Consider the following 115343-nt stretch of genomic DNA (forward strand, 5'->3'; position numbering starts at 1 on the left):
CTGACGTAAGTAACGATAAAGGGGGTGAAAAGCCTCCTCGCCGGAAGACCAAGGGTTCCTGTCCAACGTTAATCGGGGCAGGGTGAGTCGACCCCTAAGGCGAGGCCGAAAGGCGTAGTCGATGGGAAGCAGGTTAATATTCCTGCACGACTTGTAATTGCGATGGGGGGACGGAGAAGGCTAGGTGGGCCAGGCGACGGTTGTCCTGGTGAAAGTGCGTAGGTGGTGTTTGTAGGCAAATCCGCAGACACAACGCTGAGACACGAGACGAACGCACCACGGTGCGGAAGTCATTGATGCCCTGCTTCCAGGAAAAGCCTCTAAGCTTCAGATTACAAGTCATCGTACCCCAAACCGACACAGGTGGTCGGGTAGAGAATACCAAGGCGCTTGAGAGAACTCGGGTGAAGGAACTAGGCAAAATAGAACCGTAACTTCGGGAGAAGGTTCGCTCTTGATGGTGAAGTCCCTTGCGGATGGAGCTGTCGGGAGTCGCAGTGACCAGATGGCTGGGACTGTTTATCAAAAACACAGCACTCTGCAAACACGAAAGTGGACGTATAGGGTGTGACACCTGCCCGGTGCCGGAAGGTTAATTGATGGGGTTAGCGCAAGCGAAGCTCTTGATCGAAGCCCCGGTAAACGGCGGCCGTAACTATAACGGTCCTAAGGTAGCGAAATTCCTTGTCGGGTAAGTTCCGACCTGCACGAATGGTGTAACCATGGCCATGCTGTCTCCACCCGAGACTCAGTGAAATCGAATTCGCCGTGAAGATGCGGTGTACCCGCGGCTAGACGGAAAGACCCCGTGAACCTTTACTACAGCTTGGCACTGAACATTGAACCTACATGTGTAGGATAGGTGGGAGGCTTTGAAGGCGTGACGCCAGTTGCGCTGGAGCCGTCCTTGAAATACCACCCTTGTATGTTTGATGTTCTAACGCAGGGCCCTGAATCGGGCTCGCGGACAGTGCCTGGTGGGTAGTTTGACTGGGGCGGTCTCCTCCCAAAGAGTAACGGAGGAGCACGAAGGTTGGCTAATCCTGGTCGGACATCAGGAGGTTAGTGCAATGGCATAAGCCAGCTTAACTGCGAGACGGACAGGTCGAGCAGGTACGAAAGTAGGTCATAGTGATCCGGTGGTTCTGAATGGAAGGGCCATCGCTCAACGGATAAAAGGTACTCCGGGGATAACAGGCTGATACCGCCCAAGAGTTCATATCGACGGCGGTGTTTGGCACCTCGATGTCGGCTCATCACATCCTGGGGCTGAAGTCGGTCCCAAGGGTATGGCTGTTCGCCATTTAAAGTGGTACGCGAGCTGGGTTCAGAACGTCGTGAGACAGTTCGGTCCCTATCTGCCGTGGGCGTTGGATGATTGAAGGGAGTTGCTCCTAGTACGAGAGGACCGGAGTGAACGAACCTCTGGTGTTCGGGTTGTCACGCCAGTGGCACTGCCCGGTAGCTAAGTTCGGAATCGATAACCGCTGAAAGCATCTAAGCGGGAAGCGAGCCCTGAGATGAGTCATCCCTGACCCCTTGAGGGTCCTAAAGGGCCGTTGGAGACCACAACGTTGATAGGCGGGGTGTGTAAGTGCAGCGATGCATTGAGCTAACCCGTACTAATTACCCGTGAGGCTTAACCATACAACACCCAAGAAGTGTTCTAAGGCTTGTAGCAAATAGAACGAACTACTCAAATTCAGTGATAGTGACAAGCCAAGCGCAACATCACTACTCACGTCAGCTTTCTAGATTAAGAATTTGCCTGGCGGCCATAGCGCCGTGGAACCACCTGATCCCATGCCGAACTCAGAAGTGAAACGCGGTAGCGCCGATGGTAGTGTGGCATTCGCCATGCGAGAGTAGGACACTGCCAGGCACCCAATTTAAGAACCCCGCTCATCGAGCGGGGTTTTTTATTGCCTGCAATTCAGCAAATAGCCTGATAATTGCCCCGTTTTATTCCTCTCCCTTTGAATGCCTAGTCTTCCCCGTCGGTTTTACTCATAAAAAACGGTCACAACAGCGTAAAATGGTGCTTTATTTCGTCGGAGATAGCCCATGTTTTGTCCAAAATGTGGCGGTCAAACTCTGCAGAGCGTCAGTCAGAAAGAGTTTCGCTGTGGCTGCGGTTTTCATTTTTTCCAGAATGTGGCAACGGCGGTGATGGTGGCGCTTTGCTGGCAGGATGAGGTGCTGGTTGCGGTGCGTGCCCGCAATCCGGGCAAGGGGTTACTGGATCTGCCAGGCGGATTTGTCGATCCCGGCGAGTCGCTGGAGGCGGCTCTGGTGCGCGAGTTGCAGGAGGAGCTGGGACTCGATGTCAGCGCCCAACCTTTTACCTATCTTGGTTCATTCCCCAATATCTATCCCTGCGATGGCATCACCTATCACACCTGTGACACCTTCTTTGCCATCGTGCTGAGTGAAAAACCGGTCATCCAGCCAGCTGATGATGTGGCTGCCTGTCAGTGGCTGAAGATCCGCGATGTCCCCTTGCCCCACTTTGCTTTCGAATCGACGCGCACCGCTATGGCTCTGCTGCAGCAATCCTCTTTGCAAGCCTGATCCCTGCTGATGACGATGGGGATTGGCAGCGACCATCCCTGTCTCATCCTTGTCCGCTTTTGTCTCGCAGACGCCATTCGTCAGACGATGAGTGGTATAGTCAGCAGTGGATCCGGATTCAAGGAGCATATCGTGAAGAAGATAGTTCTCATCTTGCTCGGCATTGCCGTGGCGGTCTTGCTGGCCATAGTGACGTTGATAAGCCTCATCGACCCCAATCAATTCAAGCCCCAACTGGCTGAACAGGTGCGCAAGAGCACGGGCCGGGAGCTGGTGATGACGGGGGAGATTGACTGGCGTTTCTGGCCGAGCCTCGGCCTCTCGCTTGAGAAGGTGGCTCTGCGCAATCCGGCCGGTTTTGCCGAGCCGGATCTGGTTCGTTTCGAACAGGGCGAGGCCTCGGTGGCCCTATTGCCGCTGCTCTCCCATCGTCTGGAGATTGGAAAGGTGACCCTGAGTGGCGCCCATCTCTTTATCCAGACCAAGGCGGATGGCAGCTCCAATCTGAGCGGACTGATCAAAGATGCCACTGCTGATGCAAGCGAACCGGTCGTCCCTGCAACCCCTGCGCCAACCGCTGATAGCAAGCCCTGGCAGATCAGCTTGCAGGGTGTCGCGCTCTCCCAGGCCAGTGCGCTGGTACAGGATGATCGCAACGGCACCTCGCTGCGAATGGATCGCCTCGATCTCGATATGGGGCAGCTGGCCACCGGTCAGTGGGTACCCGTGACGCTGGCCGCCAAGGGGAGTGCTGACAAGCTCGCTTTCGACGTTAAAGGGCAGACCCAGATCAAGCTGGCGCAGGAGGTGATGGCGAGTGAACTGAAAGATCTGAGCCTCAGTGGCAGCCTGAGTGACCCGTCCCTGCGACTCGACAGTTTCTCCATCAAGGGGGACCGACTGGCCCTGGGTGAGTGGAGCAACCTCACGTTGGCGCTGAAAGGGGCCAAGGTAGAGGGGCAGCAAGCTTCACTGGCTGGTTCGCTGGAAGGAACGCTCAAGGGACGGCTCGATAAAGAGATGAAGCTTGCCGAACTCTCCGATATGGTGCTGACCGCAGCGCTGGAAGGTGATGCGCTGCCACGCCCGCAGATGAAGCTGAAACTGGCCGGTTTTGCCCGTGCCGAGCTCGACAAGCAGTTGATTACCCTGAGCAAGCTGGTGATGAGTGCCGATGAGGCGCTGCTGAGTGGTGATGGAACCGTGCAGCTTGGCGCTGTTCCGGCAATCACCTTCGATCTCAAGGGGGAGAAGCTGGATCTCGACAAATGGCTCGCCAAATCGGTACCGACCACACCAGCGCAGGCGAAAGAGGACAAACCGGCGGCCGGTGCTTCCAACACTGCTGCAAATGGCAATAAAGCGTTAACCGGCAAGAGCGAAGCCCTCTCCGCGGTTGAACCGGATCTGGGCGCGCTCAAAGGGGTGGATCTGGATGGTCGGTTGCAACTTGGCAGCCTGCGCCTGAAAGGGCTGGGTCTCGGTGCTGTCGATCTGCAGGTGGTTTTGACCAAGGGACTGCTGACGCTCAAACAGTTCAGCGCGACCGTGGCGGGCGGTCAGGTAAGCGCGAAAGGGGTTCTCGACGCACGCCAGCAACCCGCCACCTACAAGGTGCACAAGCAGGTGGCCGGAGTGAACATTCGTCCCTTGCTGCAGACTCTGGCCCAGAGCGATCTGCTGGAGGGTAAGGGCGATCTCGATGTGCAGGTGCAGGGGCGTGGTCTCTCTCCTCTGGCACTGCGCAACGGAATGCAGGGCAAGGTGACCTTGAAGCTGAGCGACGGCGCCCTGCATGGCATCAACCTGCCGGAGATGATCCGCGAGGCGCGAGCGACTCTGACCGGCAAGGGAGCGGATCAGGTGAAGGAGGTGCGCAAGACCGACTTCAGCGCCCTTACCGCCAGCTTCCAGATTGCCGACGGCATCGCCCGCAGCAACGACATCCAGCTATTTGCCCCGGCCTTGCGGGTCAAGGGGGAGGGGCAGACTGCGCTGGTGCCGGAGAGCCTCGACTTCCTGTTCCTTAGCTCCATCGTCGAGAGCAGCAAGGGGCAGGGGGGCAAGGATGTGGACGAGCTGAAGGAGATCACCATTCCGGTGCGGATCGGCGGTCACTGGCAGGCCCCCAGCTATCAGCTCGATGTGAAGGCACTGCTCAGCAACAACAAATTGCTGGAGGAGAAGGCGCGCAAGGAGGCCGAACGCGGCCTCAAGAAGCTGCTGGGTGACAAGGCCGACAATGAAGCCGTCAAAGGGGTAGCCGACCAGCTGCTCAAGGGGCTGTTCAAATAGGTGACGGTTCATATGGGCTGGCGGGAGCCGCGCCAATGCCGTTAGCGGTTGACCGGATGTCAGCGCCATTGAAAAATGGCGCTGACATTTTTTATGGCGCAGTGACCTGCTGCGCCTTGATCCGGAGTCATCTCGAGTTGAACCCATGCGCCTGATCCTGCTGCTCAGCTCCCTGATCTGCTGCGGCATGGCATATCCCGTGCTGGCCGGGCCGCTGGCGGATCGTCTGGCTGGCGAGCTGGCCAAGCAGGTTCCCGAACATACGCTGCCCCTTGACGAGGTGCAGCGGCTCGATCGTCGCCTGATCGCTCCCGACGCCCTTCATCCCGCCTGGCAGCGCTACCCGCTGCGCCAGTTGCAGGCTATCTATCGCTACCAGCAGGAGTGCGGGACTGAGAATGACTTGCCCGCCGAGTGGCTGCCGCTGCTGCGGGCGCTTTGCAAAGATGGGCCAATGCCCTCGGCCAGCTGGTTTGCCGCTCACCCCGTCTATCCGCTGGGCGGCTCCAGCGCAGCTCGCTGGCAGGCTGCTCATCCGGCGGCCGGACTCGACGCTCTGCTCCATGTGCGGGAGCGGCGTGATCAGCTGGGGCTGCTTGGCGAGCTCGGCGATGACAACCTCGACGCCCTGCTGCGGGGCGAGCGTTGGTTGCTGCAATCGGGTCAGATCTGGCTGCTTGCCGATGGGCAGTGGCGCCGTTATGGCGCAGGACAGTGGCAGCCGCTGGCCGAGCGGCTTGGTGTGACGCTGGATAGCCGGGTCAATGGCTCCTGCCAGGAGCGGGTTGGGGGGATCTGCCTCAACGAGCGCCCCACGCTGCACTGGCAGTGGCTGGCGCTGGCCAGCACGTTTGGCTTTATCCTGTTGCTGGGGTGGGCCAGCTGGCAGCGCTGGCGCCTGCTGCGGGAGCGGCGTGTCGCATTGCAGATGCTGACCCACGAGCTGCGCACTCCCATCATGGCGCTGTCCGGCATCAGCGAGGAGCTGCGCCACGATTTCGACCGGCTGCCCGCTTCCGCCCAGCAGAGCGTGGGGCAACTGCTGGGCAGTGTCGCCCGCCTGCATCAGCTGGCGCAGGCCAGTCGCCACTATCTGGCGGCAGAGACTCTCGAAGATGAGCGGGTGGCGGTCAGTTTCACCGAGTGGCTCACCCTGGCCTGCGAGCGGCATGACGCCACCTTCTGTCTTGAGCGGGAGATGACTCTGGCGCTCCCCTTCTACTGGCTCGATCTCGCCCTCGACAACCTGCTGCGCAACGCCAGCCAGCATGGCCACGCGCCGGTTCGGATCTGTGCCAGCTGGCAGGCGGGGCGTTTGATCCTCGCGGTCAGCGATGGCGGCGAGCTGCCGGGTTACCGGCTCGCCACCTTGCTGCGCCGCGGTGCCCGTGCCGATGGTTTGGGGTTGGGGCTTGCCATCGTGCGCCATCTGTTGCGCCGCCTTGGCGGGCGCCTCACCCTATCCGGCCCGCCCACCACCTTCACCCTGACGCTGCCCTGCCAACTCTGGAGCGACCCCGAATCATGAAGACCATCCTGCTTGTCGAAGACGAGGCGCTGCTGGCGGAGAACCTGCAACGCTATCTGACCCGCGAGGGGTATCGCTGCCTCTGGTGCGACACTCTGGCTGCTGCGGAGCAGCAGTGGCTGGCGGCGGATCTGGTGCTGCTGGATCGCTCCATGCCGGAGGGGGATGCCCTCGACTGGTTGCCCCTGTGGCTGGCACGCAAGGCACTGCCAGTGATCGTGCTCACCGCAAGGGTGGAGGTGAGCGATCGGGTAGCCGGGCTCGATGCGGGGGCGCGCGACTACCTGACCAAACCCTTCTCCCACGACGAGCTGCTGGCACGGATCCGGGCCCAGTTGCGTCAGCTGGGGGATGGCACTCAGGCAGTGAGCGGCTTGCAGCTTCATCCCGCCCGGATGCAGGCGAGCTGGCAGGATGCGGAGGTGAGCTTTACCCCCACCGAGTTTGCCCTGCTCACCCTGCTGGTGCGGATGGCGGGGCGGGTGCTGAGCCGGGAGGAGATCCTCAACCGGGTGTGGGGCTATCAGGCGTTTCCCTCCACCCGCACCGTCGATACCCATATTCTGCAACTGCGCCAGAAGCTGCCCGGACTGGCCATCGAGACGGTGCGCGGCATCGGCTACCGGCTGGAGGTGCCAGCGTGAAGCGTGCAACGCTGGCTGGACTGCTGTTGGCTCTAAGCGTCGGCTTTCTGAACCCGGGCCTTCTAAACGTAAGCAGCGTGATGGCAACCGAGCGCCTCTTGGAAGCTGAACGCGCCGACCCGCTGCAACCGGCTACCTTGGCACTGTTGCAGGGGGATAACCGGCACGCCTGGCAATCTTTGCAGCAGGCTTGGCCTGCCCTCAACAGCGATGCCGAGCGCCGCAGCTGGCAGGGGATGCTGGCCGTGCTGAGTGCCAAGCACTGCGGCAAGGATTTCCCGCTGAACTTGCCTGATGGAGTGAGCGAGCTGCGTCTTGAGTTGATCCAGCGCGATGCGCCGCTGCTGCGGGACTATCGGGTGCAGCTGACCGGGGAGGGGCCCATCACCACCGCGGAACTTATCGATCCCGCTGGTCGTGACCGACTGACAGGCGCCCAGTGGGAGGCGGAAGAGAACTCCGGAGTCAGGGTTGTCGGGGTCGATCTGCCGACGCCTTTACCAGCCGGGCTCTATCAGCTGCGGCTGACGGTGGCGGGCAAGGATTGGCAGGTAGCGTTGCCGCTGCCTGCGGTGCAGGATCTGGACTGGCTCTCCCGCTCGCCACAGGCGGTAGCCAATCCCCCCGCCAATCCCGCTTCGTGCACTCCGCTCTGGCTTGAGCAGACTGTGCTGGCCCGCCCGCAATACTCCCTGCTCTGGTGGCACCGGATTGCGACTGATGAGCCGGTGAACTGGCCAACCGCTACGCCCGACAGCTGGCGTACCCTCTCGCTGGTGCAGACCAGCCAGCGCGGCCAGTTGGTGTTGCAGCTGAGCCACAGTCAGGCGGGGCCAGTTGAGTAATGGTCGCCGTGATGGTCAGGTCACCGCAATCCTGACATTGGCCTGACAATCGCAGGCGGCCAATCTGCTGAAATGGCGATTCCCGTGTGTTATCAGGAATCACAGACCATGACTTTTCTTCCCGTGCTAACGAGCCGGATCCGCCCGCTGCTACTGTTGGCGCCGCTGTTCTCCTTGCCTGCCGAGGCGCTGACCCTTGCCAACGATCAGTGGCGCATCGAGCTGGATCCCGCCACCCTGGCGGCCGAGGCTGTGCTGCCCTCGGGCCAGCACCTTGCCATATCTTCCCCCGGCCCGCGTCAGCCTGTCACCGCCTTGCAGCAGGAGGGGGAGCGTGCCAGCTGGCTGACCCGTGCCGATGGCGAGGTGCGTGCCTTGGCTCGCCTTGAGGGTCACCGTCTGATCCTTACCCTCAGCCGTGCGAGTGCTGGCGAGCTGGTGTGGCCGCGGGTACCGGCAGGGGCGCAGGCGCTGATGCTGCCGATCCACGAGGGATTCCGCATTCCGGCTACGCACACTGCGTGGCGCAAGGCGCTGGCGCAGGAGTATCAGGGGATCAACACTACGGATAATCTGACCCTGCCGGTGGTTGGGCTGGATCACGGCGATCAGCAGTTGGCGATCCTCTTTGCCAACCCCTTCAACAACCGGCTCGCCTTTGCTCCGAAGAAAGATGGCATTGCCCTCACCGCGACCCATAGCGTCAATCGCCTCAATCGGGCTGACCCCTATGAGGTGGCAGTGTCGTTGCAACCGGGCAACGACTGGCTAGCGGCGGCCAAGGCCTATCGCAGCTGGTTGCAGGAGCGGGGTGAACTGGTCTCGCTCGAGAGCAAGCTGGCGGCAGTAAAGGATGGCAAGCGGCTGATCGGCGCCTCTCACCTCTATCTCTGGGGTGAGCGACTGCTGGTGCCACAGGATGTGAAGAGCTGGCCCGCGCTGCGCCGCCTGATCCCCGCCGACTGGCTCAAGGGGGAGAGCAAGCGTGCGCTGCAAGCGCCCGATCTTGAGCGCAACCGCTATCTGCAAAATCTGGTGCTGGCCGGCGTGGAGCAGGCGCTGGCGCAGCGCCATCCGGGTCAGCAACCGGCCGATTTCGCCGCCCGGCGCACGCTGGCGGCTACGCAACTGGGGGCTGCGCTCAACGAGCCACAGAGCTGGGGTGATGGCAGCTCGACCAAGATGATGGCTGCTCTCAAGCTGGCTGGACTACCCAAACTCTGGCTGGGTCTGCCCCAGTGGACCGCCGGTTTTGCCGCGCCAGAGGGGATAGCGCTTGCCAAAGTGGCGGGCTATCTCATCGCCCCTTACGACTCCTACGATACCGCGCTGCCGGAGGGGAATCGCCAGCAGAGCTGGCTCACCGCCCAGATGGGGCAGGATAGCTACCTGCGCTGCGGCATCATGCAGGAGAACGGGCGGCGCAAGAGCGGCTTTCAAAACAGCGGCGTTTACACCAATCAGGCCTGCGTGCGCGCGGTGATGGAACAGCGAGTTCCCAAATTGCAGCAGGCGAGCCACTACAATAGCTGGTTCCTCGATGTGGCGGCGACCGGCATGGTGTTTGACGACTTCGATCCTGCCAAGCCGACCAGCCAGGCGCAGGATGCGCAAAATCGGATGGCCGGGATGGCGTGGATTGCCAGGAGTCAGGGTGTGCTGGTGGGTTCCGAGGAGGGCGGCGCGGTTGCCAACCGCACCGCGGCCTTTGCCCACGGCCCCCAGACCAGCGGTTTTGGTTGGCAGGATCCCGATATGCGCCGCAACAAGCGCTCTCCCTACTATCTGGGGGCCTGGTATCCCGACTATCAGCCCACGTTCTTCTTTCGCCAGAGCCACCTCAAGCCCGAGTATCAGGGGCTCTACTTCGATCCGGCGCTGCGGTTGCCGCTGTTCCAGAGCGTCTTTCACGACAGCATAGTGACCACCCACCACTGGACGATGGATAGCCTCAAATTCAGGGAGAGCCGTCAGGTGACCGAACTGTTGCAGCAGCTCTACAACGTGCCGCCCCTGCTCAACCTCAGTCTGGATAGCGCCAGTGCGCGCATTCCCTACCTCAAGGGGCTCGATGCCTTCTTCCGTCCGCTGCATGAAAGGCTCTACAACCAGCCGCTCACCGGTTTTCGCTGGCTCGATAAAAGAGGTGTGGTGCAGCAGAGCGAGTTTGCCGATGGCACCAGATTGGTGGCCAACTTCGGCCCGGCCACCGAGCTGGCGGGGATAAAACTGGCCGCTCAAAGCGTGTTGGCGCTGTTGCCCGATGGCAGTCAGCAGCAGTTTGTCTCGCAACCGGATGGCGCCCGCTAATCTGGCGTTCTGGCTTTTATTTCATCAGAGAATGATGTGGCAGAACTTTTCATGTATAGATGAACGTTCTGCAAAATAAACGAGAGGCAGTTCTGATGATTGAGAGTGAAGTGATTAGAGAGGTAAACCATCCGGCGTGGCCGCTGGTCTGGCAGATCTATGGCGAGAGTTTTCCCCGCTACGAGCAGCGCCAGTCACAGCATCAGCCGCAGAAGATGCGGGATCCTCGCTATCACTGCCAAATCTTTTATCAGGACGGCCTGCTGCTCGGTTTCATCTTCTGGTGGGCGTGTGGCGAGCAGATCTATATCGAACATCTGGCCATCAATCCGGCGCTGCGCGGCCGCAACTACGGCAGCCGCCTGCTGGCCGAATTTTGCGAGCGGGCAGGCAAAACCGTCATTCTCGAGATCGATCCGCCAGAAGATGAGATTGCCATTCGTCGTCTGCGCTTCTATCAGGGGCTGGGCTTTTGTCTCAACGACTATGCTCATGTCCACCCACCCTATCATCCTGACTACAAGGGTCATGAACTACGGGTGTTGAGCTATCCGGGGCTTCTTAAGGAAGAGGCCTATCAGCGTTTCAACAGCATGCTGGTGGAGACGGTGATGGATCTCGGCTGAGCAACCGTAAGGAGATAAGAGAAGGGCCCGCCTGAAGCAATTCAGGCGGGCCCTTTTTCATTGCAGCTGGCGGGAATTACTCCCCCAGCAGGGTTTGCCAGACGGCGAGCACATGGCTGCGCTCACTCTGCAGCTGATCGTCGCTCACCTTGCGGGAGATCTCCGAGAGGTTGAGGCGATGGCCGAGGTTGCGGATCTCCAGATAGGCCTGCTTCAGCCCCTCCGCCTGCTCCAGCGTCAGCACACCCGCCATCACGCACTCGTCGAAGATGCGCACGTTATCGGACCAGCGGGTGAGGGCATCGGGCTCGCCGCAGGCGTGGGCCAGCACCAGATACTGGGCGATAAACTCGATATCCACCATGCCGCCGGGGGACTGCTTGAGGTCGAATTCGCCAGCCCCCGCCTTGAGCAGGTGATCCCGCATCTTGTGGCGCATCTCGCGCACCTCGTGGGCCAGAGTCGGCAGCTCCCGCTCCCTGGCCAGCACATCGCGGCGGATACGGGCAAACTCGGCAACGATGGCGTCATCGCCATAGATGGGGCGGGCCCGCACCAGCGCCTGATGTTCCCAGGTCCACGCCTCGTTTTGCTGGTATTGCTCGTAGGCCGACAGCGACGAGACCAGCAGGCCGGAGTCGCCGGAGGGGCGCAGCCGCATATCGATCTCGTAGAGGATCCCGGACGGGGTGCGGGTGCTGAACAGGTGCAGGATCCGCTGGGCGAGGCGCAGGTAGAACTGGCGGCTGTCGATGGGCTTGCGGCCATCTGTGTAGCTGTTGGGGTCGCCGCCGTGCAGGAATACCAGATCGAGATCCGAGCCGTAGCCGAGCTCGATGCCGCCCAGCTTGCCATAGGCCACCACCGCAAAGCCGCGCTGGCCGCTGGTTGCCACCTCTGGCGGCACCCCGTAGCGCTCGCTCATCTGGGCCCAGGCTTGATTGACCACCTCCTCGGTGATCGCCTCCGCCAGCCAGGTTAGGTGGTCGCTCACCTTCATCAGCGGCAGGGCGCCAGCGATATCGGCCGCCACGATGCGCAGCAGTTGCACCTGCTTGAACTGGCGCAGCGCTTCCATCTGCTGCTCCACGTCCTCTTCGGGGATGCGCAGCAGGAACTGGCGCAGCTGGGGCTTGTACTGGTCGAGCGGGGTGGGGTGGTAGAGGTGCTGGGGATCGAGCAGCTCATCCAGCAGGATAGGGTAGCGGGCCAGCTGTTCGCTCACCAGATGGCTGGCGTCGCACAGCCGCACCAGCTGGCGCAGGGCGCCCGGATTTTCCGCCAGCAGCTGCAGATAGGCGCTGCGGGTGAAGATGCGGGTCAGCAGCTCGCATACCCGCTCGAACAGGCGGGCGGGGTGCTCACTGGCGACCACCAGCCGCAGCAGCTCCGGCATCAGCCAGTCCAGCGCGATGCGCCCCTGCGGCCCCACCTGACGGCGCTTGTACTCCTCCTTGAAACGCAGCAGCGCGGCACAGAGCGGGGCTGGCTCGACGACCCCTTGAGCAGTCAGCAATTTTTCCAGCTCGGCGGCGTCGAGCTCGGTGCGCCAGAGATCGAGCCAGAGCTGCTCCAGATGGGCGGGTGCCTCTTTCTCTTCCCCCACCACGGCGGCGAACTCCTGATGGACGGCGGCCATCTCCTCATCCAGATAAGCCATAAAGGTGCCCCAGTCGGCAAAGCCGAGGGCGGCGATCAGCCGCTGGCGATCCCGCTCCTCGGTGGGCAGGGTCTGGGTCTGCTGATCGCCGATCTCCTGCAATATGTTCTCGACCCGGCGCAGGAAGCGATAGGCCTCCAGCAAGCGATCGCAATGGGCAGATTCGAGGGCGCCACATTGGGCGATGGCGGCCAGCGCTTCGGGCAGGTGGCGCACCCGCAGCGCCGGTTCACGACCGCCGCGAATAAGCTGCAGCGCCTGGGCGATAAACTCCACTTCACGGATGCCGCCAGCCCCCAGCTTGATATTGCCCTCCAGCCCCTTGCGGCGCACCTCGGCGGCGATCATCGCCTTCATCTGGCGCAGACCGTCGATAACGCCGAAGTCGATATAGCGGCGAAACACAAAGGGGCGCAGCATCTCGGCCAGCTCCACCGCGTGCTCGCACTGGGGCCCCAGTACCCGCGCCTTGACCATGGCGTAGCGCTCCCAGTTGCGGCCGTGGTGCTGGTAGTAATCCTCCATGGCGGCAAAGGAGATGGCGAGCGGCCCCGCATCGCCAAAGGGGCGTAAGCGCATATCGACCCGGAACACCTGACCATCCTGGGTGGGTTGGTGGAGGGCGTTGATGATGCGCTGGCCGAGCTTGATGAAAAATTGCTGGTTGGCAAGCTCACGCCGCCCGCCGACCGTGTAGCCGTTCTCGGGGAAGGTGAAGATAAGGTCGATATCCGAGGAGAAGTTGAGCTCGCCGCCCCCGAGCTTGCCCATGCCGAGGATCAGTAGCGGTTGCGGGTTGCCGTTGCCGTCCATTGGGGTACCCAGCTCGCTGCACTGTTTGGCGTAGAGCCAGTCGCGAGCGGAGCAGATCAGGGCATCCGCCAGTTTGGTGAGGTGGATAAAGCTCTCTTCCACCGCCGCATGGCCCAGCAGCTCGCGCCAAGCGATCACCAGCATGCGGCTGCGGCGGAACTGGCGCAGGATACGCTTGAGCGCCTCTTCATCGCTTACCTCGGCGAGCAGGGCGGTCAGATCGCTCTGGTAGGCGGGCCAGCGTTCGGAGCGCTCCAGATCTCCGGAGGCGAGCTGCTCGGTCAGCAACGCCGGCTGTTTGAAGAGGGCGTCGGCGACAAAATCGGAGAGGCCCAGCAGGGTCAGCAGGGTCTGGCGAACGGGCTCGGGCAGCGAGCCATAGTCGGGGGCCAGCTCGACCAGTCGCTGCCATTGGCGCTCGGCCTGTTCTTGCAGCAGGGGGGAGAGGGCGGAGAAAGAGGTAGAGTGCTGGGCCACGGTTGCCGTCCTTGTGGTTCACTACAGCGGGTTAACGACACGAGGTTAACAACGCTGCCGGTTCAAAATGGTGGCTGCCAATCTAGCACTGTCAGGCCCCCGCGTCACAGCGCAGGGGCGAGAAGCATGATCCGGTGGGAATTATTGGCCGCCAGTCAATCAGGTGCGCTGGTAGATGGCAGGGTTGTAGATCTCCATCAGGCTGCCCGGGTTGGCCGGTGGTGCAAAGCCGAAACCGGCGTAGAGGCCGTGGGCATCGGAGGTGGCGAGGGAGAGGCGGCGCAGCCCCTGCAACTCGGGATGGTCGACAATAGCGGCCACCAGCGCCTTGCTGTAACCGCGGCCGCGGTACTCCGGCAGCACAAACACGTCCGCCAGATAGCCGAAGGTGGCCTTGTCGGTGATAACCCGGGCGAAGGCAACCTGCTGACCGTCGACATAGCCGCCAACGCAGAGGGAGTGGTTGATGGCCCGCACCACAGTGCTGTGGGGAATACCGCGGCACCAGTAGGCCTCTTCGGAGAGAAAACGGTGGATCAGCGGCACATCGAGCCGCCCCTTGTCGTCACTGAGCTCGAGTGGTGGGTGCGTTGCATTCTGCTGCATATTGGCTCCTTGCCGTGCGCTGGAAATGAGAAAGGCCCCCTCAAGGGGCCTTCCAGTCTAACCGGATTGGGGCATGAAAACAGTCAGACGAGTTTGAAGGACTGGATCTGGCTGTCGAGCTCCTTGCTGTGCTGCTCGACCAGCTCGGAGGCCTCTTGCAGCTCGCGAAGCACCACGACGGAGCCTTCGGCGATCTGCTTGACCTGCTCCAGATTGCCGCGCATCTCTTCGGCGACCGAGCTTTGTTGCTCGGAGGCGGCGGCGATGTGGCGGTTCATGTCGGCGACACCCTGTACCCGCTGCACTATGGTGGCGAGTTGGGTACCGGCCTGGGTCACCTGTTCCACCCCCTTGTCGGCCTGCTGTACGCTTTGGGCCATCAGCTCGCCAGCCTGATGGGCATTGCCCTGCAGCTGTTCGATCATCTTCTGGATCTCGACGGTGGCGGCTTGAGCCCGGTTGGCCAGCTCGCGCACTTCGGAGGCCACCACGGCAAAGCCACGACCCGCTTCACCGGCGCGAGCCGCTTCGATGGCCGCGTTCAGTGCCAGCAGGTTGGTCTGTTCCGAGATGCCGCGAATGGTGTCGACCACAGAGCCAATGCGCTCGACCCCCTGCTCTACTTCGTTGACCACGGTGGCGGAGCGCTGGATGTTGCCGGAGAGGGTGTCTATGGTGCTGACGGTGTCGGCGACGCAGCGGCTCCCCTCTTCCGCCAGCTGGCTGGTTTCGGCGGTGGCGTGAGAGGCCTGATCCGCATGGGCGGCTACTTCGCGAATGGCGCCGACCATCTGGCTCATGGCGCTGGCCAGCTGTTCGATCTGGGTGAACTCTTCGTTGATCGCTTCGTTGGCCTCTTCCATGCAAAGGGTCACCTGGGAGGCGATGTCGTTGAGCTCCTTGCAGGCGGCGCGCTGGTTGCCAAACACCTCTTTGAGATTCTCCTGCGAGTGGGAGACCGCCTTGGCGATGTCACCGAATTCGTCACGAGACTTGAGCAGTACCTTGTGGCTGAGGTCCCGCTTGGCGAAGCGTTCCAGCAGGCTCACCAGATAGTGCACCTGCTTGACCATCAGGCGGGAGCCGGTGAGCAGCAGGATCACGAACAGCAGCCCCATGATGGCGGTCTCCATCAGACCGGTCCAGAGCAGGCGATTGGAGATCGCATCCGCCTTGGCGGGATCGAGCCCTTCGCTGAGCAGGGTCGCTTCCAGATTGTTGGCGTCAAACCAGAGTTTTGTCAGTAGCAGGAGGGTACTGAACACCATCAGCAGCACCACTTTGGGTACCAACCGGATGTTGCTCATTCTTTTCTCCAGCAGGTTCAGCTGCATTGTCATTCTCCTTTTAAAAGCCGTTTTTTCCTTTGCCCTCAGGACTATCGGCATTATCTTCTCTTTTATTAATTTGCACTGTGCTTAAAGTTGGAAAATGTATGCGACATCACTTAACTCATCTGCGGGCGATGGATCTGCTGATGGCATTTCTGTCGATTATCTCGGTTGTGCTGGTGACGGCCCGCTGGTGGGGCCATGAGAGCCTGACACCACAGACCCTGCAGCTCTTCTATGACCTCGACAGTCTGATCTGCTACTTCTTCCTCGCGCACTTTGCTTATGGCTGGATCCGGGCCTCCGATCGCAAGGCCTATTTCAAGGCTAACTGGATCTATCTGCCGGGTAGCCTGCCGATGGCGGAGCAACTGCGCTGGGCGCGGTTGATCCAGCTGTGGCGGGTCTATCAGCTGTTCAAGGAGCACCCGGATCTCTGGGCCATGTTCCGTCGCGAGCGCAACGAGACCACTCTCTCCGGCATCCTGTTCCTCTTCTTTCTGCTGCTGGGGGTGGGTTCCGGCGTCATGTACTGGATTGAGTCAGGCCAGCCCGGCAGCCAGATTGAGACACCCTATGACGCGTTCTGGTGGACGCTGGTGACCCTCTCGACAGTGGGTTACGGGGATCTGGTGCCCAAGACCGAGGAGGGGCGGTTTGTCGCCAGCCTGCTGATCCTGTTCGGGGTCGGTCTGTTCGGTGCCATCAGCGGTTTTATGGCCAGCCTGTTTTTGCAGCCCAACAAGGGGGATGGTGAGACCGACAAGTGGCGTCATCACTACAACAACCAGCAAGAGGAGCTGCTGCGGGAGATCCGCGCCCTGCGCAGCGAGGTGCAGGAGCTGAAAAACAAGTGAGGCCGCGGACGGGCAAGTTGCGAGGTGACTCGCAACTCTGCGCTCTTTAATCCGGGGGAGGTGCTTTTTCTTTGCTTGTCCTTTAACCTGCTGGCGGCTTAACATTCAACCTCTTGTCCAAACCTGAAAAAGAGAATCGATCGACCATGCGCGCCCTTCTCGGGATTTTGATCTGCTTGTGTGCCCAACAGGCACTGGCCGATACCCGTTATGTTTCAGACAACATCTTTACCTATATCCACAATGGCCCGGGTACCCAGTACCGGATCCTTGGCAGCGTCAAGGCTGGTGAACCGCTGGAGGTAAAGGCGGTGAACAGCGAGGCCGGTTTCACCCAGGTGGTGGACGGTCGTGGCCGCGAGGGGTGGATCAAGAACAGCGAACTGCAGAGCCAGATCAGCCTGCGCGAGCGTCTGCCCCAGGTGGAAAAAGAGCGCGATGAGCTTAAAGATCGCCTGCAGAACCTCAACGGTGACAACGAGAAACGCTTCACCGAGAAGGATGGCCAGATCGCTGCCCAGAGCAAGGAGATCGCTGCTCTCAAGGCCCAGCTGGTCAGTCAGGGTGAGGAGATGAGCAATCTCAAAGAGCAGAATGATGCCCTGACCCAGAGCTACGACAACCAGGAGCACGACATGCAGATGGACTGGTTTATTCGTGGTGGTGCCATGGTGGGTGCCGGTATCCTGCTTGGCATCCTGTTGCCCATGCTGCCTCGTCGTCGCAGCCGCGGCGATCGCTGGATGAACTGACAGCATCTGGCTGAATGAATTGCTGAGAAGGGTCGCCGTGGCGGCCCTTCTTTTTTTGGGGCGTATTGGGCGGAATGCGTGGCTGCTTTGCGATAGAGCGGCGGCAGATCGTATACAAAATGAAGTCAGATGACCCTCACGCTTGCTGGCGTATTGGCTTCAAAAGGGAATTCATGGGGTGAATGAGCGATCTTTGTTAAAGAGTGGCAACAAATTCATTTCATATAGGGTGCAACATTGTATACATTATCGGCGTTTCGGCGGCACGTCCGCCTTTGTCGATATCAGCCCTAGGGCGTACAGGAAGACCCCATATGTTCAAAGCTACTCAAGTGCTTGCCGCTGACTATATCCCCTCTGATCTGGCCGCCCTGCGCGAAGCCATCACCCAGAACTATGTGGTGGATGAAAATGCCTATCTGGCCGAACTGTCGGCCATGCTGCCGGGGGATGGCGCCTCGCTGGAGCAGGTGACCCAGCGTGCCCGTACTCTGGTGACCAAGGTGCGCAAGGAGAGCGGCTCCGGTGACGGTATCGACGCCTTCCTGCAGGAGTACAGTCTGGATACCCAGGAGGGGATTATCCTGATGTGTCTGGCCGAGGCGCTGCTGCGCATTCCCGATGCCGAGACCGCCGACGCCCTGATCAAGGACAAGCTCTCCGGCGCCAACTGGTCGTCCCATTTCCGCAAGAGCGACTCTACTCTGGTCAACGCCTCCACCTGGGGGTTGATGCTGACTGGCAAGATCATCAAGCTCGACAAGAAGCTCGACGGCAACCCGGCCAACCTGCTGGGGCGCATGGTCAACAAGCTGGGGGAGCCGGTGGTGCGTTCCGCCATGTACGCCGCCATGAAGATCATGGGCAAGCAGTTCGTGCTGGGTCGCGACATGAAAGAAGCCCTCAAGGCGAGCCGCAAATCCCGCGAGCTGGGCTACACCCACACCTACGACATGCTGGGTGAATCGGCACTGACCATGCAGGATGCCGACAAGTATCTGACTGATTACCGCAACGCCATCGAGGCGGTGGGCAACGAGCGGATCAGCGACGGCGGCCCGGCCCCCTCCATCTCCATCAAGCTTTCGGCGCTCCATCCGCGTTATGACGTGGCCAACCGTGAGCGGGTACTTGGCGAGATGTGCGAGCGGCTGGTGGGGCTGGTGCGTCTGGCCCGCGACAAGGATGTGGCCATCAGCATCGATGCCGAGGAGATGGACCGCCTCGAGCTGTCGCTGGACTTGTTCGAGCAGCTCTACCGCTCCGATGCCAACCGCGGCTGGGGCAAGCTCGGCATGGTGGTGCAGGCTTACTCCAAGCGCGCCCTGCCGGTACTCTGCTGGCTCACCGCGCTGGCCCGCGAGCAGGGTGACCTCATTCCGGTGCGACTGGTAAAAGGCGCTTACTGGGACAGCGAACTGAAATATGCCCAGCAGGCTGGCCTGCCCGGCTACCCGCTCTTTACCCGCAAGGCGGGCACAGATATCTCCTACCTCGCCTGCGCCCGCTACCTGCTGAGCGAGCCGACTCGCGGCTTTATCGCCCCCCAGTTTGCCACCCACAATGCCAATACCGTGGTCAGCATTCTGGAGATGGCCGGTGATCGCCAGTTTGAATTCCAGCGTCTGCACGGCATGGGGGAGGAGCTGCACAACGCCGTGCTGAACGACAATCCCGGCCTGCACTGCCGCATCTATGCGCCGGTCGGCGCCCACAAGGATCTGCTGCCCTATCTGGTGCGACGCCTGCTGGAGAACGGGGCCAACACCTCCTTCGTTCACAAGCTGGTGGATCCCAACACCCCGGTGGACTCGCTGGCCGAGCATCCGCTGCGCACCCTCAAGCGCTATTCCGGCTTTGCCAACGACCGGATTCCGCAGCCGGTGAACCTCTTCACCGACCGCAAGAACTCCAGCGGCGTCAACATGAACATCCTCTCCATCCAGCGCCCCTTCTTCGCCCGCTTGAAAGAGCTGGAGAGCAAGCAGTGGCTGGCAGGGCCCATCGTCGATGGTGAGACCCTCAAGCGCAGCGAAGCCCACACTGTGCTGAGCCCGCAGGATGTGAGCCTCACCGTCGGCAAGATCCACTGGGCCGACGAGCAGGCGGTGGAGCAAGCCTTGGCATCTGCCCACGCCGCCTTCCCGCGCTGGCGCGAAACCCCGGTGAGCGAGCGGGCCGCCGCGCTGGAGAAGCTGGCGGATCTGCTGGAAGCGAACCGCGAGCAGTTCGTCTCCCTCTGTACCCGCGAGGCGGGCAAGCTGCTGCAAGATGGCATCGATGAAGTGCGTGAAGCGGTCGATTTCTGCCGCTACTACGCGGTGCAGGCCCGCGGCCTGATGGGGCAGGCGACCCTGTTGCCCGGCTACACCGGCGAGCAGAACGAGCTGTTCCTGCAGGGGCGCGGGGTGTTTGTCTGCATCAGCCCGTGGAACTTCCCGCTGGCGATTTTCCTCGGCCAAATCGCCGCTGCGCTGGCCACCGGCAATACCGTCATCGCCAAACCGGCGGAGCAGACCGGCCTTATCGCACATCTGGCGGTGACGCTGGCCCATCAGGCCGGTATTCCGGGCGACGTACTGCAATTGTTGCCCGGTGACGGTGCTACCGTGGGGGCCAAGTTGACAGCCGATCCGCGCATTGGCGGCGTCTGCTTCACCGGCTCCACCGAGATCGCCAAGCTGATCAACATGACTCTAGCCCAGCGCGATGGTGCCATCCTGCCGCTCATCGCCGAAACCGGTGGTCAGAACGCCATGATCGTCGACTCCACCGCCCTGCCGGAGCAGGTGGTGCGCGACGTGGTGAGCGCTGCCTTCCAGAGCGCCGGTCAGCGCTGCTCGGCCCTGCGGGTGCTCTATCTGCAGGAGGAGATCGCAGAGCGGGTGCTGGAGATCCTCACCGGCGCCATGCAGGAGCTGAAAGTGGGCAACCCGGCCGAGCACAACACCGACGTCGGCCCGGTGATCGATGCTGATGCCAAGGCGGGGCTGGATGCCCATTTGGCCCGGATGATCCCGCGAGCTCGCCTGATTGCCCAGGCGCCGATGCCCGCCGCGACCATGGAGGGACACTTCGTTCAGCCGACCGCGCTGGAGATCGGCTCCATCCGCGAGCTGGCCAAGGAGCAGTTCGGCCCCATCCTGCACGTGGTGCGCTACGCCACCCGGGATCTGGACAAGGTGATCAGCGACATCAACGGTACCGGCTACGGCCTGACGCTGGGGATCCACAGCCGCAACGAATCCCACGCCGAGGAGCTGGCGAGCCGTATCAACGTGGGCAACGTCTACATCAACCGCAACCAGATCGGCGCCATGGTCGGGGTGCAGCCGTTCGGCGGGCAGGGGCTCTCCGGCACCGGCCCCAAGGCGGGTGGCCCTCACTATCTCGGGCGGTTTGTTACCGAGAAGACCCGAACCATCAACACCACTGCTGTGGGCGGCAACGCCTCCTTGCTGGCGATGGGCGATGCCTGATCCGCGTCGATATCGATAGAGGCCGGATACGGGATGCCGGATAACAACGGGCCGCCTTCGGGCGGCCTCTTTATTTGCACCATCATTTGCACCATCCGTTTTTTACGAATGGGACAATCGGCCACGGCGGGGTCGTCAGCGACCCGTGCTGGTCGTAAGATGGGAGTCATTCGCGCGGCGTTTGCCCCTTGGCGGGCCCGCCGTGGTCAGGGTTCTGTTTTAACGAGAGTGTTTATCTGATGTCATTAACCGAACAAGCCCGCTGGTTCGTGCTGGGGGGCGATCATCTGGTACTGCTCGATCAGCAGGGAGAGGTGCCACAAGGAAGTAAAGCGTGCCTGCCCGCAGCGCTGGCCGGTGCCCGTTTCGAGCGTTTTGATGAGTGGCAGGGGCTGCCCTGCTATCTGCTCGATCTGGGTGATGAGGCCGACACGAGGGCCATGAGCCCGCTGCGCCAGCTGATGGTGGCGGGAGACGAAGAGGGCTTTCGCCTCGCAGGTCGTGCCTGGCAGCTCGTTACCTTCCGCCGCACCCACCGTTTCTGCGGCGAGTGCGGCGCCCCCATGACCCCGAAGGCGGGGGAGTGGGCGCAGGTGTGCCAGCAAGGGCACAGCGTCTATCCGCGCATCTCCCCCTGCATTATCGTGGCGGTGCGCAAGGGGCCGGAGATCCTGCTGGCGGCTCATCGCCGTCACTACCAGGCGGACGATCCCATGTATACCGTGCTGGCCGGCTTTGTGGAGGCGGGGGAGAACCTCGAGCAGTGCGTGGCACGGGAGGTGTTCGAGGAGAGCGGCATCCGGGTGCGCAATGTGCGCTATGTGGCGAGCCAGCCCTGGCCCTTCCCCCACAGCCTGATGATGGGCTTTACCGCCGACTACGAGAGCGGCGAGATCCTGGTGCAGGATGACGAGCTGGTCGCAGCCGCTTTCTTTGCCGCCGACCGGCTGCCGCGTTTGCCGCCTCACGGCACCATTGCTCGGCGGCTGATCGAGTTGTCACTGGCTGGCTAGGGGTAACGGCGCTTATCTTTTCGCCAATCTTTTTGCACTTCTTGTTACAAGCGGGGCGGTCAGGTTTGCGCCCCTTCACATCTTTGCAACCGTGCGCCCATTTGCCACGTTTTGGGCAGTCCGATCCGGTGGGCAAAGTGGTATTATGACCGCCATTTTATGCGTGATACGAACTCAGGAACTGGGATGAAAGAGCTGAAGAACGATCGATACCTGCGCGCCCTGCTGCGTCAGGACGTGGACATGACCCCGGTATGGATGATGCGCCAGGCTGGCCGTTATCTGCCGGAATACAAGGCGACTCGCGCCCAGGCGGGGGATTTCATGTCCCTGTGCCGCAACGCCGAGCTGGCCTGTGAAGTCACCCTGCAGCCGCTGCGCCGCTACCCGCTCGATGCCGCCATCCTCTTCTCCGACATCCTCACCGTGCCCGATGCCATGGGGCTGGGTCTCTACTTCGAGCAGGGTGAAGGCCCGCGCTTCGAGCGTCCGATCACCTCCATGGCCGACGTGCAGGCGCTGCCCATTCCAGATCCGGAAGATGAGCTGGGCTATGTGATGAACGCGGTGCGCACCATTCGCCGTGAGCTGAAGGGCGAAGTGCCGCTCATCGGCTTCTCCGGCAGCCCATGGACTCTGGCCACCTACATGGTGGAGGGGGGCAGCTCCAAGGCGTTCACCAAGATCAAGCAGATGATGTACGCAGAGCCGCAAATCCTGCACCTGCTGCTCGACAAGTTGGCCGACAGCGTGATTGCTTACCTCAACGCCCAGATCAAGGCGGGTGCCCAGGCGGTCATGGTGTTCGACACTTGGGGCGGCGTGCTCACTCCGCGCGATTACCGCGACTTCTCCCTGCAGTACATGCACAAGATTGTCGATGGCCTGATCCGCGAGCATGACGGTCGCCGCGTGCCGGTCACCCTGTTCACCAAGAACGGCGGTCAGTGGCTGGAGCAGATCGCCGCCACCGGTTGCGATGCGCTGGGTCTGGACTGGACCACCGACATTGCCGACGCCAAGCGCCGGGTCGGCGACAAGGTGGCGCTGCAGGGCAACATGGATCCCTCCATGCTCTACGCTACCCCGGCTCGCATCCGTGAAGAGGTCGCCTCCATTCTGGCCGGTTTCGGTCACGGTAATGGCCACGTCTTCAACCTCGGCCACGGCATCCATCAGGATGTGAACCCGGATCACGCCGGTGTGTTTGTCAACGCGGTACACGAGCTCTCCGCCCAGTACCACGGTCGCTAAGGCCGGGGCGAGAGAAGAAGAGTTTGTTTGAAATCCGGGGCCGCAAGGCCCCGTTTTACATTAAAGAATGGCGCTGCGACACGAGAGCGTGGCGCCAGTGCAGGAGGCAAGATGAGCAGCAAGTCACTGGATTGGGGTATCGATCTTGGCGGTACCAAGTGTGAATGCGTGGTGCTGGAGGGTGACGAGGTGCTGCTGCGCCACCGCATCCCCACCGAGCGGGCGGGCGGTTATGAGCACATGATCGGCCAGATCGCCAAGCTGGTAGCTGAGTGCGCCGAGAAGATTGGTCAACGCCCGACCGTCATCGGCATGGGGACGCCGGGGGCGCGTGATCCGCAGACCGGCCTGATGAAGAACTGCAATACCACCGAGCTCAACGGCAAGCCGTTCAAGGAGGATCTGGAGCGCAAGCTGGGCGTGCCGGTGCTGATCGCCAACGATGCCAACTGCTTCGCGCTGGCAGAAACCCATCTCGGTGCAGTGCGTCAGCACCATCCCGATGCGAAAGTGGTGTTCGGCATCATCATGGGTACCGGGGTCGGCTCCGGCATCGTCATCAACGGCCAGATCCTCAACGGCCACCACGGCATCGCCGGTGAGTGGGGCCACAACGTACTTTCCCCTGATGGCCCCGAGTGCTACTGCGGCAAGCGCGGCTGCGTCGAGACCCTGATCAGCGGCCCGGCGCTGGAGGCCTGGTACGAGGCCAAGGCCAAGCGTAGCCTCTCGCTGGCGCAAATCGCGGCTGCCACCGCCCATGATCATGTGGCCAAGCTCACCATCGACCGGTTGCATCTGCTGTTTGGTCAGGCGCTGGCCAACGTGGTCAATATTCTCGACCCGGATGTGATCGTCATCGGCGGCGGGGTGGGCAATGTGCAGAGCCTTTACAGCGCCGGGCGGCAGACTATTTTGCCCTTCCTCTTTAATCCACGCTTCGCAACCCCCATTATTGCTCCTGCCCTTGGTGACAGTGCCGGGGTATTCGGGGCCGCACTGCTGGCCCGCGGTGAATTCAAGGAGGCCCTGCTGTCGTAGCCGGGGCTCTCGGGCGGCCGGTACGCCGCCCTGTTGCTGGTTCAAGGAAACGGATTCTCGATGATCAAGATTGCCATCAATGGTTACGGGCGGATCGGTCGCAACGTGTTGCGAGCCCTCTATGAAAGCGGGCGCGACAAGACCATCAAGATCGTTGCCATCAACGAGCTGGCGGCCCCCGAGGCCATGGTGCACCTGACCCGTTACGATACCAGTCACGGTCGCTTCCACCATCCGGTGCAACTGGCGGGCAACAGCATGCTGGTGGGGGAGGATCTCATCTCCCTGTTTGCCGAGCGGGATCCGTCAAAGCTGCCGTGGCGGGCGCTGGGGGTCGATGTGGTGCTCGATTGCACCGGGGTGTTTGGCTCGCGGGCCGATGCCGAGCTGCATCTGGCGGCGGGGGCGGGCAAGGTGCTCTTCTCCCACCCGGCGGATGCGGATGTGGATGCCACCGTGGTCTACGGGGTCAATCATCAGGTGCTGACGGGTCGCGAGCGAATCGTCTCCAACGCCTCCTGTACCACCAACTGCGTGGTGCCGGTGATTGAAACATTGCATCGAGAATTCGAGATAAATTGTGGTACTATTACGACAATTCATTCGGCCATGCACGATCAGCAAGTCATCGATGCCTACCACAGTGACTTGCGCCGAACCCGCGCTGCCAGTCAGTCCATCATTCCGGTGGACACCAAGCTGGCAAAGGGGCTGGAGCGTATCCTGCCCCACTTCGCCGGCAAGTTTGAGGCGATCGCGGTGCGGGTGCCGACCATCAATGTAACAGCGATGGATCTCAGTATTACTGTTCGTAAAAAAGTGACAGTTACTGACGTAAATCAAGCCCTGCAACGGGCATCCAGAGGTACATTACACGGTATTCTGGATTACACGGAAGAACCGCTGGTCTCCGTAGACTTCAATCATGATGCACACTCCTGCATCATTGATGGTACCCAGACCCGGGTGAGCGATGCCAACCTCGTCAAGATGTTGATGTGGTGCGATAACGAATGGGGCTTCGCGAACCGGATGCTGGATACCACCCGGGCCATGATGGCCGCAGGCTGAGCCTGCCCCGGGCGAAAGGTTACTGTTTTTAACATTACCTGGAAAATATAGAGGACTGAATATGTCTGTTATCAAGATGACTGACCTGGATCTGGCGGGTAAACGCGTTCTGATCCGTGCTGACCTGAACGTACCGGTAAAAGACGGCAAGGTCACCTCCGATGCACGTATCGTTGCGACTCTGCCGACCATCAAGCTGGCTCTGGAAAAGGGCGCCAAGCTGATGATCACCTCCCACCTGGGTCGTCCGACCGAGGGTGAATACAACGAAGAATTCTCCCTGGCTCCGGTTGTCAACTATCTGAAAGACGCTCTGTCCTGCCCGGTTCGCCTGGCCAAGGATTACCTGGATGGCGTAGAAGTCGCTGCCGGTGAGCTGGTTGTGCTGGAAAACTGCCGCTTCAACAAAGGCGAGAAGAAGAACACCGAAGAGCTGGCCAAAAAATACGCCGCCCTGTGTGACGTCTTTGTAATGGATGCGTTCGGTACTGCTCACCGCGCCGAAGGTTCCACCTACGGTGTGGCTCAGTTCGCTCCGGTCGCTTGTGCCGGCCCGCTGCTGGCGGGTGAACTGGAAGCGCTGGGCAAAGCCATGCTGAAGCCCGAGCGCCCGATGGTTGCCATCGTTGGCGGCTCCAAGGTCTCCACCAAGCTGACCGTTTTGGAATCCCTCTCCAAAATCGCTGACCAGCTGGTTGTCGGTGGTGGCATCGCCAACACCTTCATCGCTGCTGCCGGTCACAACGTCGGCAAGTCCCTGTGCGAGCACGACCTGATCGACACCGCCAAGAAACTGGCTGCCGAGACCAACATTCCTGTGACCACCGACGTGGTTGTAGGTGCCGAGTTCTCCGAATCCACTCCGGCGACCATCAAGTCCGTCTCTGACGTGACCGACGGCGACATGATCTTCGACATCGGCCCGGATTCTGCCAAGGCCCTGGCTGACATCATCATGAACGCCAAGACCATCCTGTGGAACGGCCCGGTTGGTGTATTCGAGTTTGACCAGTTTGCTGAAGGCACCAAGGTTATCGCTGAAGCCATCGCTGCTTCTCCGGCCTTCTCCATCGCTGGCGGTGGTGACACCCTGGCTGCTATCGACAAGTTCGGCATCGCTGACAAAGTCTCCTACATCTCCACTGGCGGCGGCGCCTTCCTGGAGTTCGTAGAAGGCAAGGTACTGCCGGCTGTTGCGATTCTGGAACAGCGCGCCAAAGCCTAATTGACCCGGAACGGGGGGCAAAAGCCTCCCGTTTCGTTTATCATGTGCCCGCTGTGCCGGTTCATGATGAACCCCCCATTTTTTATTAACGGCATACGAGACAGGACGATTAAACATGTCTAAGAAAATTTTCGACTTCGTAAAACCCGGCGTGATCACTGGTGATGACGTTCAGAAAGTGTTCGCCATCGCTAAAGAGAACGGCTTTGCTCTGCCGGCCGTAAACTGCGTTGGTACCGACTCCGTGAACGCCGTACTGGAAGCTGCCGCCAAGGTTAAAGCGCCGGTTATCGTTCAGTTCTCCAACGGTGGTGCCGTGTTCACCGCCGGTAAGGGTCTGAAGCTGGAAGGTCAGAAAGCTGCCATCCTGGGTGCCATCTCTGGTGCCAAGCACGTTCACGCTGTTGCCGAAGCTTACGGCGTGCCGGTAATCCTGCACACCGACCACGCTGCCAAGAAGCTGCTGCCGTGGATCGACGGTCTGCTGGAAGCGGGCGAGAAGCACTTTGCTGAAACCGGCAAGCCGCTGTTCTCCTCCCACATGCTGGATCTGTCCGAAGAGTCTCTGGAAGAGAACATCGACATCTGCTGCGAGTACCTGACCCGCATGGCCAAGATGAACATGACTCTGGAACTGGAACTGGGTTGCACCGGTGGCGAAGAAGACGGCGTCGACAACAGCCACATGGATCAGTCCGCTCTGTACACCCAGCCGGAAGATGTTGCTTACGCTTACGAGCGTCTGTCCAAGATCAGCCCGCGTTTCACCATCGCTGCCTCCTTCGGTAACGTACACGGTGTATACAAGCCGGGTAACGTCAAGCTGACCCCGTCCATCCTGGACGCTTCCCAGAAGTACGTTTCCGAGAAGTTTGGCGTTCCAGCCAAGTCTCTGGACTTCGTATTCCACGGTGGTTCAGGTTCCACTCTGGAAGAGATCCGCGAGTCCATCTCCTACGGCGTAGTGAAGATGAACATCGACACCGACACCCAGTGGGCAACCTGGGAAGGTCTGCTGAACTTCTACAAGAAGAACGAAGCTTACCTGCAAGGCCAGCTGGGCAACCCGGAAGGCGCCGACAAGCCGAACAAGAAGTACTACGATCCGCGCGTATGGCTGCGTGAAGGTCAGACTTCCATGATCGCTCGTCTGGAGAAAGCATTCTCCGACCTGAACGCCATCGACGTACTGTAATTCGTTACAGCACCTTGATTGCATGAAAAGGCGCCCTTCGGGGCGCCTTTTGCATTTCTGTGATCCGCACCGGTTGGTGAGTGGAGGGGGAACTGGGTATTATCGAAACAACTTTGCTTATTTTATTAAACAATTTGCAACCAAGGCAGGATGCTGAGTATGCAGGCAGGAAAGCACAACGGATATCAGGAGCACGTCGCCTCCTACTACGCGGCCACCCGCAACGACTCGCAACAGTGGCCCGAGCTGGAGGGGGAGCACAAGGCTGACGTCTGCATCATCGGCGGCGGTTTTACCGGTCTCAATACCGCCATCAATCTGGCTGATGCTGGTTACAAGGTCGCCTTGCTGGAGGCCAACCGCATCGGCTGGGGTGCTTCCGGGCGCAACGGCGGTCAGCTTATTCGCGGTATCGGCCACGATACCAGCCAGTTCGCCCGCTGGATTGGTGAGGAGGGGGTTCGCGAGCTCGACCTGATGGGGCTGGAGGCGGTGCAGCTGGTGCGCGAGCGGGTGGAGCGTTTCAATATCGACTGCGATCTCACCTGGGGCTACTGCGATCTGGCCACTCGTCAGCGCCATCTGGCTGGCTTTGAAGAGGATCTAGAGCATCTGGCGAGCCTCGGCTATGAGCACGAACTCAAGCTGGTCCCGCGTGAAGATATCCATACAGTGGTGGGGTCGGATCGCTACATCGGCGGCCTTATCGACATGGGCTCCGGCCACCTGCATCCTCTCAATCTTGCGCTCGGCGAGGCGCACGCCGCCGCCAGCCTCGGGGTCTCCCTGTTTGAACACTCCAGAGTGACCCATATCGATTACGGCAAGCAGGTCGAGGTGACCACGGCTCATGGCCGGGTCACCGCCGATTATCTGGTGATCGGCTGCAACGCCTATCTCAACGACCTCAATCCGGAGCTGGGGGGGCGGGTGCTGCCCGCGGGCTCCTACATCCTCGCCACCGAAGTGCTGGATCGCCGCTTGCGCCAGCGCTTGCTGCCGCAAAACATGGCGGTGTGCGATCAGAACGTGGCCCTCGACTACTACCGCCTCTCCGCCGATGGCCGCCTGCTGTTTGGCGGCGCCTGCAACTACTCCGGCCGGGATCCCCGCGATATCAAGGCCTTTATGTTGCCCAAGCTGCTGCGAGTCTTCCCCGAGCTGGCTGGCACTGCCATCGAGTTTCAGTGGGGCGGCATGATCGGGATCGGCGCCAACCGGCTGCCGCAGATTGGCCGCTTGAAGGAATACCCAAACGTGCTCTACGCCCAGGCCTATTCGGGTCACGGCCTCAATGCCACCCATATGGCGGGCAAGCTGGTGGCCGAGGCGATCCGTGGCGAGAGCCGGGGCTTCGATCTCTTTGCCAGTGTGCCCCATATCACCTTCCCCGGCGGCCCGGCGCTGCGCTCCCCGCTGCTGGCACTAGGAATGTTGTGGCACCGGATGAAGGATATCTTCTGACTCCGATTGTCAGCCGGCACAGTGCTGGCTGAACTAAGCCCCCTTGCCAGCCCTTGTTTATAGCGGGTTAGCACTATCGTTCCGTCTGATAGACCAAAAGATGCATTCGCGCCAATCTCGTCCGGTTGGCGCTATCTTTTAGGTGTGAGTGCGGTTATCTGCCAAGGGGCAAGGGGTTGTCAGATTGCCGGAATATTTGCCGAGAAAGGGCCGAGGACGGGGAGAGGAGGGCCAAGATGGAGATAAATGTGGTCGCGTCAGGCGGGCTCAGCCCGCTGGCGCAACGGCAGGGTTCTTCCGCTGTGCAGGCACAAGAGAGGGCTGCAACTTCACCATCAACAGGCAGTGACAGCCTGGTGCGCGACCTTGGCGCTGTGCTGGATGAGCTGGGGCTGTCATCGCAAGGAGAGAGCAGCGGCGGTGGCACTGTTTCAATCAGGGATTCGCTGGAAGCGTTCATCAACACCATGATGGGCTCCCTGCAACAGCAGCAGGAGCAACAGCTGGCATTGCAGCAACAACAGCGGCAAGAGCAGGAACAGCGCAAACTCGTCATCGCCGACAGCAGCGAAAACCCGCTCAAGCGGGATCTGGAGCGCCTGCTGGAGACGCTGGATCAACAGGGCGGACAGGGAAAAGAGAGCGAGCAAGGAGTCGAGCTTGAAGCGGTCAACCCCTTGCAGAGCCAGCTGACCAAGCTGCTGGAGAGCAGCGGTGCGGCAGAGAGCGGGGTCACCCTCAAGGAGGTGCTGTCAGGGTTGGCCAGCAAGCTGCCGAGCGAACCTGCAGAGCGAAAAGGGTATCGGGTCGATACCCAGGTTTGAGCTGGTTGGCAACGGTAGGAGAGTCGTTGCAGAGCATAAGGGGCGGAAAGCGCTTTATTGGGCCGGTTCCGCCAGCCGCCACCCCTGTTCGTCCTTCATCATCCACACCTCGGCCTCTTGTGGCAGCACCTGGCCCGCCTCGAACTCGCCATATTTACGCTCGAGCTCCATCAGCCCCATCTCCTGCTGGAAGGGGCCAACCCGGTCGTAGACCAGGTCCTCGTCGTGCAACACCTGCAACTGATCGAGCCCCTGCTTGAAGTGGAGCTGGTAACTCACCTTGACCAGATAGACCCCCTCCATCCGCTCCTCCTTGCCGAGGATGGTGAAGTCGCTGATATCGAACAGGTTGGCGTCTGTCTCGGCCAGCAGCTTGGCGGTGACCTGCTGGCGGATATCCTCTTCACCGGGCCCTGCACTGCAGCCATAAAGCCAGAGGGCTAGCAGGGGGATGAACCACTTTTTCATCAAAACTCCGGACAAGTGCAAAACGAGAGGGGCGATTGTGCCACGCGAATGCGCGGCGGCAAACCTCGGCTCACGGTTCCAGTGAACGTTCCAGCACGATGGCCTCGGCCCGATAACCAGCCAGCTCGCGGCGATAGCACTCGGTGAACCCTCTGCGCAGCCAGAAGGATAGAGCACTCTCATTGCTGGCAATCACTGACAGGCGAAGCCGGGTAGCCCCCCATGAGCTTGCCATCGTGCAGGCGTGAAGATAGAGCGACTGACCACGGCCACTCCCTTGCCAGGGTTCCCCCACCAGTAACAGACCCAGATAGGCGGAGTCTGGATTGGGGTAGCCGCGCAGCAGATCAATGACAGCGGTGAGTTCTCCCTGCTCCCAGCGGCCGATGAGATGTTTGTCGGAGAGAGGCAGGCCGGATGGGCAGGCGACAAGTTCCTCTTCTCCTGCCTGTGCAGAGAGAGGGTCATTGCTCACCGCCGCCTGATAGGAGGGGGCCTGCTCGAACAGCCGCTGCAAGGCAGGTGCATCGCTTGTCTGCAGCCGACGCAACTCAGTGTGCATCACTTACCATCTCGAGATGTTTGGCAAAGGGGATAGGCCCCATAAAACCGGTGACCCGCTGCCCTGTCAGCTCCTTGCCCTCGCGGTCGAAGAAGATCAGGGTCGGCAGCCCCAGCACATTGAGGCCGTTGAGCAGCTCGATATCGGCATCGTCGTTGGCGGTAACATCCGCCTGCAGCAGCACCATCTGGCCGAAGCGCTCCCGCACTGCGGGATCACTGAAGGTCTTGTGCTCGAACTCCTTGCAGGCGACGCACCAGTCGGCGTAGAGGTCGAGCAGCACCGGCTTGCCGCGGGCGGCGGCCAGCTGCACCTTGAGATCAGCCAGGGTCTTGATGCGGATAAACTGCGGTGCCGTTTGACCGGCATCCGCCGTGATGGCAGCAGGGGGGGCGGTTGCAGCAGATCCTTGCCCACTACCACGGCGCTGATCATCGCCAGCAACAGCACGAAGCCGCGCACGCTTCTGGCCACCGAGTGGGGCTGGTGCTGGTTGTGGTGATAGAGATAGCCGCACAGCAGCAGCCCCCAGCCGAGCCAGGCGAGGGTAGTAACTTGATCGCTCCAGAGTCGTGACAGCAGCAGGATCGGCACCGCCAGCAGGGCAAAACCAAACAGCTGCTTGATCACATCCATCCAGGCGCCCGCCTTGGGCAGTAGCTTGCCACCCGAGGTGCCGAGCAGCAGCAGCGGTAGCCCCATCCCGAGCGAGAGGGCATAGAGCGCCGCCCCGCCGAGCCAGAGATCGCCGCTCTGGGCCACGTAGATCAATGCCCCCGAGAGCGGCGCCGTGGTGCAGGGGGAGCAGACCAGCCCGGAGATCATCCCCATGATGGCGACCCCGACCACAGAGCCCCCCTGCTGGCGGTTGGAGAGGCCGGAGAGACGGGTTTGCAAACTGCTCGGCAGTTGCAGGGTGTAGAGGCCGAACATGGAGAGGGCCAGCAGCACGAACATCACCGAGAGGCCGATCAGCACATAGGGGTGTTGCAGCGCCGCCTGGAATTTCAGCCCTGCCGAGCGACTACCAGCCCCAGCAGGGTGTAGGTGACCGCCATCCCCTGCACATAGACCAGAGAGAGCAGGAAGGCGCGACCGGTAGAGAGGCGATGGCCGGCACCGGCGATGATGCCGGTCAGAATGGGATACATGGGGAAGACGCAGGGGGTGAAGGCGAGCCCCAGCCCCAGCGCGAAGAAGGCGACGATGCTGAGCCAGAACCCCTGATGGCCGAGGGCAGCGGCCAGCTGATCCTGCTGGCTAACCGGTGCGACGCTTTGTGCCGTTTCCGCAGTGGATGCTGTGGTTGCCGTGACCAGCGGGGCCACATCGATCAGCTTGTCGGTCGGCGGATAGCAGAGGCCGTCGGTACAGCCCTGATAGCGCACCCGCAGGGTGGCGCCGTCGCCTACCTCCTTCAGTGGCACCACGATGCTCACCTGCTGGTAGTAGACCCGGGTCTTGCCGAAGAAGTCATCCTCGTGCTCGGTGCCTTCTGGCAGGGTCGGCTCGCTGAAGGTGAGACTGTTCCCCTTGAAGCGCAGGCTGTGGCGATAGAGGTAGTAATCGTCGGCGATGTGGAGGGTCAGCAGCAGCTGATCGCCGCGCTGTTCGCTCTCGATCTGAAAGGCCTCATCGACCTGCAAAAATTTGGGTTTGGCATTGGCCTCAATGCCCAGCGAGCTGAGCAGATCGGCGCCGCTGGCGTGGGCTGGGGCGCTGCCCACCGCTGTCATCAACAGGGCACAGAGCAGCAACAGGGGGGAGAGCAAGCGGGTGAATGTCATTCGGTCTCCCCATTGAGCCAGTCGAGATAGGCAGGTAGTCCGGCACTCACCGGCAGGGCCAGCAGCTCGGGCACCTCATAAGGGTGATTGGCTTGAATACATGCCTGCAGCTCGGCAAAGCGCGATTGGCGGGATTTGATGATGAGCTGGATCTCGGTGGCGCGCTCCACCTTGCCTTGCCAACGATAGACGGAGGTGACGCCCGGCAGTTGATTGATGCAGGCGGCCAACCGCTGGTTCAGCAGCTGCTCGCAGAGAAGGTCGGCACTGGTTTGATCTGGGCAGGTGCAGAGCACCACAATGGCGTCGGTCATAAAGCGGATCTTCACCTCGTTGGGGTAAACCGGGCAGGCGCCCTTGCCGTCTCATCCCTGTCTGCGGATGAAGGTGAAAAAAGCGCCCGAAAATCAGCGGCTACTATACCCCAGAGGCGCTTCAAATAGCATCTGTAGCCATTTGTGAGCCAGCGCCAAAAATTTGTGGGGGGCATGAGATAGACGCTGTCATGGGGACAGGGCAGAATGAGCGGGCTTGTTCCCAATTGACGTAAGGAAATGTATGACCCAACAGAATGAGCAGCAGAGAAACCGCATGTTGAGCCTGCTGCGCGAAGGTGAGCGCCGCATGTTGGTTCAATTGGCCGGGCTGCTGCGCACGACCGCCGATGAAATCAATGCCGAGCTGGAGAAAGAGGAGCTGATGGCCACCCTGGAGCAGCCCATCACGGTGGAGTATCTCAACGGCGTGGTGCAGCACCATCTGTTCGAGCGCAAACACAAGGGAGATATGGCGGTTGCCCAGCAGATCCTGAGCGATTATCAGAGCGAGCTGGAAGCGCTGCAGGCCGCTCAGGCGCAGCCTGAAGAGGCTGTCGCAACTGACGAGAGCGGCGAAGAGCTCAAGGCCCAGGCTTGAGCGACGGGCAGGCCTGAATCCTTACCTCTGAATCAGCCGGCCTGCCAGCGCTGACCCCTCTTGCGGCCCCATCATGTCTGCCATGATGGGGCCGTGTCGTTTCTTCTGTTGCCTTCCCTTGTTGACCTTCACTTCTCGGTTTCAATCCAACTGATTCGTGCCTTAGCGCGCCTCTTGGGGCATGCCGTGCGGCACTTCGCGAGGGATGGGGAACACCTTGTCATAGCCCCAGTTGTAGACGAAGGCATAGATCAGATAGAAGACGACGAAGCCCAGATCCAGCACCAGCGCCTCCAGCAGGCTGACGCTCAGCCACCAGGACATGACCGGCAGCGCGACGATCAGCAGACCGCCCTCAAAGCCGAAGGTATGCAGCACCCGTTGCCACAGGGTCTTGTGGGTATGGCCCTGATATTTCAGCAGCAGCTTGTCGACCCCGATGTTGTAGATGTAGTTCCAGACGGTGGCCAGCACCGAGAAGAACAGTGCCAGCGGGCCCATATGGTTGAGCCCGACCCCGGTAACCCAGCTGGCCAGCGGGGCGGCAATCAGCAGGCCAATAAATTCAAAGCCAATGGCATGGCGCAGGCGATCGTTACGGGTACGCATAAGTCACTCTCTCAATCAGGTTCATTCACGAATTGCAGGTTAATCTATAGATATTTAGTGATAGATTCATGTTGGTATCCATCGCTAAAATAGATGGATTAGAGAGCTTGCCGGAGGGCCATAAGATGACGCCATCACTGGAACAACTGAGGGTCTTGTTGGCGGCCGCCGAAACCGGCTCGTTTTCCGCTGCCGCCCGCAAGCTGGGCAAGGCGCAGTCGGTGGTGAGCAGCGCCATCGCCAATCTGGAGATCGATCTGGCGCTCACCCTGTTTGACCGCAGCGGCCGCTATCCGCAGCTGACGGAGGCGGGGTCCCGCATGGTGCAGGAGGCGGGGATCCTGCTGGCGCAGAGTGAACGGTTGCAATCCATTGCCGGGGAGCTGGCGGCCGGGGTGGAGACGCGCCTCACTCTGGCCATCGATGATGACTCCCACCTCCCCTGGCTCGGCACCCTGCTGGAGGAGTTCGCCACTCGTTACCCGACCGTGGAGCTGGAGCTGCTCTTCCCGCTGATGGAGGATGTGACCGAGATGCTGGTGACCGGTCGGGCCCAGCTCGGCATCAGTTATCAGAAGGTGCATCCCCAGCGGGAGATTGTCGCCCGTTCGCTGGGGGAGGTGACCATGCCGCTGGTGGTGTCACCGGATCATCCGCTGGCTCGCAAGCAGCCGCTGCGGGAGGTCGATCTGCAGGGGGCTCGTCAGCTGATGGTGACCGGCCGACGGGAAGGGAGCGAGCGCCAGCGGTTTCGCATTTCGGCTCAGGTGTGGTGGGTCGAGGGGGATCTCGGGGTGCTGGAGCTGGTCAAGCGGGGCCTTGGCTGGTCCGCCATCCCGGAATTTCTGCTGCATCAGCCGTTGGCTCGAGGCGAAGTGGTGGTGCTGGAGCCGGACTTTATCGCCAGCCACGCGCTGGCGCTGGAGTTGCAGTGGCATCGCGCCCGCCCGCTGGGGCAGGCGGGGCGCTGGCTGAAGGAGGCACTGCTGGCGCGGGTGCCTCGATAGCCGACCTTACTCGGTCAGGGCGTAAGGCAGGGGTTGCAGGGTGAGGCGGGAGCCTTCGTCCTGCTTGAGGCGGAATTGGGCATCAGCCTCGGTATCTTTTGGTAGCACGGCGGTGAGCCACACCTGCCCGGCCTGTTGCCAGGCGTTGAGCACCATGCCGCTACGGCGCCAGTTGTCACCCAGTTGCAGCTCAAGGGTATCGCCGCTGGCGACCGGCTCGCCGGTGGTGCCCGCCAGCAAGAACAGGGCGCGATTGTTGGCGCCGCGATACTTGGCGCGGGCCACCGTCTCCTGCCCCATGTAGCAGCCCTTGTTGAAGCTGATGCCATCCAGCGCCTGCAGGTTGAGCATCTGCGGGATGAACTCCCCCTGATGCACCGCCTCCATGTGCGGCAGACCCGCCTTGATCTCGAGCCCCCACCAGAGTGACTCGTCACCTTGCGGCAGGGCGTCGGCTTGCTGATTGCTCACCAGCAGCCAGCGATCCTGTTCGATCTTCACCGCCATGCCGCCAGCGACCAAACCGCTCTGCTCCAGACCAAACTGCGCGGCGACCCACGCATCTGTGCCCTTGCCAGCCAGACCGGTGGCGTGGCGTTCATCGGCGGCGATCTCGACCTTGGAGAAGACGGCAAATTTCTTCAGCTCCGGCAACTGACGTTCCAACACTGAAGGGCTGGTCAGCAGCAGCAGGCTGTCGTTGAGGCAGAGCAGGCGGAAATTGCTCCACAGCTTGCCCTTGGGATTACAGTGGCCGCCCGGGGTCTGTTGCCCCGGTTGCAGGGCGTTGACATCACAGGTGACCTGACCTTGCAGATATTTGACGCGATCCTGGCCGCTGATACGGGTGATGGCCAGCTTGGTCAGGGGGAAGCGGGTCGGCTCGGCAGGAAAAACAGGTGGTTGCAGGCTCACGATGGTATTCCAGAGAGAAAGTATGTGAGCTGCATGGTAAAGACGTAACTAATGTTTGTCAGCCGGAAAATCCAGCTGGTACCATCCCCCGGTCTTTGTAAGGAGAGTGCCATGTTGAGCCCAGTTGAAAAATCCCGCCTGAAGTGGGCCTGCCGTCGCGGTATGCTCGAGCTGGATGTGATCTTTATGCCCTTTTTCGAACACGAGTTCGACTCCCTGAGCGAAGCCGATCAGCAGACCTTTATCCGCCTGCTGGCGAGCGACGATCCGGATCTGTTCAAATGGTGCATGGGTCATGGTGTCCCTGCCGATCCCGCATTTGCCGCAATGATCCCGATGATCCTGGAGCGCAATCAGGCGCGCCACGACCGCCAGGGGTAATACCGTGGAGCGGGTGATCATGACGGTTCACCCCTCCCGCCATCAGCAATATTTGCTGGTGGCCCTCTTTCTGTTGTTGCTCTGGCCGGTGGCAGGTCTGATTGCCGGTTGGCAGTGGGCGCTGTTGCTGCCCGTCTGGCTGGCGGCGCTCTGGCTGAGCTGGCGTGCGCTTGCCGAGCCCCCGTTCGAGCTCGTCTGGGATGGCCAGTGGCTACAGTGGCAAGGTCGTCGCTATCAGCTTGACAAGAAAAGCCGCATTCTGCCCGGTGTGCTCAGGCTGGCGCTTTGTCCCGAGCAGCAAGAGAGTGGAGCTGTGTCGCCACGGCAACTGTGGCTCTTCTCCGACGCCCTTCCCCCCGAACATTACCGCCTGCTGGCACGAGCCATCCACTTTCTGCCGTCCCGGTACTGACGGAGTTTTCCCCGTGATGACCGTGTGCTGAGTTATCGCGATAAGCCGCAGCTATGTGGTTGAAGGTACTCTTTTTGTGGCTGAAAAGCGGTTGAAAACAAGTGACCCCGCCGGGGCGGGGTCACTGATTGCTGCAACGCTTTGCGGGAAAGGGATTAATCCCGCTCCGGGGTCAGCACGGTCGGTTTGGAGTCCGGCAGCATATCTGGATGATCCAGGTTGTAGTGCAGGCCGCGCGACTCCTTGCGCTGCAGGGCGCAGTTGACGATAAGTTCGGCCACCTGCAGCAGGTTACGCAGCTCCAGCAGGTTGTTGGAGACGCGGAAGTTGGCGTAGTACTCCTGCACCTCCTGCTTGAGCAGGTCGATGCGGCGCTTGGCGCGGGCCAGGCGTTTGTTGGTACGCACTATCCCCACGTAGTCCCACATCATCAGCCGCAGCTCGTGCCAGTTATGCTGGATCACCACCAGTTCGTCGGAATCTTCCACCTTGCTCTCGTCCCACACCGGCAGGCGTGGCGGCTCCACGCTCATCGGCAGCTTGGCCAGAATATCGGCCCCCGCCTGATGGGCATAGACCACGCATTCCAGCAGGGAGTTGGAGGCCATGCGGTTGGCGCCGTGCAGACCGGTGTAGGTCACTTCACCTATGGCGTAGAGGCCGGGGATATCGGTCTGGCCGTTGTTGTCGATCATGACGCCGCCACAGGTGTAGTGGGCGGCCGGCACGATGGGCATCGGCTCCTTGGTGATGTCGATGCCAACCGCGAGGCAGCGCTCATAAATGGTCGGGAAGTGCTTGATGATGAAATCGGCCGGTTTGTGGCTGATGTCCAGATACATGCAGTCCGCCCCGAGCCGCTTCATCTCGTGGTCGATGGCGCGGGCGACGATATCGCGCGGTGCCAGCTCGGCCCGCTCGTCAAACTCCGGCATAAAGCGGCTGCCGTCCGGGCGGCGCAGATAGGCCCCCTCGCCACGCAGGGCTTCGGTCAGCAGGAAGTTGGGGTCGTCCGGGTGGAACAGGCTGGTGGGGTGGAACTGGTTGAACTCCAGGTTCGCCACCCGGCAGCCGGCCCGCCATGCCATCGCGATGCCATCGCCAGAGCTCACATCCGGGTTGGAGGTGTACTGGTAGACCTTAGAGGCGCCACCGGTGGCCAGCGCCACGAAACGGGCACGGATCACCTCGACCTGCTCGGCGTTGCGGTTCCAGACGTAGGCCCCCAGCACCTTGTTGCCCGGCAGGTTGAGCTTGCGGGTGGTGATGAGGTCGACCGCGTTGAAGCGCTCCATCAGCTGGATATTGGGGTGAGCACGGACCTGATCGATCAGGGTGAGCTGCACCGCCTTGCCGGTGGCATCCGCCGCGTGGAAGATGCGGCGATGGCTGTGGCCACCTTCGCGGGTGAGGTGGTACTGGGATTCGCCGTCGGCGTTCTCCTCCTGATCGAAGGGGACCCCCTGCTGAATGAGCCACTGGATGGATTCGCGGGCGTGGCGAGCGGTGAACTCGACCACTGCCGGGTCACACAACCCGGCGCCCGCGTTGAGCGTGTCGCTCACGTGGGATTCGATGCTGTCGGTTTCGTCGAAAACGGCAGCGATGCCTCCTTGCGCATAGAAAGTGGCCCCTTCACTGATGGGCCCCTTGCTCAGAACCAGGACTTTGGCGTGGTCTGCCAATCGCAACGCGAGGGACAAACCAGCGGCACCGCTGCCAATGATCAGTACATCGCAAAGGTATTCAACACTTGCTTTCATAAGTATCATTGGCCTGGATTAAGAACTGGCACCATGGTAGCCCAAGCGAGGGCGAGGATGCAGCCTGCATCACATTTTTTTCAATTGAAGCGAACTTTCTCTGATTCACCCTGTCTGAACTTGTGCGCTTAGGAAGGGCCGGAAAAGAAAAACGATAACCTGATGGGGGTTTTACGGCTCTGATGAGCGACCAGAATCTACTGGACGAACAGCTGGTTGAACGGGTCCAGCGCGGCGATAAAGCAGCTTTCAACCTGTTGGTAAAAAAATACCAGCATAAGGTGGTCAACCTGGTTGCCAGGTATGTCAACAATCCCGGTGATGTGCCCGATGTGGCGCAAGAGGCCTTTATAAAAGCCTACCGTGCATTGCCGACATTCCGTGGCGAAAGTGCTTTTTACACCTGGTTGTACCGAATTGCCGTCAACACGGCGAAGAATTATCTCACCTCCCAGGGGCGCAGGCCGCCCAGCAGTGATGTGGAGGCTGACGAAGCGGAGTCTTATGGTGGTGGTGAAGCCTTGCAAGAGGTCTCAACCCCCGAAAACCTGGCGCTGACTGACGAGATCAAACGCACCGTGTTTTCAGCCATAGAGGCATTGCCGGAAGACCTGAGGACAGCTATCACCCTCCGCGAACTGGAAGGGCTGAGCTACGAAGAGATTGCCGAAATCATGGATTGCCCTGTGGGTACGGTCAGATCCCGTATCTTCCGGGCGAGGGAAGCAATCGATAAAAAGCTGCAACCTCTGATCGAGAATTAACTGGGGAAAGACGGGTTAACTTATGGCAAATAAAGAGCAAATCTCTGCCCTGATGGATGGTGACCTGAGTGACGCAGAGGTACTGAACGAGCTGGAGATGGACTCCGACTTGCAAGATACCTGGGGTCGTTACCACCTGATCGGCGATGCCATGCGGGGTGACCTGCCGGTCAATCTGCAACTGGATCTCAGTGACAGCATTATGGCTGCGCTGGAGGATGAGCCCACCATACTGGCACCCAAGCCGGTCGAGACGGCTCCCGTGCTGCAACCTGCCGTTGCGCCGGTCAAGACTGATTCCAATGTGGTTCCGTTGTTCCGCCGTGTCGGTCAGCAGCTGGGTCAATATGCCATTGCGGCATCTGTGGCCGCTGCCGTTATCTTCGGGGTGCAGCAGTATCAGGGACAGGATGGCGTTCCGGCCAATCCGGTGCTCAATACCATTCCAATCGGTGGCAGTGCGGCACCTGTGAGTGTTCACTATCCGCAACAGGATGGCGCCCGTGCCCGTCAGCAAGGGCTGACCGAACAGCAGATGCAGGAGCAGCGGGAGCGGATCAACGCCTTCCTGCGTGACCACCAGTTGCAGCAGCGCCTGTTGCAAGACAGACAGATCCAACAATAACGAATTGTCAGGGATACAAACGTGCGCCAGTCCAGCCGTATTTTGCTGGCCTCTCTCCTGCTGATTAGTGCCAAGGCCTCGGCCGACGATAAGTCGGCCGAGGCCTTGTTGCAGCAGATGCAGAGTGCCGTGCAGCAACAGAATTTCGAGTTGTCCATGGTCAAGGCCCGTCAGGGGCGTCTTGAACCGATCCGGATCAGCCATGCCGTGATCAACGGCAAGGAAGTGGCCCACCTCAGTTACCTCGACGGCAAGGCGATCGAGTATCTCCAGCGCCAGAACGAATACACCTTCTTTGAAAACAGCCACGATCCCTACACACTGAAGGATGCCCGCTTCCCCGGCATCTGGTCGACCCTGGTGAAGATGCCGCTGGCACAGGTGCTGGAGAGCTATGATCCTGTGCTGGCCGGCCGCAGCCGGGTTGCCGGTGTGGTGGCGCAGGTGGTAAGGCTGGTGCCTAAAGAGGCCGACAAATATGGTTTCGTGCTCTGGATTGATGAGCAGAGCCACTTGCTGCTGCGGATCGACATGGTCGAGCGGGAAGGCAATCTGGTGGAGCAGGTGCTCGGTGTCGAGCTGGATCTGCAGAGCAAACCGGCCCCCTGGCTGGTGAAGCTGGCCAACAGCAAGCAGCCTCCGGCGCTGGCGCTGGAGGATGCCTATCCGGCGCCACAACAGCAGTTGAACTGGCAGATCACCTGGCTGCCCGATGGCTTCAAGGTGCTGTCGCAAGACCGGCACCAGCTGGTGACCACCAGTATGCCGGTGGACTACATGATGCTCTCCGACGGGCTGGTGGATCTCTCGGTCTACGTCTCCCGGGTGGATCCCAAGCAGGCGGTGCGCCAGCAGCTGATCCGCCAGGGGGCGACCTCGCTGGTGAGCTATGTCAACGAGGTGGGGGTCGAGATCACCGTGGTCGGTGAGGTGCCTGCCGAAACCGCCAAGCGCATCGCCGAGTCGGTCCAGCCGCTGGCCCGCAACGAAGCGGTGCAGTAACGGGGGATGCGGGGTTCTTCACCGCTTGCCGAGCGTGGCGAGTCGTGGTCAGATCCCCTGATTGTGTGAACCCGAGGTGTTGCCGTGAATGAGATGAGTGAAGAGCTGGCGACCGTGGTGGCCATTGAGGGTGACCATGCCTGGGTGGAGTGTGAGCGTCGCTCCGCCTGCAGTGGTTGTCAGCAGCAATCCAACTGCGGTACCGGCACCGTGGCCAAGGCGTTTCCCCTGAAAGCTCCCCGCTTGCGGGTCAGGCTGACCGCCGAGGTGCGGGTTGGCCAGCAAGTGAGGCTCGGTATCCCGCAGGAGAGTCTGCTGCGCGGGGCGGCGCTGGTCTATGTGCTGCCGCTTTTCTGCCTGTTGGCCGGCGCCTTGCTGGGGCAGCTCTGGCTGGCACCGCTGCTCTCGGGTGGGGAGGGAATTACCATTCTCTGCTGCCTGCTGGGGGGCGTGCTGGGCTTTTTACTGGTTCGTTACTTTTCCAACCGCCTGGATCAGGGGCGCTACGGCCCGCAGATGCTCGGCGTGGTCGTCCCTGTCCGCATTCTCCCCTGACTGAACAGGCGCTATTTCACTGGTGCTGGCGACTAAAGAATGGCCGTCAGCCGGGTTATCCAGTAAAATCGCGCCTCCATAACTGACCTTAACTAATTTTGAGTGACTCTTGCTCGATGAAACACATTCGTAACTTTTCGATTATTGCGCACATCGACCACGGTAAATCGACCTTGTCGGACCGTCTGATCCAGACTTGCGGTGGCTTGTCCGACCGCGAGATGCAGGCTCAGGTGCTTGACTCCATGGATCTGGAGCGCGAGCGCGGCATTACCATCAAAGCACAGAGTGTGACCCTGAACTACCAGGCACAAGACGGTAACACCTACCAGCTGAACTTTATCGACACCCCGGGCCACGTGGATTTCTCCTACGAGGTCTCCCGCTCTTTGGCGGCCTGTGAAGGGGCGCTGCTGGTGGTGGATGCCGGCCAGGGGGTTGAGGCACAGACTCTGGCCAACTGCTACACCGCCATGGAAATGGATCTGGAAGTGGTGCCGGTGCTGAACAAAATTGACCTGCCGGCCGCAGAACCCGAGCGGGTTGCCGAGGAGATCGAAGACATCGTCGGTATCGACGCAGTCGATGCGGTGCGCTGCTCCGCTAAGACCGGTCTGGGTGTTGATCTGGTGCTGGAAGAGATCGTCGCCAAGATCCCGGCGCCGGAAGGTGACCCGGATGCCCCGCTGCAGGCGCTGATCATCGACTCCTGGTTCGACTCCTATCTGGGCGTTGTCTCTTTGGTGCGGATCAAGAACGGTTCCCTGAAGAAGAACGACAAGATCAAGGTGATGAGCACCGGTCAGGTGTGGGGTGTCGATCGTATCGGTATCTTCACACCCAAGCAGGTGGATACTCAGGGTCTGGGTTGCGGCGAGGTAGGTTGGGTTGTCTGCGGTATCAAGGACATCCACGGCGCGCCGGTGGGCGATACCCTGACTCAGGCCAAGAACGGTGCCGACAAGGCGCTGGCTGGCTTCAAGAAGGTGAAGCCGCAGGTTTATGCGGGTCTGTTCCCTATCTCCAGCGATGACTACGAGTCGTTCCGTGACGCCCTCGACAAGCTCTCCCTGAACGATGCCTCCCTGTTCTTCGAACCGGAGAGCTCCACTGCGCTGGGCTTCGGCTTCCGTTGCGGCTTCCTCGGCATGCTGCACATGGAGATCATTCAGGAGCGTCTGGAGCGTGAATACGATCTGGATCTGATCACCACGGCGCCGACAGTAGTGTACGAGATCGAGCTGACCGACGGCTCCACCATCCATATCGACAGCCCGGCCCAGATGCCCGCCATCACCAGCATCAAGGAGATGCGCGAGCCGATCGCCGAGTGTCATATCCTGCTGCCGCAGGAGTACATGGGCAACGTGATCACCCTCTGTATCGAGAAGCGTGGCGTGCAGACCAACATGGTCTACCACGGCAAGCAGGTGGCGCTGACCTATGAAATCCCGATGGCGGAAGTGGTGCTCGACTTCTTCGACCGTCTGAAATCCACCAGTCGTGGTTACGCCTCGCTGGACTATGGCTTCAAGCGTTTCGAAACCTCCGACATGGTCCGTCTGGATATCATGATCAACGGTGAGCGCGTCGATGCCCTGGCCATCATCACCCACAAGGACAACGCCCAGTATCGCGGTCGTCAGGTGGTGGAGAAGATGCGCGAGCTGATCCCGCGCCAGATGTTCGATATCGCCATTCAGGCGGCCATCGGCAACCAGATCATCGCTCGCAGCACTGTCAAGGCTCTGCGTAAAGACGTAACCGCCAAGTGCTACGGTGGTGATGTGAGTCGTAAGAAGAAACTGCTGAACAAGCAGAAAGAAGGTAAGAAGCGGATGAAGTCCCTCGGCCGTGTCGACGTGCCGCAGGAAGCCTTCCTCGCGATTCTCCACGTCGGAAAGGATTAATAGATGGCAAGCACGTTTTCCCTGATCCTGGTGGTGGTCTGCGCGATCACCGGTGTTATCTGGTGTCTGGACAAGATGATTTGGTCCAAGCAGCGCGCCGCCAAGATTGCCGTGGCTCGTGCCCATGGCGGTGCCCACCTGGATGAGAAGACCCTGGCCAAGGTGGCCCCCGTGCCGGTCTGGATTGAGCAGACCGCTGGGGTCTTCCCGGTCATCACTTTTGTGCTGATCCTGCGTTCGTTCATTTTTGAACCGTTCCAGATCCCGTCAGGTTCCATGATGCCCACCCTGCTGGTGGGCGACTTCATCCTGGTGGAAAAATTTGCCTACGGTCTGCGGGATCCGGTGACCAACACCAAGTTCCTCGAGACTGGCGAGCCCAAGCGTGGCGACGTGGTGGTGTTCAAGTATCCCCTTGAACCGCGCGTTGACTACATCAAGCGGGTGGTCGGCATGCCGGGTGATCGGGTCATCTATCGCAACAAGGAGCTGATGATCCGGCCCAAGTGCGAAGAGCAGGAAGGGAAAACGTGTCCGGGCTTCAAGAAGCTCGACGTCAAGTTTGAACAAAGAGGCGAATTTACCCAGATGGGGATCCCCCTTGACCGCTATACCGAGCAGTTGGGTGATGTCTCCCACGAGACCCTGCGCAATCCGCTGATGCCCGACATGGTTGGCCGTTACTATCGCCAGCCCGGCACCTACCCCGACGAGTGGGTGGTACCGGAAGGCCAGTATTTCGTGATGGGCGACAACCGCGACAACAGCACCGACAGCCGCTTCTGGGGCTTTGTGCCCGAGCAGAATCTGGTCGGCAAGGCGGTCGCTATCTGGATAAGTTTTGAATTCGAGCGCGAAGAAGGCTCCCTGCTGCCAAGTTGGGTACCGACAGGTGTGCGCTTCAACCGCATTGGCGGAATCAAGTAAATGAATATCAAGATGAACAGACTGCAGTCCCGTCTCGGGCATGTCTTTGCGGATCTGGAACTACTGACCCGGGCGCTGACTCACCGCAGCGCCGGCTCCCGTCACAATGAACGACTGGAATTTCTGGGTGACTCGATTTTGAGTCTGGTGATTGCCGACGATCTGTTCCACCGCTTCCCGCAAGCGGCGGAAGGGGATCTCAGCCGGATGCGCGCCACCCTGGTGCGCGAGAAGACCCTGGCCGAACTGGGCCGGGAGTTTGACCTCGGGGATCACCTGATCCTCGGTCCCGGCGAACTCAAGAGCGGCGGTTTTCGCCGCGAATCCATTCTGGCCGATACGGTCGAGGCGGTGATCGGTGCCGTCTATCTGGATACCAATCTTGAGACGGTGCGGACACTGCTGCTGAGCTGGTACGCCAGCCGCCTGGAAGAGATCAAGCCGGGCATCGAGCAGAAAGATCCCAAGACCCGTCTGCAAGAAATTTTGCAGGGAAGCCGCAAATCCCTGCCGACCTACACTGTGACCAACGTCAAGGGCGAGGCACACAACCAGGAGTTCACCGTCCAGTGTGACGTGGAAGGTCTGGATGGTCCCCTCGTCGGGGTCGGCACCAGCCGTCGCAAGGCCGAACAGGCCGCGGCGCAGCAAGCATTGGAAAAACTGTCATGACAGATACTACCTATTGCGGCTTTGTCGCCATCGTGGGCCGCCCGAACGTGGGCAAGTCCACCCTGCTCAACAAGCTGCTTGGCCAGAAGGTCAGCATCACCTCGAAGAAGCCCCAGACCACCCGTCACCGGATTTTGGGGATCGACACCGAGGATAACTACCAGACCATCTATGTCGACACCCCGGGTCTGCACATTGAAGAGAAACGGGCCATCAACCGCCTGATGAACCGTGCCGCCACCAGTTCGCTGGGTGATGTGGCCATGGTGGTGTTCATGGTCGATGGTACCCACTGGACCAAAGACGACGAGATGGTGCTGGGCAAGCTGCGCAATCTCAAGTGCCCTGTGGTGCTGGCGGTCAACAAGATCGACAACGTCAAGGAGAAGGAGGAGCTGCTTCCCCACCTCGAGTGGCTGGGCCAGCAGATGAACTTCGCCCATATCCTGCCCATCAGTGCCCAGAAGGGCACCAACGTGGAGAAGATCCGCGAGTGGGCCAAGCCGTTGCTGCCGGAAAACGTCCACTTCTTCCCGGAAGATTACGTGACCGATCGCTCCTCCCGTTTCATGGCCTCCGAGATCATCCGCGAGAAGCTGATGCGCTTCACCGGTGAGGAGCTGCCCTACTCGGTGACGGTGGAGATCGAGCGCTTCAAGGTGGAAGAGAGCGGTATCTATCACATCCACGGCCTCATTCTGGTCGAGCGCGATGGCCAGAAGAAGATGGTCATCGGCAACAAGGGCGAGAAGATCAAGACCATCGGCACCGAGGCGCGTCTCGATATGGAACGGCTGTTCCAGAACAAGGTGCACCTCGAGCTGTGGGTCAAGGTCAAATCCGGCTGGGCCGATGACGAGCGCGCCCTGCGCAGTCTTGGCTACGGTGACGATTAAGTGGCGCTGACTGATTGCTGACCCCGGCTTTCGTCATCCATAGCCGACCCTATCGTGAGACCAGCCAGCTGGTCGAGGTTTTCACCCAGGATAGTGGCCGCTTTACCCTGGTGGCTCGCGGTTCTCGCGGGCCACGCTCCCCTCTCAAGGGGCTGCTGCAACCCTTTACCCTGCTCACCATCGCCTGGCGCGGCAAGGGGGATCTCAAGAACCTCACCCAGGTCGAATGCCCCGACCACTCCCTGCGTCTCGGTGGCGATCGCCTCTTCTACGGCCTCTATCTCAACGAGCTGGTCTACTACCTGCTGGAAGCGCACACCCCGTTCCCCGAGGTGTTCGACGCCTATGCCCGTGCCATCATGGCGCTGGCCGATGGCGAGACGCCTGAGCTGCCGCTGCGCCGCTTCGAGTTTCTGCTGCTGCAGGCGCTGGGCTATGCGGTCGATTTCGAATACACGGCGGATGACGAGTCGCCCATCGAGCCGACCTTGCTCTATGGCTTCGAGCGTGAATTGGGCTTTGTTGCTTGCGAGCGGGCGCCGGATCCCCGTACCCTGTTTCTCGGTGCCCACCTGCTCGCCTTTGCCGAGGGACGTTTCGATACCCCTCCCTTGCTGCAGGCGGCCAAACGTTTCAGCCGATTGGCACTGCAACCCTATCTGGGCAAGCGCCAGCTAAAGAGCCGGGAGCTGTTTTTAAAACGCAAGGCCAGTATGCAAGGCTGACACAGATTACAGACATACGGATATTGGCGCGGGGTGATTCGCTGACCGCGCAGTCAACAGATGAAGCCTTTCAAGGAGTTCTCAATGAGTGAAATCTATCTGGGTGTGAACATCGACCATATCGCCACCCTGCGCAATGCCCGTGGCACCCAGTATCCGGATCCGGTACAGGCCGCGTTCGTGGCCGAACAGGCCGGGGCCGATGGCATTACCGTGCATCTGCGTGAAGATCGCCGCCACATCACCGACCGCGATGTGGAGATCCTGCGCCAGACTATCCAGACCAGAATGAACCTGGAGATGGCAGTGACCGAAGAGATGATCGGCATCGCCTGTCGCATCAAGCCCCACTTCGTCTGTCTGGTGCCGGAGAAGCGCACCGAGGTGACCACTGAAGGCGGTCTGGACGTGGCCGGTCAGCTGGACAAGGTGACTGACGCCGTTGCCCGTCTTTCCGCTGTGGGGGCCCAGGTTTCCCTCTTTATCGATGCCGATCCCATCCAGATCGATGCGGCTGCCGAGAGTGGTGCCCCCTTTATCGAAATCCACACTGGCCGTTATGCCGATGCCACCACAGATGCCGAGCGCAACGCCGAGTTCAAGCGTATCGCCGCCGGCGCCTCCTATGCCGCTGGCAAGGGGCTCAAGGTCAATGCCGGCCATGGCCTGCATTACCACAACGTCAAAGCCATCGCCGCCATCCCCGAGCTCTATGAGCTCAACATCGGCCACGCCATCATCGGCCGCGCCGCCTTCGATGGTCTGGCCAAGGCCGTGAGCGACATGCGCCTGCTGATGCAGGAAGCCCGTCAGGGGATCTGAGTTGCAAAATAGGCCCGCGGCCTGAGACCGGCCACCAAAAACAACAAGGGGCGCCACGGCGTCCTTTGTTATTTCAGGCGTTGTTCAAGTGAGGGCAATGGGTTGGCGGCTATAGAGCTGTAATAACCCAGCACAATCGGCTATAAGCAGTTGATGTCAAAAGGGTTACACTGGTTGACCCTGTGAGCTGGACGAGAATGTTATGGATCATCCCTTGTACCACCCCGATATCACCGAACTTGAACCTGTCGCCCGCGCGGCGGGAGCGGCCATCATGGCCATCTACAGCCAGCCCTTCGCGGTGGAGTACAAGAGCGACGAGAGTCCGCTGACCGCGGCCGACAAGGGGGCTCATGAGGTGATAGTGCAGGCGTTGGCACGGCTGACTCCTGATATCCCTGTGCTGTCGGAGGAGTCGGGGTCCGAGGTGATGGCGGCGCGCCACGGCTGGTCCCGCTACTGGCTGGTGGATCCCCTCGACGGCACCAAGGAGTTTGTCTCGCGCAACGGCGAGTTCACCGTCAATATCGCGCTGATTGAAGGGGGGGCGCCGCGCTGGGGGCTGGTCTATGCCCCAGTGCTGGACAAGCTCTGGTATGGCGGAAAGGGTCTTGGTGCCTGGCGCATCGCCGATGGCAAGCGCGAGCCTATCCAGACCCGGCCTCATCGTGAAGGCGAGGCGTGGCGAGTGGTGGGCAGTCGCAACCACCTGTCGCAGGAGACCCTCGATTTCTTGGCTCCTTTTGGCGAGATCGAGCTGGTCTCCATGGGTAGCTCCCTCAAGTTCTGCATCATCGCCGAGGGGGGCGCCGAGCTCTATCCGCGCCTCGCACCCACCTGCGAGTGGGATACCGGCGCGGCGCAGGCGGTGCTGGAGGGGGCGGGTGGCAGCGTCACCCAGCTCGATGGCTCACCCCTTGCTTACAACAAGCCCGATATCCTCAATCCCTGGTTTGTCGCCAGAGCGTGACCTTGTTGGTGCGCTGAGCAACGCGCAATAAAAAGAGGCCGGATCGGGTTGTACACCCGTTCCGGCCTCTTTGCATCTGACGCAGTTTTAAAAGACTTTCTTGAACGGCTTGATGGTGACCTTGGCGTAAACACCGGCGGTCACATAAGGGTCGGCATCGGCCCAGGCTTGGGCGTCCGCCTGCGAGGCAAACTCGGCGATGACGGTGCTGCCGGTAAAGCCTGCATCGGCCGGATCCTCGGCATCGATAGCCGGGTTGGGGCCGGCGGTCAGCAGGCGACCTTCATCCTGCAGGGCTTGCAGTCGGGCAAGATGGGCAGGGCGAACTTGCTTGCGCAGTGGCAGGCTATCGGGGACATCTTCGGAGTAGATGAGATACCACATGAGACAATCCTTTTCTGATGAGGGTTACTTTTTGGGTTCGTCTTTTTGCTGGGACAACTGCTCGGCAGGGATGTGGCGGTAGAGATAGACGCCGCTCAGCAGGGTAAAGACCAGCGTCATCCCCAGCAGACCGAACACCTTGAAGTTGACCCACATCTCCTGCGGCAGGTTGAACGCCACATAGAGGTTGAGCAGGCCACAGACGGTAAAGAAGCCGACCCAGCCGAGATTGACCTTGTCCCAGACTGCATCGGGCGCTTGCAGCTCCTTGGCCAGCATCTGTTTGATCAGGTTCTTGCCAAAGCCGTAGCGGCTGATGAGCAGACCCAGTGCAAACAGTACGTTGATGACAGTCACTTTCCACTTGATGAAGGTGTCATCGTGGAAGAAGACGGTGAGGCCGCCGAAGAAGCCAACCAGCAGGAAGGTAAAGAGCTGCATCTTCTCGACTTTGCGATAGCGGATCCAGCTATAGGCGAGCTGCAGACCGGTGACCACTACCAGTGCGCCGGTAGCCATGTAGATGTCGTAGAACTTGTAGACCGCGAAGAAAACGATAAGTGGAATAAATTCAATAAATTGCTTCATGTCTGGCGCCTAGTCCTCAAAGATGGCCTGCAAATTTCGCCCAGTCTACCTGTACAGCAGACAACGGCAAATGAATAAGACCGCTCATTTTTACGCCGGTTCCGCGCTGTCGCCAAACAGTTGGCGTGCAATGGAGATCCCCAGTCGCTGCTGATCGGCCAGCAGTTCACGGATATGACGCTCTTCGATAAGCGGGTTGAGCAGCACGGCGCGCAGCAGGGTGAGCGGTTGGGCACCATAGCGTACCACCGCTCGTTGGGTGCGGGAGACAAAGCTGTGCCCCTCGGCCCGCTGGGCTTTTTGCAGTGCCACGTTGAAGTCGTTGATCTGTGCATTGGCCGCTTCATCCAGCACCTTGCCCTGCAGGTGGGGTGGAATGCAGCGGTAGGAGAGCAGATTCATCACCGGTGCCGACATCAGCTCGAAGGCGGGATTGCTGGTGATGAGCTCGGCCATCAGCCGGGCGCGGTCGTAGTTGGCTTCGATAAGCTCGGCGTAGCCTTGCTGGCCGAAGAGTTGGAAGGCGGCATCCAGATAGAGGGCATTAGCCGGGCGGGTGCCCTCCAGGGTAAAGCGACCCTGATCGAACGAGGTGGCGCGAATGGCATAGGGCGCCTCTCGCTTGACTGCCATCATCAGGTCGGGCTGGCGGCAGAGCAGCATGCCGGTACCAAGCGGCACCAGCAGTTGCTTGTGGCCATCGAGGGTGACTGTGTCGGCCTGCTCTATTCCGGCAAGCAGACCTTGATAGCGGGGAGAGAAGAGGGTCGGGCCGCCCCAGGCGGCATCCACGTGGAAGTGGATCTGCTCGCGCTCGGCGATGGTGGCCAGCTCAGGCAGGGGGTCGATGGAGCCAAAGTCGGTACTGCCTGCCACGCCGACCAATGCCAGTACTTTCAATTTTTGCTCTTTGCACTGGATCAGAGCCTGTTCCAGCGCCGCCAGACTGAGCCGGTTCTGCTCGTCGGTCTCAAGGCGCCAAACGCTGCGGGCGCCCAGCCCCAGCAGATCCATCCCCTTGTCGAAGGAGTAGTGCATCAGGCGGGAGCCCAGAATGACGGCGCCGCGATAGCCCTGCTCGTAGAGGGCAAACAGGTTGTCGCCACAGGCGCGGTTGCGAGCCAGCCAGAGGGCGGTGACGTTGGCGATGGTGCCGCCGCTGGTCATGACACCGAGGGCGGCATCCTTGGCATGCATCTGCTCGCCGTAGAAGGCATCGTCCATGCCGTAGATGAGGCGGTGCAGCTTGGCCAGCACCTCTCGCTCCAGAAAGCTGAGCAGGCGGGAGGACTCCATCTTCATCGGATTCTGGTTGAGCATCACCAGCAGGCGCGACAGCTCGGCGGTATAGGCTGGCAGGGGCGCCGTCATGTGGCCCATGTAGCGTGGCGAGGTGAGGTGAGAGGCGCCGGGCACCAGAGTAGCCAGCCGCGCCAGATACTCCTCGATAGGTTGGCCGACCGCAGGCATGCGGGATTGATCGAGCTGGTGGGTGAACAGGTCGCGCTGATAGGGGGCTTGACTGTCGTCGGAGTGGTGGAAGCTCTCCAGCAAGGTGTTCATCGCCTCGCCAAAGGCGGGATCCGCTTGTGCAAACAGCTCAGTCAACTTCATCAGGTTCTCCAGACCAGGTCACCGGGGTAGGTGTCTATGCCGCTTGTCTCGGGCATCGGCGGCAGAGCATACACCAAAGGTTGGCAGGTGACAGCCACTCCATTTTTTAAGCGAACACTTGTACTCCGAAATGGCGCTGGGTAGAGTGAGCCACAGTTATTGTGGAGTAGATGTTATGAGTGGTGTGATGGATTACTCTCCCCGGGAGGAGCTGGCAAACCGGCTGAGTCACGGTGCGGGATTGTTGCTGGGGATTGTCGGGCTGGTGCTGTTGCTCATCAAAGGATGGGGGCAGGGCACGCAGGCGCTGGTGAGTTACAGCCTTTATGGCGGCAGTCTGGTGCTGCTCTATCTCGCCTCGACCCTCTATCACAGCATGGGGTCAGGGCGGGCCAGACGCTGGTGCAAGGTGTTTGATCACTGCGCCATCTATCTGCTGATCGCCGGTACTTACACTCCGTTCCTGCTGGTTGCGCTCGACACGCCGCTGGCGAAGGGCTTGATGGTGGTGATCTGGGCCCTGGCGCTGGCTGGCGTGGTGTTCAAGCTGGTATTTATCAACCGCTTCAAGAAGTTGTCGCTATTCACCTATCTGATGCTGGGCTGGCTGTCGCTGGTGGTCATCTATCAGCTCTACATCCATCTGGCCGGTGAGGGGCTGTTGCTGCTCGGGCTTGGTGGCCTTATCTACAGCCTCGGGGTCATCTTCTATGTGGCCAAGCAGATCCCCTATAACCACGCCATCTGGCATCTCTTTGTGCTGGGTGGCAGCGTTTGTCACTTTATGGCCATTTACGGCTACGTCGCCTAACGTCTTGCAACTAGCCCTTAATTGGTATTTTTGGCGCGTAAAAGGATAAATTCGTGCGGTATCACACAGTTGGCATCAGCGTTTGCTGACAAGCTAGGGCCAGTTCAATTCGCAAAGGATGCACGAAATGAGTGAAATTGCGCTTTCCATCAGCATGTTGTCGCTGGTGGCAGTGCTAGGACTCTGGCTGGGAAACTGGCGAGTCTATGGCGTTGGCTTGGGAATAGGGGGGGTGCTGTTCGGCGGCATCATAGTGGGTCACTTTGCAGGCGCCTCCGATCTCGCGCTGGATGCACAAACGCTTCACTTTATTCAAGAATTTGGCCTGATCCTGTTTGTCTATACCATCGGCATCCAGGTCGGGCCTGGTTTCTTCTCGTCATTGCGCAGTTCGGGTCTCAAACTCAACGCCTTTGCCGCATTACTGGTCATCCTTGGCTGCGTGGTGGCTGCTGGCTTGCATCAATTTTTCGATGTGCCGTTGCCGGTCATTCTGGGGGTCTTCTCCGGTGCCGTCACCAATACGCCATCCCTCGGTGCGGGCCAGCAGATCTTGGCCGAGCTGGGCGCCGCGCCCGGTTCTACCGGCCTGATGGGGATGGGATATGCGGTTGCCTATCCGTTTGGTATCTGTGGCATTTTGCTCACCATGTGGCTGGTCAGGGTCTTCTTTCGCATCAAGATCGACGATGAAGCCGCCCAGTTCGAGCTACAAACCGGTAAAACCAAGGAGAGCTTGCAGACCATCAACATCGCGGTGCGCAACCCCAACATGCACGGCCTGATGCTGAGCGAGATCCCGAGTCTCGACGAGTCTGATGTCATCTGTTCACGGCTCAAACGGGGCGACGAGCTGATGGTGCCACGGCCGGAATCCCGTATCGAACTGGGTGACTTGCTGCACCTGGTGGGTGAGCGTCACGCGCTGCACAAGGTGTTGCTGGTGTTGGGAGAGGAGGTGGAGACCTCGCTCTCGACCCGGGGCACCGATCTGCGCGTCGAGCGAGTAGTGGTGACCAACGAGCAGGTTCTTGGCAAGAAGATCCGCGATCTGGACATCAAACAGCGCTATGACGTGGTGATCTCCCGTCTCAACCGGGCTGGTATCGAACTGGTGCCGACCAGTCAGACCAGCCTGCAGTTTGGTGACATCCTCAACCTGGTTGGCCGTCTCGACGCCATCGAAGCGGTGACCAATGTGGTCGGCAACGTGCAGCAAAAACTGCAACAGGTGCAGATGTTGCCGGTATTTATCGGGATTGGCCTTGGCGTATTGCTCGGCTCCATCCCCTTCTATCTGCCCGGTTTCCCGGCCGCCCTCAAGCTGGGTCTGGCGGGGGGGCCGCTGGTGGTGGCGCTGATCCTGTCGCGGATCGGCAGCATCGGCAAGCTCTACTGGTTCATGCCACCCAGCGCCAACCTGGCGCTGCGGGAGATCGGGATCGTGCTGTTTCTGGCGGTGGTTGGATTCAAGTCCGGTGCCGGCTTCGTCGATACCCTGATCAACGGTGATGGCCCGGCCTGGATGCTCTACGGTATGGCGATCACCCTGATCCCGCTGCTGGTGGTCGGTTTGCTGGCGCGCCTCTACGGCAAGATGAATTATCTGACCCTGTGCGGCTTGCTGGCCGGCTCCATGACAGATCCTCCCGCGCTGGCCTTTGCCAACGCCATGCACCCGACCAGTGGCGCCAGTGCGCTCTCATACGCCACTGTCTACCCGCTGGTGATGTTTCTGCGGATCATCTCGCCACAGCTGCTGGCTATTATCCTCTGGGCGGGTGCATAGGGTTAATCTTGACGGGAGCATGCCTTGTCATGCTCTCGTCATCATTCTGTAATTTATTGATAATTTTGGTTTTTACCATTCTCGCAACCTCGTTTTACACACTTCTGTCTGGCTGAACAGTTCAGCCTCAAATCGGTCTATCCTTTCGAATTTTCGAGCTGGTTATTTTTCCCCTCAGTCTGCAAAGTAGGCTGTGGCTTATTGCATTCAAATCAGGATTCAGGAGAGAACATGATCACCAATGCCGTTACCTTGGAACAGGGCGTAACCGTAACCCAACTTAAAGGACAAATTTATCTGGTGGCCGCTGATGGCAGCCGGAAGCTGTTGGCTGAAGGTGATGTACTGCCGAAAGGGGCGGTGATCATGTCGCCGGATGGCGCCAGTTTCATGGGTGGCGGACAGTCGTTCAATGTGCAACCAGCCAGCGAACAGAGTGAGCCTGCCGAAGAGGGAGATGCTCCCCAGCTGGCGCAAAACGGCGCTGCAGGTACTCCTGATGATATCAATGCCTTGCAACAGGCGATCTTGGGTGGCGCTGACCCGACCCAGGCCTTTGAAGCCTCTGCCGCAGGCGGTGCACCTGCCGCCGGTGGTGGCGGTATTGGGGGCGTCGCCGGTGCCAGTGGCAACGGCGGTTTTGTCACCATCGACCGTACCGGTTCCGCAACCATTGCTGAAGCCACCTTCGATACCACCTACAACGCCAATGGTGAGCCACCGCTGGGTGCTGCTGGCGAAGATGAAGTATTCGACCTGACGCCGCCCACCATTTCCGTGGTTGCGCCAGATAACACCAATGACACCACTCCGACCCTGACTGGAACCACGGATGCTCCTGCTGGCAGCACTGTGACCTTGCTGGTCACCGATGCAAACGGTAATCAACAAACCCTGACCGCGATTGTCACACCCAGCGGTACCTTCACCGTGGATGTGGTCACCCCATTGGCCGAGGGCACCTATACCGTCACTGCCACTGTGACCGATCCTGCGGGGAATACTGGCAGTGCGACTGATGATGGCAGCGTTGACAGTACAGCACCTTCCGCTCCCCAGGTCGAAATCCAGGATGGGGCAGATAATGTCATCTCCGCTAATGAGCGTGAAACCGGAGTGGGTGTCATTATCCGTTTACCGGGTGATGCCAAGGTCGGTGATCGTCTCGATGTTGACTGGAATGGTGATGGAGTGACTGATTCCAGCAAGATTCTGACAGCCGATGATATCGGCCGTACTCAGGTTACTTTGACCATTCCCACCACGGATCTGCCTGTCAATGGCCCGATCACGGTGGATGCCACTCTGACCGACTCTGTGGGTAACACCTCACCCAAGGGGACCGACAATAGCGTGGTGAATGCTGCGCCCCTGCCGGGTGACGACCAGTTCACCGTGGCGGAGGACGGCACCGTCACCATCAATGTGCTTGGCAACGACACGGATGCGGATGGCGATCGCCTCACCATTACCGCTATCAACGGCCAGACCATTGCCGAAGGCGGCACGGTAGCGATCAGCAATGGTTCCGTCACCTTGAGCAATGGCCAGCTGATCTTTACGCCAGCCCCTGATTTCAACGGTGATATCTCTTTTGAATACACCATTACCGATGGTGTGAACAGCTCGACAGGCGGTGTGACCGGGACTGTTACTCCGGTCAACGACGCAGCCATCATCGCGGGTGACGACATCGGCACTGTGACTGAAGATGCCAGCCCAGATGTACTGACCGATACCGGCGTGTTGACCGTGACCGACGTGGACAGCGCCGACGAGGTGGCGTTCATGACCGACGCGGCTAGCATCACCGCGAGCGCCGGGGCACTGGGCACCCTGACCATCGATGCCGATGGCAAGTGGACCTACAACGTCGACAACAGCAAGGTGCAGTACCTGGGCAAGGATGAAACCAAGGTCGAGACCTTTGTGGTCAAGTCCGTGGATGGCACCGCGCACACGGTGACCATCACCATCAACGGCACCGACGACGTGCCGACGCTGACGCCGGATGTGGGCAGCGTGACCGAGGACCGCAATGTCCAGCCGGGCAACCTGCTGCAAGCCAGCGGTACGCTGGCGGCCGGCACTGGCGGAGACGCCGGTGAGGACAAATTCCAGGCGGGGACGCTCAACGGCCAGTATGGCCAGCTGGTGCTGGGCGCGGACGGCAAGTGGACGTACAGCGCCGACAACGGTCAGGCGGCGATCCAGAACCTGAAGGCGGGCGAGAAGCTGACCGACACCATCACGGTGACCAACGCGGACGGGGTGACCACCACCACGGTGACCATCACCATCAACGGCACCGACGACGTGCCGACGCTGACGCCGGATGTGGGCAGCGTGACCGAGGACCGCAATGTCCAGCCGGGCAACCTGCTGCAAGCCAGCGGTACGCTGGCGGCCGGCACTGGCGGAGACGCCGGTGAGGACAAATTCCAGGCGGGGACGCTCGACGGCCAGTATGGCCAGCTGGTGCTGGGCGCGGACGGCAAGTGGACGTACAGCGCCGACAACGGTCAGGCGGCGATCCAGAACCTGAAGGCGGGCGAGAAGCTGACCGACACCATCACGGTGACCAACGCGGACGGAGTGACCACCACCACGGTGACCATCACCATCAACGGCACCGACGACGTGCCGACGCTGACGCCGGATGTGGGCAGCGTGACCGAGGACCGCAATGTCCAGCCGGGCAACCTGCTGCAAGCCAGCGGTACGCTGGCGGCCGGCACTGGCGGAGACGCCGGTGAGGACAAATTCCAGGCGGGGACGCTCGACGGCCAGTATGGCCAGCTGGTGCTGGGCGCGGACGGCAAGTGGACGTACAGCGCCGACAACGGTCAGGCGGCGATCCAGAACCTGAAGGCGGGCGAGAAGCTGACCGACACCATCACGGTGACCAACGCGGACGGAGTGACCACCACCACGGTGACCATCACCATCAACGGCACCGACGACGTGCCGACGCTGACGCCGGATGTGGGCAGCGTGACCGAGGACCGCAATGTCCAGCCGGGCAACCTGCTGCAAGCCAGCGGTACGCTGGCGGCCGGCACTGGCGGAGACGCCGGTGAGGACAAATTCCAGGCGGGGACGCTCGACGGCCAGTATGGCCAGCTGGTGCTGGGCGCGGACGGCAAGTGGACGTACAGCGCCGACAACGGTCAGGCGGCGATCCAGAACCTGAAGGCGGGCGAGAAGCTGACCGACACCATCACGGTGACCAACGCGGACGGAGTGACCACCACCACGGTGACCATCACCATCAACGGCACCGACGACGTGCCGACGCTGACGCCGGATGTGGGCAGCGTGACCGAGGACCGCAATGTCCAGCCGGGCAACCTGCTGCAAGCCAGCGGTACGCTGGCGGCCGGCACTGGCGGAGACGCCGGTGAGGACAAATTCCAGGCGGGGACGCTCAACGGCCAGTATGGCCAGCTGGTGCTGGGCGCGGACGGCAAGTGGACGTACAGCGCCGACAACGGTCAGGCGGCGATCCAGAACCTGAAGGCGGGCGAGAAGCTGACCGACACCATCACGGTGACCAACGCGGACGGGGTGACCACCACCACGGTGACCATCACCATCAACGGCACCGACGACGTGCCGACGCTGACGCCGGATGTGGGCAGCGTGACCGAGGACCGCAATGTCCAGCCGGGCAACCTGCTGCAAGCCAGCGGTACGCTGGCGGCCGGCACTGGCGGAGACGCCGGTGAGGACAAATTCCAGGCGGGGACGCTCGACGGCCAGTATGGCCAGCTGGTGCTGGGCGCGGACGGCAAGTGGACGTACAGCGCCGACAACGGTCAGGCGGCGATCCAGAACCTGAAGGCGGGCGAGAAGCTGACCGACACCATCACGGTGACCAACGCGGACGGAGTGACCACCACCACGGTGACCATCACCATCAACGGCACCGACGACGTGCCGACGCTGACGCCGGATGTGGGCAGCGTGACCGAGGACCGCAATGTCCAGCCGGGCAACCTGCTGCAAGCCAGCGGTACGCTGGCGGCCGGCACTGGCGGAGACGCCGGTGAGGACAAATTCCAGGCGGGGACGCTCGACGGCCAGTATGGCCAGCTGGTGCTGGGCGCGGACGGCAAGTGGACGTACAGCGCCGACAACGGTCAGGCGGCGATCCAGAACCTGAAGGCGGGCGAGAAGCTGACCGACACCATCACGGTGACCAACGCGGACGGAGTGACCACCACCACGGTGACCATCACCATCAACGGCACCGACGACGTGCCGACGCTGACGCCGGATGTGGGCAGCGTGACCGAGGACCGCAATGTCCAGCCGGGCAACCTGCTGCAAGCCAGCGGTACGCTGGCGGCCGGCACTGGCGGAGACGCCGGTGAGGACAAATTCCAGGCGGGGACGCTCGACGGCCAGTATGGCCAGCTGGTGCTGGGCGCGGACGGCAAGTGGACGTACAGCGCCGACAACGGTCAGGCGGCGATCCAGAACCTGAAGGCGGGCGAGAAGCTGACCGACACCATCACGGTGACCAACGCGGACGGAGTGACCACCACCACGGTGACCATCACCATCAACGGCACCGACGACGTGCCGACGCTGACGCCGGATGTGGGCAGCGTGACCGAGGACCGCAATGTCCAGCCGGGCAACCTGCTGCAAGCCAGCGGTACGCTGGCGGCTGGCACTGGCGGAGACGCCGGTGAGGACAAATTCCAGGCGGGGACGCTCAACGGCCAGTATGGCCAGCTGGTGCTGGGCGCGGACGGCAAGTGGACGTACAGCGCCGACAACGGTCAGGCGGCGATCCAGAACCTGAAGGCGGGCGAGAAGCTGACCGACACCATCACGGTGACCAACGCGGACGGAGTGACCACCACCACGGTGACCATCACCATCAACGGCACCGACGACGTGCCGACGCTGACGCCGGATGTGGGCAGCGTGACCGAGGACCGCAATGTCCAGCCGGGCAACCTGCTGCAAGCCAGCGGTACGCTGGCGGCCGGCACTGGCGGAGACGCCGGTGAGGACAAATTCCAGGCGGGGACGCTCAACGGCCAGTATGGCCAGCTGGTGCTGGGCGCGGACGGCAAGTGGACGTACAGCGCCGACAACGGTCAGGCGGCGATCCAGAACCTGAAGGCGGGCGAGAAGCTGACCGACACCATCACGGTGACCAACGCGGACGGGGTGACCACCACCACGGTGACCATCACCATCAACGGCACCGACGACGTGCCGACGCTGACGCCGGATGTGGGCAGCGTGACCGAGGACCGCAATGTCCAGCCGGGCAACCTGCTGCAAGCCAGCGGTACGCTGGCGGCTGGCACTGGCGGAGACGCCGGTGAGGACAAATTCCAGGCGGGGACGCTCAACGGCCAGTATGGCCAGCTGGTGCTGGGCGCGGACGGCAAGTGGACGTACAGCGCCGACAACGGTCAGGCGGCGATCCAGAACCTGAAGGCGGGCGAGAAGCTGACCGACACCATCACGGTGACCAACGCGGACGGAGTGACCACCACCACGGTGACCATCACCATCAACGGCACCGACGACGTGCCGACGCTGACGCCGGATGTGGGCAGCGTGACCGAGGACCGCAATGTCCAGCCGGGCAACCTGCTGCAAGCCAGCGGTACGCTGGCGGCTGGCACTGGCGGAGACGCCGGTGAGGACAAATTCCAGGCGGGGACGCTCAACGGCCAGTATGGCCAGCTGGTGCTGGGCGCGGACGGCAAGTGGACGTACAGCGCCGACAACGGTCAGGCGGCGATCCAGAACCTGAAGGCGGGCGAGAAGCTGACCGACACCATCACGGTGACCAACGCGGACGGGGTGACCACCACCACGGTGACCATCACCATCAACGGCACCGACGACGTGCCGACGCTGACGCCGGATGTGGGCAGCGTGACCGAGGACCGCAATGTCCAGCCGGGCAACCTGCTGCAAGCCAGCGGTACGCTGGCGGCCGGCACTGGCGGAGACGCCGGTGAGGACAAATTTCAGGCGGGGACGCTCAACGGCCAGTATGGCCAGCTGGTGCTGGGCGCGGACGGCAAGTGGACGTACAGCGCCGACAACGGTCAGGCGGCGATCCAGAACCTGAAGGCGGGCGAGAAGCTGACCGACACCATCACGGTGACCAACGCGGACGGGGTGACCACCACCACGGTGACCATCACCATCAACGGCACCGACGACGTGCCGACGCTGACGCCGGATGTGGGCAGCGTGACCGAGGACCGCAATGTCCAGCCGGGCAACCTGCTGCAAGCCAGCGGTACGCTGGCGGCTGGCACTGGCGGAGACGCCGGTGAGGACAAATTCCAGGCGGGGACGCTCAACGGCCAGTATGGCCAGCTGGTGCTGGGCGCGGACGGCAAGTGGACGTACAGCGCCGACAACGGTCAGGCGGCGATCCAGAACCTGAAGGCGGGCGAGAAGCTGACCGACACCATCACGGTGACCAACGCGGACGGAGTGACCACCACCACGGTGACCATCACCATCAACGGCACCGACGACGTGCCGACGCTGACGCCGGATGTGGGCAGCGTGACCGAGGACCGCAATGTCCAGCCGGGCAACCTGCTGCAAGCCAGCGGTACGCTGGCGGCCGGCACTGGCGGAGACGCCGGTGAGGACAAATTCCAGGCGGGGACGCTCAACGGCCAGTATGGCCAGCTGGTGCTGGGCGCGGACGGCAAGTGGACGTACAGCGCCGACAACGGTCAGGCGGCGATCCAGAACCTGAAGGCGGGCGAGAAGCTGACCGACACCATCACGGTGACCAACGCGGACGGAGTGACCACCACCACGGTGACCATCACCATCAACGGCACCGACGACGTGCCGACGCTGACGCCGGATGTGGGCAGCGTGACCGAGGACCGCAATGTCCAGCCGGGCAACCTGCTGCAAGCCAGCGGTACGCTGGCGGCCGGCACTGGCGGAGACGCCGGTGAGGACAAATTCCAGGCGGGGACGCTCAACGGCCAGTATGGCCAGCTGGTGCTGGGCGCGGACGGCAAGTGGACGTACAGCGCCGACAACGGTCAGGCGGCGATCCAGAACCTGAAGGCGGGCGAGAAGCTGACCGACACCATCACGGTGACCAACGCGGACGGAGTGACCACCACCACGGTGACCATCACCATCAACGGCACCGACGACGTGCCGACGCTGACGCCGGATGTGGGCAGCGTGACCGAGGACCGCAATGTCCAGCCGGGCAACCTGCTGCAAGCCAGCGGTACGCTGGCGGCCGGCACTGGCGGAGACGCCGGTGAGGACAAATTCCAGGCGGGGACGCTCAACGGCCAGTATGGCCAGCTGGTGCTGGGCGCGGACGGCAAGTGGACGTACAGCGCCGACAACGGTCAGGCGGCGATCCAGAACCTGAAGGCGGGCGAGAAGCTGACCGACACCATCACGGTGACCAACGAGGACGGGGTGACCACCACCACGGTGACCATCACCATCAACGGCACCGACGACGTGCCGACGCTGACGCCGGATGTGGGCAGCGTGACCGAGGACCGCAATGTCCAGCCGGGCAACCTGCTGCAAGCCAGCGGTACGCTGGCGGCTGGCACTGGCGGAGACGCCGGTGAGGACAAATTCCAGGCGGGGACGCTCAACGGCCAGTATGGCCAGCTGGTGCTGGGCGCGGACGGCAAGTGGACGTACAGCGCCGACAACGGTCAGGCGGCGATCCAGAACCTGAAGGCGGGCGAGAAGCTGACCGACACCATCACGGTGACCAACGCGGACGGAGTGACCACCACCACGGTGACCATCACCATCAACGGCACCGACGACGTGCCGACGCTGACGCCGGATGTGGGCAGCGTGACCGAGGACCGCAATGTCCAGCCGGGCAACCTGCTGCAAGCCAGCGGTACGCTGGCGGCTGGCACTGGCGGAGACGCCGGTGAGGACAAATTCCAGGCGGGGACGCTCAACGGCCAGTATGGCCAGCTGGTGCTGGGCGCGGACGGCAAGTGGACGTACAGCGCCGACAACGGTCAGGCGGCGATCCAGAACCTGAAGGCGGGCGAGAAGCTGACCGACACCATCACGGTGACCAACGCGGACGGGGTGACCACCACCACGGTGACCATCACCATCAACGGCACCGACGACGTGCCGACGCTGACGCCGGATGTGGGCAGCGTGACCGAGGACCGCAATGTCCAGCCGGGCAACCTGCTGCAAGCCAGCGGTACGCTGGCGGCTGGCACTGGCGGAGACGCCGGTGAGGACAAATTCCAGGCGGGGACGCTCAACGGCCAGTATGGCCAGCTGGTGCTGGGCGCGGACGGCAAGTGGACGTACAGCGCCGACAACGGTCAGGCGGCGATCCAGAACCTGAAGGCGGGCGAGAAGCTGACCGACACCATCACGGTGACCAACGCGGACGGAGTGACCACCACCACGGTGACCATCACCATCAACGGCACCGACGACGTGCCGACGCTGACGCCGGATGTGGGCAGCGTGACCGAGGACCGCAATGTCCAGCCGGGCAACCTGCTGCAAGCCAGCGGTACGCTGGCGGCTGGCACTGGCGGAGACGCCGGTGAGGACAAATTCCAGGCGGGGACGCTCAACGGCCAGTATGGCCAGCTGGTGCTGGGCGCGGACGGCAAGTGGACGTACAGCGCCGACAACGGTCAGGCGGCGATCCAGAACCTGAAGGCGGGCGAGAAGCTGACCGACACCATCACGGTGACCAACGCGGACGGAGTGACCACCACCACGGTGACCATCACCATCAACGGCACCGACGACGTGCCGACGCTGACGCCGGATGTGGGCAGCGTGACCGAGGACCGCAATGTCCAGCCGGGCAACCTGCTGCAAGCCAGCGGTACGCTGGCGGCTGGCACTGGCGGAGACGCCGGTGAGGACAAATTCCAGGCGGGGACGCTCAACGGCCAGTATGGCCAGCTGGTGCTGGGCGCGGACGGCAAGTGGACGTACAGCGCCGACAACGGTCAGGCGGCGATCCAGAACCTGAAGGCGGGCGAGAAGCTGACCGACACCATCACGGTGACCAACGCGGACGGAGTGACCACCACCACGGTGACCATCACCATCAACGGCACCGACGACGTGCCGACGCTGACGCCGGATGTGGGCAGCGTGACCGAGGACCGCAATGTCCAGCCGGGCAACCTGCTGCAAGCCAGCGGTACGCTGGCGGCCGGCACTGGCGGAGACGCCGGTGAGGACAAATTCCAGGCGGGGACGCTCAACGGCCAGTATGGCCAGCTGGTGCTGGGCGCGGACGGCAAGTGGACGTACAGCGCCGACAACGGTCAGGCGGCGATCCAGAACCTGAAGGCGGGCGAGAAGCTGACCGACACCATCACGGTGACCAACGCGGACGGGGTGACCACCACCACGGTGACCATCACCATCAACGGCACCGACGACGTGCCGACGCTGACGCCGGATGTGGGCAGCGTGACCGAGGACCGCAATGTCCAGCCGGGCAACCTGCTGCAAGCCAGCGGTACGCTGGCGGCCGGCACTGGCGGAGACGCCGGTGAGGACAAATTCCAGGCGGGGACGCTCGACGGCCAGTATGGCCAGCTGGTGCTGGGCGCGGACGGCAAGTGGACGTACAGCGCCGACAACGGTCAGGCGGCGATCCAGAACCTGAAGGCGGGCGAGAAGCTGACCGACACCATCACGGTGACCAACGCGGACGGAGTGACCACCACCACGGTGACCATCACCATCAACGGCACCGACGACGTGCCGACGCTGACGCCGGATGTGGGCAGCGTGACCGAGGACCGCAATGTCCAGCCGGGCAACCTGCTGCAAGCCAGCGGTACGCTGGCGGCCGGCACTGGCGGAGACGCCGGTGAGGACAAATTCCAGGCGGGGACGCTCGACGGCCAGTATGGCCAGCTGGTGCTGGGCGCGGACGGCAAGTGGACGTACAGCGCCGACAACGGTCAGGCGGCGATCCAGAACCTGAAGGCGGGCGAGAAGCTGACCGACACCATCACGGTGACCAACGCGGACGGAGTGACCACCACCACGGTGACCATCACCATCAACGGCACCGACGACGTGCCGACGCTGACGCCGGATGTGGGCAGCGTGACCGAGGACCGCAATGTCCAGCCGGGCAACCTGCTGCAAGCCAGCGGTACGCTGGCGGCCGGCACTGGCGGAGACGCCGGTGAGGACAAATTCCAGGCGGGGACGCTCGACGGCCAGTATGGCCAGCTGGTGCTGGGCGCGGACGGCAAGTGGACGTACAGCGCCGACAACGGTCAGGCGGCGATCCAGAACCTGAAGGCGGGCGAGAAGCTGACCGACACCATCACGGTGACCAACGCGGACGGAGTGACCACCACCACGGTGACCATCACCATCAACGGCACCGACGACGTGCCGACGCTGACGCCGGATGTGGGCAGCGTGACCGAGGACCGCAATGTCCAGCCGGGCAACCTGCTGCAAGCCAGCGGTACGCTGGCGGCTGGCACTGGCGGAGACGCCGGTGAGGACAAATTCCAGGCGGGGACGCTCAACGGCCAGTATGGCCAGCTGGTGCTGGGCGCGGACGGCAAGTGGACGTACAGCGCCGACAACGGTCAGGCGGCGATCCAGAACCTGAAGGCGGGCGAGAAGCTGACCGACACCATCACGGTGACCAACGCGGACGGAGTGACCACCACCACGGTGACCATCACCATCAACGGCACCGACGACGTGCCGACGCTGACGCCGGATGTGGGCAGCGTGACCGAGGACCGCAATGTCCAGCCGGGCAACCTGCTGCAAGCCAGCGGTACGCTGGCGGCCGGCACTGGCGGAGACGCCGGTGAGGACAAATTCCAGGCGGGGACGCTCAACGGCCAGTATGGCCAGCTGGTGCTGGGCGCGGACGGCAAGTGGACGTACAGCGCCGACAACGGTCAGGCGGCGATCCAGAACCTGAAGGCGGGCGAGAAGCTGACCGACACCATCACGGTGACCAACGCGGACGGGGTGACCACCACCACGGTGACCATCACCATCAACGGCACCGACGACGTGCCGACGCTGACGCCGGATGTGGGCAGCGTGACCGAGGACCGCAATGTCCAGCCGGGCAACCTGCTGCAAGCCAGCGGTACGCTGGCGGCCGGCACTGGCGGAGACGCCGGTGAGGACAAATTCCAGGCGGGGACGCTCGACGGCCAGTATGGCCAGCTGGTGCTGGGCGCGGACGGCAAGTGGACGTACAGCGCCGACAACGGTCAGGCGGCGATCCAGAACCTGAAGGCGGGCGAGAAGCTGACCGACACCATCACGGTGACCAACGCGGACGGGGTGACCACCACCACGGTGACCATCACCATCAACGGCACCGACGACGTGCCGACGCTGACGCCGGATGTGGGCAGCGTGACCGAGGACCGCAATGTCCAGCCGGGCAACCTGCTGCAAGCCAGCGGTACGCTGGCGGCCGGCACTGGCGGAGACGCCGGTGAGGACAAATTCCAGGCGGGGACGCTCGACGGCCAGTATGGCCAGCTGGTGCTGGGCGCGGACGGCAAGTGGACGTACAGCGCCGACAACGGTCAGGCGGCGATCCAGAACCTGAAGGCGGGCGAGAAGCTGACCGACACCATCACGGTGACCAACGCGGACGGAGTGACCACCACCACGGTGACCATCACCATCAACGGCACCGACGACGTGCCGACGCTGACGCCGGATGTGGGCAGCGTGACCGAGGACCGCAATGTCCAGCCGGGCAACCTGCTGCAAGCCAGCGGTACGCTGGCGGCCGGCACTGGCGGAGACGCCGGTGAGGACAAATTCCAGGCGGGGACGCTCGACGGCCAGTATGGCCAGCTGGTGCTGGGCGCGGACGGCAAGTGGACGTACAGCGCCGACAACGGTCAGGCGGCGATCCAGAACCTGAAGGCGGGCGAGAAGCTGACCGACACCATCACGGTGACCAACGCGGACGGAGTGACCACCACCACGGTGACCATCACCATCAACGGCACCGACGACGTGCCGACGCTGACGCCGGATGTGGGCAGCGTGACCGAGGACCGCAATGTCCAGCCGGGCAACCTGCTGCAAGCCAGCGGTACGCTGGCGGCCGGCACTGGCGGAGACGCCGGTGAGGACAAATTCCAGGCGGGGACGCTCGACGGCCAGTATGGCCAGCTGGTGCTGGGCGCGGACGGCAAGTGGACGTACAGCGCCGACAACGGTCAGGCGGCGATCCAGAACCTGAAGGCGGGCGAGAAGCTGACCGACACCATCACGGTGACCAACGCGGACGGAGTGACCACCACCACGGTGACCATCACCATCAACGGCACCGACGACGTGCCGACGCTGACGCCGGATGTGGGCAGCGTGACCGAGGACCGCAATGTCCAGCCGGGCAACCTGCTGCAAGCCAGCGGTACGCTGGCGGCTGGCACTGGCGGAGACGCCGGTGAGGACAAATTCCAGGCGGGGACGCTCAACGGCCAGTATGGCCAGCTGGTGCTGGGCGCGGACGGCAAGTGGACGTACAGCGCCGACAACGGTCAGGCGGCGATCCAGAACCTGAAGGCGGGCGAGAAGCTGACCGACACCATCACGGTGACCAACGCGGACGGAGTGACCACCACCACGGTGACCATCACCATCAACGGCACCGACGACGTGCCGACGCTGACGCCGGATGTGGGCAGCGTGACCGAGGACCGCAATGTCCAGCCGGGCAACCTGCTGCAAGCCAGCGGTACGCTGGCGGCCGGCACTGGCGGAGACGCCGGTGAGGACAAATTCCAGGCGGGGACGCTCAACGGCCAGTATGGCCAGCTGGTGCTGGGCGCGGACGGCAAGTGGACGTACAGCGCCGACAACGGTCAGGCGGCGATCCAGAACCTGAAGGCGGGCGAGAAGCTGACCGACACCATCACGGTGACCAACGCGGACGGAGTGACCACCACCACGGTGACCATCACCATCAACGGCACCGACGACGTGCCGACGCTGACGCCGGATGTGGGCAGCGTGACCGAGGACCGCAATGTCCAGCCGGGCAACCTGCTGCAAGCCAGCGGTACGCTGGCGGCTGGCACTGGCGGAGACGCCGGTGAGGACAAATTCCAGGCGGGGACGCTCAACGGCCAGTATGGCCAGCTGGTGCTGGGCGCGGACGGCAAGTGGACGTACAGCGCCGACAACGGTCAGGCGGCGATCCAGAACCTGAAGGCGGGCGAGAAGCTGACCGACACCATCACGGTGACCAACGCGGACGGAGTGACCACCACCACGGTGACCATCACCATCAACGGCACCGACGACGTGCCGACGCTGACGCCGGATGTGGGCAGCGTGACCGAGGACCGCAATGTCCAGCCGGGCAACCTGCTGCAAGCCAGCGGTACGCTGGCGGCCGGCACTGGCGGAGACGCCGGTGAGGACAAATTCCAGGCGGGGACGCTCAACGGCCAGTATGGCCAGCTGGTGCTGGGCGCGGACGGCAAGTGGACGTACAGCGCCGACAACGGTCAGGCGGCGATCCAGAACCTGAAGGCGGGCGAGAAGCTGACCGACACCATCACGGTGACCAACGCGGACGGGGTGACCACCACCACGGTGACCATCACCATCAACGGCACCGACGACGTGCCGACGCTGACGCCGGATGTGGGCAGCGTGACCGAGGACCGCAATGTCCAGCCGGGCAACCTGCTGCAAGCCAGCGGTACGCTGGCGGCTGGCACTGGCGGAGACGCCGGTGAGGACAAATTCCAGGCGGGGACGCTCAACGGCCAGTATGGCCAGCTGGTGCTGGGCGCGGACGGCAAGTGGACGTACAGCGCCGACAACGGTCAGGCGGCAATCCAGAACCTGAAGGCGGGCGAGAAGCTGACCGACACCATCACGGTGACCAACGCGGACGGAGTGACCACCACCACGGTGACCATCACCATCAACGGCACCGACGACGTGCCGACGCTGACGCCGGATGTGGGCAGCGTGACCGAGGACCGCAATGTCCAGCCGGGCAACCTGCTGCAAGCCAGCGGTACGCTGGCGGCTGGCACTGGCGGAGACGCCGGTGAGGACAAATTCCAGGCGGGGACGCTCAACGGCCAGTATGGCCAGCTGGTGCTGGGCGCGGACGGCAAGTGGACGTACAGCGCCGACAACGGTCAGGCGGCGATCCAGAACCTGAAGGCGGGCGAGAAGCTGACCGACACCATCACGGTGACCAACGCGGACGGAGTGACCACCACCACGGTGACCATCACCATCAACGGCACCGACGACGTGCCGACGCTGACGCCGGATGTGGGCAGCGTGACCGAGGACCGCAATGTCCAGCCGGGCAACCTGCTGCAAGCCAGCGGTACGCTGGCGGCTGGCACTGGCGGAGACGCCGGTGAGGACAAATTCCAGGCGGGGACGCTCAACGGCCAGTATGGCCAGCTGGTGCTGGGCGCGGACGGCAAGTGGACGTACAGCGCCGACAACGGTCAGGCGGCGATCCAGAACCTGAAGGCGGGCGAGAAGCTGACCGACACCATCACGGTGACCAACGCGGACGGAGTGACCACCACCACGGTGACCATCACCATCAACGGCACCGACGACGTGCCGACGCTGACGCCGGATGTGGGCAGCGTGACCGAGGACCGCAATGTCCAGCCGGGCAACCTGCTGCAAGCCAGCGGTACGCTGGCGGCTGGCACTGGCGGAGACGCCGGTGAGGACAAATTCCAGGCGGGGACGCTCAACGGCCAGTATGGCCAGCTGGTGCTGGGCGCGGACGGCAAGTGGACGTACAGCGCCGACAACGGTCAGGCGGCGATCCAGAACCTGAAGGCGGGCGAGAAGCTGACCGACACCATCACGGTGACCAACGCGGACGGGGTGACCACCACCACGGTGACCATCACCATCAACGGCACCGACGACGTGCCGACGCTGACGCCGGATGTGGGCAGCGTGACCGAGGACCGCAATGTCCAGCCGGGCAACCTGCTGCAAGCCAGCGGTACGCTGGCGGCCGGCACTGGCGGAGACGCCGGTGAGGACAAATTCCAGGCGGGGACGCTCAACGGCCAGTATGGCCAGCTGGTGCTGGGCGCGGACGGCAAGTGGACGTACAGCGCCGACAACGGTCAGGCGGCGATCCAGAACCTGAAGGCGGGCGAGAAGCTGACCGACACCATCACGGTGACCAACGCGGACGGAGTGACCACCACCACGGTGACCATCACCATCAACGGCACCGACGACGTGCCGACGCTGACGCCGGATGTGGGCAGCGTGACCGAGGACCGCAATGTCCAGCCGGGCAACCTGCTGCAAGCCAGCGGTACGCTGGCGGCCGGCACTGGCGGAGACGCCGGTGAGGACAAATTCCAGGCGGGGACGCTCAACGGCCAGTATGGCCAGCTGGTGCTGGGCGCGGACGGCAAGTGGACGTACAGCGCCGACAACGGTCAGGCGGCAATCCAGAACCTGAAGGCGGGCGAGAAGCTGACCGACACCATCACGGTGACCAACGCGGACGGGGTGACCACCACCACGGTGACCATCACCATCAACGGCACCGACGACGTGCCGACGCTGACGCCGGATGTGGGCAGCGTGACCGAGGACCGCAATGTCCAGCCGGGCAACCTGCTGCAAGCCAGCGGTACGCTGGCGGCTGGCACTGGCGGAGACGCCGGTGAGGACAAATTCCAGGCGGGGACGCTCAACGGCCAGTATGGCCAGCTGGTGCTGGGCGCGGACGGCAAGTGGACGTACAGCGCCGACAACGGTCAGGCGGCGATCCAGAACCTGAAGGCGGGCGAGAAGCTGACCGACACCATCACGGTGACCAACGCGGACGGAGTGACCACCACCACGGTGACCATCACCATCAACGGCACCGACGACGTGCCGACGCTGACGCCGGATGTGGGCAGCGTGACCGAGGACCGCAATGTCCAGCCGGGCAACCTGCTGCAAGCCAGCGGTACGCTGGCGGCCGGCACTGGCGGAGACGCCGGTGAGGACAAATTCCAGGCGGGGACGCTCAACGGCCAGTATGGCCAGCTGGTGCTGGGCGCGGACGGCAAGTGGACGTACAGCGCCGACAACGGTCAGGCGGCGATCCAGAACCTGAAGGCGGGCGAGAAGCTGACCGACACCATCACGGTGACCAACGCGGACGGGGTGACCACCACCACGGTGACCATCACCATCAACGGCACCGACGACGTGCCGACGCTGACGCCGGATGTGGGCAGCGTGACCGAGGACCGCAATGTCCAGCCGGGCAACCTGCTGCAAGCCAGCGGTACGCTGGCGGCTGGCACTGGCGGAGACGCCGGTGAGGACAAATTCCAGGCGGGGACGCTCAACGGCCAGTATGGCCAGCTGGTGCTGGGCGCGGACGGCAAGTGGACGTACAGCGCCGACAACGGTCAGGCGGCGATCCAGAACCTGAAGGCGGGCGAGAAGCTGACCGACACCATCACGGTGACCAACGCGGACGGAGTGACCACCACCACGGTGACCATCACCATCAACGGCACCGACGACGTGCCGACGCTGACGCCGGATGTGGGCAGCGTGACCGAGGACCGCAATGTCCAGCCGGGCAACCTGCTGCAAGCCAGCGGTACGCTGGCGGCCGGCACTGGCGGAGACGCCGGTGAGGACAAATTCCAGGCGGGGACGCTCAACGGCCAGTATGGCCAGCTGGTGCTGGGCGCGGACGGCAAGTGGACGTACAGCGCCGACAACGGTCAGGCGGCGATCCAGAACCTGAAGGCGGGCGAGAAGCTGACCGACACCATCACGGTGACCAACGCGGACGGAGTGACCACCACCACGGTGACCATCACCATCAACGGCACCGACGACGTGCCGACGCTGACGCCGGATGTGGGCAGCGTGACCGAGGACCGCAATGTCCAGCCGGGCAACCTGCTGCAAGCCAGCGGTACGCTGGCGGCCGGCACTGGCGGAGACGCCGGTGAGGACAAATTCCAGGCGGGGACGCTCAACGGCCAGTATGGCCAGCTGGTGCTGGGCGCGGACGGCAAGTGGACGTACAGCGCCGACAACGGTCAGGCGGCGATCCAGAACCTGAAGGCGGGCGAGAAGCTGACCGACACCATCACGGTGACCAACGCGGACGGAGTGACCACCACCACGGTGACCATCACCATCAACGGCACCGACGACGTGCCGACGCTGACGCCGGATGTGGGCAGCGTGACCGAGGACCGCAATGTCCAGCCGGGCAACCTGCTGCAAGCCAGCGGTACGCTGGCGGCTGGCACTGGCGGAGACGCCGGTGAGGACAAATTCCAGGCGGGGACGCTCAACGGCCAGTATGGCCAGCTGGTGCTGGGCGCGGACGGCAAGTGGACGTACAGCGCCGACAACGGTCAGGCGGCGATCCAGAACCTGAAGGCGGGCGAGAAGCTGACCGACACCATCACGGTGACCAACGCGGACGGAGTGACCACCACCACGGTGACCATCACCATCAACGGCACCGACGACGTGCCGACGCTGACGCCGGATGTGGGCAGCGTGACCGAGGACCGCAATGTCCAGCCGGGCAACCTGCTGCAAGCCAGCGGTACGCTGGCGGCCGGCACTGGCGGAGACGCCGGTGAGGACAAATTCCAGGCGGGGACGCTCAACGGCCAGTATGGCCAGCTGGTGCTGGGCGCGGACGGCAAGTGGACGTACAGCGCCGACAACGGTCAGGCGGCAATCCAGAACCTGAAGGCGGGCGAGAAGCTGACCGACACCATCACGGTGACCAACGCGGACGGAGTGACCACCACCACGGTGACCATCACCATCAACGGCACCGACGACGTGCCGACGCTGACGCCGGATGTGGGCAGCGTGACCGAGGACCGCAATGTCCAGCCGGGCAACCTGCTGCAAGCCAGCGGTACGCTGGCGGCTGGCACTGGCGGAGACGCCGGTGAGGACAAATTCCAGGCGGGGACGCTCGACGGCCAGTATGGCCAGCTGGTGCTGGGCGCGGACGGCAAGTGGACGTACAGCGCCGACAACGGTCAGGCGGCGATCCAGAACCTGAAGGCGGGCGAGAAGCTGACCGACACCATCACGGTGACCAACGCGGACGGGGTGACCACCACCACGGTGACCATCACCATCAACGGCACCGACGACGTGCCGACGCTGACGCCGGATGTGGGCAGCGTGACCGAGGACCGCAATGTCCAGCCGGGCAACCTGCTGCAAGCCAGCGGTACGCTGGCGGCCGGCACTGGCGGAGACGCCGGTGAGGACAAATTCCAGGCGGGGACGCTCAACGGCCAGTATGGCCAGCTGGTGCTGGGCGCGGACGGCAAGTGGACGTACAGCGCCGACAACGGTCAGGCGGCGATCCAGAACCTGAAGGCGGGCGAGAAGCTGACCGACACCATCACGGTGACCAACGCGGACGGAGTGACCACCACCACGGTGACCATCACCATCAACGGCACCGACGACGTGCCGACGCTGACGCCGGATGTGGGCAGCGTGACCGAGGACCGCAATGTCCAGCCGGGCAACCTGCTGCAAGCCAGCGGTACGCTGGCGGCCGGCACTGGCGGAGACGCCGGTGAGGACAAATTCCAGGCGGGGACGCTCAACGGCCAGTATGGCCAGCTGGTGCTGGGCGCGGACGGCAAGTGGACGTACAGCGCCGACAACGGTCAGGCGGCGATCCAGAACCTGAAGGCGGGCGAGAAGCTGACCGACACCATCACGGTGACCAACGCGGACGGAGTGACCACCACCACGGTGACCATCACCATCAACGGCACCGACGACGTGCCGACGCTGACGCCGGATGTGGGCAGCGTGACCGAGGACCGCAATGTCCAGCCGGGCAACCTGCTGCAAGCCAGCGGTACGCTGGCGGCTGGCACTGGCGGAGACGCCGGTGAGGACAAATTCCAGGCGGGGACGCTCAACGGCCAGTATGGCCAGCTGGTGCTGGGCGCGGACGGCAAGTGGACGTACAGCGCCGACAACGGTCAGGCGGCGATCCAGAACCTGAAGGCGGGCGAGAAGCTGACCGACACCATCACGGTGACCAACGCGGACGGGGTGACCACCACCACGGTGACCATCACCATCAACGGCACCGACGACGTGCCGACGCTGACGCCGGATGTGGGCAGCGTGACCGAGGACCGCAATGTCCAGCCGGGCAACCTGCTGCAAGCCAGCGGTACGCTGGCGGCTGGCACTGGCGGAGACGCCGGTGAGGACAAATTCCAGGCGGGGACGCTCAACGGCCAGTATGGCCAGCTGGTGCTGGGCGCGGACGGCAAGTGGACGTACAGCGCCGACAACGGTCAGGCGGCGATCCAGAACCTGAAGGCGGGCGAGAAGCTGACCGACACCATCACGGTGACCAACGCGGACGGAGTGACCACCACCACGGTGACCATCACCATCAACGGCACCGACGACGTGCCGACGCTGACGCCGGATGTGGGCAGCGTGACCGAGGACCGCAATGTCCAGCCGGGCAACCTGCTGCAAGCCAGCGGTACGCTGGCGGCTGGCACTGGCGGAGACGCCGGTGAGGACAAATTCCAGGCGGGGACGCTCGACGGCCAGTATGGCCAGCTGGTGCTGGGCGCGGACGGCAAGTGGACGTACAGCGCCGACAACGGTCAGGCGGCGATCCAGAACCTGAAGGCGGGCGAGAAGCTGACCGACACCATCACGGTGACCAACGCGGACGGGGTGACCACCACCACGGTGACCATCACCATCAACGGCACCGACGACGTGCCGACGCTGACGCCGGATGTGGGCAGCGTGACCGAGGACCGCAATGTCCAGCCGGGCAACCTGCTGCAAGCCAGCGGTACGCTGGCGGCCGGCACTGGCGGAGACGCCGGTGAGGACAAATTCCAGGCGGGGACGCTCAACGGCCAGTATGGCCAGCTGGTGCTGGGCGCGGACGGCAAGTGGACGTACAGCGCCGACAACGGTCAGGCGGCGATCCAGAACCTGAAGGCGGGCGAGAAGCTGACCGACACCATCACGGTGACCAACGCGGACGGAGTGACCACCACCACGGTGACCATCACCATCAACGGCACCGACGACGTGCCGACGCTGACGCCGGATGTGGGCAGCGTGACCGAGGACCGCAATGTCCAGCCGGGCAACCTGCTGCAAGCCAGCGGTACGCTGGCGGCCGGCACTGGCGGAGACGCCGGTGAGGACAAATTCCAGGCGGGGACGCTCAACGGCCAGTATGGCCAGCTGGTGCTGGGCGCGGACGGCAAGTGGACGTACAGCGCCGACAACGGTCAGGCGGCGATCCAGAACCTGAAGGCGGGCGAGAAGCTGACCGACACCATCACGGTGACCAACGCGGACGGGGTGACCACCACCACGGTGACCATCACCATCAACGGCACCGACGACGTGCCGACGCTGACGCCGGATGTGGGCAGCGTGACCGAGGACCGCAATGTCCAGCCGGGCAACCTGCTGCAAGCCAGCGGTACGCTGGCGGCTGGCACTGGCGGAGACGCCGGTGAGGACAAATTCCAGGCGGGGACGCTCAACGGCCAGTATGGCCAGCTGGTGCTGGGCGCGGACGGCAAGTGGACGTACAGCGCCGACAACGGTCAGGCGGCGATCCAGAACCTGAAGGCGGGCGAGAAGCTGACCGACACCATCACGGTGACCAACGCGGACGGAGTGACCACCACCACGGTGACCATCACCATCAACGGCACCGACGACGTGCCGACGCTGACGCCGGATGTGGGCAGCGTGACCGAGGACCGCAATGTCCAGCCGGGCAACCTGCTGCAAGCCAGCGGTACGCTGGCGGCTGGCACTGGCGGAGACGCCGGTGAGGACAAATTCCAGGCGGGGACGCTCAACGGCCAGTATGGCCAGCTGGTGCTGGGCGCGGACGGCAAGTGGACGTACAGCGCCGACAACGGTCAGGCGGCGATCCAGAACCTGAAGGCGGGCGAGAAGCTGACCGACACCATCACGGTGACCAACGCGGACGGGGTGACCACCACCACGGTGACCATCACCATCAACGGCACCGACGACGTGCCGACGCTGACGCCGGATGTGGGCAGCGTGACCGAGGACCGCAATGTCCAGCCGGGCAACCTGCTGCAAGCCAGCGGTACGCTGGCGGCTGGCACTGGCGGAGACGCCGGTGAGGACAAATTCCAGGCGGGGACGCTCAACGGCCAGTATGGCCAGCTGGTGCTGGGCGCGGACGGCAAGTGGACGTACAGCGCCGACAACGGTCAGGCGGCGATCCAGAACCTGAAGGCGGGCGAGAAGCTGACCGACACCATCACGGTGACCAACGCGGACGGAGTGACCACCACCACGGTGACCATCACCATCAACGGCACCGACGACGTGCCGACGCTGACGCCGGATGTGGGCAGCGTGACCGAGGACCGCAATGTCCAGCCGGGCAACCTGCTGCAAGCCAGCGGTACGCTGGCGGCTGGCACTGGCGGAGACGCCGGTGAGGACAAATTCCAGGCGGGGACGCTCGACGGCCAGTATGGCCAGCTGGTGCTGGGCGCGGACGGCAAGTGGACGTACAGCGCCGACAACGGTCAGGCGGCGATCCAGAACCTGAAGGCGGGCGAGAAGCTGACCGACACCATCACGGTGACCAACGCGGACGGAGTGACCACCACCACGGTGACCATCACCATCAACGGCACCGACGACGTGCCGACGCTGACGCCGGATGTGGGCAGCGTGACCGAGGACCGCAATGTCCAGCCGGGCAACCTGCTGCAAGCCAGCGGTACGCTGGCGGCCGGCACTGGCGGAGACGCCGGTGAGGACAAATTCCAGGCGGGGACGCTCGACGGCCAGTATGGCCAGCTGGTGCTGGGCGCGGACGGCAAGTGGACGTACAGCGCCGACAACGGTCAGGCGGCGATCCAGAACCTGAAGGCGGGCGAGAAGCTGACCGACACCATCACGGTGACCAACGCGGACGGAGTGACCACCACCACGGTGACCATCACCATCAACGGCACCGACGACGTGCCGACGCTGACGCCGGATGTGGGCAGCGTGACCGAGGACCGCAATGTCCAGCCGGGCAACCTGCTGCAAGCCAGCGGTACGCTGGCGGCTGGCACTGGCGGAGACGCCGGTGAGGACAAATTCCAGGCGGGGACGCTCAACGGCCAGTATGGCCAGCTGGTGCTGGGCGCGGACGGCAAGTGGACGTACAGCGCCGACAACGGTCAGGCGGCGATCCAGAACCTGAAGGCGGGCGAGAAGCTGACCGACACCATCACGGTGACCAACGCGGACGGGGTGACCACCACCACGGTGACCATCACCATCAACGGCACCGACGACGTGCCGACGCTGACGCCGGATGTGGGCAGCGTGACCGAGGACCGCAATGTCCAGCCGGGCAACCTGCTGCAAGCCAGCGGTACGCTGGCGGCTGGCACTGGCGGAGACGCCGGTGAGGACAAATTCCAGGCGGGGACGCTCAACGGCCAGTATGGCCAGCTGGTGCTGGGCGCGGACGGCAAGTGGACGTACAGCGCCGACAACGGTCAGGCGGCGATCCAGAACCTGAAGGCGGGCGAGAAGCTGACCGACACCATCACGGTGACCAACGCGGACGGGGTGACCACCACCACGGTGACCATCACCATCAACGGCACCGACGACGTGCCGACGCTGACGCCGGATGTGGGCAGCGTGACCGAGGACCGCAATGTCCAGCCGGGCAACCTGCTGCAAGCCAGCGGTACGCTGGCGGCCGGCACTGGCGGAGACGCCGGTGAGGACAAATTCCAGGCGGGGACGCTCAACGGCCAGTATGGCCAGCTGGTGCTGGGCGCGGACGGCAAGTGGACGTACAGCGCCGACAACGGTCAGGCGGCGATCCAGAACCTGAAGGCGGGCGAGAAGCTGACCGACACCATCACGGTGACCAACGCGGACGGAGTGACCACCACCACGGTGACCATCACCATCAACGGCACCGACGACGTGCCGACGCTGACGCCGGATGTGGGCAGCGTGACCGAGGACCGCAATGTCCAGCCGGGCAACCTGCTGCAAGCCAGCGGTACGCTGGCGGCTGGCACTGGCGGAGACGCCGGTGAGGACAAATTCCAGGCGGGGACGCTCAACGGCCAGTATGGCCAGCTGGTGCTGGGCGCGGACGGCAAGTGGACGTACAGCGCCGACAACGGTCAGGCGGCGATCCAGAACCTGAAGGCGGGCGAGAAGCTGACCGACACCATCACGGTGACCAACGCGGACGGAGTGACCACCACCACGGTGACCATCACCATCAACGGCACCGACGACGTGCCGACGCTGACGCCGGATGTGGGCAGCGTGACCGAGGACCGCAATGTCCAGCCGGGCAACCTGCTGCAAGCCAGCGGTACGCTGGCGGCTGGCACTGGCGGAGACGCCGGTGAGGACAAATTCCAGGCGGGGACGCTCAACGGCCAGTATGGCCAGCTGGTGCTGGGCGCGGACGGCAAGTGGACGTACAGCGCCGACAACGGTCAGGCGGCGATCCAGAACCTGAAGGCGGGCGAGAAGCTGACCGACACCATCACGGTGACTAACGCGGACGGAGTGACCACCACCACGGTGACCATCACCATCAACGGCACCGACGACGTGCCGACGCTGACGCCGGATGTGGGCAGCGTGACCGAGGACCGCAATGTCCAGCCGGGCAACCTGCTGCAAGCCAGCGGTACGCTGGCGGCTGGCACTGGCGGAGACGCCGGTGAGGACAAATTCCAGGCGGGGACGCTCAACGGCCAGTATGGCCAGCTGGTGCTGGGCGCGGACGGCAAGTGGACGTACAGCGCCGACAACGGTCAGGCGGCGATCCAGAACCTGAAGGCGGGCGAGAAGCTGACCGACACCATCACGGTGACCAACGCGGACGGAGTGACCACCACCACGGTGACCATCACCATCAACGGCACCGACGACGTGCCGACGCTGACGCCGGATGTGGGCAGCGTGACCGAGGACCGCAATGTCCAGCCGGGCAACCTGCTGCAAGCCAGCGGTACGCTGGCGGCTGGCACTGGCGGAGACGCCGGTGAGGACAAATTCCAGGCGGGGACGCTCAACGGCCAGTATGGCCAGCTGGTGCTGGGCGCGGACGGCAAGTGGACGTACAGCGCCGACAACGGTCAGGCGGCGATCCAGAACCTGAAGGCGGGCGAGAAGCTGACCGACACCATCACGGTGACCAACGCGGACGGGGTGACCACCACCACGGTGACCATCACCATCAACGGCACCGACGACGTGCCGACGCTGACGCCGGATGTGGGCAGCGTGACCGAGGACCGCAATGTCCAGCCGGGCAACCTGCTGCAAGCCAGCGGTACGCTGGCGGCTGGCACTGGCGGAGACGCCGGTGAGGACAAATTCCAGGCGGGGACGCTCAACGGCCAGTATGGCCAGCTGGTGCTGGGCGCGGACGGCAAGTGGACGTACAGCGCCGACAACGGTCAGGCGGCGATCCAGAACCTGAAGGCGGGCGAGAAGCTGACCGACACCATCACGGTGACCAACGCGGACGGAGTGACCACCACCACGGTGACCATCACCATCAACGGCACCGACGACGTGCCGACGCTGACGCCGGATGTGGGCAGCGTGACCGAGGACCGCAATGTCCAGCCGGGCAACCTGCTGCAAGCCAGCGGTACGCTGGCGGCCGGCACTGGCGGAGACGCCGGTGAGGACAAATTCCAGGCGGGGACGCTCAACGGCCAGTATGGCCAGCTGGTGCTGGGCGCGGACGGCAAGTGGACGTACAGCGCCGACAACGGTCAGGCGGCGATCCAGAACCTGAAGGCGGGCGAGAAGCTGACCGACACCATCACGGTGACCAACGCGGACGGGGTGACCACCACCACGGTGACCATCACCATCAACGGCACCAACGACAAGGCGATCATCAGCGGCGATGCTGTGGGTGAAGTGACCGAAGACCTGAACGTCTCGAGCACAGGCCTGCTGAGCGACAGCGGCCAGCTGAAGATCAGCGACGTGGACGGCGCGGATGAAGTGGCGTTCAAGACCGACGCGGCCAGCATCACCGCGAGTCCGGATGCACTGGGCAGCCTGAGCATCACGGCTGACGGCACCTGGACCTACAACGTCGACAACAGCCTGGTGCAGTACCTGGGCAAAGGCGAGACCAAGCAAGAGACCTTCACCGTGCAGAGTGTCGATGGCACACCGCACACGGTGACCATCATCATCACCGGCACCAATGACGCCCCGACGCTGAACATCTCCAACGATGTTGTCGTCTCCGAAGAAGGTCTCCTTGGTGGGCTGAAAGATGAATTGGGTGAAGATGGCCAGAAAGATGCTACTGATGAGATCGTTGCCAAGGGAGTGATTACTGTCGGTGATGTTGACAGCAACAACTTGACAGTTTCACTGGGATGGCCAACCGATGATGGTGATAAACAAGTTTATTCTGGTGGTGTTAAGGTCGAGTGGAGTTGGGATGCTGACAGCAAAACGTTGATTGGCTACGCCGGTAGCAAGGACAACGTTGTTCTTGAGGTTAAGCTGACAGCGCCAGTTGCTAGTAGCAAAGGTGACTGGGGTTATGAAGTGACCCTGAAGCAGCCGTTGGATCATGCTAATACCACCCAGGAAGACACCCTTGATCTCAAGATAAATGTGTCTGTTTCTGATGGGACTCTGTCTGTGACTAAGCCTTTGACGATTACTGTCGAAGATGATGCCCCGATTGCCGAGAATGCTGAAGTGGTCTCCGTTGCCAAGACAGACATACCGAATGTATTGACCGGCCTGTTTGATTTGACTCGATACTCGGCAACGACAAACCAGAGAGAGCTTGATCTGGACGGGTTCAAGATCACTGCCCAAGGGTTCAAGTCGGCGACCGATTCAACTCTTATTGCTGCAGATGTCAATGCTTCAACGGCTGGGCTTGGTGTTGCCAGTGGTGATAGTCCTTATCACAACCTCGCCAATGAAGTGGATTTCCGTCTCTTTGGGAATGGAAAGTCTGCATCCGAGGAGCTGATCGTCAAGCTCGATCCGGGGACCGTGGCCTATGGCGCCAATATCAAGTTCAGCCAGATGTTTGGTGGCGAGAAGGAGAGTGGTGTCGTGGAGTTTTACCGCGGAGGAGTACTGATCTCCACACTGAAGTTTAGCTCGGATGCGGTAGGTGGAGAGTACAACCAGAACTTCCAGGTGCAGCAGGGCGGTTTTGACACCATGGTGATCAAGGCTACTAACAACGGCAACACCAATACCTCAGATAACAGCGACTTTACCGTCAAGTCTATCGAGTTCCTTGGCTCCTCTACCCCGCAGGCGATTGCCTATGGTTCGGGTACAGTTGCAACGCAATGGGGGGCGGATGGCAAAGGGCATATGGCGCTAGACATCAAGGATACAGACTTTGAGCGTGGTTTATTGACAGCCGCGGGGTCTCGTATCTCCATCAGCAATAGCGGTAGCAATACACTGCTGGGGCATGATGAGAGTAACAAGTTAGTCTTCAAGTTGGAGTTCACCCCTGCTACCGGCAAATGGGAGTTCTTCCAGTATGCCGAGATGCAGCGTCCGGACGATGGCGACATTGACTTTACCTTCATGGCATATGATCGCGATAAAGATGGCTCGCAAGGGAGCTTTGCTGTCAACCCGCTGGTACGACCGGCGGTGGTAAATGTAGCAAGTGACAGCGAGCTTGAAGGTACCAGTCTGCAACATGTGGTGACCCTGAGCGGTGCGACCAATGTGGTGACCCAGTACAGCTTCTCCATTGCCGGCACAGGAACGAATGCCGCAACAAACGCTGATTGGGGAAGACCAACATTTAGCCATGGTGTGACTTTGAGCGCCGATGGCAAGAGTGTGAGCGTACCAGCCGGGGTGACCAGCTTCACGGTTACTGTGCCTACAGTGAACGATCGTCTGGTTGAGACTAACGAGACTCTGCTGGTGACAGTGGGCGACAAGAATGGAACCGGTACCATCATCGACAACGATCGTACGCCGGTGACCACGGGTGGCTACAGTGCCGGCAAGGAAGACACGCCGCTGGTGCTGAAGTGGGCTCAGTTTGGTGCCAGCGATGATCAGGCCGCCTCTGACCTGAGCGTGCTGATCAACACCCTGCCGTTGAGCGGTAAGCTGGAGTACCTCAACGCAGCCAGTCAGTGGACTGCAGTGAAGGTGGGGGATCTTATTTCCTACGCCGAGATCGATAGCGGCCACCTCCGCTTCGTACCTGATCTCAATGAGTCGAGTGCTAATGCCAGTAATGGCAATGGCATCGTGACCGGCAACTTGCAGGGTGATTACGCCAGCGTTGGTTACCAGATCAGCGATGGTGCCAACTTGAGCAACAGTGGCAAGCTGGTGATCGATATTGATGCGGTGGCAGATAGACCCATGGTCAACGTCAGTCTGATGGGTAACGGTATTTCCGCTTATCCAGATTTTCCCACTCTGGCAATTACGACAAGTCAGTTCCAAGCCGGTGCCTTTAACAAGGAAACGCTGTCTATTGCCAACTCGCAAAGTGATAAATCTACCCAGCAGGAAAGTCTCAATGGTGGTGCAGGCAATGACTACATTGTCAGTTCCCATGGCGGTGGAGATATGTTGTATGGCAAGGGGGGAAATGACGTTCTGGTTGGCAATAACTCGGTGCAGGGTGACTCTTTGTATGGAGAGGATGGCAACGATGTATTGGTGTCTGGTTTGGGCAATGATGGTCTTTATGGCGGCGCAGGTAGTGATATTGCTGTGTTGACAGGTAATCGTGCTGACTACGCAATCCAGAAAGGGAGTGGTTACTCGGTTAATGATCGTTGGTTCAATTTTTATGTGAAGGAGAATGGCGTTGGTGTGACCAAGGCACTTCACGACATTGAGTATGTCCAGTTTGCTGATGGTATCTACCAGGTCAATCAAGGCACAGGTGAATTGACCTTGGTACAACCCACAGTTGTTGATTACCCCATAGAGGTGAATGCTTCCCTGAGTGATCGCGATGGCAGTGAAGTGCTCGATAGCATAGTGCTGAGCAATATGCCACAAGGTTCGCAGCTGTACAGCGGTAGCCAACTGTTAGGCACAGCTGATGTCGATGGCAAAATTACTCTAACGGCTGGCAGCAGCCTGTGGAGAAGTAATGAGTTGGATGTGAAATTGACAGGATTAAGTCTGCGTGTTCCTGGTGTTCAAGCTGGTAATCTTGACCTCAAGGTTGAAGCCACTGCCAAGGAGGTTGTAACAGATAACACCAATACTGCATCGGATCAGGATTCTATCCGCCTGAGCTACTTCAACGCCACTGAAGGGGAGCCGGGCGATCAAAACCGCACCTATGGCAGCGAGCACAATGTCGTGGTCGGGGATCTGGATGGCAGCGTGGTGCTGCCGGGCCAGAACTACAACATCGCCTTTATGGTCGACAGCTCGGGCAGTATCGGCACCAGCGCCATGAACACCATCAAGAGCCAGTTGGCACAGGTCTTTAATAGTCTCAAGACCAGCGCTGGCACCGATGGGGCCGGCAAGGTGAATATCTTCCTAGTGGACTTCGACACCCTGGCCAACAAGTCGGTCAGCGTGAACCTGAAAGACAGTAATGCCCTTAGCCAGTTGCAGGCGATTCTCGACAGCATGGATGGCAGCTCGAACAACGGCGGCGGTACCAACTACGAAGACGTGTTCAAGACCACGGCCAACTGGTTCAACGGTTCGACCGCTCAGAGCAACACCAATGCCAAGAACCTGACCTACTTCATCACTGATGGTAAGCCGACTTACTATCTGGGCAGTGAAGGTAGCAACCCACTGATTGATGACTATCCGAATGATTCTCGTGATGTCTATCTCAATCAGCTGTTGCAGAACGGCTATGTTCCTGGTCAAGTTTACAAGAGCAGTGGATATACCATTATCGATGCTCAGGGTGTGGTTTATAAAGTTGATACAAAGGGTGATTCCTCCAAGATTGGCTACATGCGTCCTGATGGTCTGGGTGGTTACACCTATTCCACTTTGGCAGGTAACGGACAGGACTCCACGTCTACAACCATCAGTAATGCGGTGGCAGGTTTTGCCTTGCTGACCGGCATGGGCGTGAAGGTGGAGGCGATCGGCTTGGGATCCAACATCTCCTACAACGATCTCAAGTCCTATGACTCTGACGGTGTGATCATGACGGGCGTCAATGCCAACGATCTGGCCGGCGCCATTCTGGGAACCTCCATCAACAACAAGCCGGGAAGCGACCGGATCGATGGTGGTGCCGGTGACGACATTCTGTTCGGGGATGCCATCCATTTTGCCGGCATCAACGGTGAAGGCTACGCGGCCATCAAGCAGTATGTAGCCGGCAAGCTGAGCGCAGGCTCGGTGACCGTTGCTCAGGTCCATGACTACATCACGGACCATGCCAGCGAGTTTGATCAGTCCTCCACCAATGACAAGGCGGATGTGCTGATTGGAGGGGAGGGCAACGATATCCTGTTTGGTCAGGGTGGTAACGACATTCTCGATGGTGGTGCCGGCAACGATATACTGTTCGGCGGTGCCGGTGACGACATGCTGCTCGGTGGTCTAGGCGATGACCAGCTCTATGGTGGTAGCGGCAACGATACCCTGTATGGTGGCGCCGGCAACGACACCCTGAGCGGCGGTCTGGGCAACGACATTCTGGTCGGCGGGCTTGGCAATGACATCCTCAAGGGAGATGGTGGTGCCGATACCTTCACCTGGCTGCAGGGCGATACCACTGCGGGTAGCGTTGCTAAGGACTACGTGGTCGACTTCTCCAAGGCGGAAGGTGACAAGCTGGATCTGAGCGATTTGCTGGATCACGATGGTTCTCACAGTACGACCGATCTGAAGAGTCTGCTCTCGGTGTTCCAGGACAATGAAGGGGTGCACCTGCAGGTCAAGGAGAACAGTACTGCGCCGGTGACTCAGGAGATTGTGCTGATGAACCATACATTCGACAGTCTGACGGGCGGTTCTGGCACCACGGCCAACCAGGTGATCGATTACATGTTGACCAACAACATGCTCGATATCGACAAGTAAGCCCAACTCGGGGCAATAAAAAAGCGGCAGAGCAATCTGCCGCTTTTTTTATCTTTGCAGGGGAGTGAAATCAGTTGCCGAGGGTGGCAAACAGGCTCTGCTCCAGGGTGCCGCGGGAGACACAGACCGGCTTGATGGACGGGGCCGGTACGCGCTCGCCTGAGGATTCAACGAAGAACAGCTCGGTGTTGCCCTTGACGTTGACGGTGGCCACGCTGCTGTTGCCGCTCTGGGTGATGATCAGGTTGATCTGCAGGTTCGGGTTGCCCAGTGCAACTTTGGAACCCATGGTACCGCAGTCCAGCCACTCCAGCCCGTCGGCTGACTGGTTGACGTTGGCAGTCATCAGGCCGGAGCCACGCTGGCTGTTTTCGATGGTGAGGCCGTGATCGGTGAACCACTTCTCGGCGCGAGCCCACACCAGATCCACCGGGATCGCCATTTCCTGAGTGTTGTTGGTTGCCTTGGCAATTGGCGGGTTGTAGCGATACTCCTCACCGCCGTTATTGTCACCAGCACAACCAACCAGCAGCAGCGCCAATGCGCTCCCCATAATCTTTTTCATCTTGTTTCTCTCGTCCATATCACCAGGCCATTGGCCAACCGGCGCCTATTATCGCCGGAGCGACAATCTCTGTCAGCAACCATCCAGCGTTCGATGTTATGGGGAGGTGATCGGGGTGCTTTACAAAATTGGTTTGCTATCATAGATTTGCTCGAAATTCCTCCATAAGCACCCCTGTGACCAACATGCTCACCCCGGATCTGCTGCAGCAGATCATCGACCAATTGCCAATGAGTATCTTCTGTCGAGATAGTCATGGGCGTTACCTGTTCGCCAATCGTGAGTTTGCCCGTGAAGCCAAGCTGGAGTCGCCTGCCGAGGTTGTCGGCAAGACAGATGCAGATATGCCATGGGGCGATCTCTTTCGCAGTGAGGATGAGCAGCTGCTTGCTGGAGGCGTGCCGATGCTGTATCAGCAGCTCCATTGCAACCGGGGCGGGAATACCTGCTGGATGGAGGTGCACAAGGTGCCTCTTTACACCCCGCAGGGAGAGGCGTGCGCAGTATTCGGGGTGGTTAACGAGATTGCCCAGCGCAAGAGCCTGGAACAAACCGTCAAAAAGCAGCAGTTGTTGCAGCGTTTTCTGCTCGATGCCATTCCTGATCTGATCCGTTTCGATGATCACAACGGGGTGTTGCTGGAGTGCAATCAGGCGTTTCTCGACTTTATCGGCCAGGGGGCGGATGAGGTGCTGGGTCAGCAGCTACCGTTCCGGCTGGCGGCGCCGCAGGGGATGGGTCATGGCGAGTGTTGTCTGCTGGATGCCAGCGGGCAGGGGCGACACATGGAGATCACCCGGGTCGATGTCCCCGATGGTGATGGTCACTCCCTCGGGATCCTGACGCTGGGGCGTGACATCACCGGCCTGCGCACCACTCAGGCGCAGTTGCAGCAGGAGCAGCACTACGACAGTCTGACCGGACTGCTCAAACTCTCCCGGTTCTTGCAGACCAGCCGCCATCTTGGGGGACGCAGTGCCACATTGGTGCTGGTCGATCTGCACCATTTTCGTGAGATCAACGATCGCTTCGGGATACGGATTGCCGATCGCCTGCTCAGCCAGGTGGCCAAGCGGTTGCAGCAGCTGGTACCGCCGCGTTCCCTGCTCTGTCGGGTCGCTGCCGATGACTTCAGCCTGTTGCTGCCGGATTTCAATGAGCCATTGCAGGGGTGGAGCCAGCATCTGCAGCAGCAGTTGATGGAGCACTATCAGGTGGAAGATCATCGCATCCAGATCCCGGTGTTTCTGGGGCTGGCCCAGGGGCGGGCAAGCGATGCCGAGCGGTTGCTCAGCCATGCCGAGGCTGCGCTGGCGCAGGGCAAACGGCAGCAGCAGTACTGCACCCTGTTTGATCCCGAGCTGCATGCCCGGCTCAAGCGGCGTCAGTTGATCGCCGCCCAGTTGCCGCTCGCCATCAAGTCCGCCCAGCTGGTTGCAGTCTATCAGCCGATCATCTGTACCCGTACTCACCGGCTGCATGGCGCCGAACTGCTCTGTCGCTGGCCCCATCCCGAGCTTGGGATGATCTCCCCCGACGAATTCATTCCGTTGGCGGAAGAGATGGGGATCATCGGTCAACTGGGTCAGTTGATGCTGGAGCAGGGCTGTGCCCAGCTGGCGCAGTGGCAAACTGCGCAGCCGGATATGGTGCTCTCCATCAACCTCTCGCCGCTGCAGTTCCGTGATCCGGCGCTCTGTGAGCGGGTCTCAGCCTGCATCGCTCGCCATGGTCTCAAGGCCAGTCAACTGGAGCTGGAGATCACCGAAGGGGTACTGATGGAGAACGCCGACGAGATTGAGACCAACCTCGACAACCTGATCGCCGCCGGTTTTCAGTTGGCCATCGACGACTTTGGTACCGGTTACTGTTCACTAGCCTATCTGCCGCGGTTGCAGGTAGCGACCCTCAAGCTGGATCGCAGCTTCACTCAGGGGCTGGCCAGCAATAGCGCGACCACCGCTATCGTGCGTTCGGTCATCGGGTTGGGCCATGAGCTCGGGATCCGCATCACCGCCGAAGGGGTAGAGACACCCGAGCAGCAGTTGTGGCTGACCGAGGCGGGGTGTGATCGGTTACAGGGCTATCTGTTCAGCCGCCCCCTGCCGCCGACGGAGTTTGCTGCCAGCTATCTGGCGTGAGAGATCGTCAGAAACAACAAGGCCACCGCAAGGTGGCCTTGTTGTTTTACGATGGAGGCAGGATCAATCCTGGAAGTAGGTGCCCCAACCATCGTAATCCACCCCGTATTTTTCCAGGATGGGCAGCATCTTGGCGATATCGGCGACGATCGCTTCGACATTCAGCTTGCACTCGATGGTGGCATCGAAGCAGAAGATGGTGGCGCCGTCATCCAGCTCCATCTCTTCGGCATCGGTCACTTCAAAACCGGCCTTGAACAGGTCAACCGCTGCTTTTTCCAGACGGTCGAAATCCTGGCAGGCGAAGTGGTGCTCGATGTCGTAATCCGCATCGGGATTGCTGCCATCGGCCAGCAGTTCGTTGACGATCTCGGTGGTCTCATCACGCCACTCTTGCATATTCAGACTCATGTTGCCTCCAGGCGGTATCATTGCGGCAAAGCATACTCGCAGAGTGGATTCGGCTCAATGCGGCGGACCCACTGAACCTCGAATTTCCATCATATTGGCGCAGCCTGCAGGGCGTGCAGAGGCCAGCAAGTACGGCAAACAGGACTGAAATGGATAATAAATGGCCGCTTCGTTCGGTTGTTGAGCGAACGCGCTTTTTATCGTGCCATCATGGTTGACACTCTGCGCTGGAAAGGGTTTAATGCGCGCCGTTGCCCAGATAGCTCAGTCGGTAGAGCAGGGGATTGAAAATCCCCGTGTCGGCGGTTCGATTCCGTCTCTGGGCACCATAATTCCTCCTTAGTTCAGTCGGTAGAACGGCGGACTGTTAATCCGTATGTCACTGGTTCAAGTCCAGTAGGAGGAGCCAAATTCGAAAAGCCCGCTCAATCGAGCGGGCTTTTTCATTTCTAGTTGCTGTTGCATGCGGCCAAAAAGAGCGTCGCGCCACAGGTGGCACTGAACAGCAGCATTCCGGTTTGCAACATGCTGGCAGGGCATGGCTTCTTCTCTCTTTTTCTGGCCCTGATCCACTTCGGTTTCATCACATTCCCTTATCCATTTTGTCGGCCTGAATGGCTGCACTCCTGTGCAGGCGAGCCATCTTTGTTGAATGGCGCCATGGCGTCAATCTCCCCCGCAAAACAATTAATTCAGCACCGTTGAAGAGCGGCTTGTCTGGTGATGTTTCGGCCTTTAAGCCATTGTTAACATTTTGGAAAACCGGAGTGACCCTGTGGCTGGGCGGGGCTATGATGGGGTCAATGATGTTCCCATCCTGACGGAGAGAGCCCAGATGAACAGCCCCTTGAGCTATGTACTGGACGGCATTCATTGCGAGCCGCACTTTTTTACCGTTCCCCTCGATCATGATGAGCCGGATGGTGACAGCATTACCCTGTTTGCCCGCACCCTCTGCCGTAAAGACAAGCTCGATGAGAAGTTGCCATGGTTGCTGTTTCTGCAAGGTGGGCCGGGATTCGGGGCGCCGCGTCCGACGGCCAACAATGGTTGGCTCAAGCGGGCGTTGCAGGAGTTCAGAGTGCTGCTGCTGGATCAGCGTGGCACCGGGATGTCGAGCCCCATCCACGGGCAGATTCTGGCCAAAATGACCCCGGCCGAGCAGGCGGAGTATCTCGGCCATTTTCGCGCCGACAGCATAGTGCAAGATGCCGAGTTCATCCGGCAGGAGCTCAGCCCCAAGCATCGCTGGAGCCTGCTGGGGCAAAGCTTTGGCGGTTTTTGCTGCCTGACCTATCTCTCGCTTTTTCCCGACAGTCTGCGGGAGGTCTATATCACCGGCGGCATTGCGCCGATTGGCCGCAGTGCCGAGGAGGTTTACCGCGCCACCTACCAGAGGGTGGCTGACAAGAACCGAGCCTTCTTCGCCCGCTTCCCCCATGCTCAGGGGATTGCTAACCGGCTGGCCAACCATCTGCACCAGCATGATGTGCGACTGCCCAACGGCCAGCGCCTGACGGTGGAGCAGTTCCAGCAGCAAGGGCTGGATCTCGGTGCTACGGGTGCTTTCGAGGAGCTTTATTACCTGCTGGAAGAGGCCTTTATCGGCGACAAGCTGAGCCCGGCCTTTCTCTATCAGGTGCAGAGCATGCAGCCATTCAATACCAACCCGCTGTTTGCCATCCTGCACGAGGCTATCTACGCCGAGGGGGAGGCGACTCGCTGGGCGGCGGACCGGGTCAGAGGGGAGTTTCCTGCGGTGAACTGGGTGCCCGGCAAGGATTTCACCTTCACCGGAGAGATGGTTTACCCTTGGATGTTCGAGCAGTTCCGCGAGTTGCAGCCCCTGAAAGAGGCGGCTCATCTGCTGGCCAACAAGGCAGACTGGGGGGCGCTCTATAATCCGGCCCAACTGGCCCGCAACAAGGTGCCGGTAGCATGCGCCGTTTATGCCGAGGATATGTATGTGGAGTTTGACTACAGTCGCGAAACTCTGCGTGGTCTTGGCAACAGTCGCGCCTGGATCACCAATGAGTATGAGCACAACGGTTTGCGTGCCGATGGTGAGGCGATTCTTGATCGCCTGATCGCGTTGAATCGCGACCGTTAATTGCCGTTATCGGCAACCATCGCGGGAGCCCGGACTCCCGCGATGGTTGTGATGGATGGTTGTTATGAAAGCGTGACTCCCTGAACCTTGACTCGTATCCGCCAGACGATGAGTGGATAGCTGGCTGATTAATTTCTCCCTCTTTCACTGTCTCTGTCGATCCCTCACCATATACTAGCCAAACGACTCTGTATTGAGCCGCGGTCAAACCGATTGACCAACCCGTGCTCGTTACCATTAGAAAGTCGCTCCGATGCTCTGTATTCCGCGTATCTGATATGCCATCTCTGCATGCCCCGCTATCCGGGGGAGGGGATGGTCGTGCTTTTCAATCAAGATAAGGATGTATGATGAGAAAGTCTCTGTTGGCCTGCTCCCTTTTGCTGTGCCCTGTCGTGTTTGCTGCCACCCCCCATTGGGAATATAGCGGTGAGGCGGGGCCTGCCCACTGGGCCAAGCTGACCCCTGAGTTTGGCCAGTGTGCGGGCAGCAATCAGTCGCCGGTTAACCTGAACGGATTGGTCGAGGCCAAACTGGCCCCGCTGGTACTCCACTATCAGGCGGGTGGCAACACAGTGGTCAACAACGGTCATACCGTGCAGGTCGGTTATGCCCCGGGCAGCACCTTGCAACTCGATGGCACCACGTTTGAACTCAAGCAGTTCCACTTCCACGCCCCGAGTGAAAACCTCATCGAGGGCAAATCCTATCCGCTGGAAGGGCATCTGGTGCATGTCAGTGACAAGGGAGAGATCGCCGTGGTGGCGGTGATGTTCGAGGCTGGCAAGGCCAATCCGGTGCTGGCGGCTGCCTGGGGTGAACTACCTGCCAAGGTGGGGGAGACCCAGGCCCTCAAGGCGCCGCTCTCTGCTGAGCAACTGCTGCCCGAGAATCGTGACTACTATCGCTTCAGCGGTTCCCTTACTACGCCTCCCTGCTCGGAAGGAGTGCGCTGGCTAGTGATGAAGCAGCCGGTTGAGGTCAGTCAGGCCCAGATCGACGCCTTCAAGGCGGTGATGCACCACCCCAACAACCGGCCGGTGCAACCGCTCAATGGGCGCGTGGTGCTGCAATAACACAGCGTTGCAATAGCGCAGTAGATAGCAAACACAACAAGAGGGCCGTCAGGCCCTCTTTTACATGGCGAGGTATCGGCGTGCGATCAGAGGCTGGAGGCGATGCGGGCACCGAGGGCCGCGTTGTTCAGTACCAGCTGTATATTGGCCGCCAGCGAGTTGCCGCCAGTCAGCTCGCAGACGCGGGCCAGCAGGAAGGGGGTTGACGCCTTGCCCTTGATCCCCTGCTCGTCCGCTTCATGGAGCGCCTGGGCAATGGCTGCGTCGATATCGGCTTTCGGCATGGCGTGTGCGCTCGGGATGGGGTTGGCCACCACGGCGCCGCCCGCCAGTCCCAGCTCCCACTTGAGGCGCAGCGCCTCGGCGATGGCTGCCGGGGTATCGAGGCGATAATCGACCTTGAAGCCGCTCTCGCGGGTGTAGAAGGCGGGCAGCTCCTCGGTTTGATAGCCGATCACCGGTACGCCCTGGGTCTCCAGATACTCCAGGGTCAGCCCGATATCGAGGATCGACTTGGCACCGGCGCAGACTACGGCCACCGGTGTCTGGGCCAGCTCCTGCAGGTCGGCCGATATATCGAAGGTCTCCTGCGCGCCGCGATGTACCCCGCCGATCCCGCCGGTGGCAAAGACCCGGATCCCCGCCATGGCGGCGATGATCATGGTCGAGGCGACCGTGGTGGCCCCCATCCCCTTGCGCGCCAGTACGAACGGAATGTCGCGGCGGCTGCACTTGGTCACGCTGTGGCCTGCCCGGCCGAGCGCTTCCAGCGCACCGGCATCCAGACCCACCTTGAGGCGGCCGTCGAGGATGGCGATGGTGGCCGGAATGGCGCCGTTATCGCGCACCACCTGCTCCACCTGACGGGCCGTCTCCACGTTCTGCGGATAGGGCATGCCATGGGAGATGATGGTGGATTCGAGGGCAACGACCGGTTTTCCAGCAGCCAGCGCGGCAGCCACTTCCGGTTGGATATCGAGGTAAGCGTTCAGCATGAGTACTCCTCCAGTATGCGGTCAACGGCGGTCTTGCTCAGACCGGAAAAAACGGTATCGGAACAATTGACGGTGAGGGCGGCGCAGCCCAGGGCAAAGCGGGTGGTTTGGGCAATGTCGAGCTGTTGCAGCCAGGCGTGGGCGAGGCCAGCCATAAAGGCATCCCCGCCGCCGGTGACGTTGAGTACCGGACTGCCCAGCACCGGTAGGTGGCCCTGCTGCTCGCCATCGCTGTAGAAGATCCCCTGTTCACCCAGACTGAGGAACAGTCGCTTGACCCCGGCGCGGTGGAACCAGGCGGCCACCATGGGCCAGGTTTCGGGCCCGGCGATGGTCATGCCGCACAGCTGCTCTGCTTCGCTGCGATTGGGTTTGAGGGTGTGGATCTTGCCGAGCCAAGGGCGAATCTTCTCCACCTTGGCCACCGAAACAGTATCGACAAAGATGGCATGATCACCTTGCCGCTCGAACAGCCAGTCGAGGGTATGGATAGCCAGATTGGTGTCGAGCACCCAGAGCCGGGCGCCGCCGAGAAAGCCACCGAGGGGGGTCAGGCGGGCAGGAGTGAGCTGCTCGATAATGGCCATGTCATTGATGGCACAGCTCATTTCGCCGCTACCATCATGCAGGCTGAGATAACAGGAGGTGGTGTGGCCATCGAGCACCAGAGTCTGGCGCACATCGACGCCGGCCCGCTGGCTTACCTCTAGCAGATGGTGACCATACTGGTCGTTGCCGACTGCAGTCAGCAGTCGGGTATCGCTGCCGAGCCGCGCCAGATTCTCGGCGATATTGCGGCCAACACCACCGGCCGAGGTGCGCACCTTGCCCGGATTGGAGTCGCCAAGCAGCAGGTTGTCGTGGCTGGTGCCGCAAATATCCATATTGGCACCGCCGATCACCACTACGTAGGGGCCCTCTCGCAGTACATAACCTCTGCCTTGCACATATCCCTGCCGGATCAGGCTTGAGATGTGGCTGGCCAGCGCGGAGCGGCTGATGCCAAGGCGATCGGCCAGCTCCTGCTGGGCAATCATGGGATCCTGACGCAGCAGGGCGAGGATCTCTTGTTCACGCTCAGTCATAGACAAACATCCATTTACAAACGTTTGTCCATTATTGCTGGGAAACGTTTGCTGGCTATCAGCTTGTACAAAATTTGTCGGCTTGCGCACAAAAAATCGACATCCGTGATGGGGCGACGAGTCGTTGAGCTTGGCGAGGCACTTTTAACGGGTCGGTGGCCCTGCAACGGCTTATAATGGCCGCCGCAAGATGAGGAGAGATGATGGAAAAGAGTGCATTCTGCTGTGTGGGGCTGGTCAATCCCAAGTCTCCGGAAAATGTCGGCTCAGTGATGCGGGCTGCGGGCTGCTACGGGGTGGATGAGGTTTACTACACCGGCAACCGCTTCGAGCTGGCGCGCCGCTTTGCCACTGATACCAAGCAGATGGTGGAGAAGATCCCGCTGCTCGGGGTGGATGATCTGATGGCGTTTATCCCGCAGGGATGCGTGCCCGTGGTGGTCGATTTGATCGACGGCGCTACGCCGCTCCCCGACTATGTCCATCCGGAACGCGCTTTTTATATCTTCGGGCCGGAGGATGGCACGCTCGATCCCGCCCTCTATGGCGCGGTGAAAGATGTGGTCTATGTGCCGACTCAGGGCTGCATGAATCTGGCCGCCTCGGTCAATGTGATCCTCTATGACCGTTTGGCGAAGGGGTTCCGGCAACCCTGAGTTGTGGCGTGGCTACGGTGACTCAAACCACAATCGAAAGGTGTTGCTCATGGGCAGGTTGCTGGCGGTGGCCGCTGTTGACGGGGCTGCGGCATCCTTCTCTTTCCCCTATGGTGGGATCAGTTTTCGCCGGTCTTGACCGCCTGCTCCTCGAGAAAGTCGCGGTAGTATTCATAGAGGTGATAATGGCGATATATCTCGGCCAGGGTGCCGCGACGGATCAGATTCACCATCTCCTGATCCCACAGCTGCAGTAGCCGGTCGCCCTGCTCGGTATCGGCAAAAATGGGGTAAGTCGGGATCCAGCGCAAAATGGTGCGGTACATATTGGCCGGGGTCTCATCGGCTGCATGGAGCACGCCAGCGGTCAGGTAATAGCGATAGCGCCCCTTGCCAATCAGCTGCAGGGCCATCTCATGGTTGTCGATCTCGTGCCACCGCATGGTGACCGGAAGATATTTATCCAGCACCCATCCTCGCCGCCAGAGCACGGTCTCTCCCTCCAGACTGCGCTCTCCCCGCCATTGTGGCTGCCACTGCTTGAGCATGAAGACGGTCAGATCATCGGCGGAGGCTGGCTGACGGGGCTGCCTGACCCCCTTGAGCTCGTCCCGATAGACACTCATCGCTATATCCCCCTCTTGCCTGGCTACCATGGCGACGGCACGTTTGTAGGGCACGATATGGGGCACGATCTGATAGCCGTGGGGTTGGTAGATGGTTCGCACCAGATCGAGATAGATACCGCGGCCATCCGGTTGGCAGAAACCGGGCCAGCCATCGCAATAGACGTGAATATCGGCTGTGCGAGCGTGGGTGATCGCACACAGAGAGCAAAGCAGCAAACAACCGATGTGCAGCATGGTCAGCATTATCCTCGCAGGGGTGAGGAGAGCATTTATCACCTGATTTATACCATGCCATTGATCGCGGCGGGCGGAGAAAACATCCCGCATCTCCATTTTGCGACAGGGTCGAGGGTTATTTGCGGTCGGATCGTTATGATCGAGTAAAGATTCAATAGCACCCCAATCAGTAGAGGAGACTGCATTATGCCATCGATCAAGACTCTGCTCTGTCCAGTCGATTTTTCCCAAATGTCTCGCGCGGTACTCGACTATGCCGTTTTCATGGCACAGAGCCATCAGGCCCAGCTCAAGCTGATCCACGTGGTTGATCAACTGCACGGTTTTGACAGTTACAAGATCCTTCATATGACGGCCATCGAGATCACTCACGAGATGGAGCGTCAGGCCAGAACCCAACTCAAAGAGCTGGTTGCCACCCTGCCGATCCCGACCACCTTTGATATTCGCTTTGGCCGCGCTGCCGATGAAATTGTCATTCAGGCCAAGGAGGATGAGGTTGAGCTGATCGTGATGGGCAGCCACGGTCGCTCCGGTATCAGCCATCTGCTGGTAGGCAGTGTCGCCGAGTCTGTGGTGCGTCATGCACCCTGTCCGGTACTGGTGGTGCGCCAATAACGCGCCACGTTTAGTGTGAAAAGCGTAACAAACAAGGCCAGCGATTGCTGGCCTTGCGTTTTCTGGTGTTGTGCCCGCTAGCCGTGGGCGTAGATGACACTCCCTCCCTTGATGGTATCTATGATGGCTCTGGCCTGCTCTTTGGGCAGGGCAGGGCGGGGCAACCCCAGCTGCGGCCCAGCTTGTCATATTTGCGCAGATGGGTCGGGCTGGCATAGGCGGCGCCATGTACTACGATGGCACGCTTGCGGGCATTGCTGTTCTTGCCGGGGCTGAGTCCGTCCAGCCGCAGGGAGTAGCCATGCTTGCCCAGATAGGTTTCTGCGGTGCGATAGACGCCAAGGGAACTTTGGCGGGAGTTGAGCTGGTTGGAAAAGTGTTTTGCGGCCAGTTCACCTGAGTTGCGGCCATGGCTGACCCAGGTGTGATAAAGCAGCTTGTGGCGTTTCATATCGATGACAAACAGTCTGCGCTGGGTGGATGGCTTGCTGTAATCGATGATGGTGAGAATGGGTTTGCGTTTGTGGCGCACGGTTTGATAACTGTTGAGTGCCTGACGAAAGGTCTGTTTATCCAGCTTGCCGGCCAGACCCAGCTGACGATAGAGGCTCTGATCCCAGCTGGCATCTGCCGTGCTGCTCCAGATGAGCGATATCAACAGCAGTGGCAACAACAGCCACCCGCGTTGCCAGTCTATGTTCCCGCGCGCTTGTCTCATCCGTGAATATCTCCTTGTCACTCCCTGTCAACGACGCGGATATTGCCATCAATCCGCTCGATAGTTATATGCAAGGTGCTGAAAAGGCGCAATAAAAAAACCGGCCGCAGAGCGGCCGGAAGTCATTCAAACAGTAGACATTGGTATCACAGGGTATAACTGACTTCCAATTACTTAGAAGTTGTACTGCAGGGCAACCGCGACTACGTCGTCGGTATTTTTGCCCAGAGAGTTGGTGGACTTGCCATCTACGGAGTCCAGCAGGTTCAGCTTGTAATCAACGTAGGCGTTGAAGTTCTCGGTGAAGTTGTACCAGGCACCGATAGATACGTACTCGGTGTAGGTATCATCGATACCACGAGCGGAGTCTTTCACGTCAGTGCGCAGGTAGGCCAGAGAAGGCTTGAACTTGCCGATGGTGTACTGGGCAACGGCTTCGTAGCCATCCATCTTCTCGGCGTAGCCGTTGTTGACGAACAGGTGGTCTTCACCGTGGGAGTAGGTTGCAGCCAGGTAGAGGTCGCCAGTTGCATATTTGGCGCCGAAGCCCATCAGCTTGGCATCCTTGTCGCCACCGAAGGCGGCATAGCGAGCTTGCTCGTCAGTCTTGCCAGCCTGGTTATAGGCAGCACCCAGGCTCAGGCCCATATCGAAATCGTAGTTGGCAGATACTGCGAAGCCTTCAGCAGAACCTTTGCTATTCCAGCTTTCGCCATTGTAGGTGTTGCCGTTGAAAGATTCAGTGATTGCACTGCGACCGGCGTTTTGCGGATCGTTGTTACCGGTGAACTGGGCACCCAGAGTCAGACCCTGATAGGTGTAGATGTACTGGGCCAGACCGTTGGTACGGCCGGTGCCGAATACTTCGGTATCTTTGCCCAGGCCGTCACCGCCCCACTCAGGCAGAACGTCGGTATAGTTATTGACGGCCTTGGTGAACAGGCCATCCTGACGACCATAGCTGAATGCGCCGAAACGGTCGTGCTTGATGCCGGCATAGGCATAACGCAGCTCGTCGTTGTCAGAACCGGAAGTCGGCAGGTTGTACTCGGCAAAGCCGAACGCCTTCATCTCGGGAGCAATCTTGGTCTCGCCAGCAACATGCAGACGGAAGTAGCTCTGGTCACCTTCGGAACCGTTGTCGTCAGTACCGTAGTAAGCACCTTGTGCACGGCCGCCGATTTCCAGCTTGGTATCGTTCTGGTTGTAAACGGTAGCAGCATGGGCGCCGCTCGCCAGCAGCAGGCTGGAGATGGCAATAGTCAGTGCAGACTTCTTCATATGCGTTATTCCTCTGATGTAAACACTTCCGAACTTGTTGTCGGTTCTGTGAAATCGGAAATAGTCCGATAGCCACACGGTAGGCGTCCCAACCTTGACTGGGCCTGAATCCATCGATGTTTAATTGAGGTGACGAGGTCGTTATCAAGACTGGGTGTGACGGTTTTTGACAAGATAAAAAGAGATTAAATTCAATGAATTATTTTCTAGTGACTTTTTTGACATCAAGGCTGTTCTGAGCAACAAGGTCGATGGCTCAAGTTGTGAGCTAGATCACGGAGGGGAGAATGGGGCGGGGCGGGAAAAACGGGGCGGGAGCCTTGCAAGGCTCCCCCCCCAGTGATCAGATGGGCTTTTGCCACAGGGTCAGCAGCAGATCCTGTTCCAGTTCATTCGGGCCTTGTTGCGCGAAAGCGTGACGCTGTTCACCGGTTGCCCGCCAGCCGAGACGGCTGGTCTCCAGAATAAAGCTGCGCATGGCCTGATCCATGGTGAGGCTGAACTGGCAGCGCTGTTGAGTCACCGGATTGAGGCCGCCGAGGGTTGGCCAGCTGAGGGGGTGTTCCATGCTCACCGGATTGAGGCTGACCCGCAGTTGCCACTGATGGCGCGGGCCCGGCTGCAGATAGAGCAGATAGCCACCGGGGGCCAGCCAGCTAACAAGCTGTTCGGTCTTGACCTTGAGATCGTTGACCAACAGCACCTGAGCAGAACCCGGTTGCAACGGCGCGCGAGCGGGATCGGCAATGACAAACTGGCCGTCCGGCTGCGCTTTTTTGGCGGCAAAGATGGTGTTCTTGGCGATATCAACCCCGGCAAACTGCCAGCCGGGCAGGCGCTCTGCCAGCGCGCGGCAGTAGTAGCCTTCACCGCACCCAAGATGGATCAGCTCTTGTGGGGCCAGCGGAGCGAGCAGGCCGGCCATGGCCTCAACCAGCGGCAGTTGGTGGCCGGCCTCCAGGAAATGGTGCTTGGCGCGCATCAGGGCACGGCTGTCGCTGTCTTTGGGGTTTTTCTTGCCGGGGATGAGATCCAGATAACCTTCCGGTGCCGGATCGAAGTGATGCTTGTTGTCGCAATAGCGCCCCTGGGAGGCTTCATGAAGATGGAGCGGACTGCGGCAGCGGGGACATTGAAGGTGCATAGTAACTCTCTGGGCGAATGCCGGAACAGTGAAGGGCGTTCGGGATTATAGGGGAGAGGATCAAAAAAGGCTGCCGTAGCAGCCTTTTTTATCCCAAGGCCTCAGTCAGGCCTGCGGACGGGTCATCAGCGAGTGCCAAATACCACAATGGTCTTGCCGTGAGCAGAGATGAGCTCCTGCTCTTCCAGCATCTTCAGGATGCGGCCCACGGTTTCACGGGAGCAGCCGACGATCTGGCCGATCTCCTGACGGGTGATCTTGATCTGCATGCCATCCGGGTGGGTCATGGCATCCGGCTGTTTGGCCAGGTTGAGCAGGGTCTGGGCGATCCGGCCGGTCACATCCAGGAAGGCGAGGTTACCCACTTTCTGGCTGGTGTGTTGCAGGCGCTTGGCCATCTGGCCAGAGAGACGCATCAGAATGTCCGGGTTGACCTGGATCAGCTGGCGGAACTTCTTGTAGGAGATCTCTGCCACTTCGCAAGAGCCTTTCGCGCGAACCCAGGCGGAGCGCTCGGGATTCTCGTTCTCCTCGAACATCCCCATCTCGCCCAGGAAATCGCCCTGGTTCAGATAGGAGAGGATCATCTCTTTGCCCTCATCGTCCTTGATCAAGACGGCCACAGTGCCCTTGACGATGTAGTAGAGGGTCTCCGCTTTTTCACCCGCATGGATCAGGGTGCTCTTGGCGGGATACTTATGAATGTGGCAGTGCGACAAGAACCATTCCAGGGTGGGATCGCTTTGCGGTTTGCCAATGACCATGAGAATTCCTCTGTAGTGTCTTTTTATGGACTTGTGCGTCCGGGCAAGCTGCCAATGCCATTCCTTGTATTGGTCGCAGTAGGATAAGAGCCTTTGCCTGTGCTGACAAGGCTTTGCGGGCTTTTGACAGAGCCCTTTGAGTAATGCCTGCTGCGCCGCTTCGGCCATTCTAGGGAAGATAGAGGTCGGAGATGTTGATTTTGATCTATTTCCATCCCAACTCCCCCTGTTCGGCAGAGATCAGCGACTGGGTTATGCTAGGGATCCATCATCATGATTAACAGGAGAGAGTGCGAGATGAAAGCCAAGGTCAGTTGGGTGGAAGGGATGAAGTTTGTGGGTGAGAGTGAATCTGGTCACAAGGTGATCCTGGATGGTGCCAACCCCGGTGAGGGGGCCAGCCCGATGGAGATGATCCTGCTGGCGGTCGGTGGTTGCAGCTCCATTGATGTGGTTTCCATCCTCGAAAAAGCGCGCCAGTCGGTGACCGCATGCCATGTCGATGTCAGTGGCGAACGGGTCGATAGCGTGCCCCGGGTTTTCGAGAAGATTAATCTGCACTTCGTGGTGACGGGCAAAGGATTGGCAGAGAAACAGGTGGCCAGAGCGGTCGATCTGTCGATGGAAAAATACTGTTCTGTTTCCCTGATGTTGGAAAAAGCGGTACAAATTACCCATAGTTATCAAATTGTTGAAGCTTGATAACGATAGTTTCGTTGGTACCCTGGCATAAGGCCGTTACGTAAGGCCACTGCACAAGGCCATGACATAAAGCCATTACATAAGGAAAGTGCAATGAAAAAATTGATCGCTCTGCTTCCCCTTTTGGGTCTGGCGGCGTGCAGCAGCCCGCAACCTACCCAGTATCAATACAGCCAATACCAGTGTGGCGAAGAGATGCTGGCCGTTACCTATGATGCCCAGGCTGACATGGTGCAGTTCCCCTATGCCGGGGTTTACCACAAGCTGGCGCGTGTTGAGTCTGAATCTGGCGCCAAATATTCCGACAGCGTCACCACTTTCTGGAATCAGGACAAACAAGCCCTCCTCACCCAGAAAGGGGTCACACTGCTGACCTGTACACTTAAATAGGTGACCACAGTTAGCTGAAGGTGTGCAGCTTTGTGCCCGGGTCTGGCCTAGGCCGGATTGGGTCAAGAGGTTGAGACCACAAAAAACGGCTTACCGGGAGGCAAGCCGTTTTTCTATCCATCCATTATCACTAAACAAGCGTTAGTTGGTGGGGACGCGATTGAGCAGCTCGGCCGCGAGCTGTTGGCTAAGCGCCTGACGCTGGTTGTCTGCAATGCTCACATCGCTGGTCAGCTGGATGATGCTGCTCCAGACCGCTTTCTGGGTTTTGCGATCGAGCAGCACGATGGCCAGCGACCCTTTGCGCTGGTTGGCCGAGGCATATACCCCGGGTGTCATGCCAAGGCGCGCGAAAATCTCGCCGTCACTCATATCCTTGCCGCCCGCGACGCCGATGGCGACCCACAGATCCGCCTCGTCGAGCGGTGCACTCTGCCACCCCTTGCCATTGAGCTCCCGGCTTACCGCCTGCTGCATCGGCTCCAGCCACCCTTCCGCCAACTCACCGGCAAATTGATACTGTTCGGCCAGGGCGTAGCGCGGGGTTGCGCCATAGGTCCAGTTGCCCATCGGACGAACCAGCATGGTGCCGGACTCCAGCGTGGGGGCCGCCGGCCCGCTGCTGCAACCGCCAAGCAGGGCGAGCAGTGCCACAGAGAGATAAGCAAGCCGCATCGTGAACTCCTTTGAATCAGGTTATTTTGCCGGTTTCGATCAATTGCTGGATGAGCGGGCGCAGGATCAGCTCCATCGCGAAGCCCATCTTGCCACCCGGCACCACTATGGTGTTCATCCGCGACATGAATGAGCCATCGATCATCGACAGCAGATAGGGGAAATCCACCTGCTTGATACCGCGAAACCGGATCACCAGCATACTCTCGTCCAGACTCGGGATCACCTTGGCGCTGAAGGGGTTGGAGGTATCCACCGTCGGCACCCGTTGGAAGTTGATATGGGTGCGCGAGAACTGCGGGGTGATGAAGTTGATGTAATCATCCATGGAGCGAACGATGGAGTCGGTCACCGCCTCGCGGGAATGCCCTCGCTCCGAGGTATCGCGGATCAGCTTCTGGATCCACTCCAGGTTGACGATGGGTACTACACCTATCAGAAAATCCACGTGGCGCGCCACATTGTGATCCTCGGTGACTACACCGCCGTGCAGCCCTTCATAAAACAGCAGATCGGTATTGCTGGGCAGATGCTGCCAGGGGGTAAAGGTGCCGGGCATCTGGTTGAAGGGCACTGCCTCGTCAAAGCTGTGCAGGTAGCGGCGATACTGGCCATTGCCATCCTGCCCATAGCCTTGGAAAAAGCTCTCCAGCAGCCCGAAGTCATTGGCCTCGGGGCCAAAATAGCTGATATGACGCCCCTGTTCGCGCGCCTTGCGGATCGCTACATCCATTTCCGGTCGGGTGTAGCGGTGAAAACTGTCACCTTCCACCACCGCCGCGGTATATCCCAGTTGATGGAACATGGAGCGAAAGGCGTTGGTGGAGGTGGAGGTGCCGGCACCGGACGAACCGGTAACAGCAATAATGGGGTGCTTGGCCGACATGGGATTCTCTCTTCCTTGGGAATTCCGTTATAAGGTCCGGATTGCGGTTGGGTCAAGACTGCTCGATGAAGCGGTCTTTCATCACGATATTCACCGATTCGTGCAGCTCGCTATAGACGATGACAGCTTTGCCTTGCTGTAATTGTTCTCTCACTGCATCGACTTTGACGCCAAGCGGTACATCCTGTTCTCCATATTCGGTTCCCTCCTGCAACACAAAGTGTTCGATCAGGTTGGTCAGGGTGTCGCCGTCCAGTTCTTGCCAGGGAATGATCATTTAAAGGTCTCACAGCAAAAGAGGTGATCGTCAGGCTATTGTTGTGTTGAATCCCGCGAATGCAATCACTTTTTACCTTTTCACCGGAGTCTGAGAGATGTTGTCTGAAGCGCAGCGCAGCGCGCCGTTAACCCTGACTGAGCATCTGGACAGCGCACGTCGAGAGGCGATTGCCCGAGGCATGGTGTGGTTCTGGTTGTTGAACTGGCTGGTGGTGTTGTTTCTTTCAATACGCTACGAGGTTTACAGCCAGGTCGGGCTCGCCAGTGATGACAGCTTGCCCTGGCGCTTTCAGAGTGAGCTGGCCCTGGTCATGGTGGTGTTATTGCTGCTACCTGTTGTCAGCCTGTTTTGTGACCATCTGCAGGACCGTCTCTGGTTACGGATGGCTGCACTGGTGATGGTGCTATGGGGCGGACTCTGGACGCTGCATATCTATACGATTGGTCAGGTGGAGTTGCGGGGAGGGGTCAGCTATGCCAACGGGATCATGCGGCTCAACCTGTTGGCCGCGCTCATCGCGTTTTATCCCGATCGCAAGGTTTTTTATGGCTATCTCTTGGGCCCGATGACGGTGGGTGTGGGGTTGGAGCTCTTTTTGCGCGTCGATTTTCTCCAGATTTACCTGCTTGGCGTGTTGTTTGGCGTGATTGCGCTGGAGGTCGGCCGCCGCATGCTGCACCGCTGGTTTGAATTGGCGATCATGCGGGAGCATGAAAATCTGACGCTGCTGCGCAAACTTGATCAGCTCGCCAAGCAAGATCCTCTGACCGGTGTCGCCAACCGGCGGCATTTCAATATCGAGTTGGATCGCGCGTTGGCCCATAGCCAGGAGAGCGGCGCTCCGCTATCGCTCATCCTGATCGATGTGGACTATTTCAAGCGCTTCAACGACTACTACGGCCATCAGGTGGGGGATATGTGTCTCAAGGAGGTGGCACAAGCGCTCAACCGTGCGGTTCGCACGCCATCTGATCTGGTGGCCCGCTATGGCGGAGAGGAGTTTGTGCTGCTGCTGCCCAATACCGACCGTCAGGCGGCGGCCAGCGTGGCGCAGCGGCTGCAAGATGGCCTGGCCAGCCTGCAGCTGGAGCATCTGGCGTCCGATGTTGCCCCCTGGGTGACGGTGAGTCAGGGGATTGCCAGCAATGTCTCCGGCGAAGGGGCGAGCCAGTTGCTGGAGCGGGCCGATCAGGCGCTCTATCGGGCCAAGGAGTCGGGACGCAATCAGTTCTGTGTTGCGGAGTGACTCTGTTCGGTAATCCAGTGACTGATCCGCTCATCCAGCCAAAACCGTGGCCGCCAGGGCGTGCCGTGCAGAAAGCCGACATGGCCGCCACGCTGGCTCAACTCATAGCGCACCGTGGGCGAGAGTTGCTCCGGCCGGGGAATGACCGCGTGTGACATAAAGGGATCGTCGGCGGCGTGCAGGATAAGGGTAGGGATGGGAATCTGAGCCAGCAGCGGTAGTCCGGAGCAGCTCTGGTAGTAGTGGCTGGCGCTGTGAAAGCCGTGCAGCGGCGCGGTAACCAGCTCGTCAAAATCGCGCAGGGTGGCAATCTGCTCCACTTGTCGAGGTTGCCAGCGTTCACTCGCTTTCTGCTGCTGGCTGATCTTGTTGAGCAGGTTGCGGCGCATGGTGCGCAGCAGATAGTTCTGATAGACCTTCGAGAAGCCCTGATTGACCCGCTCGGCGCAGCTCGCCAGTTGCAGCGGGGCCGAGACCACCACCGCCGCTTTCAATGCCGCAGGACAGCCCCGCGCCAGCAGATTGACCAGCATATTGCCACCCAGTGAAAAGCCGATGGCGATCAGCGGTTTGCCCGGGAAGCGCTGGCTCAGCTCGGCAATCAGTTCCTGCGCATCACCGATGGCGCCGGAGTGATAGGCCTGCAGGTGGCGATTGGGCTCGCCACTGCAACCGCGAAAGTGCATCAGCACAGCCTCTCTGCCCTCTTGCTGCAGGTGGGCGAACAATCCCTTGGCGTAGTGGGAGTGAATGCTTCCCTCCAGCCCGTGAAACACCACCACCAGTGGCCGCTCGTCAAGGCAGACCTCCCCGCTCCAGGCGAGGTCGACAAAGTCCCCATCCTGCAGTTCAAACCGCTCCGCCACAAAACGGGCAGGGGGGCGGCGCAGCCATTTGGGCAATATGGTCTGCAGATGAGGATTGCGTGCCCACCAGGGGGCGTGGAAGTAGCTCTCGGTCAGCATGGGGTCAGTCGGTCTGGGTCGAAGATAAGGAGGACGGGAGGCGTGTTCTTCCCGCCAGTCATTGGCTTACTTCAGCAGGCGATCGTGATGTTCGGCACCGCGCAGCATGGCCTGGATCAGCTCATTGGCTTCGAACTTGGTCAGCGCCTCATGGGCACCCACCTGATGGGCCCGCTCCACACTGATCTCGCTGGAGAGCGAAGTGTGCAGGATGATGTAGGCCCCCGCCAGTTTGCTGTCACTTTGCACCTCGAAGGCCAGCTCATAACCATCGAGCCCCGGCATCTCGATATCGCTCACCAGAATGTCGATCGGGGTCTTCTGGCTCGCCCGCGTCTGCATCAGGGTCAGTGCATCCTTGCCATTGGTGCAGACCTCATAGGGAATATTGATGTAGTCCAGCGCAGCCATCAGCTGACGGCGAGCGACCGAAGAGTCATCGACCAGCAGGATCCGCATCGGCTTGATCCGCTCCCGCTGCACATCGGTCAGCACCGGATAGAGGTGGCTCGGATCGTCCGGATAGACCCGGGAGAGGATCAGCTCCACATCCAGCAGCTGGATCAGCTGGTCATTGACCCGGGTCACGCCGGTTACGAACACATTGTGGCCGAGGGAGGCGGGGGGCGATTCGATATCGCGCCAGTTGCACTCGGTGATCTTATCGATGCCCCGTACCAGAAAACCCACCAGAGTGCGGCGGCAGTCGGTAATGATGATGAAGCAGTGGGGCATCTCCTCCTTGCTGATGGGGCGATAGCCCACCGCCATCGCCATGTCGATTACCGGAATGGTGGAGCCGCGCATATTGGCAGCCCCCAACACGGTCGGGTGCGAGTGGGGCATTGCCGTCAGCTGGGTGTAGGGCACTATCTCCTTCACCTTGAGGGTACCGATAGCAAAAGATTGCTTGGCAGAGAGATGAAACAGCAACATGCCCTGGGATTGATTGGCTTTGCTCGTCATGGCAGATGTCCTGTTGGTCGAAACGTTGGCAGTCACTTCAGGCCTCTAGCATAAAGGATTACGGGGGGAATGGCCCTTCCTTGTTAACGACCATCTGGCAAAAAACTGGACTCATTCAGCTAATTTCGTTGGCACACTCACATCGGCGTCCGGTTATTGATCGCCATACTCGCCAACGCCCCACTGCTGGCAGGCAGCTTGCAATGCGGCCTCATCGGCATAACCCAGCTTGCTGGCCACCTGCGCGGGTTTGCTGCCGCCTTTAAGCAATCTGAGCGCCTGCAGCAGTTGCCACTGTTGTTGCAATTCACTCCCTTCCACCGGCGCATCGGCTTGTTGTGCCCACTGTTGCAGAGACTCCGTTTGGCCATTGACCAGCGCTTGCCAGCAGGTTTGCAGCTCACCGTGACCCTGCTGGCTGATGGCGCACTGTTGCAACTCATCCAGGATCACCTGCAGTCGCTGACCGTAGGCCCCTTGCCACTCTTTCGGACGTTGCCACCGGGCCAGCGAGTCGAGCAGGGCATCAAGCAGCGGGGTGGTCTGCAGCCAGCCTGCCTGCTGCGGCTGAGCCACGCGCAAAGAGACATTCAGCTGATCGTACTCGCAACCGCTGAGGGGGCTGAAGGCCGCGAGGGCATCGGCGCAGAGCCAGAAGCTGCTGCCTGCCGGCAGCAACAGCTCATGTTGGCCCAGTCTCAGCAGCGCGGCGCCCCGGGTGATCCGCAACAGCTGCCCGACCGGAGTTCGTTTGCGGTTGCCGGCGTGCAGGCCCTGGCAGGAAAAATGGTGATACTCGATGGCGTGATGCATGTAAAAACCCTGATATGATGCTGCCTGGAGGTAACAAATATGGAAACCAGACGTAAAAAACGCTTCATTGCCGGTGCAGTCTGCCCGGCGTGCGGCAAGTTGGACAACATGATGCTGTATCTGGAGCATGGAGTCGAGAAGGTGACCTGTGTCGCCTGTGGCGATACCCAGGTACAAACGCCTGCCGAGGTCGACAAGCAGACTCGCGAGGCGGAAGAGGTGATCGGGGTGTTTCGCCCCTGATAAGGGAACGGCGGGTGGAATGCGGGTCTCCTCGCTGACGCTGTTGCCGTTTTTTTCGTCACTCCGTGGCGCCGTACGGCATATGCGCGGCCCGCTTTTTAGGGTATTCTGAGCCCGTTTTTTTCTATCCGCAGGATCCTGACATGAAAGTAGCTCCTCTGAGCGTGGTTACGCTGGAATACACAGTCACCGACGAGCACGGTGAAGTCATCGACAGCACTGTCGGCAAAGAGCCGCTGGTCTATCTGCACGGCACCCGTTACCTGGTCTCAGGCCTGGAAGCCGAGCTGGAAGGTCGCGCGGTAGGTGAAGCCTTCGAAGTGACTCTGGCACCGAGCCAGGCCTACGGCGAATATGACGAGACACTGGTACAAGAAGTACCGGGCGAGCTGTTCGACGGCATGGAAGTCTCCGAAGGGGATACTTTTGTGGCTGAAACCGACGATGGCCACCGTCCGGTGACCGTGGTTGAAGTGTCCGAAGAGTTCGTCAAGGTAGATGGCAACCATCCGCTGGCAGGCGTAACCCTGGGCTTCAAGGTCGAGATCAAGGACGTGCGCGCTGCCACTGCCGAAGAGCTGGCTCACGGCCACGTTCACGGTGCCGGTGGTTGCGGTCACGATCACGGTCATGACCACGATCACGGCGGCTGCTGTGGCGGTCATGGTCACGACCACGATGAGGATCACGGCCACGGCGGTTGCTGCGGCGGTGCTGGCCACGGTCACGATCATGGCCACGACCACGGTGACGACCATGGTCACGGCTGCTGCGGTGGCGGCGGTTGTGGTGGCAAGGGCCATCACCACTGATCACGGCCATGCCGATGATAAAAAATCTGCCGTAGGAGTCATACCGAGCAATTAATGCTCATTAATTGCTCCTCCTTGGATGATGAAATCCGAAGCCGGTTGTTCTGGCTTCGGATTTTTTATGTCTGTCAAATAGGCTCGCGGCTTTTCCCAAGCTAATAGGCTGCTTATTTTTGGTTAATGCTCAACATTATTCCCTCTCGGTTCCGCGATGGGGCTTTTGTGCGGAGCGCAAACGTCATCTGCAAACGAGTCATCAAATCGGTGTCATCATCAGCACAATATGACCAAGTTACTTCATGCCCCAACAGCTATAACGAGCCAGCGTCAGTCTCTATTTGGTCTCGTTGTGCCCATAAAAAAATAGCCAGTCAGGCTTAACTGACTGGCTATTGCCTAGTGACTAACTGATAGGCGCGGAGCCTTACAGCTGCTCGATACCGACGATATGCCAGGGGGCATTGTTCTTGGCCAGATCGCGCTCGAGGTGCCACACCTCTTTGATGTCTTCTTCGACCTGCTCCTGACGGTCCATGTAGCGGCCGCTGAAGCGCACGCTCACCTGGGCCCAGTCGCTGCCATAGTCAGCGCGTACCAGCTGGGTATCGACGTACATCACTTCGGTATGCTGGTCGCCAGTCAGTTCGGCGCGCTCGGCTTTGAGCTGCTCAAACAGCTCGGGGCTGACGTACTCGCGCACTTTTTCCAGATCGTTTTTGTTCCACGCCTCTTGCAGGGTGCGATAGTGATCGCGGGCACCGGCCAGGAAGCTGTTCATGTCAAAGCCAGGCGGCAGGCGGAACGGCACGTCGCTGTCGGCAAAGCCAGTGGCTTGCGGGGCGCTGTTGCTCTGCTCAAACTGCTGCGGGGCCGCAGATTGCGGTGGCTGATAGCCCGCATAGGCCGCTTGTTGTGGCTGTGGCGTCGCGACCTTGCCCTTGCGCAGGGTACGGATCAGGAAGACGGCACCCAGCGCCAGCAGGGCGATCAGCAGGAAGTCCATTCCTTGTAGACCTTCAAAGGCACCGCTGCCCAGCAGGTAGGCAAACAGGCCGCCAGCCAGCAGGCCGCCCAGCAGGCCACCCATCATGCCGCTCTTTTTCGGCGGAGTCTGGGCATTCAGTGTCGGATTCTTGTTGTCGACCGGTTTGGCCGCAGGCTGGGCCGGCGCAGTTTTGTAACTTTTACCAAAGGATTTGCCGCCGCCAAACTTCTTGGCTTCGGCGTGAGGTGCCCCCAGGCCAATGGCCAGGATCACGGCAAACAGGGTCAGCATCTTTTTCATTTTGACTCTTTTCACTCTCGTCTGTGGGTGGAGCATGCTCCGCTTTGGCAAGCTCAGCAAGGCGCATGGCAGGCTGCCTGTCCCTAATTGTGTCGCAGCTTGTATTCATCAATATCACCTCTGGCATGAATTATTCATGAACGAGGTTGCCGCGATACGGCGTCAAACAAGAGGAGTAAACCGGATGAAAAGCAGAAGATTGAGTCGCAAGGAGCGCAAAATGCGAAGCAAAATCAAAATGGTCAAGGTAGAGCAGACTCTGGTTTGGCCCTTTATGATGGTATGAGCCGCCAGATAGGGCTCGCCGTAGTTGGCTTTCTTTTGTAAAATTCCCGTCCCCTTCCCGCTGCGGTTTTTATGTGTATGGCAGAGCAAGTGACGGCGAAAAAAGACGCCAAGACACAACAGCTGAAAGTTCCTCCCCACTCTTTTGAGGCCGAACAGTCCGTACTGGGCGGCCTGATGCTGGATAACGATGCCTGGGATCGGGTTGCCGAACGGGTGATCGACAAGGATTTCTACAGCCGTCCGCACCGGTTGATCTTCCAGGCCATGACCCGCCTCTCCAACGCGGGCAACCCCATCGACCTCATCACCTTGCAGGAGGAGCTGGAGCGCTCCGAACAGCTGGAAGAGGCGGGTGGCTTCGCCTATCTGGTGGAGATCGCCAAGAACACCCCGAGTGCCGCCAACATCAACGCCTACGCCGAAATCGTGCGTGAGCGGGCGGTGGTGCGGGAGATGATCTCGGTCGCCAACGAGATCGTCGAAGCGGGCTACGAGCCGCAAGGCCGTACCTCCGGCGATCTGTTGGATCTGGCCGAGAGCAAGGTATTCAAGATTGCCGAGCAGCGCACCAGCGCCAACGAGGGGCCCCAGCCCCTGAAGCTCATCCTCGAGCAGACCGTCGACAAGATTGAAGAGCTATTCAAGACCCCCCACAACGGGGTGACCGGGGTATCGAGCGGTTACAACGATCTCGACAAGATGACCGCCGGTTTGCAGCGCTCGGACTTGATCATCGTGGCGGCCCGTCCCTCCATGGGCAAGACCACCTTTGCCATGAACCTGTGCGAGCATGCGGCCCTCACCGCCGACAAGCCGGTGCTTATCTTCTCGCTAGAGATGCCCTCCGAGCAGATCATCATGCGTATGCTCGCCTCGGTCGGTCGTATCGACCAGACCAAGGTGCGTACCGGTCAGCTTGACGACGAGGATTGGGCGCGCCTCTCCTCCACCATGGGATTGCTGCTGGAGAAGGGCAAGATGTATATCGATGACGCCTCCGGCCTCACTCCGACCGATGTGCGCTCCCGTGCCCGTCGGGTGGCGCGCGAGCATGGCGGCCTATCCATGATCATGGTGGACTACCTGCAACTGATGCGGGTCCCGGCGCTCTCCGATAACCGGACCCTGGAGATCGGCGAGATCTCCCGCTCCCTCAAGGCCTTGGCGAAAGAGCTGCAGTGCCCTGTGGTGGCGCTCTCCCAGCTCAACCGAAGCCTGGAACAGCGGGCAGACAAGCGCCCGGTCAACTCGGATCTTCGTGAATCGGGCTCCATCGAGCAGGATGCGGATTTGATCATGTTTATCTATCGTGATGAGGTTTATCACGATGACAGCCCGGACAAGGGGATTGCCGAGATCATCATCGGCAAGCAGCGTAACGGCCCTATCGGAAGAGTGCGCCTCACCTTCCAGGGTCAGTTCTCCCGGTTCGACAACTATGCCGGTCCGGCGTTTGATGACGATTATTGATAAGTAACAATCATGGCAATCCTGTGGTCAGGATTGCCACCACCGCTCTGACCCGCTTGCCATTTATTGAGAGGCAGCCAGCCAGAGCCTGTTTTCCCGGTTCGACAATTATGCCGGTCCGGCCTTCGACGACGATAAGTGAGTGGCGGTCTTCTGCCCGATGAGGGGGAGACCATTTGTGCCCTCGTAAGGGAAGACCATGAAAGCGGCTACTGCCCAAATCAACACTGCGGCCTTGCGCCACAACCTCGCCGTGGTCAAGCGCCACGCCCCTGCTTGCAAGATCATCGCTGTGGTCAAGGCCAACGCCTATGGCCACGGACTGCTGCCGGTCGCCCGCACCCTAGTGGATGCGGATGCCTATGCGGTGGCCCGTATCGAAGAGGCGCTGATGCTGCGCTCCTGCGCCGTGGTCAAACCCATCGTGCTGCTGGAGGGCTTCTTCTCTGCCGACGATCTGCCGGTGCTGGCGGCCAACAATCTGCAGACGGCGGTTCACACCTGGGAGCAGCTCGAAGCGCTGGAGCAAGTCGAGCTGCCAGCCCCCGTGGTGGCCTGGCTCAAGCTCGACACCGGCATGCACCGCCTCGGGGTGCGGGCCGACGAGATGCCCGCCTTTATCGAACGACTCGGCAAGTGCAAGAACGTGGTGCAGCCGTTCAACATCATGACCCACTTCAGCCGCTCCGATGAGCTGGAGCAGCCCTCCACCCGCGAGCAGATCGACCTCTTCAGCAAGTTGACCGCACCGCTGGCGGGCGAGCGGGCCATGGCCAACTCGGCGGGCATTCTGGCCTGGCCAGACTCCCACTGCGACTGGGTTCGCCCCGGTGTCATCCTCTATGGCGTCTCCCCGTTCCCCAACACGGTAGCGGCCGATTATGACCTGCAGCCGGTGATGACCTTGAAAACCCAGCTGATTGCAGTGCGGGATCACAAGGCGGGCGAGCCGGTGGGCTATGGCGCCAACTGGGTGTCAGAGCGCGATACCCGGCTCGGGGTGATCGCCATCGGCTACGGTGACGGTTATCCGCGCATGGCGCCCAATGGCACTTCCGTGCTGATCAACGGCCGCATCGTGCCGCTGGTGGGGCGTGTCTCCATGGATATGAGTACGGTCGATCTTGGGCCCGGCGCAACCGACAAGGCCGGTGACGAGGCGGTACTGTGGGGCGAGGGGTTGCCGGTGGAGCGGGTGGCCGACGAGATTGGCACTATCCCCTACGAGCTCATCACCAAACTCACCTCCCGCGTCTTTATGGAGTACGTCTGATGTGGCAGCAGTGCCTGCTGACGTTGAAGCCCCGTTCGCGGGGCTTTCATCTGGTGACGGACGAGCTGGTGGCCAAGCTGCCGATGCTGGCGGATTACCGGATCGGCATGGCCCACCTGCTGCTGCAACACACCTCCGCCTCGCTCACCCTCAACGAGAATTGCGACCCCAGCGTGCGCAGCGATATGGAGGCTCATCTGCACCGGCTGGCGCCGGAGGATGCCCCCTACTATCGCCACACCTATGAGGGGGCGGATGACATGCCCGCCCACATCAAATCCTCCCTGCTTGGGGTGAGCCTGCTGCTGCCAGTTCGCGATGGTCAGTTGGCGCTCGGCACCTGGCAGGGGATCTGGCTAGGCGAGCATCGCATCGATGGCGGTGCCCGCAAGGTGCTGGTGACCCTGCAGGGTGAGTAATCAGACTACAACTAGCTGAAAGATGACGATAAAAAAGAGGGATGGCGCCGAGCCATCCCTCTTTTGTTTTTACGATTTCGCGAGCTATCTGCTTGCCAGTAGTGAAGCGCTCTGCGTGGCTCAGGCGACCTTGAAGGGGGTCAGCTCGGCCAGCGGGGCTGCGTCCATAAAGGCTTGCGGCTCCTGACCTTGTTTGAAGATCTTGAAGTCCTGCTCGCGGGCACTCCAGTACTCCAGACGCTCGCTGCCGTTTTCTCCGGTGATTTGCAGCAGGCTCGCTTCGCGCAGAGCCACCACATATTCGCTCGGGTTGATGGCGCAGAACTCGGCCAGACGCTCGTCGCGAGTTTCGCCCATGTGGCCGCTGATGCTGGCATCCAGATAGTGCGGGTTGATCTGCAGCGGGAACAGGCCCAGCGCGGGCAGCACGGCGGCGTTGCAGACCGGCATGTCGTTGGTGGTGCGGATGCTCGGGGTCGCCACGTTGCAACCTGCGCTCCAGCCCACATAGGGGACGCCCCGTTCGCGCACGGCACGCTGGATCGGCACGATCAGGCCATTTTCATGCAACATCTGGTTGAGGCGCCAGGTGTTGCCGCCGCTGATAAAGATGGCGTCGGCCTGATTGACGGCCTCGACCGGATCATCGAAGTGATGAATGCTGATGGTCTCGATCCCGAGGCTCTCGGTAAGTTCGTTGGCACGGGCATCCCAGTCGCTGCGGATCACCGCATAGGGGATGAGCAGAATGCGCTTGACCTGTTTGCGAGCCAGCAGGCTTTGAACCCGATCTCGGGCCCAGCCGAGCAGACCCGGAAATTCGTTGGCTTTACCGTTGCTAAGCAGAAGCAGTTCCATCAGATATGTCCTCAAAAAGTGAAAGCGGAGGAGGGAGGGCCACCAGAGCCGCCGTGCGGCCGGATGGCAAGAGGAGGCATGCTACCACCATTGGCGCGGCGGTTCTGTGATCGGGGGGCCTATTCAACCGCTATGGATGGGTGATGCCATGCCAAGCGGTGGATTAATGAGCCGTGGTCAACTTGTCACCTATCGCCAATAAAAGACCCCACCGCAGCGGGGTCATGGCAGAGTTAGTCGAGTTTGAGATCGACCCACACCATGCGGTGATCCGAGCTGACTCCCTTGGCGATGCCGAGTTTCGCATCATAGACCAGGTGATAACCGGCCTCGAAGCTGGCAGGCCAGAAGACGCCGCTTTTGACCGCGTTGAGGTTGGCGGAGGGTATGACGTGATCCAGCTGCAGCACGCTGGAGTTGGTGATGCGTTCCGGGTTGGGGCGAGTGAGGTTGCGTTTGCAGTCGGCCCCCTTGCTGACACACTCCGAGCCCCCTTCGCTGACCGGAATCAGGGTGCCATTGGTGATGGCCTGATTCATCAGCGGGTTGTTTAGCAGATCCTGAATGGCGGTCAGGTCGCCGTCACCGGTGAGCGGATCGGCGTTGAGATCGCCGGCGATGACAAACTTGGCGTTTTTGGCCAGCCCACCCTTGGTGCCCTTGTCATCGGTCATGTAGTTGAGACCCTTGACGTAGTCGTTCCAGAAGGCGATCTCGGCGCGGTTGTGTTTGACGGTGTGGCGCGCCGCGTTGGCAAAGATTGGCGGGGTCGGGTGGGAGATCAGGAAGTGAATCACCTCTTCCCCCTTCTCGGTCTTGATCCGTACCGGCACATCGGCATGGTTCTTGGAGGAGAGCGGGTACTGCTGCCAGGCTGCGTCTGAATACCAGGCATCGCCACACTGGCGGCTGGCCGGGATCTTGACCTTGGGATTGTTGCAGTCATCGATGATGGGATTCTGCTCGCCCGGCATATCCTTCCACTTGAAGTGCTGGAAGGTGCGGATCTGCTTGGTGTCGATGGGGTATTTGGACATCACCGCAAAGGCGTACTGGCCGTGGTAGTTGCCAAAGCCCCAGGCATCGTCGGGGCCGCTGTTGACCTTGCCATCCAGATTGAGGTCATAACCGCTCATCAGACCGGTGTTGGTGGCGAAATTCTGCATCACCGGATAGCTGATGGCCGTCACCTCTGCGTGCTGGGCGTGGGCCAGATAGTTGTCGTTGAAGGCTTTCAGATCGGCGGTGCTCTCGCCTTTGCCGTCGTTGTCGAACTCGTTGAGCAGGAACACATCCGGGCGGGTGCGCTGGATGATCTCCGCCACGTTGCGGATCTGCTGCACGTTCTTGGCTTTGGTTTCCGTGGCGCCGCTCAGGCTCCCTTCGGCGAGGCGGGCCAGCAGGGCATCCTGCTCGGTGCGGGTCAGCGCCAGCTCACCGGTCAGCATACCGGCGGCAGTGCGGTCAAAAGAGAGGTTGAAGGTGGCAAAACGAACCATGGGATCAGCTGCCTTTGAGTCGTTGTCGCTGTTGCAGCCAGCCAGCATCCCGAGGGAAATGGCGGCAGCCAGTAGGGTCTTGTTGATATTTTTCATTGTAATTATTCCGTAGCATCAATGAGTTATGCCTTCTGTGAGGCGGCGCCATTATAAGTAGACGGCGATGCTGCGGGGATTTTGCCTGAGCAAAGTGTGAGGATATTCACACCACATATCTGGCGATGATGAATGTTAGCAGGGCGATATGGGGTGTGAAAAACCGGTTTATACGCTGCAGTTTCCGGGATGAATGGCGCGCTTCCAGCCGTTACCGCACTCTGAATTTGTCACACTACCATCGGCAGGCCGCTCTCGGGGTGGTGGATCACCTGTGCCGGATAGTCATAGAGACGGGCAATCAGCTCGGGGGTCAGCACCTCGGCAGGTGTGCCATCGGCCATCAGTTTGCCCCGTTCCAGCATCACCAGCCGATCGGCATAGCGCGCCGCCAGATTGAGGTCGTGCAGCACCACCAGCACTGCTGTATTGCGGCTTGCCAGGGCGCGCGCCATGGTGAGCAGCTGGTGCTGGTATTTCAGATCCAGCGCCGAGGTGGGTTCGTCGAGCAGCAGCAGGCGCGGTTGCTCGGCCTGCTCGGTCGGAGAGGGGGCCTGCCAGATCTGCGCCAGCACCCGGGCAAACTGCACCCGCTGCCGCTCGCCGCCGGAGAGCCCCGGATAGAGCCGCTTGGCCAGATGCTCGACCCCGGCATGGGTCATGGCCGCTGCCACAATCTCGTCACGCCGCGCCGCCGGTTCACTGTGTGGCAAGCGCCCCATGGCGACCACTTCCTCGCAGAGAAAGGGGAAGTTGAGTGAGGAGCTTTGCGGCAATACCCCGAGCCGGTGGGCCAGCTGGCTGCTGTCCCACTGCTGGCGATCCGCGCCAAACAGGGTGATGGCGCCCTCATATTCCAGCTCGCCGGTCAGGCACTTGAGCAGCGAGCTCTTGCCCGCCCCGTTGGGGCCGAGTAGCGCGGTGAGGGTGCCGCTCTCGAGACTAAGATCGAGCCCATCCAGGATCTGGCGCTGGCCACGGCGCAGGCTGAGTCGGGTGCAGCTCAACAGGGGGGAGGAGAGTGAGGATGTGAGTGGTTGCATAACAGTCCGTATCACAGGGCGCGGCGGCCTTTTACCAGCAGCCAGATGAAGAAGGGGGCGCCGAGCAGGGCGGTGATGATGCCCACCGGCAGTTCGGCAGGGGCCAGCAGGGTGCGTGCCAGCATATCGGCTGCCAGCAGCAGGGCGGCGCCAAGCAGGGCCGATAGCGGCAGCAACCTGACATGGTTGGGGCCCGCCAGCAGGCGCACCAGATGGGGCACTACCAGCCCGACGAAGCCGATCATCCCCGATACCGCCACCGCCACCCCGACGCCCGCTGCGGTGAGCAGAATCAGGCGACGTTTGAGGGATTGCACATTGACCCCCAGATGACGGGCCTCTCCTTCACCCAGCAGCAGGGCGTTGAGTGGATTGGCATCGCGCATAAAGAGCCACAGCAGGGCCGCCAGGGTGAGCAGGGCCAGCGCCACATCGGCCGGTTTGCCTGCCGCCAGCGTGCCCATCTGCCACAGGCTCAGGTTGCGTAGCATCTGATCGTCCGCCAGATAGGTGAGCAGGCCGATCACCGCACCGGAGAGCGCAGTGATGGCGACCCCAGCCAGTAGCATGACGGTGACCGAGGTGCCGCCCTCACGGGTGCCGAGCAGATAGACCAGGGTGGTGGTGAGCGCGCCGCCGAGAAAGGCGAGCAGCGGCAGCAGACCAACCCCGATGGTGGCTTGCAGCTGCTGGCCGAGGGGGGCCAGCAGCACGATGGCGAGCGCCGCGCCGAGCGCCGCACCGCCGGAGACACCTATGATGCCTGGGTCAGCCAGGGGGTTGCGAAA

Annotated in this window: 81 protein-coding genes, 2 tRNA genes, 2 rRNA genes and 2 pseudogenes (2 of these 87 running past the window's edge); 54 read left to right on the plus strand and 33 right to left on the minus strand. The window is 61.1% G+C overall.

The features are described from left to right. The 9 genes from ACTG20_RS05975 to ACTG20_RS06015 form a co-directional block, all read left to right on the plus strand. A 23S ribosomal RNA gene (locus ACTG20_RS05975) occupies window positions 1–1647 on the plus strand (it extends 1243 nt beyond the left edge of the window). A 120-nt stretch (window positions 1648–1767) separates the two neighbouring features. Beyond that, a 5S ribosomal RNA gene (rrf, locus tag ACTG20_RS05980) occupies window positions 1768–1882 on the plus strand. Between the two features lie 182 nt (window positions 1883–2064). Then, the gene (locus ACTG20_RS05985) at window positions 2065–2571 is read left to right on the plus strand and encodes an NUDIX domain-containing protein (protein ID WP_194494682.1); all 507 of its coding nucleotides are present in this window, start codon (window positions 2065–2067) and stop codon (window positions 2569–2571) included. 132 nt (window positions 2572–2703) lie between these two features. Then, window positions 2704–4866, plus strand: a complete 2163-nt coding sequence (locus ACTG20_RS05990; RefSeq protein ID WP_194494683.1) for an AsmA family protein — start codon at window positions 2704–2706, stop codon at window positions 4864–4866. Window positions 4867–5011: 145 nt separating this feature from the next. Continuing rightward, window positions 5012–6394, plus strand: coding sequence for an ATP-binding protein (locus tag ACTG20_RS05995; protein WP_194494684.1), 1383 nt, complete (start codon window positions 5012–5014; stop codon window positions 6392–6394). After that, window positions 6391–7038, plus strand: coding sequence for a response regulator transcription factor (locus ACTG20_RS06000; RefSeq protein WP_194494685.1), 648 nt, complete (start codon window positions 6391–6393; stop codon window positions 7036–7038). Before ACTG20_RS05995 ends, ACTG20_RS06000 begins: the two co-directional genes overlap by 4 nt. Further along, entirely contained in the window at window positions 7035–7883 is an 849-nt protein-coding gene (locus ACTG20_RS06005; RefSeq protein WP_194494686.1) for a DUF2861 family protein, read from the plus strand. The genes ACTG20_RS06000 and ACTG20_RS06005 overlap by 4 nt, the downstream gene beginning before the upstream one ends. A gap of 108 nt (window positions 7884–7991) precedes the next feature. Next, window positions 7992–10193: a glycoside hydrolase gene (locus ACTG20_RS06010; RefSeq protein WP_194494687.1), complete on the plus strand. Its 2202-nt coding sequence runs from the start codon at window positions 7992–7994 to the stop codon at window positions 10191–10193. A 95-nt stretch (window positions 10194–10288) separates the two neighbouring features. Then, complete coding sequence (locus ACTG20_RS06015; RefSeq protein WP_439987513.1) at window positions 10289–10819, plus strand: GNAT family N-acetyltransferase; 531 nt, start codon at window positions 10289–10291, stop codon at window positions 10817–10819. A 76-nt stretch (window positions 10820–10895) separates the two neighbouring features. On the opposite strand, the gene glnE is transcribed toward ACTG20_RS06015, so the two are convergent. From glnE to ACTG20_RS06030, 3 genes are all read right to left on the minus strand, one after another. Beyond that, entirely contained in the window at window positions 10896–13769 is a 2874-nt protein-coding gene (gene glnE / locus ACTG20_RS06020) for a bifunctional [glutamate--ammonia ligase]-adenylyl-L-tyrosine phosphorylase/[glutamate--ammonia-ligase] adenylyltransferase (RefSeq protein WP_194494527.1), read from the minus strand. A gap of 159 nt (window positions 13770–13928) precedes the next feature. Beyond that, window positions 13929–14375 (minus strand): GNAT family N-acetyltransferase, encoded by a 447-nt coding sequence (locus ACTG20_RS06025; protein WP_194494526.1) that lies wholly within the window; start codon window positions 14373–14375, stop codon window positions 13929–13931. An 83-nt stretch (window positions 14376–14458) separates the two neighbouring features. Then, window positions 14459–15709, minus strand: a complete 1251-nt coding sequence (locus tag ACTG20_RS06030; protein ID WP_107683472.1) for a methyl-accepting chemotaxis protein — start codon at window positions 15707–15709, stop codon at window positions 14459–14461. Window positions 15710–15810: 101 nt separating this feature from the next. Between ACTG20_RS06030 and ACTG20_RS06035 the strand changes: the two genes are divergently transcribed. The 11 genes from ACTG20_RS06035 (at window position 15811) to ACTG20_RS06085 (ending at window position 29881) form a co-directional block, all read left to right on the plus strand. Then, window positions 15811–16563 carry a potassium channel family protein gene (locus ACTG20_RS06035; RefSeq protein WP_005354446.1) on the plus strand — a complete coding sequence of 251 codons (753 nt, stop codon included), beginning with the start codon at window positions 15811–15813 and terminating at the stop codon, window positions 16561–16563. A gap of 146 nt (window positions 16564–16709) precedes the next feature. Next, complete coding sequence (locus ACTG20_RS06040; RefSeq protein ID WP_005335443.1) at window positions 16710–17315, plus strand: TIGR04211 family SH3 domain-containing protein; 606 nt, start codon at window positions 16710–16712, stop codon at window positions 17313–17315. A gap of 314 nt (window positions 17316–17629) precedes the next feature. Continuing rightward, window positions 17630–20794 carry a bifunctional proline dehydrogenase/L-glutamate gamma-semialdehyde dehydrogenase PutA gene (putA, locus tag ACTG20_RS06045; RefSeq protein WP_194494525.1) on the plus strand — a complete coding sequence of 1055 codons (3165 nt, stop codon included), beginning with the start codon at window positions 17630–17632 and terminating at the stop codon, window positions 20792–20794. 239 nt (window positions 20795–21033) lie between these two features. After that, the gene (gene nudC / locus ACTG20_RS06050) at window positions 21034–21807 is read left to right on the plus strand and encodes an NAD(+) diphosphatase (protein WP_194494524.1); all 774 of its coding nucleotides are present in this window, start codon (window positions 21034–21036) and stop codon (window positions 21805–21807) included. 186 nt (window positions 21808–21993) lie between these two features. Next, window positions 21994–23061 (plus strand): uroporphyrinogen decarboxylase, encoded by a 1068-nt coding sequence (gene hemE, locus ACTG20_RS06055; RefSeq protein WP_194494523.1) that lies wholly within the window; start codon window positions 21994–21996, stop codon window positions 23059–23061. A 111-nt stretch (window positions 23062–23172) separates the two neighbouring features. After that, window positions 23173–24102, plus strand: coding sequence for an ROK family protein (locus tag ACTG20_RS06060; RefSeq protein WP_194494522.1), 930 nt, complete (start codon window positions 23173–23175; stop codon window positions 24100–24102). Window positions 24103–24162: 60 nt separating this feature from the next. Then, window positions 24163–25173, plus strand: coding sequence for an erythrose-4-phosphate dehydrogenase (gene epd / locus ACTG20_RS06065; protein WP_042080032.1), 1011 nt, complete (start codon window positions 24163–24165; stop codon window positions 25171–25173). A gap of 61 nt (window positions 25174–25234) precedes the next feature. Beyond that, entirely contained in the window at window positions 25235–26398 is a 1164-nt protein-coding gene (locus tag ACTG20_RS06070) for a phosphoglycerate kinase (protein ID WP_005335436.1), read from the plus strand. Window positions 26399–26513: 115 nt separating this feature from the next. After that, window positions 26514–27593 (plus strand): class II fructose-bisphosphate aldolase, encoded by a 1080-nt coding sequence (gene fbaA / locus ACTG20_RS06075; RefSeq protein WP_005340963.1) that lies wholly within the window; start codon window positions 26514–26516, stop codon window positions 27591–27593. A 159-nt stretch (window positions 27594–27752) separates the two neighbouring features. Further along, window positions 27753–29057 (plus strand): NAD(P)/FAD-dependent oxidoreductase, encoded by a 1305-nt coding sequence (locus ACTG20_RS06080; RefSeq protein WP_194494521.1) that lies wholly within the window; start codon window positions 27753–27755, stop codon window positions 29055–29057. A 236-nt stretch (window positions 29058–29293) separates the two neighbouring features. Beyond that, entirely contained in the window at window positions 29294–29881 is a 588-nt protein-coding gene (locus tag ACTG20_RS06085; protein WP_194494520.1) for a hypothetical protein, read from the plus strand. A gap of 54 nt (window positions 29882–29935) precedes the next feature. On the opposite strand, the gene ACTG20_RS06090 is transcribed toward ACTG20_RS06085, so the two are convergent. From ACTG20_RS06090 to cutA, 4 genes and pseudogenes are all read right to left on the minus strand, one after another. Beyond that, window positions 29936–30349 (minus strand): hypothetical protein, encoded by a 414-nt coding sequence (locus tag ACTG20_RS06090; protein ID WP_042080037.1) that lies wholly within the window; start codon window positions 30347–30349, stop codon window positions 29936–29938. Window positions 30350–30419: 70 nt separating this feature from the next. Continuing rightward, window positions 30420–30911: a GNAT family N-acetyltransferase gene (locus tag ACTG20_RS06095; protein ID WP_194494519.1), complete on the minus strand. Its 492-nt coding sequence runs from the start codon at window positions 30909–30911 to the stop codon at window positions 30420–30422. Next, window positions 30901–32698: pseudogene (locus tag ACTG20_RS06100) on the minus strand (protein-disulfide reductase DsbD). Before ACTG20_RS06100 ends, ACTG20_RS06095 begins: the two are co-directional and overlap by 11 nt. Beyond that, window positions 32695–33012 carry a divalent-cation tolerance protein CutA gene (cutA, locus tag ACTG20_RS06105; RefSeq protein WP_040068025.1) on the minus strand — a complete coding sequence of 106 codons (318 nt, stop codon included), beginning with the start codon at window positions 33010–33012 and terminating at the stop codon, window positions 32695–32697. The pseudogene ACTG20_RS06100 and the gene cutA overlap by 4 nt, the downstream one beginning before the upstream one ends. Before the next feature lie 244 nt (window positions 33013–33256). On the opposite strand from cutA, the gene ACTG20_RS06110 reads away from it, so the two are divergent. Beyond that, window positions 33257–33613, plus strand: a complete 357-nt coding sequence (locus ACTG20_RS06110; protein ID WP_069529227.1) for a hypothetical protein — start codon at window positions 33257–33259, stop codon at window positions 33611–33613. Between the two features lie 162 nt (window positions 33614–33775). Here ACTG20_RS06110 and ACTG20_RS06115 read toward each other — a convergent pair whose 3' ends face one another. Beyond that, entirely contained in the window at window positions 33776–34222 is a 447-nt protein-coding gene (locus ACTG20_RS06115; protein WP_047436069.1) for a PACE efflux transporter, read from the minus strand. Window positions 34223–34347: 125 nt separating this feature from the next. Here ACTG20_RS06115 and ACTG20_RS06120 point away from each other — a divergent pair, with 125 nt between their 5' ends. Continuing rightward, the gene (locus tag ACTG20_RS06120; RefSeq protein ID WP_194494517.1) at window positions 34348–35229 is read left to right on the plus strand and encodes a LysR family transcriptional regulator; all 882 of its coding nucleotides are present in this window, start codon (window positions 34348–34350) and stop codon (window positions 35227–35229) included. A 6-nt stretch (window positions 35230–35235) separates the two neighbouring features. Here the strand turns inward: ACTG20_RS06120 and ygfZ are convergent, their stop codons facing one another. Then, complete coding sequence (ygfZ, locus tag ACTG20_RS06125; RefSeq protein ID WP_194494516.1) at window positions 35236–36144, minus strand: tRNA-modifying protein YgfZ; 909 nt, start codon at window positions 36142–36144, stop codon at window positions 35236–35238. A gap of 111 nt (window positions 36145–36255) precedes the next feature. Here ygfZ and ACTG20_RS06130 point away from each other — a divergent pair, with 111 nt between their 5' ends. Then, complete coding sequence (locus ACTG20_RS06130) at window positions 36256–36525, plus strand: FAD assembly factor SdhE (RefSeq protein WP_005335417.1); 270 nt, start codon at window positions 36256–36258, stop codon at window positions 36523–36525. Window positions 36526–36544: 19 nt separating this feature from the next. Further along, on the plus strand, window positions 36545–36937 hold the full coding sequence (locus ACTG20_RS06135) for a protein YgfX (protein ID WP_194494515.1): 393 nt from the start codon (window positions 36545–36547) through the stop codon (window positions 36935–36937). A gap of 155 nt (window positions 36938–37092) precedes the next feature. Here the strand turns inward: ACTG20_RS06135 and nadB are convergent, their stop codons facing one another. Beyond that, complete coding sequence (gene nadB, locus ACTG20_RS06140) at window positions 37093–38700, minus strand: L-aspartate oxidase (RefSeq protein ID WP_005335413.1); 1608 nt, start codon at window positions 38698–38700, stop codon at window positions 37093–37095. Window positions 38701–38882: 182 nt separating this feature from the next. Between nadB and rpoE the strand changes: the two genes are divergently transcribed. The 11 genes from rpoE (at window position 38883) to cysQ (ending at window position 48568) form a co-directional block, all read left to right on the plus strand. Then, a complete protein-coding gene (gene rpoE, locus ACTG20_RS06145) occupies window positions 38883–39464 on the plus strand; it encodes an RNA polymerase sigma factor RpoE (protein WP_005335411.1) in 582 nt (193 codons plus the stop codon). A gap of 22 nt (window positions 39465–39486) precedes the next feature. After that, a complete protein-coding gene (locus ACTG20_RS06150) occupies window positions 39487–40089 on the plus strand; it encodes an RseA family anti-sigma factor (protein WP_005335409.1) in 603 nt (200 codons plus the stop codon). Between the two features lie 21 nt (window positions 40090–40110). Next, entirely contained in the window at window positions 40111–41091 is a 981-nt protein-coding gene (locus ACTG20_RS06155) for a MucB/RseB C-terminal domain-containing protein (protein WP_005335407.1), read from the plus strand. Between the two features lie 93 nt (window positions 41092–41184). Further along, window positions 41185–41646 (plus strand): SoxR reducing system RseC family protein, encoded by a 462-nt coding sequence (locus ACTG20_RS06160; RefSeq protein WP_040068038.1) that lies wholly within the window; start codon window positions 41185–41187, stop codon window positions 41644–41646. 116 nt (window positions 41647–41762) lie between these two features. Next, entirely contained in the window at window positions 41763–43556 is a 1794-nt protein-coding gene (lepA, locus tag ACTG20_RS06165; RefSeq protein WP_005335396.1) for a translation elongation factor 4, read from the plus strand. A gap of 3 nt (window positions 43557–43559) precedes the next feature. Continuing rightward, complete coding sequence (gene lepB / locus ACTG20_RS06170) at window positions 43560–44483, plus strand: signal peptidase I (RefSeq protein ID WP_005335395.1); 924 nt, start codon at window positions 43560–43562, stop codon at window positions 44481–44483. Further along, entirely contained in the window at window positions 44484–45155 is a 672-nt protein-coding gene (gene rnc, locus ACTG20_RS06175) for a ribonuclease III (protein ID WP_005335394.1), read from the plus strand. It abuts the gene before it with no gap. Beyond that, complete coding sequence (gene era, locus ACTG20_RS06180) at window positions 45152–46051, plus strand: GTPase Era (RefSeq protein ID WP_033112795.1); 900 nt, start codon at window positions 45152–45154, stop codon at window positions 46049–46051. The genes rnc and era overlap by 4 nt, the downstream gene beginning before the upstream one ends. A gap of 14 nt (window positions 46052–46065) precedes the next feature. Further along, a complete protein-coding gene (gene recO, locus ACTG20_RS06185) occupies window positions 46066–46776 on the plus strand; it encodes a DNA repair protein RecO (protein WP_005335391.1) in 711 nt (236 codons plus the stop codon). A gap of 84 nt (window positions 46777–46860) precedes the next feature. After that, on the plus strand, window positions 46861–47598 hold the full coding sequence (gene pdxJ, locus ACTG20_RS06190; protein WP_005335389.1) for a pyridoxine 5'-phosphate synthase: 738 nt from the start codon (window positions 46861–46863) through the stop codon (window positions 47596–47598). Between the two features lie 202 nt (window positions 47599–47800). Continuing rightward, a complete protein-coding gene (cysQ, locus tag ACTG20_RS06195; RefSeq protein ID WP_376787903.1) occupies window positions 47801–48568 on the plus strand; it encodes a 3'(2'),5'-bisphosphate nucleotidase CysQ in 768 nt (255 codons plus the stop codon). Window positions 48569–48655: 87 nt separating this feature from the next. Here cysQ and ACTG20_RS06200 read toward each other — a convergent pair whose 3' ends face one another. The 3 genes from ACTG20_RS06200 to ACTG20_RS06210 all read right to left on the minus strand — a co-directional run bounded on the left by ACTG20_RS06200 (window position 48656) and on the right by ACTG20_RS06210 (window position 51154). Further along, complete coding sequence (locus ACTG20_RS06200; RefSeq protein WP_005362668.1) at window positions 48656–48952, minus strand: YciI family protein; 297 nt, start codon at window positions 48950–48952, stop codon at window positions 48656–48658. 24 nt (window positions 48953–48976) lie between these two features. After that, window positions 48977–49540 carry a septation protein A gene (locus ACTG20_RS06205; RefSeq protein WP_005354349.1) on the minus strand — a complete coding sequence of 188 codons (564 nt, stop codon included), beginning with the start codon at window positions 49538–49540 and terminating at the stop codon, window positions 48977–48979. Window positions 49541–49630: 90 nt separating this feature from the next. Next, window positions 49631–51154, minus strand: coding sequence for an aminotransferase class V-fold PLP-dependent enzyme (locus ACTG20_RS06210; protein WP_194494513.1), 1524 nt, complete (start codon window positions 51152–51154; stop codon window positions 49631–49633). 175 nt (window positions 51155–51329) lie between these two features. Here ACTG20_RS06210 and trhA point away from each other — a divergent pair, with 175 nt between their 5' ends. The 3 genes from trhA to ACTG20_RS06225 all read left to right on the plus strand — a co-directional run bounded on the left by trhA (window position 51330) and on the right by ACTG20_RS06225 (window position 83916). Next, entirely contained in the window at window positions 51330–51965 is a 636-nt protein-coding gene (trhA, locus tag ACTG20_RS06215) for a PAQR family membrane homeostasis protein TrhA (RefSeq protein WP_042080056.1), read from the plus strand. Window positions 51966–52092: 127 nt separating this feature from the next. Next, entirely contained in the window at window positions 52093–53754 is a 1662-nt protein-coding gene (locus ACTG20_RS06220) for a putative transporter (protein WP_194494512.1), read from the plus strand. Between the two features lie 231 nt (window positions 53755–53985). Then, the gene (locus ACTG20_RS06225) at window positions 53986–83916 is read left to right on the plus strand and encodes a VCBS domain-containing protein (RefSeq protein WP_440007970.1); all 29931 of its coding nucleotides are present in this window, start codon (window positions 53986–53988) and stop codon (window positions 83914–83916) included. 70 nt (window positions 83917–83986) lie between these two features. Here the strand turns inward: ACTG20_RS06225 and ACTG20_RS06230 are convergent, their stop codons facing one another. Continuing rightward, a complete protein-coding gene (locus tag ACTG20_RS06230) occupies window positions 83987–84481 on the minus strand; it encodes a hypothetical protein (RefSeq protein WP_005335330.1) in 495 nt (164 codons plus the stop codon). 185 nt (window positions 84482–84666) lie between these two features. Here ACTG20_RS06230 and ACTG20_RS06235 point away from each other — a divergent pair, with 185 nt between their 5' ends. Beyond that, on the plus strand, window positions 84667–86622 hold the full coding sequence (locus ACTG20_RS06235) for a sensor domain-containing protein (protein ID WP_194495545.1): 1956 nt from the start codon (window positions 84667–84669) through the stop codon (window positions 86620–86622). Window positions 86623–86685: 63 nt separating this feature from the next. Here ACTG20_RS06235 and rraB read toward each other — a convergent pair whose 3' ends face one another. Then, the gene (gene rraB, locus ACTG20_RS06240) at window positions 86686–87021 is read right to left on the minus strand and encodes a ribonuclease E inhibitor RraB (protein ID WP_026034893.1); all 336 of its coding nucleotides are present in this window, start codon (window positions 87019–87021) and stop codon (window positions 86686–86688) included. A 265-nt stretch (window positions 87022–87286) separates the two neighbouring features. Between rraB and ACTG20_RS06245 the strand changes: the two genes are divergently transcribed. The 5 genes from ACTG20_RS06245 to ACTG20_RS06265 all read left to right on the plus strand — a co-directional run bounded on the left by ACTG20_RS06245 (window position 87287) and on the right by ACTG20_RS06265 (window position 90219). Next, window positions 87287–87362, plus strand: a tRNA-Phe gene (locus ACTG20_RS06245). A gap of 4 nt (window positions 87363–87366) precedes the next feature. After that, a tRNA-Asn gene (locus ACTG20_RS06250) sits at window positions 87367–87442 on the plus strand. 83 nt (window positions 87443–87525) lie between these two features. Further along, window positions 87526–87738, plus strand: a complete 213-nt coding sequence (locus tag ACTG20_RS06255) for a hypothetical protein (protein ID WP_164461683.1) — start codon at window positions 87526–87528, stop codon at window positions 87736–87738. 130 nt (window positions 87739–87868) lie between these two features. Next, window positions 87869–89143 carry an alpha/beta hydrolase gene (locus ACTG20_RS06260; protein WP_194495537.1) on the plus strand — a complete coding sequence of 425 codons (1275 nt, stop codon included), beginning with the start codon at window positions 87869–87871 and terminating at the stop codon, window positions 89141–89143. A 350-nt stretch (window positions 89144–89493) separates the two neighbouring features. After that, complete coding sequence (locus ACTG20_RS06265) at window positions 89494–90219, plus strand: carbonic anhydrase (protein WP_194495544.1); 726 nt, start codon at window positions 89494–89496, stop codon at window positions 90217–90219. Between the two features lie 86 nt (window positions 90220–90305). Here the strand turns inward: ACTG20_RS06265 and ACTG20_RS06270 are convergent, their stop codons facing one another. After that, window positions 90306–91214, minus strand: a complete 909-nt coding sequence (locus ACTG20_RS06270; RefSeq protein WP_150389552.1) for a pseudouridine-5'-phosphate glycosidase — start codon at window positions 91212–91214, stop codon at window positions 90306–90308. Continuing rightward, the gene (locus ACTG20_RS06275; protein ID WP_194495536.1) at window positions 91208–92299 is read right to left on the minus strand and encodes a PfkB family carbohydrate kinase; all 1092 of its coding nucleotides are present in this window, start codon (window positions 92297–92299) and stop codon (window positions 91208–91210) included. The genes ACTG20_RS06270 and ACTG20_RS06275 overlap by 7 nt, the downstream gene beginning before the upstream one ends. A 203-nt stretch (window positions 92300–92502) precedes the next feature. Between ACTG20_RS06275 and ACTG20_RS06280 the strand changes: the two genes are divergently transcribed. Next, a complete protein-coding gene (locus ACTG20_RS06280) occupies window positions 92503–92955 on the plus strand; it encodes an RNA methyltransferase (RefSeq protein ID WP_005335311.1) in 453 nt (150 codons plus the stop codon). A 119-nt stretch (window positions 92956–93074) separates the two neighbouring features. Here the strand turns inward: ACTG20_RS06280 and ACTG20_RS06285 are convergent, their stop codons facing one another. Next, window positions 93075–93818 carry a hypothetical protein gene (locus ACTG20_RS06285; RefSeq protein WP_194495535.1) on the minus strand — a complete coding sequence of 248 codons (744 nt, stop codon included), beginning with the start codon at window positions 93816–93818 and terminating at the stop codon, window positions 93075–93077. A 189-nt stretch (window positions 93819–94007) separates the two neighbouring features. Between ACTG20_RS06285 and ACTG20_RS06290 the strand changes: the two genes are divergently transcribed. Next, the gene (locus ACTG20_RS06290) at window positions 94008–94439 is read left to right on the plus strand and encodes a universal stress protein (RefSeq protein WP_194495534.1); all 432 of its coding nucleotides are present in this window, start codon (window positions 94008–94010) and stop codon (window positions 94437–94439) included. Between the two features lie 77 nt (window positions 94440–94516). Here ACTG20_RS06290 and ACTG20_RS06295 read toward each other — a convergent pair. From ACTG20_RS06295 to crp, 4 genes and pseudogenes are all read right to left on the minus strand, one after another. Beyond that, window positions 94517–95157: pseudogene (locus ACTG20_RS06295) on the minus strand (murein L,D-transpeptidase catalytic domain family protein). A 174-nt stretch (window positions 95158–95331) separates the two neighbouring features. Beyond that, window positions 95332–96438 (minus strand): porin, encoded by a 1107-nt coding sequence (locus ACTG20_RS06300; protein ID WP_043820833.1) that lies wholly within the window; start codon window positions 96436–96438, stop codon window positions 95332–95334. A 343-nt stretch (window positions 96439–96781) separates the two neighbouring features. Then, window positions 96782–97582: a putative RNA methyltransferase gene (locus ACTG20_RS06305; protein WP_108588144.1), complete on the minus strand. Its 801-nt coding sequence runs from the start codon at window positions 97580–97582 to the stop codon at window positions 96782–96784. Window positions 97583–97707: 125 nt separating this feature from the next. Then, window positions 97708–98346, minus strand: coding sequence for a cAMP-activated global transcriptional regulator CRP (gene crp / locus ACTG20_RS06310; RefSeq protein WP_005335304.1), 639 nt, complete (start codon window positions 98344–98346; stop codon window positions 97708–97710). Between the two features lie 297 nt (window positions 98347–98643). Here crp and ACTG20_RS06315 point away from each other — a divergent pair, with 297 nt between their 5' ends. Further along, window positions 98644–99048 carry an OsmC family protein gene (locus ACTG20_RS06315; RefSeq protein ID WP_005362569.1) on the plus strand — a complete coding sequence of 135 codons (405 nt, stop codon included), beginning with the start codon at window positions 98644–98646 and terminating at the stop codon, window positions 99046–99048. Window positions 99049–99141: 93 nt separating this feature from the next. Beyond that, window positions 99142–99438, plus strand: a complete 297-nt coding sequence (locus ACTG20_RS06320) for an MliC family protein (RefSeq protein WP_040067985.1) — start codon at window positions 99142–99144, stop codon at window positions 99436–99438. A gap of 141 nt (window positions 99439–99579) precedes the next feature. On the opposite strand, the gene ACTG20_RS06325 is transcribed toward ACTG20_RS06320, so the two are convergent. The 3 genes from ACTG20_RS06325 to ACTG20_RS06335 are packed head-to-tail and all read right to left on the minus strand — an operon-like array spanning window position 99580 to window position 101276. Next, the gene (locus tag ACTG20_RS06325) at window positions 99580–100113 is read right to left on the minus strand and encodes a DUF4136 domain-containing protein (RefSeq protein WP_164537598.1); all 534 of its coding nucleotides are present in this window, start codon (window positions 100111–100113) and stop codon (window positions 99580–99582) included. Between the two features lie 16 nt (window positions 100114–100129). Further along, complete coding sequence (locus tag ACTG20_RS06330) at window positions 100130–100999, minus strand: phosphoribulokinase (protein ID WP_005335299.1); 870 nt, start codon at window positions 100997–100999, stop codon at window positions 100130–100132. A 52-nt stretch (window positions 101000–101051) separates the two neighbouring features. Further along, on the minus strand, window positions 101052–101276 hold the full coding sequence (locus ACTG20_RS06335) for a YheU family protein (protein ID WP_005335298.1): 225 nt from the start codon (window positions 101274–101276) through the stop codon (window positions 101052–101054). Window positions 101277–101373: 97 nt separating this feature from the next. Between ACTG20_RS06335 and ACTG20_RS06340 the strand changes: the two genes are divergently transcribed. Beyond that, entirely contained in the window at window positions 101374–102525 is a 1152-nt protein-coding gene (locus ACTG20_RS06340) for a GGDEF domain-containing protein (RefSeq protein ID WP_194495533.1), read from the plus strand. Here ACTG20_RS06340 and ACTG20_RS06345 read toward each other — a convergent pair. The 3 genes from ACTG20_RS06345 to ACTG20_RS06355 all read right to left on the minus strand — a co-directional run bounded on the left by ACTG20_RS06345 (window position 102504) and on the right by ACTG20_RS06355 (window position 105269). Further along, window positions 102504–103490 (minus strand): hydrolase, encoded by a 987-nt coding sequence (locus tag ACTG20_RS06345; protein WP_194495532.1) that lies wholly within the window; start codon window positions 103488–103490, stop codon window positions 102504–102506. The two genes, ACTG20_RS06340 and ACTG20_RS06345, sit on opposite strands and share 22 nt — an antisense overlap. Before the next feature lie 66 nt (window positions 103491–103556). Further along, complete coding sequence (locus ACTG20_RS06350; protein ID WP_005335289.1) at window positions 103557–104456, minus strand: chemotaxis protein; 900 nt, start codon at window positions 104454–104456, stop codon at window positions 103557–103559. A gap of 153 nt (window positions 104457–104609) precedes the next feature. Then, window positions 104610–105269 carry a hypothetical protein gene (locus ACTG20_RS06355; protein ID WP_194495531.1) on the minus strand — a complete coding sequence of 220 codons (660 nt, stop codon included), beginning with the start codon at window positions 105267–105269 and terminating at the stop codon, window positions 104610–104612. Window positions 105270–105308: 39 nt separating this feature from the next. Between ACTG20_RS06355 and ACTG20_RS06360 the strand changes: the two genes are divergently transcribed. After that, a complete protein-coding gene (locus ACTG20_RS06360; RefSeq protein ID WP_005335287.1) occupies window positions 105309–105512 on the plus strand; it encodes a YheV family putative zinc ribbon protein in 204 nt (67 codons plus the stop codon). 143 nt (window positions 105513–105655) lie between these two features. Beyond that, window positions 105656–106324 carry a peptidylprolyl isomerase gene (slyD, locus tag ACTG20_RS06365; protein WP_194495530.1) on the plus strand — a complete coding sequence of 223 codons (669 nt, stop codon included), beginning with the start codon at window positions 105656–105658 and terminating at the stop codon, window positions 106322–106324. Between the two features lie 424 nt (window positions 106325–106748). On the opposite strand, the gene ACTG20_RS06370 is transcribed toward slyD, so the two are convergent. Further along, entirely contained in the window at window positions 106749–107609 is an 861-nt protein-coding gene (locus ACTG20_RS06370) for a Tim44 domain-containing protein (RefSeq protein ID WP_005335275.1), read from the minus strand. Window positions 107610–107972: 363 nt separating this feature from the next. On the opposite strand from ACTG20_RS06370, the gene dnaB reads away from it, so the two are divergent. The 3 genes from dnaB (at window position 107973) to ACTG20_RS06385 (ending at window position 111059) form a co-directional block, all read left to right on the plus strand. Further along, a complete protein-coding gene (gene dnaB / locus ACTG20_RS06375) occupies window positions 107973–109367 on the plus strand; it encodes a replicative DNA helicase (protein ID WP_194495529.1) in 1395 nt (464 codons plus the stop codon). 199 nt (window positions 109368–109566) lie between these two features. Then, the gene (gene alr / locus ACTG20_RS06380; protein ID WP_194495528.1) at window positions 109567–110640 is read left to right on the plus strand and encodes an alanine racemase; all 1074 of its coding nucleotides are present in this window, start codon (window positions 109567–109569) and stop codon (window positions 110638–110640) included. Continuing rightward, window positions 110640–111059 carry a secondary thiamine-phosphate synthase enzyme YjbQ gene (locus tag ACTG20_RS06385; RefSeq protein WP_100653021.1) on the plus strand — a complete coding sequence of 140 codons (420 nt, stop codon included), beginning with the start codon at window positions 110640–110642 and terminating at the stop codon, window positions 111057–111059. The genes alr and ACTG20_RS06385 overlap by 1 nt, the downstream gene beginning before the upstream one ends. Before the next feature lie 120 nt (window positions 111060–111179). Here ACTG20_RS06385 and pepE read toward each other — a convergent pair whose 3' ends face one another. The 4 genes from pepE to ACTG20_RS06405 form a co-directional block, all read right to left on the minus strand. Continuing rightward, the gene (gene pepE / locus ACTG20_RS06390) at window positions 111180–111917 is read right to left on the minus strand and encodes a dipeptidase PepE (protein WP_194495527.1); all 738 of its coding nucleotides are present in this window, start codon (window positions 111915–111917) and stop codon (window positions 111180–111182) included. A gap of 233 nt (window positions 111918–112150) precedes the next feature. Beyond that, window positions 112151–113512, minus strand: coding sequence for an endonuclease/exonuclease/phosphatase family protein (locus ACTG20_RS06395; RefSeq protein ID WP_194495526.1), 1362 nt, complete (start codon window positions 113510–113512; stop codon window positions 112151–112153). Between the two features lie 230 nt (window positions 113513–113742). Then, on the minus strand, window positions 113743–114555 hold the full coding sequence (locus ACTG20_RS06400; protein WP_194495525.1) for a heme ABC transporter ATP-binding protein: 813 nt from the start codon (window positions 114553–114555) through the stop codon (window positions 113743–113745). A gap of 11 nt (window positions 114556–114566) precedes the next feature. Then, window positions 114567–115343 carry the 3' portion of a FecCD family ABC transporter permease gene (locus ACTG20_RS06405; protein WP_005335261.1) on the minus strand. It continues 255 nt past the right edge of the window, so 777 of the gene's 1032 nt are visible here — the last part of the coding sequence; the start codon falls outside the window, past its right edge — the gene reads right to left on this strand; the stop codon is at window positions 114567–114569.

It is taken from the genome of Aeromonas sp. 84A (assembly GCF_051919345.1).
GTDB classification, from domain to species: Bacteria; Pseudomonadota; Gammaproteobacteria; order Enterobacterales; family Aeromonadaceae; genus Aeromonas; species Aeromonas veronii.

What these genes read in the sequence shown, in the direction of transcription:
- putA (WP_194494525.1), top strand. Translation starts at nt 17,630, where the DNA reads ATGTTCAAAGCTACTCAAGTGCTTGCCGCTGACTATATCCCCTCTGAT.
- ACTG20_RS06395 (WP_194495526.1), bottom strand. Translation starts at nt 113,512, where the DNA reads ATGAAAAATATCAACAAGACCCTACTGGCTGCCGCCATTTCCCTCGGG.
- ACTG20_RS05985 (WP_194494682.1), top strand. Translation starts at nt 2,065, where the DNA reads ATGTTTTGTCCAAAATGTGGCGGTCAAACTCTGCAGAGCGTCAGTCAG.
- ACTG20_RS06095 (WP_194494519.1), bottom strand. Translation starts at nt 30,911, where the DNA reads ATGCACACTGAGTTGCGTCGGCTGCAGACAAGCGATGCACCTGCCTTG.
- ACTG20_RS06305 (WP_108588144.1), bottom strand. Translation starts at nt 97,582, where the DNA reads ATGCACCTTCAATGTCCCCGCTGCCGCAGTCCGCTCCATCTTCATGAA.
- lepB (WP_005335395.1), top strand. Translation starts at nt 43,560, where the DNA reads ATGGCAAGCACGTTTTCCCTGATCCTGGTGGTGGTCTGCGCGATCACC.
- ACTG20_RS06315 (WP_005362569.1), top strand. Translation starts at nt 98,644, where the DNA reads ATGAAAGCCAAGGTCAGTTGGGTGGAAGGGATGAAGTTTGTGGGTGAG.
- ACTG20_RS06025 (WP_194494526.1), bottom strand. Translation starts at nt 14,375, where the DNA reads ATGCAGCAGAATGCAACGCACCCACCACTCGAGCTCAGTGACGACAAG.
- ACTG20_RS06330 (WP_005335299.1), bottom strand. Translation starts at nt 100,999, where the DNA reads ATGTCGGCCAAGCACCCCATTATTGCTGTTACCGGTTCGTCCGGTGCC.
- rpoE (WP_005335411.1), top strand. Translation starts at nt 38,883, where the DNA reads ATGAGCGACCAGAATCTACTGGACGAACAGCTGGTTGAACGGGTCCAG.
- ACTG20_RS06370 (WP_005335275.1), bottom strand. Translation starts at nt 107,609, where the DNA reads ATGAAAAAGATGCTGACCCTGTTTGCCGTGATCCTGGCCATTGGCCTG.
- ACTG20_RS06235 (WP_194495545.1), top strand. Translation starts at nt 84,667, where the DNA reads ATGCTCACCCCGGATCTGCTGCAGCAGATCATCGACCAATTGCCAATG.
- ACTG20_RS06290 (WP_194495534.1), top strand. Translation starts at nt 94,008, where the DNA reads ATGCCATCGATCAAGACTCTGCTCTGTCCAGTCGATTTTTCCCAAATG.
- ACTG20_RS06015 (WP_439987513.1), top strand. Translation starts at nt 10,289, where the DNA reads ATGATTGAGAGTGAAGTGATTAGAGAGGTAAACCATCCGGCGTGGCCG.
- nadB (WP_005335413.1), bottom strand. Translation starts at nt 38,700, where the DNA reads ATGAAAGCAAGTGTTGAATACCTTTGCGATGTACTGATCATTGGCAGC.
- ACTG20_RS06325 (WP_164537598.1), bottom strand. Translation starts at nt 100,113, where the DNA reads ATGCGGCTTGCTTATCTCTCTGTGGCACTGCTCGCCCTGCTTGGCGGT.
- alr (WP_194495528.1), top strand. Translation starts at nt 109,567, where the DNA reads ATGAAAGCGGCTACTGCCCAAATCAACACTGCGGCCTTGCGCCACAAC.
- ACTG20_RS06000 (WP_194494685.1), top strand. Translation starts at nt 6,391, where the DNA reads ATGAAGACCATCCTGCTTGTCGAAGACGAGGCGCTGCTGGCGGAGAAC.
- ACTG20_RS06335 (WP_005335298.1), bottom strand. Translation starts at nt 101,276, where the DNA reads ATGATCATTCCCTGGCAAGAACTGGACGGCGACACCCTGACCAACCTG.
- dnaB (WP_194495529.1), top strand. Translation starts at nt 107,973, where the DNA reads ATGGCAGAGCAAGTGACGGCGAAAAAAGACGCCAAGACACAACAGCTG.
- ACTG20_RS06110 (WP_069529227.1), top strand. Translation starts at nt 33,257, where the DNA reads ATGACCCAACAGAATGAGCAGCAGAGAAACCGCATGTTGAGCCTGCTG.
- ACTG20_RS06035 (WP_005354446.1), top strand. Translation starts at nt 15,811, where the DNA reads ATGCGACATCACTTAACTCATCTGCGGGCGATGGATCTGCTGATGGCA.
- ACTG20_RS06150 (WP_005335409.1), top strand. Translation starts at nt 39,487, where the DNA reads ATGGCAAATAAAGAGCAAATCTCTGCCCTGATGGATGGTGACCTGAGT.
- ACTG20_RS06135 (WP_194494515.1), top strand. Translation starts at nt 36,545, where the DNA reads ATGACGGTTCACCCCTCCCGCCATCAGCAATATTTGCTGGTGGCCCTC.
- ACTG20_RS06385 (WP_100653021.1), top strand. Translation starts at nt 110,640, where the DNA reads ATGTGGCAGCAGTGCCTGCTGACGTTGAAGCCCCGTTCGCGGGGCTTT.
- ACTG20_RS06220 (WP_194494512.1), top strand. Translation starts at nt 52,093, where the DNA reads ATGAGTGAAATTGCGCTTTCCATCAGCATGTTGTCGCTGGTGGCAGTG.
- epd (WP_042080032.1), top strand. Translation starts at nt 24,163, where the DNA reads ATGATCAAGATTGCCATCAATGGTTACGGGCGGATCGGTCGCAACGTG.
- ACTG20_RS06230 (WP_005335330.1), bottom strand. Translation starts at nt 84,481, where the DNA reads ATGAAAAAGATTATGGGGAGCGCATTGGCGCTGCTGCTGGTTGGTTGT.
- ACTG20_RS06120 (WP_194494517.1), top strand. Translation starts at nt 34,348, where the DNA reads ATGACGCCATCACTGGAACAACTGAGGGTCTTGTTGGCGGCCGCCGAA.
- ACTG20_RS06200 (WP_005362668.1), bottom strand. Translation starts at nt 48,952, where the DNA reads ATGTGGTATCTCATCTACTCCGAAGATGTCCCCGATAGCCTGCCACTG.
- lepA (WP_005335396.1), top strand. Translation starts at nt 41,763, where the DNA reads ATGAAACACATTCGTAACTTTTCGATTATTGCGCACATCGACCACGGT.
- pdxJ (WP_005335389.1), top strand. Translation starts at nt 46,861, where the DNA reads ATGAGTGAAATCTATCTGGGTGTGAACATCGACCATATCGCCACCCTG.
- ACTG20_RS06280 (WP_005335311.1), top strand. Translation starts at nt 92,503, where the DNA reads ATGGAAAAGAGTGCATTCTGCTGTGTGGGGCTGGTCAATCCCAAGTCT.
- ACTG20_RS06210 (WP_194494513.1), bottom strand. Translation starts at nt 51,154, where the DNA reads ATGAAGTTGACTGAGCTGTTTGCACAAGCGGATCCCGCCTTTGGCGAG.
- ACTG20_RS06360 (WP_005335287.1), top strand. Translation starts at nt 105,309, where the DNA reads ATGGAAACCAGACGTAAAAAACGCTTCATTGCCGGTGCAGTCTGCCCG.
- ACTG20_RS06115 (WP_047436069.1), bottom strand. Translation starts at nt 34,222, where the DNA reads ATGCGTACCCGTAACGATCGCCTGCGCCATGCCATTGGCTTTGAATTT.
- hemE (WP_194494523.1), top strand. Translation starts at nt 21,994, where the DNA reads ATGAAAGAGCTGAAGAACGATCGATACCTGCGCGCCCTGCTGCGTCAG.
- ACTG20_RS06160 (WP_040068038.1), top strand. Translation starts at nt 41,185, where the DNA reads ATGAGTGAAGAGCTGGCGACCGTGGTGGCCATTGAGGGTGACCATGCC.
- ACTG20_RS06275 (WP_194495536.1), bottom strand. Translation starts at nt 92,299, where the DNA reads ATGACTGAGCGTGAACAAGAGATCCTCGCCCTGCTGCGTCAGGATCCC.
- ACTG20_RS06085 (WP_194494520.1), top strand. Translation starts at nt 29,294, where the DNA reads ATGGAGATAAATGTGGTCGCGTCAGGCGGGCTCAGCCCGCTGGCGCAA.
- ACTG20_RS06340 (WP_194495533.1), top strand. Translation starts at nt 101,374, where the DNA reads ATGTTGTCTGAAGCGCAGCGCAGCGCGCCGTTAACCCTGACTGAGCAT.
- ACTG20_RS06320 (WP_040067985.1), top strand. Translation starts at nt 99,142, where the DNA reads ATGAAAAAATTGATCGCTCTGCTTCCCCTTTTGGGTCTGGCGGCGTGC.
- ACTG20_RS06030 (WP_107683472.1), bottom strand. Translation starts at nt 15,709, where the DNA reads ATGCAGCTGAACCTGCTGGAGAAAAGAATGAGCAACATCCGGTTGGTA.
- ACTG20_RS06350 (WP_005335289.1), bottom strand. Translation starts at nt 104,456, where the DNA reads ATGACGAGCAAAGCCAATCAATCCCAGGGCATGTTGCTGTTTCATCTC.
- rraB (WP_026034893.1), bottom strand. Translation starts at nt 87,021, where the DNA reads ATGCAAGAGTGGCGTGATGAGACCACCGAGATCGTCAACGAACTGCTG.
- rnc (WP_005335394.1), top strand. Translation starts at nt 44,484, where the DNA reads ATGAATATCAAGATGAACAGACTGCAGTCCCGTCTCGGGCATGTCTTT.
- ACTG20_RS06205 (WP_005354349.1), bottom strand. Translation starts at nt 49,540, where the DNA reads ATGAAGCAATTTATTGAATTTATTCCACTTATCGTTTTCTTCGCGGTC.
- ACTG20_RS06010 (WP_194494687.1), top strand. Translation starts at nt 7,992, where the DNA reads ATGACTTTTCTTCCCGTGCTAACGAGCCGGATCCGCCCGCTGCTACTG.
- pepE (WP_194495527.1), bottom strand. Translation starts at nt 111,917, where the DNA reads ATGGAACTGCTTCTGCTTAGCAACGGTAAAGCCAACGAATTTCCGGGT.
- ACTG20_RS06285 (WP_194495535.1), bottom strand. Translation starts at nt 93,818, where the DNA reads ATGCTGCACATCGGTTGTTTGCTGCTTTGCTCTCTGTGTGCGATCACC.
- ACTG20_RS06040 (WP_005335443.1), top strand. Translation starts at nt 16,710, where the DNA reads ATGCGCGCCCTTCTCGGGATTTTGATCTGCTTGTGTGCCCAACAGGCA.
- ACTG20_RS06265 (WP_194495544.1), top strand. Translation starts at nt 89,494, where the DNA reads ATGAGAAAGTCTCTGTTGGCCTGCTCCCTTTTGCTGTGCCCTGTCGTG.
- ACTG20_RS05995 (WP_194494684.1), top strand. Translation starts at nt 5,012, where the DNA reads ATGCGCCTGATCCTGCTGCTCAGCTCCCTGATCTGCTGCGGCATGGCA.
- ACTG20_RS06090 (WP_042080037.1), bottom strand. Translation starts at nt 30,349, where the DNA reads ATGAAAAAGTGGTTCATCCCCCTGCTAGCCCTCTGGCTTTATGGCTGC.
- ACTG20_RS06355 (WP_194495531.1), bottom strand. Translation starts at nt 105,269, where the DNA reads ATGCATCACGCCATCGAGTATCACCATTTTTCCTGCCAGGGCCTGCAC.
- crp (WP_005335304.1), bottom strand. Translation starts at nt 98,346, where the DNA reads ATGGTCATTGGCAAACCGCAAAGCGATCCCACCCTGGAATGGTTCTTG.
- cysQ (WP_376787903.1), top strand. Translation starts at nt 47,801, where the DNA reads ATGGATCATCCCTTGTACCACCCCGATATCACCGAACTTGAACCTGTC.
- ACTG20_RS06300 (WP_043820833.1), bottom strand. Translation starts at nt 96,438, where the DNA reads ATGAAGAAGTCTGCACTGACTATTGCCATCTCCAGCCTGCTGCTGGCG.
- ACTG20_RS06260 (WP_194495537.1), top strand. Translation starts at nt 87,869, where the DNA reads ATGAACAGCCCCTTGAGCTATGTACTGGACGGCATTCATTGCGAGCCG.
- nudC (WP_194494524.1), top strand. Translation starts at nt 21,034, where the DNA reads ATGTCATTAACCGAACAAGCCCGCTGGTTCGTGCTGGGGGGCGATCAT.
- era (WP_033112795.1), top strand. Translation starts at nt 45,152, where the DNA reads ATGACAGATACTACCTATTGCGGCTTTGTCGCCATCGTGGGCCGCCCG.
- ACTG20_RS06070 (WP_005335436.1), top strand. Translation starts at nt 25,235, where the DNA reads ATGTCTGTTATCAAGATGACTGACCTGGATCTGGCGGGTAAACGCGTT.
- ACTG20_RS06225 (WP_440007970.1), top strand. Translation starts at nt 53,986, where the DNA reads ATGATCACCAATGCCGTTACCTTGGAACAGGGCGTAACCGTAACCCAA.
- ACTG20_RS06080 (WP_194494521.1), top strand. Translation starts at nt 27,753, where the DNA reads ATGCAGGCAGGAAAGCACAACGGATATCAGGAGCACGTCGCCTCCTAC.
- ACTG20_RS06270 (WP_150389552.1), bottom strand. Translation starts at nt 91,214, where the DNA reads ATGCTGAACGCTTACCTCGATATCCAACCGGAAGTGGCTGCCGCGCTG.
- ACTG20_RS06060 (WP_194494522.1), top strand. Translation starts at nt 23,173, where the DNA reads ATGAGCAGCAAGTCACTGGATTGGGGTATCGATCTTGGCGGTACCAAG.
- slyD (WP_194495530.1), top strand. Translation starts at nt 105,656, where the DNA reads ATGAAAGTAGCTCCTCTGAGCGTGGTTACGCTGGAATACACAGTCACC.
- trhA (WP_042080056.1), top strand. Translation starts at nt 51,330, where the DNA reads ATGAGTGGTGTGATGGATTACTCTCCCCGGGAGGAGCTGGCAAACCGG.
- fbaA (WP_005340963.1), top strand. Translation starts at nt 26,514, where the DNA reads ATGTCTAAGAAAATTTTCGACTTCGTAAAACCCGGCGTGATCACTGGT.
- ACTG20_RS06345 (WP_194495532.1), bottom strand. Translation starts at nt 103,490, where the DNA reads ATGCTGACCGAGAGCTACTTCCACGCCCCCTGGTGGGCACGCAATCCT.
- ACTG20_RS06130 (WP_005335417.1), top strand. Translation starts at nt 36,256, where the DNA reads ATGTTGAGCCCAGTTGAAAAATCCCGCCTGAAGTGGGCCTGCCGTCGC.
- cutA (WP_040068025.1), bottom strand. Translation starts at nt 33,012, where the DNA reads ATGACCGACGCCATTGTGGTGCTCTGCACCTGCCCAGATCAAACCAGT.
- ACTG20_RS06400 (WP_194495525.1), bottom strand. Translation starts at nt 114,555, where the DNA reads ATGCAACCACTCACATCCTCACTCTCCTCCCCCCTGTTGAGCTGCACC.